Annotated in this window: 99 protein-coding genes, 2 tRNA genes and 3 rRNA genes (2 of these 104 cut by a window edge); 49 read left to right on the top strand and 55 right to left on the bottom strand. The window is 60.7% G+C overall.

The genetic code is table 11. The features are described from left to right. Positions 1–577, bottom strand: the 5' portion of a protein-coding gene (gene argF, locus GST84_05815) for an ornithine carbamoyltransferase (protein XGB11902.1). 344 nt of this gene lie to the left of the window's left edge; the window shows 577 of its 921 coding nt (coding positions 1–577); its start codon is at positions 575–577; its stop codon lies off the left edge, out of view. 372 nt (positions 578–949) lie between these two features. Between argF and GST84_05820 the strand changes: the two genes are divergently transcribed. After that, positions 950–3058: a molybdopterin-dependent oxidoreductase gene (locus GST84_05820; protein ID XGB11903.1), complete on the top strand. Its 2109-nt coding sequence runs from the start codon at positions 950–952 to the stop codon at positions 3056–3058. A gap of 91 nt (positions 3059–3149) precedes the next feature. Beyond that, positions 3150–3485 (top strand): Grx4 family monothiol glutaredoxin, encoded by a 336-nt coding sequence (grxD, locus tag GST84_05825; protein XGB11904.1) that lies wholly within the window; start codon positions 3150–3152, stop codon positions 3483–3485. A 57-nt stretch (positions 3486–3542) separates the two neighbouring features. Here the strand turns inward: grxD and bfr are convergent, their stop codons facing one another. Beyond that, positions 3543–4016, bottom strand: coding sequence for a bacterioferritin (gene bfr / locus GST84_05830; GenBank protein ID XGB11905.1), 474 nt, complete (start codon positions 4014–4016; stop codon positions 3543–3545). Positions 4017–4214: 198 nt separating this feature from the next. Beyond that, on the bottom strand, positions 4215–4433 hold the full coding sequence (locus tag GST84_05835) for a (2Fe-2S)-binding protein (protein XGB11906.1): 219 nt from the start codon (positions 4431–4433) through the stop codon (positions 4215–4217). Positions 4434–4657: 224 nt separating this feature from the next. On the opposite strand from GST84_05835, the gene GST84_05840 reads away from it, so the two are divergent. Further along, positions 4658–5260: a peroxiredoxin C gene (locus GST84_05840; protein ID XGB11907.1), complete on the top strand. Its 603-nt coding sequence runs from the start codon at positions 4658–4660 to the stop codon at positions 5258–5260. A gap of 157 nt (positions 5261–5417) precedes the next feature. On the opposite strand, the gene rnt is transcribed toward GST84_05840, so the two are convergent. Beyond that, positions 5418–6092, bottom strand: a complete 675-nt coding sequence (gene rnt / locus GST84_05845; GenBank protein ID XGB11908.1) for a ribonuclease T — start codon at positions 6090–6092, stop codon at positions 5418–5420. Further along, positions 6089–7135, bottom strand: a complete 1047-nt coding sequence (gene pyrC / locus GST84_05850) for a dihydroorotase (protein XGB11909.1) — start codon at positions 7133–7135, stop codon at positions 6089–6091. The genes rnt and pyrC overlap by 4 nt, the downstream gene beginning before the upstream one ends. A 130-nt stretch (positions 7136–7265) precedes the next feature. Here pyrC and GST84_05855 point away from each other — a divergent pair, with 130 nt between their 5' ends. Both GST84_05855 and GST84_05860 read left to right on the top strand, forming a co-directional pair. After that, a complete protein-coding gene (locus GST84_05855; protein ID XGB11910.1) occupies positions 7266–8219 on the top strand; it encodes an OmpA family protein in 954 nt (317 codons plus the stop codon). Between the two features lie 167 nt (positions 8220–8386). Further along, positions 8387–9604, top strand: coding sequence for an argininosuccinate synthase (locus GST84_05860; protein XGB11911.1), 1218 nt, complete (start codon positions 8387–8389; stop codon positions 9602–9604). A 67-nt stretch (positions 9605–9671) separates the two neighbouring features. Here GST84_05860 and GST84_05865 read toward each other — a convergent pair whose 3' ends face one another. Further along, positions 9672–10154 carry a hypothetical protein gene (locus tag GST84_05865; protein XGB11912.1) on the bottom strand — a complete coding sequence of 161 codons (483 nt, stop codon included), beginning with the start codon at positions 10152–10154 and terminating at the stop codon, positions 9672–9674. Positions 10155–10522: 368 nt separating this feature from the next. On the opposite strand from GST84_05865, the gene GST84_05870 reads away from it, so the two are divergent. Beyond that, a complete protein-coding gene (locus GST84_05870) occupies positions 10523–11146 on the top strand; it encodes a response regulator (GenBank protein XGB11913.1) in 624 nt (207 codons plus the stop codon). A 351-nt stretch (positions 11147–11497) separates the two neighbouring features. Here GST84_05870 and nth read toward each other — a convergent pair whose 3' ends face one another. The 6 genes from nth to metG form a co-directional block, all read right to left on the bottom strand. Beyond that, positions 11498–12136 carry an endonuclease III gene (nth, locus tag GST84_05875; GenBank protein XGB11914.1) on the bottom strand — a complete coding sequence of 213 codons (639 nt, stop codon included), beginning with the start codon at positions 12134–12136 and terminating at the stop codon, positions 11498–11500. Positions 12137–12140: 4 nt separating this feature from the next. Continuing rightward, the gene (locus GST84_05880) at positions 12141–12665 is read right to left on the bottom strand and encodes an NADH:quinone oxidoreductase (protein XGB11915.1); all 525 of its coding nucleotides are present in this window, start codon (positions 12663–12665) and stop codon (positions 12141–12143) included. Then, a complete protein-coding gene (locus tag GST84_05885) occupies positions 12658–13260 on the bottom strand; it encodes an RnfABCDGE type electron transport complex subunit G (GenBank protein ID XGB11916.1) in 603 nt (200 codons plus the stop codon). Before GST84_05885 ends, GST84_05880 begins: the two co-directional genes overlap by 8 nt. Beyond that, entirely contained in the window at positions 13257–14228 is a 972-nt protein-coding gene (locus GST84_05890) for an RnfABCDGE type electron transport complex subunit D (protein ID XGB11917.1), read from the bottom strand. The genes GST84_05885 and GST84_05890 overlap by 4 nt, the downstream gene beginning before the upstream one ends. Further along, a complete protein-coding gene (locus tag GST84_05895; GenBank protein XGB11918.1) occupies positions 14225–14773 on the bottom strand; it encodes an electron transporter RnfA in 549 nt (182 codons plus the stop codon). The genes GST84_05890 and GST84_05895 overlap by 4 nt, the downstream gene beginning before the upstream one ends. A gap of 105 nt (positions 14774–14878) precedes the next feature. Then, positions 14879–16918, bottom strand: a complete 2040-nt coding sequence (metG, locus tag GST84_05900; GenBank protein ID XGB11919.1) for a methionine--tRNA ligase — start codon at positions 16916–16918, stop codon at positions 14879–14881. A gap of 158 nt (positions 16919–17076) precedes the next feature. Here metG and apbC point away from each other — a divergent pair, with 158 nt between their 5' ends. Next, positions 17077–18171 carry an iron-sulfur cluster carrier protein ApbC gene (gene apbC / locus GST84_05905; protein XGB11920.1) on the top strand — a complete coding sequence of 365 codons (1095 nt, stop codon included), beginning with the start codon at positions 17077–17079 and terminating at the stop codon, positions 18169–18171. A 165-nt stretch (positions 18172–18336) separates the two neighbouring features. Here apbC and GST84_05910 read toward each other — a convergent pair whose 3' ends face one another. Then, complete coding sequence (locus tag GST84_05910) at positions 18337–18546, bottom strand: cold shock domain-containing protein (GenBank protein ID XGB11921.1); 210 nt, start codon at positions 18544–18546, stop codon at positions 18337–18339. Between the two features lie 327 nt (positions 18547–18873). On the opposite strand from GST84_05910, the gene GST84_05915 reads away from it, so the two are divergent. Together GST84_05915 and GST84_05920 are read left to right on the top strand one after the other, a co-directional pair. After that, positions 18874–19440 (top strand): dCTP deaminase, encoded by a 567-nt coding sequence (locus GST84_05915; GenBank protein XGB11922.1) that lies wholly within the window; start codon positions 18874–18876, stop codon positions 19438–19440. A 94-nt stretch (positions 19441–19534) separates the two neighbouring features. Further along, positions 19535–19762 (top strand): hypothetical protein, encoded by a 228-nt coding sequence (locus tag GST84_05920; protein ID XGB11923.1) that lies wholly within the window; start codon positions 19535–19537, stop codon positions 19760–19762. A gap of 6 nt (positions 19763–19768) precedes the next feature. Here GST84_05920 and pdeM read toward each other — a convergent pair whose 3' ends face one another. The 7 genes from pdeM to GST84_05955 all read right to left on the bottom strand — a co-directional run bounded on the left by pdeM (position 19769) and on the right by GST84_05955 (position 30844). Continuing rightward, on the bottom strand, positions 19769–20419 hold the full coding sequence (gene pdeM, locus GST84_05925; GenBank protein ID XGB11924.1) for a ligase-associated DNA damage response endonuclease PdeM: 651 nt from the start codon (positions 20417–20419) through the stop codon (positions 19769–19771). Beyond that, positions 20416–22866, bottom strand: coding sequence for a ligase-associated DNA damage response DEXH box helicase (locus GST84_05930; protein XGB11925.1), 2451 nt, complete (start codon positions 22864–22866; stop codon positions 20416–20418). The genes pdeM and GST84_05930 overlap by 4 nt, the downstream gene beginning before the upstream one ends. A gap of 67 nt (positions 22867–22933) precedes the next feature. Next, on the bottom strand, positions 22934–24049 hold the full coding sequence (locus tag GST84_05935) for a succinylglutamate desuccinylase (GenBank protein XGB11926.1): 1116 nt from the start codon (positions 24047–24049) through the stop codon (positions 22934–22936). 113 nt (positions 24050–24162) lie between these two features. Beyond that, positions 24163–25821 (bottom strand): ATP-dependent DNA ligase, encoded by a 1659-nt coding sequence (locus tag GST84_05940; protein XGB11927.1) that lies wholly within the window; start codon positions 25819–25821, stop codon positions 24163–24165. After that, a complete protein-coding gene (locus GST84_05945; protein ID XGB11928.1) occupies positions 25818–26834 on the bottom strand; it encodes a ligase-associated DNA damage response exonuclease in 1017 nt (338 codons plus the stop codon). The genes GST84_05940 and GST84_05945 overlap by 4 nt, the downstream gene beginning before the upstream one ends. A 125-nt stretch (positions 26835–26959) precedes the next feature. After that, on the bottom strand, positions 26960–29401 hold the full coding sequence (locus tag GST84_05950; protein ID XGB11929.1) for a penicillin acylase family protein: 2442 nt from the start codon (positions 29399–29401) through the stop codon (positions 26960–26962). A gap of 102 nt (positions 29402–29503) precedes the next feature. Further along, complete coding sequence (locus tag GST84_05955) at positions 29504–30844, bottom strand: aminotransferase class I/II-fold pyridoxal phosphate-dependent enzyme (protein XGB11930.1); 1341 nt, start codon at positions 30842–30844, stop codon at positions 29504–29506. Positions 30845–31025: 181 nt separating this feature from the next. Between GST84_05955 and GST84_05960 the strand changes: the two genes are divergently transcribed. From GST84_05960 to GST84_05975, 4 genes are read left to right on the top strand one after another with little or no spacing between them, the layout of a single operon-like run. Then, positions 31026–31730: a serine acetyltransferase gene (locus GST84_05960; protein ID XGB15714.1), complete on the top strand. Its 705-nt coding sequence runs from the start codon at positions 31026–31028 to the stop codon at positions 31728–31730. Beyond that, positions 31727–32515 carry an alanyl-tRNA editing protein gene (locus tag GST84_05965; GenBank protein XGB11931.1) on the top strand — a complete coding sequence of 263 codons (789 nt, stop codon included), beginning with the start codon at positions 31727–31729 and terminating at the stop codon, positions 32513–32515. The genes GST84_05960 and GST84_05965 overlap by 4 nt, the downstream gene beginning before the upstream one ends. Further along, entirely contained in the window at positions 32512–33723 is a 1212-nt protein-coding gene (locus GST84_05970; protein XGB11932.1) for an MFS transporter, read from the top strand. The genes GST84_05965 and GST84_05970 overlap by 4 nt, the downstream gene beginning before the upstream one ends. Then, the gene (locus GST84_05975) at positions 33720–34622 is read left to right on the top strand and encodes a pyridoxal-phosphate dependent enzyme (GenBank protein XGB11933.1); all 903 of its coding nucleotides are present in this window, start codon (positions 33720–33722) and stop codon (positions 34620–34622) included. The genes GST84_05970 and GST84_05975 overlap by 4 nt, the downstream gene beginning before the upstream one ends. A gap of 168 nt (positions 34623–34790) precedes the next feature. On the opposite strand, the gene GST84_05980 is transcribed toward GST84_05975, so the two are convergent. The 4 genes from GST84_05980 to GST84_05995 are packed head-to-tail and all read right to left on the bottom strand — an operon-like array spanning position 34791 to position 36445. Continuing rightward, positions 34791–34988, bottom strand: coding sequence for a zinc chelation protein SecC (locus GST84_05980; GenBank protein ID XGB11934.1), 198 nt, complete (start codon positions 34986–34988; stop codon positions 34791–34793). A gap of 7 nt (positions 34989–34995) precedes the next feature. After that, positions 34996–35469 carry a hypothetical protein gene (locus GST84_05985; protein ID XGB11935.1) on the bottom strand — a complete coding sequence of 158 codons (474 nt, stop codon included), beginning with the start codon at positions 35467–35469 and terminating at the stop codon, positions 34996–34998. A gap of 2 nt (positions 35470–35471) precedes the next feature. After that, positions 35472–35948: a YchJ family protein gene (locus GST84_05990; protein XGB11936.1), complete on the bottom strand. Its 477-nt coding sequence runs from the start codon at positions 35946–35948 to the stop codon at positions 35472–35474. 2 nt (positions 35949–35950) lie between these two features. Then, positions 35951–36445, bottom strand: a complete 495-nt coding sequence (locus GST84_05995) for a hypothetical protein (protein ID XGB11937.1) — start codon at positions 36443–36445, stop codon at positions 35951–35953. A gap of 159 nt (positions 36446–36604) precedes the next feature. On the opposite strand from GST84_05995, the gene GST84_06000 reads away from it, so the two are divergent. The 3 genes from GST84_06000 (at position 36605) to GST84_06010 (ending at position 38480) form a co-directional block, all read left to right on the top strand. Next, the gene (locus tag GST84_06000; GenBank protein XGB11938.1) at positions 36605–37297 is read left to right on the top strand and encodes an OmpA family protein; all 693 of its coding nucleotides are present in this window, start codon (positions 36605–36607) and stop codon (positions 37295–37297) included. Between the two features lie 89 nt (positions 37298–37386). Then, a complete protein-coding gene (locus tag GST84_06005; GenBank protein XGB11939.1) occupies positions 37387–38106 on the top strand; it encodes an OmpA family protein in 720 nt (239 codons plus the stop codon). Positions 38107–38204: 98 nt separating this feature from the next. Further along, positions 38205–38480 carry a DUF1145 domain-containing protein gene (locus GST84_06010; protein ID XGB11940.1) on the top strand — a complete coding sequence of 92 codons (276 nt, stop codon included), beginning with the start codon at positions 38205–38207 and terminating at the stop codon, positions 38478–38480. 122 nt (positions 38481–38602) lie between these two features. Here GST84_06010 and GST84_06015 read toward each other — a convergent pair whose 3' ends face one another. Continuing rightward, positions 38603–39067 (bottom strand): hypothetical protein, encoded by a 465-nt coding sequence (locus GST84_06015; protein XGB11941.1) that lies wholly within the window; start codon positions 39065–39067, stop codon positions 38603–38605. A 98-nt stretch (positions 39068–39165) separates the two neighbouring features. Here GST84_06015 and dinG point away from each other — a divergent pair, with 98 nt between their 5' ends. The 5 genes from dinG (at position 39166) to pdxH (ending at position 46647) form a co-directional block, all read left to right on the top strand. Beyond that, on the top strand, positions 39166–41310 hold the full coding sequence (dinG, locus tag GST84_06020; GenBank protein ID XGB11942.1) for an ATP-dependent DNA helicase DinG: 2145 nt from the start codon (positions 39166–39168) through the stop codon (positions 41308–41310). Between the two features lie 79 nt (positions 41311–41389). Then, positions 41390–43624: a beta-agarase gene (locus GST84_06025; protein XGB11943.1), complete on the top strand. Its 2235-nt coding sequence runs from the start codon at positions 41390–41392 to the stop codon at positions 43622–43624. Positions 43625–43757: 133 nt separating this feature from the next. Next, positions 43758–44903, top strand: a complete 1146-nt coding sequence (locus tag GST84_06030) for an EstA family serine hydrolase (GenBank protein ID XGB11944.1) — start codon at positions 43758–43760, stop codon at positions 44901–44903. A 99-nt stretch (positions 44904–45002) separates the two neighbouring features. After that, positions 45003–45980: an OmpA family protein gene (locus GST84_06035; GenBank protein XGB11945.1), complete on the top strand. Its 978-nt coding sequence runs from the start codon at positions 45003–45005 to the stop codon at positions 45978–45980. Between the two features lie 19 nt (positions 45981–45999). After that, positions 46000–46647, top strand: a complete 648-nt coding sequence (pdxH, locus tag GST84_06040) for a pyridoxamine 5'-phosphate oxidase (protein ID XGB11946.1) — start codon at positions 46000–46002, stop codon at positions 46645–46647. Between the two features lie 39 nt (positions 46648–46686). On the opposite strand, the gene GST84_06045 is transcribed toward pdxH, so the two are convergent. Continuing rightward, a complete protein-coding gene (locus GST84_06045; protein XGB11947.1) occupies positions 46687–46920 on the bottom strand; it encodes a hypothetical protein in 234 nt (77 codons plus the stop codon). 147 nt (positions 46921–47067) lie between these two features. Between GST84_06045 and GST84_06050 the strand changes: the two genes are divergently transcribed. Then, complete coding sequence (locus tag GST84_06050; GenBank protein ID XGB11948.1) at positions 47068–47532, top strand: glycine zipper 2TM domain-containing protein; 465 nt, start codon at positions 47068–47070, stop codon at positions 47530–47532. A gap of 69 nt (positions 47533–47601) precedes the next feature. Here the strand turns inward: GST84_06050 and nhaA are convergent, their stop codons facing one another. The 8 genes from nhaA to GST84_06090 form a co-directional block, all read right to left on the bottom strand. Beyond that, the gene (gene nhaA, locus GST84_06055; GenBank protein ID XGB11949.1) at positions 47602–48795 is read right to left on the bottom strand and encodes a Na+/H+ antiporter NhaA; all 1194 of its coding nucleotides are present in this window, start codon (positions 48793–48795) and stop codon (positions 47602–47604) included. A 277-nt stretch (positions 48796–49072) separates the two neighbouring features. Further along, positions 49073–50680 (bottom strand): hypothetical protein, encoded by a 1608-nt coding sequence (locus GST84_06060; GenBank protein XGB11950.1) that lies wholly within the window; start codon positions 50678–50680, stop codon positions 49073–49075. 103 nt (positions 50681–50783) lie between these two features. Next, positions 50784–51458, bottom strand: coding sequence for a hypothetical protein (locus GST84_06065; protein ID XGB11951.1), 675 nt, complete (start codon positions 51456–51458; stop codon positions 50784–50786). An 87-nt stretch (positions 51459–51545) separates the two neighbouring features. After that, positions 51546–52247 (bottom strand): ATP-binding cassette domain-containing protein, encoded by a 702-nt coding sequence (locus GST84_06070; protein XGB11952.1) that lies wholly within the window; start codon positions 52245–52247, stop codon positions 51546–51548. After that, the gene (gene livG / locus GST84_06075; protein ID XGB11953.1) at positions 52248–53015 is read right to left on the bottom strand and encodes a high-affinity branched-chain amino acid ABC transporter ATP-binding protein LivG; all 768 of its coding nucleotides are present in this window, start codon (positions 53013–53015) and stop codon (positions 52248–52250) included. Then, a complete protein-coding gene (gene livM / locus GST84_06080; protein ID XGB11954.1) occupies positions 53012–54268 on the bottom strand; it encodes a high-affinity branched-chain amino acid ABC transporter permease LivM in 1257 nt (418 codons plus the stop codon). The genes livG and livM overlap by 4 nt, the downstream gene beginning before the upstream one ends. Continuing rightward, positions 54265–55188 (bottom strand): high-affinity branched-chain amino acid ABC transporter permease LivH, encoded by a 924-nt coding sequence (gene livH, locus GST84_06085; protein XGB11955.1) that lies wholly within the window; start codon positions 55186–55188, stop codon positions 54265–54267. Before livH ends, livM begins: the two co-directional genes overlap by 4 nt. Before the next feature lie 184 nt (positions 55189–55372). After that, the gene (locus GST84_06090) at positions 55373–56488 is read right to left on the bottom strand and encodes a high-affinity branched-chain amino acid ABC transporter substrate-binding protein (GenBank protein ID XGB11956.1); all 1116 of its coding nucleotides are present in this window, start codon (positions 56486–56488) and stop codon (positions 55373–55375) included. Positions 56489–56847: 359 nt separating this feature from the next. Between GST84_06090 and GST84_06095 the strand changes: the two genes are divergently transcribed. Both GST84_06095 and GST84_06100 read left to right on the top strand, forming a co-directional pair. Then, complete coding sequence (locus GST84_06095; GenBank protein XGB11957.1) at positions 56848–57159, top strand: DUF2288 family protein; 312 nt, start codon at positions 56848–56850, stop codon at positions 57157–57159. 192 nt (positions 57160–57351) lie between these two features. After that, positions 57352–58239, top strand: coding sequence for an NAD-binding protein (locus GST84_06100; protein ID XGB11958.1), 888 nt, complete (start codon positions 57352–57354; stop codon positions 58237–58239). On the opposite strand, the gene GST84_06105 is transcribed toward GST84_06100, so the two are convergent. Next, entirely contained in the window at positions 58139–60403 is a 2265-nt protein-coding gene (locus tag GST84_06105) for an EAL domain-containing protein (GenBank protein ID XGB11959.1), read from the bottom strand. The two genes, GST84_06100 and GST84_06105, sit on opposite strands and share 101 nt — an antisense overlap. A 269-nt stretch (positions 60404–60672) precedes the next feature. Then, positions 60673–63519, bottom strand: coding sequence for an RNA polymerase-associated protein RapA (rapA, locus tag GST84_06110; protein ID XGB11960.1), 2847 nt, complete (start codon positions 63517–63519; stop codon positions 60673–60675). Between the two features lie 150 nt (positions 63520–63669). Between rapA and GST84_06115 the strand changes: the two genes are divergently transcribed. The 6 genes from GST84_06115 to GST84_06140 all read left to right on the top strand — a co-directional run bounded on the left by GST84_06115 (position 63670) and on the right by GST84_06140 (position 69085). Then, entirely contained in the window at positions 63670–64365 is a 696-nt protein-coding gene (locus GST84_06115; GenBank protein XGB11961.1) for a hypothetical protein, read from the top strand. 62 nt (positions 64366–64427) lie between these two features. Further along, positions 64428–64757, top strand: coding sequence for an aspartate-semialdehyde dehydrogenase (locus GST84_06120; GenBank protein XGB11962.1), 330 nt, complete (start codon positions 64428–64430; stop codon positions 64755–64757). A 697-nt stretch (positions 64758–65454) separates the two neighbouring features. Next, on the top strand, positions 65455–67443 hold the full coding sequence (locus GST84_06125; GenBank protein XGB11963.1) for a fusaric acid resistance protein: 1989 nt from the start codon (positions 65455–65457) through the stop codon (positions 67441–67443). After that, entirely contained in the window at positions 67430–67636 is a 207-nt protein-coding gene (locus tag GST84_06130) for a DUF1656 domain-containing protein (protein ID XGB11964.1), read from the top strand. Before GST84_06125 ends, GST84_06130 begins: the two co-directional genes overlap by 14 nt. A gap of 12 nt (positions 67637–67648) precedes the next feature. Continuing rightward, positions 67649–68518, top strand: a complete 870-nt coding sequence (locus GST84_06135) for an efflux RND transporter periplasmic adaptor subunit (protein XGB11965.1) — start codon at positions 67649–67651, stop codon at positions 68516–68518. Between the two features lie 222 nt (positions 68519–68740). Then, positions 68741–69085 (top strand): DUF2025 family protein, encoded by a 345-nt coding sequence (locus tag GST84_06140; protein ID XGB11966.1) that lies wholly within the window; start codon positions 68741–68743, stop codon positions 69083–69085. A 16-nt stretch (positions 69086–69101) separates the two neighbouring features. On the opposite strand, the gene GST84_06145 is transcribed toward GST84_06140, so the two are convergent. The 3 genes from GST84_06145 to GST84_06155 all read right to left on the bottom strand — a co-directional run bounded on the left by GST84_06145 (position 69102) and on the right by GST84_06155 (position 73986). Next, positions 69102–71684, bottom strand: coding sequence for an EAL domain-containing protein (locus tag GST84_06145; GenBank protein ID XGB11967.1), 2583 nt, complete (start codon positions 71682–71684; stop codon positions 69102–69104). Positions 71685–71735: 51 nt separating this feature from the next. After that, the gene (locus tag GST84_06150; GenBank protein XGB15715.1) at positions 71736–72809 is read right to left on the bottom strand and encodes a diguanylate cyclase; all 1074 of its coding nucleotides are present in this window, start codon (positions 72807–72809) and stop codon (positions 71736–71738) included. 280 nt (positions 72810–73089) lie between these two features. Continuing rightward, a complete protein-coding gene (locus tag GST84_06155) occupies positions 73090–73986 on the bottom strand; it encodes a hypothetical protein (protein ID XGB11968.1) in 897 nt (298 codons plus the stop codon). A 456-nt stretch (positions 73987–74442) separates the two neighbouring features. Here GST84_06155 and GST84_06160 point away from each other — a divergent pair. The 14 genes from GST84_06160 (at position 74443) to GST84_06225 (ending at position 91447) form a co-directional block, all read left to right on the top strand. Then, positions 74443–75980 (top strand): 16S ribosomal RNA (locus GST84_06160). Positions 75981–76064: 84 nt separating this feature from the next. Then, positions 76065–76141, top strand: a tRNA-Ile gene (locus tag GST84_06165). A gap of 25 nt (positions 76142–76166) precedes the next feature. After that, a tRNA-Ala gene (locus GST84_06170) sits at positions 76167–76242 on the top strand. Positions 76243–76478: 236 nt separating this feature from the next. Beyond that, positions 76479–79395, top strand: a 23S ribosomal RNA gene (locus tag GST84_06175). A gap of 114 nt (positions 79396–79509) precedes the next feature. Next, positions 79510–79625: ribosomal RNA gene (gene rrf, locus GST84_06180) — 5S ribosomal RNA — on the top strand. The 16S, 23S and 5S rRNA genes sit together here with 2 tRNA genes alongside, the layout of an rRNA operon. A 392-nt stretch (positions 79626–80017) precedes the next feature. Continuing rightward, on the top strand, positions 80018–81661 hold the full coding sequence (locus GST84_06185; GenBank protein XGB11969.1) for an acetolactate synthase large subunit: 1644 nt from the start codon (positions 80018–80020) through the stop codon (positions 81659–81661). Positions 81662–81804: 143 nt separating this feature from the next. Continuing rightward, positions 81805–83739 carry an FAD-dependent oxidoreductase gene (locus GST84_06190; protein ID XGB11970.1) on the top strand — a complete coding sequence of 645 codons (1935 nt, stop codon included), beginning with the start codon at positions 81805–81807 and terminating at the stop codon, positions 83737–83739. 145 nt (positions 83740–83884) lie between these two features. After that, positions 83885–84781 (top strand): hydratase, encoded by an 897-nt coding sequence (locus tag GST84_06195; protein XGB11971.1) that lies wholly within the window; start codon positions 83885–83887, stop codon positions 84779–84781. A gap of 10 nt (positions 84782–84791) precedes the next feature. Further along, positions 84792–85946 carry a hypothetical protein gene (locus GST84_06200; GenBank protein XGB11972.1) on the top strand — a complete coding sequence of 385 codons (1155 nt, stop codon included), beginning with the start codon at positions 84792–84794 and terminating at the stop codon, positions 85944–85946. Further along, positions 85943–86932 carry an asparaginase gene (locus GST84_06205; GenBank protein XGB11973.1) on the top strand — a complete coding sequence of 330 codons (990 nt, stop codon included), beginning with the start codon at positions 85943–85945 and terminating at the stop codon, positions 86930–86932. Before GST84_06200 ends, GST84_06205 begins: the two co-directional genes overlap by 4 nt. A 91-nt stretch (positions 86933–87023) precedes the next feature. Further along, on the top strand, positions 87024–87575 hold the full coding sequence (locus tag GST84_06210; GenBank protein ID XGB11974.1) for a UPF0149 family protein: 552 nt from the start codon (positions 87024–87026) through the stop codon (positions 87573–87575). A 173-nt stretch (positions 87576–87748) separates the two neighbouring features. After that, positions 87749–88378 carry a glutathione S-transferase gene (locus GST84_06215; GenBank protein XGB11975.1) on the top strand — a complete coding sequence of 210 codons (630 nt, stop codon included), beginning with the start codon at positions 87749–87751 and terminating at the stop codon, positions 88376–88378. 27 nt (positions 88379–88405) lie between these two features. Next, complete coding sequence (locus tag GST84_06220; protein XGB11976.1) at positions 88406–90442, top strand: 2Fe-2S iron-sulfur cluster binding domain-containing protein; 2037 nt, start codon at positions 88406–88408, stop codon at positions 90440–90442. A gap of 108 nt (positions 90443–90550) precedes the next feature. Further along, a complete protein-coding gene (locus tag GST84_06225; GenBank protein XGB11977.1) occupies positions 90551–91447 on the top strand; it encodes a LysR family transcriptional regulator in 897 nt (298 codons plus the stop codon). A 73-nt stretch (positions 91448–91520) separates the two neighbouring features. Here the strand turns inward: GST84_06225 and GST84_06230 are convergent, their stop codons facing one another. The 11 genes from GST84_06230 to GST84_06280 all read right to left on the bottom strand — a co-directional run bounded on the left by GST84_06230 (position 91521) and on the right by GST84_06280 (position 102319). Further along, positions 91521–92390, bottom strand: a complete 870-nt coding sequence (locus GST84_06230) for an aldose 1-epimerase (protein XGB11978.1) — start codon at positions 92388–92390, stop codon at positions 91521–91523. A gap of 25 nt (positions 92391–92415) precedes the next feature. Next, on the bottom strand, positions 92416–93339 hold the full coding sequence (locus tag GST84_06235) for an EamA family transporter (protein XGB11979.1): 924 nt from the start codon (positions 93337–93339) through the stop codon (positions 92416–92418). Positions 93340–93405: 66 nt separating this feature from the next. Continuing rightward, on the bottom strand, positions 93406–94686 hold the full coding sequence (locus GST84_06240) for a TRAP transporter large permease subunit (GenBank protein ID XGB11980.1): 1281 nt from the start codon (positions 94684–94686) through the stop codon (positions 93406–93408). Beyond that, positions 94687–95214: a TRAP transporter small permease subunit gene (locus tag GST84_06245; GenBank protein XGB11981.1), complete on the bottom strand. Its 528-nt coding sequence runs from the start codon at positions 95212–95214 to the stop codon at positions 94687–94689. Between the two features lie 65 nt (positions 95215–95279). Next, the gene (locus tag GST84_06250) at positions 95280–96251 is read right to left on the bottom strand and encodes a DctP family TRAP transporter solute-binding subunit (GenBank protein XGB11982.1); all 972 of its coding nucleotides are present in this window, start codon (positions 96249–96251) and stop codon (positions 95280–95282) included. Positions 96252–96316: 65 nt separating this feature from the next. Beyond that, on the bottom strand, positions 96317–97198 hold the full coding sequence (locus tag GST84_06255) for an SMP-30/gluconolactonase/LRE family protein (GenBank protein ID XGB11983.1): 882 nt from the start codon (positions 97196–97198) through the stop codon (positions 96317–96319). A 21-nt stretch (positions 97199–97219) separates the two neighbouring features. After that, positions 97220–98026, bottom strand: coding sequence for an NAD-dependent epimerase/dehydratase family protein (locus GST84_06260; protein XGB11984.1), 807 nt, complete (start codon positions 98024–98026; stop codon positions 97220–97222). Between the two features lie 401 nt (positions 98027–98427). After that, on the bottom strand, positions 98428–99666 hold the full coding sequence (locus GST84_06265; protein XGB11985.1) for an outer membrane porin, OprD family: 1239 nt from the start codon (positions 99664–99666) through the stop codon (positions 98428–98430). A gap of 791 nt (positions 99667–100457) precedes the next feature. Further along, complete coding sequence (locus GST84_06270; protein XGB11986.1) at positions 100458–101192, bottom strand: hypothetical protein; 735 nt, start codon at positions 101190–101192, stop codon at positions 100458–100460. After that, positions 101179–101442, bottom strand: a complete 264-nt coding sequence (locus GST84_06275; GenBank protein ID XGB11987.1) for a hypothetical protein — start codon at positions 101440–101442, stop codon at positions 101179–101181. Before GST84_06275 ends, GST84_06270 begins: the two co-directional genes overlap by 14 nt. A gap of 340 nt (positions 101443–101782) precedes the next feature. Next, the gene (locus tag GST84_06280; GenBank protein XGB11988.1) at positions 101783–102319 is read right to left on the bottom strand and encodes a phage antirepressor protein; all 537 of its coding nucleotides are present in this window, start codon (positions 102317–102319) and stop codon (positions 101783–101785) included. 681 nt (positions 102320–103000) lie between these two features. On the opposite strand from GST84_06280, the gene GST84_06285 reads away from it, so the two are divergent. Together GST84_06285 and GST84_06290 are read left to right on the top strand one after the other, a co-directional pair. Continuing rightward, entirely contained in the window at positions 103001–103480 is a 480-nt protein-coding gene (locus GST84_06285; protein XGB15716.1) for a DUF4065 domain-containing protein, read from the top strand. Next, a complete protein-coding gene (locus tag GST84_06290) occupies positions 103461–103949 on the top strand; it encodes a hypothetical protein (GenBank protein ID XGB11989.1) in 489 nt (162 codons plus the stop codon). Before GST84_06285 ends, GST84_06290 begins: the two co-directional genes overlap by 20 nt. A 143-nt stretch (positions 103950–104092) precedes the next feature. On the opposite strand, the gene GST84_06295 is transcribed toward GST84_06290, so the two are convergent. The 3 genes from GST84_06295 to GST84_06305 all read right to left on the bottom strand — a co-directional run bounded on the left by GST84_06295 (position 104093) and on the right by GST84_06305 (position 109855). After that, a complete protein-coding gene (locus GST84_06295; GenBank protein XGB11990.1) occupies positions 104093–104860 on the bottom strand; it encodes a hypothetical protein in 768 nt (255 codons plus the stop codon). Positions 104861–105013: 153 nt separating this feature from the next. Then, entirely contained in the window at positions 105014–106264 is a 1251-nt protein-coding gene (locus GST84_06300; protein XGB11991.1) for a ribonucleotide-diphosphate reductase subunit beta, read from the bottom strand. Between the two features lie 711 nt (positions 106265–106975). Further along, complete coding sequence (locus tag GST84_06305; GenBank protein ID XGB11992.1) at positions 106976–109855, bottom strand: ribonucleoside-diphosphate reductase subunit alpha; 2880 nt, start codon at positions 109853–109855, stop codon at positions 106976–106978. A 940-nt stretch (positions 109856–110795) separates the two neighbouring features. On the opposite strand from GST84_06305, the gene GST84_06310 reads away from it, so the two are divergent. Both GST84_06310 and GST84_06315 read left to right on the top strand, forming a co-directional pair. Beyond that, positions 110796–111494 (top strand): response regulator, encoded by a 699-nt coding sequence (locus GST84_06310; GenBank protein ID XGB11993.1) that lies wholly within the window; start codon positions 110796–110798, stop codon positions 111492–111494. Continuing rightward, the gene (locus GST84_06315; protein XGB11994.1) at positions 111491–113098 is read left to right on the top strand and encodes a HAMP domain-containing protein; all 1608 of its coding nucleotides are present in this window, start codon (positions 111491–111493) and stop codon (positions 113096–113098) included. The genes GST84_06310 and GST84_06315 overlap by 4 nt, the downstream gene beginning before the upstream one ends. 3 nt (positions 113099–113101) lie before the next feature. Here GST84_06315 and GST84_06320 read toward each other — a convergent pair whose 3' ends face one another. Further along, a complete protein-coding gene (locus tag GST84_06320; protein ID XGB11995.1) occupies positions 113102–113803 on the bottom strand; it encodes a 4'-phosphopantetheinyl transferase superfamily protein in 702 nt (233 codons plus the stop codon). Positions 113804–114049: 246 nt separating this feature from the next. After that, positions 114050–114841, bottom strand: coding sequence for a dienelactone hydrolase family protein (locus GST84_06325; GenBank protein XGB11996.1), 792 nt, complete (start codon positions 114839–114841; stop codon positions 114050–114052). A gap of 129 nt (positions 114842–114970) precedes the next feature. On the opposite strand from GST84_06325, the gene GST84_06330 reads away from it, so the two are divergent. Beyond that, on the top strand, positions 114971–115015 hold the start of the coding sequence (locus GST84_06330) for an outer membrane beta-barrel protein (GenBank protein XGB11997.1). It continues 561 nt past the right edge of the window; 45 of the gene's 606 nt are visible here — the first part of the coding sequence; the start codon lies at positions 114971–114973; its stop codon lies off the right edge, out of view.

Raw genomic sequence — 115015 nt, forward strand, 5'->3', positions numbered from 1 at the left:
TGAAACGTTGATCCGGCTCATAGCCTTCGGGGCAGGCGATGCGCAGCTGGAAATCGAACTGCGTGGCGGCTTCGATATAGGAGTTGCACATGTTGAAGCCATCGCCGATCCAGGTCACGGTCTTGCCCTGAATCGAGCCGCGGTGTTCAACAAAGGTCTGCATGTCGGCCAGCAGTTGGCACGGGTGCGATTCGTCGGACAGGCCGTTGATCACTGGCACGCGCGACTTGGCGGCGAACTCGGTCAGGGTGCTGTGGGCGTGGGTGCGGATCATCACCACATCAACCATGCTCGACAGCACGATGGCGCTGTCACCAATCGGCTCGCCGCGGCCCAGTTGGGTGTCGCGAGGCGACAGGAAGATGGCCTGGCCGCCGAGCTGGATCATGCCGGCCTCGAAGGACACTCGGGTACGGGTCGAGGACTTCTCGAAGATCATGCCCAGTACACGGTTCTTCAGGGGTTCGAACAGCACGCCTCGCTTACGCAGGTCCTTCAGCTCGATGCCGCGGCGGATCACCCCGAGCAATTCGTCGGTGGTGAAGTCCAGCAGGGAGAGAAAGTGCCTAGCGCTCATGATTGACTACCTTATCTGCAACGGTATGCAGGTCGACCGTATGGTTTTTTTGACAACGGGAATGACCTGCGGCGTAAGCCGCACGGGGCGGACGAAATAGGGAAAGGCGCAATACTATAAGTAAATGTCGCCTGAAGCCAAGGGGGGAAAAGCGGCCTGATCGCAAAGGGTGTCGCAAACGGTGTCTTTGCCCGTTGGCCGTGCTGTTCTTTATTTGCTACACAAGGTTGTACACGGCTTGCTGGCAATTTGGCAAATGGCTGTCGTAAATCGTGCGCCTGATGTCGGTGGATTCACGCGGCGAAGCGCACTGGCCGCGGGGAGGGGCCGGGCGCATAGTCACTGTTCGACAACAACAAGGCAGAGGCGGCCATGACCAAGACCCTGCACCACCGTGCCTGTCATCTGTGCGAAGCGATCTGCGGGCTCAACATCGAAGTCAGCCATGAGCAGGACGGGCGGGCCCTGATCAGCTCGATCAAGGGCGACCCACTGGACCCGTTCAGCCGTGGCCATGTCTGCCCCAAGGCCGTGGCGTTGCAGGACATTCAGAACGACCCGGATCGCCTGCGCCAGCCACACAGGCGAGTAGGCGACCATTGGCAAGCCATTGGCTGGGATGAGGCCTTTGCACTGGCGGCCGAAAAATTGTGGGCGGTCCAGCAGGCCCATGGGCGCAATGCCGTGGCGGTCTACCAAGGCAACCCGAGTGTGCACAATTACGGCTTGATGACCCATAGCAACTACTTTCTGGGCCTGCTCAAGACCCGTAACCGTTTCTCTGCCACTTCAGTGGATCAGTTGCCCCAACACCTGGTCAGCCATCTGATGTACGGGCATGGGCTGCTGCTGCCGATTCCGGACATCGACCACACGGGATTCATGCTGATTCTTGGCGGCAACCCACTGGCCTCCAATGGCAGCATCATGACCGTTCCGGATGTGGAGAAGCGCCTGAAGGCCCTTCGGGCGCGTGGTGGGCGCCTGGTGGTGGTTGACCCGCGACGTAGCGAAACGGCGGCAATGGCTGACAGGCATTTGTTCATACGCCCCGGTGGTGATGCAGCCCTGTTGTGCGGCTTGCTCAACACATTGTTCGAAGAAGGCCTGGCACGGGGCTCGCACTTGCCGGTCAACGGCCTGCAGCAGGTGCGTGAGGCCATTGCGCCGTTCAGTGCCGAGGCCGTGAGTGCCCAGTGTGGTATCGCTGCAGCGGACATTCGCCAGCTGGCACGCGACTTCGCCGCTGCCGGGCAGGCCGTGTGTTACGGCCGCATGGGCGTCTCGACCCAAGCATTTGGTACCCTTTGCCACTGGCTGGTGCAACTTGTGAACCTGGTGACCGGCAACCTCGACCGCACAGGCGGCGCGTTGTGCACGGAGCCTGCCGTCGACCTGGTGGCGACCACCTCGGGCGGCCATTTCAACGTCTGGCAGAGCCGTGTGTCGGGTTTGCCCGAGTACGGCGGCGAGCTGCCGGTGGCTGCCCTGGCCGAGGAAATGCAAACACCGGGCGAAGGGCAGGTGCGCGCCCTGGTGACAGTTGCCGGCAACCCTGTGTTGTCCACGCCTAACGGTCGCCAGCTGGATGCAGCGCTGGAGGGTTTGGACTTCATGCTCAGCATCGATCTCTACATCAACGAAACCACCCGCCATGCCGACCTGATCCTGCCCTCCACCTCAGCGCTGGAAAATGACCATTACGACAGCACCTTCAACCTGCTGGCAGTGCGCAACGTCACGCGCTTCAACCGGGCGATCCTGGCCAAGCCGGAGGGCGCACTGCATGACTGGGAAATCTTCGTCGGCCTGGCCCAGGCGTTTGCCAAGCGTGCCGAGTTGGAGTTGAAACCGACCTGGTCGCCTGCGCAGATGATTGATCAAGCCCTGCGCAAAGGGCGCTATGGTGAAGCAACGCCTTGGCAGCTCTCCTTGGCAACACTGGACGATCACCCGCATGGGCTTGACCTGGGGCCTTTACGCAGCAACCTCGCAGGGCGGCTGACGACTGCCAGCAAGGCTGTCGAAGCAGCCCCTCAGGTTTTGCTCGACGACCTGCAGCGCCTGGCGCAAATGACGCCACCAGTGCCGGGCGAACTGCTGCTGATTGGGCGTCGCCATGTGCGCAGCAACAACTCGTGGATGCACAACTTCCATCGCCTGGTAAAAGGCAAGCCACGGCATCAGCTGTTGATGCACCCGCAAGACTTGCAGCAGCGGCAACTGCAGGATGGCCAGCGCGTGCGCATCCGTTCGCGTACTGGCTCACTGGAGGTCGAGGTGCAGGCCTGCGAAGACATGATGCCCGGTGTGGTCAGCTTGCCCCACGGCTTTGGTCATGGTCGTCAGGGCGTGCACCTGCAGATCGCCCAGGCGCAACCCGGCGTGAGCGCCAATGACCTGACTGACGAACGCTTTCGGGACCAGGTTTCCGGAAACGCTGCGCTCAATGGCGTACCCGTGCAGGTCGAGGCCGCTTGAGGAACGGCAAGGCCGAGCACGGCGCTCGGCTTTCCGATACAATGCGACACCGTGCCGACGACTGTGTCGGATAGTTCAGCCGAGGTGCTACATGGATATCATCGAAACGATCAAAGAGCAGATTGCCAACAACACCATTCTGCTTTACATGAAAGGCTCGCCGAATGCCCCGCAATGCGGCTTCTCTGCGCGTGCATCGCAGGCCGTGATGGGTTGTGGCGAAAAGTTCGCCTACGTCGACATCCTGCAGAACCCGGAAATTCGCGCCAACCTGCCAAAATACGCCAACTGGCCGACCTTCCCGCAGTTGTGGGTAGCCGGTGAGCTGGTTGGCGGCAGCGACATCATGCTGGAAATGTTCGAGAACGGTGAGCTGCAAACCCTGATCAAGGAAGCGGCTGCCAAGGCCAAGGCTTCTGAAGCCTGATCTACCGGCAAGCATAAAAAAACCCGCTGATCGCGGGTTTTTTTATGGGGCGAGTAGTTACTCTTCGCCCATCTGCGACTGCAGGTAGTTCTCGATACCGATCTTGTCGATCAGCCCCAGTTGGGTTTCCAGCCAGTCGATGTGTTCTTCCTCGGACTCGAGGATATCTTCTAGCACGTCACGCGAGCCGAAGTCGCCAGCAGTTTCACAATGGGCGATGGCTGCCTTCAGGTCGACCAGGCCTTGCTGTTCAATCTTCAGGTCACACTCGAGCATCTCCTTGGTGTGCTCGCCGATCAGCAGTTTGCCCAGGTCCTGAACGTTAGGAATACCTTCGAGGAACAAAATACGCTTGATCAGTTTGTCAGCGTGCTTCATTTCATCGATGGATTCTTTGTACTCGTGCTTGCCGAGTTTGTTCAGCCCCCAATCTTCGTACATGCGTGCGTGCAGGAAGTACTGGTTGATCGCGACCAGCTCGTTTCCGAGGATCTTGTTGAGATGCTGGATGACGCTTACGTCGCCTTTCATGTCGGGGTTCCTGCCCTGTAGAAGTGTCAATCCAGTGAAGTTTGAGCCCGATACTTAGGTGTGTCAAACCTAAGTTCTTGAATAATAAGTGAAAATTAATAGGAATAAGAATGTTTGTGAACCGCGTTGTAGCGCTAACTTGTTGAATTTCAGGCATAAAAAAACCGGACGCCAGGTCCGGTTCTTGAAATTCTGGGTTCAGGCAGCGGTAAATTCGACGGGGTAGGGCAGGGCTGCCTGGCTGACCTGAAGTTCGGTCAGGGTCTCGCGGACCACCTGCTTGGCCACGCAGGCGCATTTGCCGCACTGGCTGGCGACATTGGTCGCGGCTCGCACTTCTTTGTAACTGCAGCATCCTTCATAGATCGCATCGCGGATCTGTCCGTCGGTAACGCCGACACAAAGACACACATACATAAGGGCTGACCATCGCTGGTTGGGTCGATGGGTTGGAGCTTAATGTTAATGAGAATGCTTGTCAAAGATCTTTCTGAGAGGGGTGTGCTTGAGCGACCGGCGGTCGCTTTGTCGACGGAGTCGGCCTGTCATGAGAAGCCGTGTATGATGGTCGGCCTTTGTTGGATGTCGGGCAAGCCCGTCTGGCCCGGCAAACGGTTTTTCACCCTCATCAGGAGATTACAATGAGCGTACTCGTTGGTAAGAAAGCCCCCGATTTCACCGTTCCGGCCGTGCTGGGCAATGGCGAGATCGTCGATAGCTTCAACCTGGCCTCGGCCATCAAGGGCAAGTACGGCCTGGTGTTCTTCTACCCGCTGGACTTCACCTTCGTCTGCCCGTCCGAGCTGATCGCCCTGGACAACCGCATCCCTGACTTCCAGGCGCGTAACGTGGAAGTGATCGGCGTGTCGATCGACTCGCACTTCACCCACAACGCCTGGCGTAATACCCCGGTCAACAACGGCGGTATCGGTCAGGTGAAGTACACCCTGGCTGCCGACATGACCCACGAAATCTGCAAAGCCTACGACGTCGAGTCCGAAGGCGGCGTGGCCTTCCGTGGCGCCTTCCTGATCGATACCAATGGTGTTGTCCGTTCGCAGATCGTCAACGACCTGCCACTGGGCCGTAACATGGACGAGCTGCTGCGTCTGGTCGACGCTCTGCAGTTCCACGAAGAGCACGGCGAAGTCTGCCCTGCCAACTGGAAAAAAGGCGACAAGGGCATGAACGCTTCGCCTGAAGGCGTTGCTGCCTACCTGAGCGAGAACGCTGGCAAGCTGTAATTGCTGCGTGCATAAAAAACCGGCCTTCGTGGCCGGTTTTTTTTGCCTTCCTGTGCCGGCCTCTTCGCGGGAGCGCCCGCCCCCACAGATTCTCTGCATGCCTGAAGGCAAAGGTTAACCTGTGGGAGCGGGCGTGCCCGCGAATGCTTTTGGCAGATCAGTCGTTGAAATCGCGCCAGCCGCCCATTTCTTTCCAGCGGTTGACGATGCCGCAGAACAGCTCAGCCGTTTTCTCGGTGTCGTAACGTGCCGAGTGCGCCTCACGCCCGTCGAAGTCGATGTCGGCGCTCTGACAGGCCCGCGCCAGCACGGTCTGGCCATACGCCAGGCCCGCCAGGGTGGCGGTGTCGAAGCTGGAGAACGGGTGGAACGGGTTGCGCTTCAGGTCATTGCGCGCCACTGCTGCATTGAGGAAACCCAGGTCGAAGCTGCTGTTGTGGCCGACCAGAATCGCCCGCTTGCAGCCGTTGGCCTTGAGGGCCTTGCGCACGCCGCGGAATATGTCGGTCATCGCGCTTTCCTCGCTGACTGCCATGCGTAGCGGATGGTCCAGCTTGATCCCGGTGAACTCAAGCGCGGCCGGCTCGATGTTGGCGCCCTCGAACGGCTCTACTCGGTGGAAGTAGGTATGCTCGGGGAACAGGAAACCTTTCTCGTCCATGCCGATGGTGACGGCGGCAATTTCCAGCAATGCATCGGTAGCGCTGTTGAAACCACCGGTTTCAACATCCACCACGACCGGCAGATAGCCGCGGAAGCGCTCGGCCATCGGGTGGCGAGGACCGCTGCTGCCTTGGGTGTCCAGGTCGTCTTCGTAAAGGTCTTCGCTCACGCGTTTTTCTCCAGCAGGCGCCAGCGCAGTTTTTCGCCAGCGCGCAGCGGGACTACGGTTTGCTCGCCAAATGGCAGGCTTTCCGGAGCGGTCCATTCTTCGCGGACCAGGGTAATGGTGTCGGTGTTCGCCGGCAGGCCATAGAAGGCCGGGCCGTGCAGGCTGGCGAAGCCTTCCAGCTTGTCCAGCGCGTTACGCTGTTCGAACGCTTCGGCGTACATCTCGATGGCCGCATAGGCGGTGTAGCAACCCGCGCAACCGCAGGCTGCTTCCTTGGCGTGACGGGCATGAGGTGCCGAGTCGGTGCCGAGGAAGAACTTCGGGTTGCCGCTGGTGGCGGCGTCCAGCAAGGCCACCTGGTGGGTATTGCGCTTGAGGATCGGCAGGCAGTAGAAGTGCGGACGAATGCCGCCAACCAGCATGTGGTTGCGGTTGTACAGCAGGTGCTGGGCGGTGATGGTCGCACCCACGTTGGCCGGGGCCTCGGTGACGAACTGCGAGGCGTCGCTGGTGGTGATGTGTTCGAACACCACTTTCAGCGTCGGGAAGCGCTCGACCACACGGCGCAAGTGCTCGTCGATGAAGCGCTTCTCGCGGTCGAACACGTCGATCTCGCTGCGGGTCACTTCGCCATGCACCAGCAGCGGCATGCCCACTTCCGCCAGTGCCTCTATGGCCGGGAAGATGTTGTCGATGCTGGTCACGCCGGAATCGGAGTTGGTGGTGGCGCCGGCCGGGTACAGCTTGGCGGCGTACACGAAACCGCTGGCCTTGGCCGCGCGGACGTCCTCGGGGCTGATGTTGTCGGTGAGGTACAGCACCATCAGCGGCTCGAAGCGGCTGCCGGCCGGGCGGGCAGCCAGAATGCGCTCACGGTAGGCGCCGGCCTCGGTGGCATTGCGCACCGGCGGCACGAGGTTGGGCATGATGATGGCACGGGCGAAGGTACGCGCCACGTCGCCAACGGTGTGGGGCAGGACGGCACCATCGCGCAGATGGATGTGCCAGTCGTCGGGGCGCAGGAGGGTCAGGCGATCGGACATTGGGGATTCCAGGCGGGTCGAACTCAAGCCCCAATCCTACCGGAAAACCCTGGGGCGAGCACGGCTATCAAGTTTTCCGCGCGGCGTCCGATAGCCTGCTGGTAAGCCGTCAGAAATTGTGGAGCCGCCCGTGCGCCAGCGTTACCTAGCCCTGTTGACCCTGTTCGCCAGCCTGCCGGCCGGCGCACTGACTTTCCAGACGCGCATGGAGAACATTGCCTGGCAGGTCGAGGGTGACCAGTTCGAGTGTCGTCTGAGCCAACCGATCGAAGGTTTCGGCAGCGGTACGTTCGTGCGCCGGGCAGGCGAGCAGCCGGTGTTCCAGCTGCGTTCGGACAGCAACGTACTGGGTGCCGGCACCGCCAGCCTGCTGGCCGCGGCAGCGCCTTGGCAACCTGGGCGTGGCGATATCAACCTGGGCCATGTGCGCATGGCCCGCAGCGGTGTGCTGTTCAGCTCCTCCCAAGGGCAGGCCAGCCGGCTGATCAACGGTTTGCTCGACGGGCGTAGCACCGTCGTGCGCAACTACACCGGTGAGGCGGGCAGGCCGATGGAGGTGCGGGTGCTGCCGGTCAGCTTCGCCAAAGCCTACAATGACTATCAGGTCTGTGCCGGCAAGCTGTTGCCGATGAACTATGACCAGGTGCGCCAGACTCAAGTGGGCTTCCCTGGGGGCGGTTACGAGCTGGATGCAGCAGCCAAGGCGCGGCTGGAGGTGATTGTCGACTACCTGAAGGCCGACCCTACGGTTAACCATATCGAGCTCAACGGCCACTCCGACAACAGTGGCAACCGCCTGACCAACCGCGACCTGTCGCGCCGCCGCGCATTGGCCGTGGCCGATTACTTCAAGGCTCACGGTGTGCCGCAAGAGCAGATTACTGTGCGCTTCCATGGTGAGCGTTATCCGCTGGCGAAGAACAACAGTGCATCGAACCGGGCGCGTAATCGGCGGGTGAATATCGAGCTGGATCGGGTGGCGGAGGTTGAAAAGGCGGTGGAAAAACCGGTTGAGCCCGTGTCGCCGGCTGCTCCCGCTCCAGCCGTTCCGGCTGCTCCCGCGTCGGGGGCGAAGGCGCCCTGAGACCGGATGGGGCGCCAACCCTTGCGTCAAATTTCCGTGTTGATCTGGCAAGTCGCCCTTCCGACAATTTCTGTCGCTTTGTCGTCAGAAGCTGTCGCCCCACTGTAAATTTATCCGCAACGCCGGTAGAATCGGTCCCTTTCCGTACAACCCCGTGGAGTGATGGCATGGCGGACGTAAAAAAGGTCGTACTGGCGTATTCCGGCGGCCTTGATACTTCGGTGATTCTCAAGTGGCTGCAGGATACCTACAACTGCGAAGTGGTGACCTTCACCGCTGACCTGGGTCAGGGCGAAGAGGTCGAACCGGCTCGTGCCAAGGCCCAGGCAATGGGCGTTAAAGAGATCTACATCGACGACCTGCGCGAAGAGTTCGTGCGTGACTTCGTGTTCCCGATGTTCCGCGCCAACACCGTCTACGAAGGCGAGTACCTGCTGGGTACTTCCATCGCCCGTCCGCTGATCGCCAAGCGCCTGATCGAAATCGCCAACGAAACCGGCGCCGACGCCATTTCCCATGGCGCCACCGGCAAGGGTAACGACCAGGTGCGCTTCGAGCTGGGTGCCTATGCCCTGAAGCCAGGCGTCAAGGTCATCGCCCCATGGCGCGAGTGGGACCTGCTGTCCCGCGAAAAGCTGATGGACTACGCCGAGAAGCACGGCATCCCGATCGAGCGCCACGGCAAGAAGAAGTCGCCGTACTCGATGGACGCCAACCTGCTGCACATCTCCTATGAAGGCGGTGTCCTGGAAGATACCTGGACCGAGCACGAAGAAGACATGTGGCGCTGGAGTGTCTCGCCTGAGAACGCCCCGGACCAGGCTACCTATATCGAGCTGACCTACCGCAATGGTGACATCGTTGCCATCGACGGCGTCGAGAAATCCCCGGCTACCGTTCTGGCCGACCTGAATCGTATCGGTGGTGCCAACGGCATCGGCCGCCTGGACATCGTCGAAAACCGGTACGTCGGCATGAAGTCGCGCGGTTGCTACGAAACGCCTGGCGGTACCATCATGCTCAAGGCCCACCGTGCCATCGAGTCTATCACCCTGGACCGCGAAGTCGCTCACCTGAAAGATGAGCTGATGCCCAAGTATGCCAGCCTGATCTACACCGGCTACTGGTGGAGCCCGGAGCGTCTGATGCTGCAGCAGATGATCGATGCTTCGCAGGTGAACGTGAATGGTGTGGTGCGCCTGAAGCTGTACAAGGGCAATGTGACCGTGGTTGGCCGCAAGTCGGACGATTCGCTGTTCGATGCCAACATCGCCACCTTTGAAGAAGATGGTGGTGCCTACAACCAGGAAGACGCTGCTGGCTTCATCAAGCTCAACGCGCTGCGTATGCGCATTGCCGCCAACAAGGGCCGTTCGCTGCTCTGATTGCTGGTGTGCGTGAAAACCCCGGCTCAGTCCGGGGTTTTTTTATGCCTGCGCAAAGGCGAGTCGTTCAACTTCGAGGGTTCACATCATCGCCCTCAAGTGCGCTGATCGAAAGCTGCGCACATTGACGTCTATCCAGATTACAAAAGCGCCAGACTCGCGCCGGCTCGGGGGGGTGGGCAAGAGCGTGCAAGAGTTGTTGTTCCATCATGCGACAGGCGTCGGGGCCGGAGAACATGAATGTAACAGGCTCGCCCTGTACCGCCTCACGGGCATCATTGGCAATAGCGGGTGTGGCCGCACTGTTCAGTGCTGGCGTGTTTTCGTGTACAGGGTTGTTGGGGAGCGGGCTGTAGAACGACTTGTAATTGAAGTTGAGCGTCAGAAAAAACAGTGCCGTCAGAAAGAATGGAAAACCTACCAGGAACCAGGTGTAGAGCTTTTGGCTGGACTCGCCGAGAAATGGCAGTGTGGCAAGGGCGGAGGCTTCGATAATCCCCGCGAAGATGGCAATGATCGTCAGCGGGGCGACAGGTTGTGCTTGGGTCATAGGGGCCGTCTCCAGCGGTTTTGTCCATCTTTACCTTACTGCTGTACTCAACTAAAGGCTGGATTCTTTCCCGGGGGAGGAATGATCGTCAGAGAACCTAGTTGTGTTGATTTTTCAACGCGTTCGAGTCGGAAGTTCTCCTCTGCTGAAGATCAGTATTCAACTGGTGCGTTTATGTTAGTGGGTGGTACCGTTTCTTTCGGTAATAAGTAATTTGTTTGTTACAACCATAGTCTTAATGTGTAGGAAGTTTCTGTAAGCTCTGTAGGTTTTGTCTGTCCATGGCTTTCACTGGTAAATCGCCGCGCCAGCAAGCGTCCTGTCGGTTATCGTGGCGTGCCAAAGCAACAACAATGTATGGATATCGCATGAATAAAGTGCTTATCGTGGATGATCATCCGGTCATACGCCTGGCCGTACGCATGCTGATGGAGCGGCATGGGTATGACGTTGTGGCGGAGACTGACAATGGGGTGGCTGCGCTGCAGCTGACACGGCAACACCTGCCGGATATTGTGGTGCTGGATATCGGTATCCCGAAACTGGATGGCCTGGAGGTGATCGCCCGCATGGCGACATTCAGCCCGGGTAGCAAGGTGCTGGTGCTGACGTCGCAGGCTCCCGGTAACTTTTCGATGCGCTGCATGCAGGCGGGGGCGGCGGGTTACGTGTGCAAGCAGCAGGAGCTTACCGAGCTGCTTAGCGCTATCAAGGCTGTGTTGTCGGGTTACAGCTACTTCCCCAACCAGGCCTTGCATGCGTCACGTGGCAGGGGCGCGAGCAGTGAGACGGATATGGTGAATCGCCTTTCTGCGCGAGAGATGACCGTGCTGCAACAACTGGCGCGAGGGCGTTCGAACAAGGAGATTGCCGACAGCATGTACCTCAGCAACAAGACGGTCAGTACCTACAAGTCGCGGCTCTTGCTCAAGCTCAATGCACGGTCACTGGTTGACCTGATCGAGCTGGCGCAACGGCAAGGTTTGAACTGACCGCCAGGCCTTGAAGCCTCCAGCCAGGAGGCTTTGCCAAGGCTAACGATCCATGACTAAAGGGCCAGAACTAAAGGTCGTAATCGAAATCGGCCAGCTGCTTCTGCAGGCGCCGTTCTTCTAGCATGTTGTCGATGGTGCGGCGTTTGCTCAGGTTGGTCTTTGCGGTTTCAACCTGTGGTTCCGCGTCATCGTCTGCGGCAACAAAATCATCATCGATCGACAGGTCGTCTTTATCGGTACTCATGAGTCGCTCCAAGCCAAGGGGCCATTGGCCGTCCTTATAACCAGAAAGCAGACGCTGGTAAAAAAGATTTTTTCAATCGACGTGATTGGTTTCTGCCTATCGGCTCAATCGTCGGAGGTTTTGTGCTTGTACTCGCACAAATCTTCGATCCTGCAGCTGCCGCACCGTGGCTTGCGCGCCTGGCACACATAGCGCCCGTGCAGGATCAGCCAGTGGTGGGCATCGAGCAGGTAATCCTTTGGTACGAACTTGAGCAGTTTCTTTTCCACTTCCAGCACCGTTTTACCTGGCGCGATACCCGTGCGGTTACTCACCCGGAAGATATGAGTGTCCACTGCCATCGCCGGTTGGCGAAACGCGGTGTTAAGCACCACGTTGGCGGTTTTACGGCCGACGCCGGGCAGCGCTTCCAACGCTTCGCGGGTTTGCGGTACCTGGCTGTCGTGGCGCTCGATCAGCAGCCGGCACGCTTCTATGACATTCTTGGCCTTGCTGTTGTAGAGGCCGATGGTCTTGATGTATTCGCTAAGGCCTTCAACGCCCAGGGCATAGATGGCCTCGGGGGTGTTGGCGACGGGGAACAGGCGGGCAGTGGCCTTGTTGACGCCGACGTCGGTGGATTGCGCGGACAGTGTCACGGCGACCAGCAGTTCAAACGGGGTCGTGTAGGCCAGTTCGGTCTTTGGGTCGGGGTTGTCTTCGTGCAGCCTGCGAAAAATCTCCAGGCGTTTGGCGGCATTCATGAAATCAGGGCTTTCCTTGACGATGTGGATGGGCAGAGCCCGGACGCAGGCGATTGTACAAGGCCAACAGCAATCCCAGCAGCAGTAGCGCACCGGGGGCGAGGCTGGCCAGGTGCAGCTCGGTATGGTCAGCCAGCCATTGGCGGCTGGCGCCCAGCAGCAGGCAACTGGCAAAGACAGCGCCGAGGTGCTTTGCGAGCACGTGCCAGCGGCGTTGGTCAGGAAGCAGATGGTCACTGGCCAGGCATTGCAGGCACAACAATGCGGGATAGTGACCCAGTGCAATGGCCAGTGGTAGCAGCCAGGCCCGCATGGCCAACTGCAGGCAGCTGGCCAGAGCTGCCAGTAGCAGCAGGCTGGCCAGTACATATGCCCAGCTGGCGACGCGTTTACGCAGGGGGGCCAGCAACAGTTGGTGCAGGCATCCCATCACCACTGCGCACAGGCCGATGGCCGCGCCTTCACCCAGCGTTCGGGTGGCGCCCAACAGGGGAGCGAGGCTCATGGCCAGCAGGCAAAACCTATTCATGCGCGGCGCCCTCCAGCCATACACTACGCTGCTCATCGAAATAATTCAGTGCGTCCTGCAACGCGGCGATCACTGCCCGCGAGGTCACGGTTGCGCCGGCCAACTGGTCAAAATCACCCTGGTCCCGCTTTAGCGCCCAGTGATCGCCCTGATGGCGGTTGTCGAACTGTTTCAGCCACTGCAGCTGTGGGTCAGCCAGGTGAGCGCCCAGCCCGGGACTTTCCTGTTGTTCGACGACCTGGCTGCCGATCAGCCGGCCGTCTGTGGCGATCGCGACGCTCAGCACGATTGGCCCGACATATCCCTGCGCCTGTGTGACCAGAACTATGGCGCTTGGCTTGCCTGCCATAGTGGCACGGTAAGCCGCCAGGATACGGCTGTTGGGCCGCTGTGCGGCGGGCCTTGGCAGTGGGCTTTCCAGGGGCTGGTTGTCATAGCTGCCTTCGGGCAGCACGGCCAGCCGCTGGCGGCTTTGCATTTGTTTTTCGGCGCTGGCGATGGCCGGGCTGGTCCACTGCCGCCAGGCCAGGGTGACTGACACTGCCAATACTCCAGTCAGTAGCAGCAGGCCCGCATCCCGAGCTCCATGCTTCATCGGGCTGCCTGCTGACGTTGCACAGCCACGCGCTCGAGTGCCGGTGCCAAAAGGTTCATCAGCAGGACGGCGAACGCGGTGCCATCCGGGTAGCTGCCCCAGGTACGAATCAGGTAGATGAGCAGCCCTGTTCCCAGGCCGAAGCACAACTTGGCCCAGTCGTTTCTGGGGCCGGACACCGGCTCGGTCGCAATGAAGAATGCTGCCAGCATGGTCGAGCCGGAAAACAGGTGCAGCAAAGGCGAGCCATTGGAGTCCGACCCCGAACCATTCCAGCCCAACAGGCTGAATATCAATAGCCCTGCCAGCAAACCTGCCGGTGCATGCCAACTGATCACCTTGCGCTGCAACAAAAACAGGCCGCCAAGCAGGAATGCCAGGTTGACCCATTCGCTGCCTGCCCCACCAATGCTGCCAAAGCCCGGATGGCTGGCAAACAGCTCGTCAATGGTCAGGCTGCGGTTGTGGCGTAGGCCGTCGAGCAATGTCGGACGGGCCCAGGCATCAATCTGATCGCCCCCAGCGAACACCTGCTGCAGGCTGTCGAGCAGGCCCGGGGCCTGTGCCGGCCAATGGTTCATCTGCAATGGGAAGCTGAGCAGCACGAAGGCGTAACCCACCATGGCCGGATTGAACAGATTTCGCCCGACCCCACCATAGGCCTGCTTGCCGATGCCGATCGCAACACATGCCGCGATGACCGGCAGCCACCATGGCGCCAGGGTGGGCAGGGCGGCCGCCAGTAGCACGGCGGTTACCAGTGCGCTGCCGTCGTTTAGCGCCTGGCTCAGTGATTGATTGCGCAGTGCCAGCAGCAATGCTTCGCACAGCAGCGCGGCACTGGCACACAGCAACAGGTTCAGCACCATGCCCCAGCCATGCAGCCACATTAGCGCCAGCAGTCCAGGCGTGCAGGCGAGCAACACCAGGCCCATGCTGGTGCGCAGGCGCGGATCGGGGCTGCTCATTGGCCAAACATCCCGTTGAAGCCGGAAAACGCCATGGCCATTACCCCGGCACCGATCAATTGGATGGGCAGGCCGCGCAGCGCGTCGGGGATATCGGCGTGGACGCTGCGCTGGTGCAGGTCGGCGAACACCATCAGCGTCAGCCAGAAGCCGCCAGCCGTCAGCAAGCCTTGGAGTAGCGCGGTTGGCCAGCTGACGTCGTCGCTTGCCTGTTGTAGAGCCACCCCAAGCGCTGCGGCATTGCTCAACAGCAGCGCTGGCAACCCCACTACGGGCCAGGCTGGGCGCCACTTGGCCAGTAGCCAGGGGAGGCCCCAGGCGAGCAAAGCCAGCCAAGGCAATAGCAGGAACAGGGCAAGATCGTGGATGTGCAACGGGGCAAGTACGGCGTACGCCAGCAGTTGCGCGCCGATTACGCCCAGGGCAATGCACAGGGCGCAGGCCAGGCCGTGCACCTGTAGTTGCAACCCGGAGAGTGGCTGTCTGAGCAGGCACAGGTGATTGATCAGTGCGGCGCTGATCAGGACCAGGATGTAGTCATTCATGAGATGACGATAGCCGGGAATCAGGGCGATTGTCCGGATTTGACATGAAGGGGCCTGCGTATTGTGGGAGCGGGCAGGCCGCTCCCACAATGGCCCGCAGGGGAGTTACTTGATGCGCTGGCCTGGCTTGGCGCCGCTGTCCGGGCTCAGCAGGTAGATTTCTTCACCGCCAGGGCCGGCAGCCATGACCATGCCCTCGGACACGCCAAAGCGCATCTTCCGTGGTTTGAGGTTGGCTACCATCATGGTCAGGCGGCCTTCCAGCTTGGACGGGTCTGGGTAGGCCGACTTGATGCCGGAGAACACGTTGCGGCGCTCGTCACCAATGTCCAGGGTCAGTTGCAGCAGCTTGTCGGCACCCGCTACGGCTTCAGCCTTGACGATCAGCGCCACGCGCAGGTCGACGGCCGCGAAGGTATCGAACTCGATCTCTGCCGACAGCGGGTCCTTCGTCAGTTCGCCATTGCCCGCCGGGGCATTGGCTTCGGCAGCCAGCAGGTCTTCCTTGCTGGCAGCGATCATGGCTTCGACCTTGGCCGGCTCGATACGGCTCATCAGGGCCTTGAACGGGTTAAGCGGGTGGTTTTCCAGACGTGTCAGGTGGTCGTTCCAGGTCAGCGGGGCCACGTTGAGGAATGCCTCGGCGTCAGCCGCCAGCACCGGAAGTACCGGTTTGAGGAAGATCACCAGCTGGCGGAACAGGTTGATGCCTTGGGCGCAGATGGCCTGGACTTCATTCTGCTTGCCTTCCTGCTTGGCCAGTGACCACGGTGCCTTGTCGGCGATCCAGGCGTTGGCGCGGTCGGCCAGTGCCATGATTTCGCGCATGGCGCGGCCAAAATCACGGGCCTCATAGGCTTCGGCGATGGAGGGCGCGGCAGCCAGGAAGGCTTCGGTCAGCTCAGGCGCGGCATCACCGCCTACCATCACGCCTTCGTTGCCCTTGTGGATGAAACCGGCGCAACGGCTGGCAATGTTGACGACCTTGCCGACCAGGTCGGAGTTGACCTTCTGCACGAAGTCTTCCAGGTTCAGGTCCAGGTCGTCGACGCCACGGCCCAGCTTGGCCGCATAGTAGTAACGCAGGTATTCCGGCTGCAGGTGGTCCAGATAGGTGCGGGCCTTGATGAAGGTGCCGCGCGACTTGGACATCTTGGCGCCGTTGACCGTCAGGTAGCCGTGCACGTTGACCGCGGTCGGCTTGCGGAAGCCGGCGCCTTCGAGCATGGCTGGCCAGAACAGGGCGTGGAAGTTGACGATATCCTTGCCGATGAAGTGGTACAGCTCGGCCTTGGAACCCTCGTTCCAGAAGGCGTCGAAGTCCAGTTCCGGGCGGCGTGCGCAGAGGTTCTTGAAGCTGGCCATGTAGCCAATCGGCGCATCCAGCCATACGTAGAAGTACTTGCCAGGCTCACCCGGGATCTCGAAGCCGAAGTACGGCGCGTCGCGGGAGATATCCCACTCCTGCAGGCCGGAATCCAGCCATTCCGCCAGCTTGTTGGCTACCGCTTCCTGCAGGGTGCCGCTTCGGGTCCATTGCTGCAGCATGGCCTGGAAGTCTGGCAGCTTGAAGAAGAAGTGCTGGGAATCACGCAGTACCGGGGTGGCACCGGAGATCGCTGACTTGGGGTTCTTCAGCTCGGTAGGTGCGTAAGTGGCGCCGCATTTTTCGCAGTTGTCGCCGTACTGGTCTTCGGCCGCGCACTTCGGGCAGGTGCCCTTGATGAAGCGGTCGGCGAGGAACATGCCTTTTTCCGGATCGAAGTACTGGGTCACCGAACGGGTGGCGATGTGCCCGGCTTCACGCAGGCGCGAGTAGATCAGGCTCGACAGCTCGCGGTTCTCTTCACTGTGGGTGGAGTGGAAGTTGTCGAAATCCACCAGGAAGTCGGCGAAATCGCTGCTGTGCTCGGCCTGGACGTTGGCGATCAGCTGTTCCGGGGTGATGCCTTCCTTTTCGGCGCGCAGCATGATGGCCGAACCGTGGGCGTCATCGGCGCAGACATAGATGCACTGGTTGCCGCGCAGCTTCTGGAAGCGCACCCACATGTCCGTCTGGATGTACTCCAGCATATGGCCGAGATGGATCGATCCATTGGCATAGGGCAGGGCGCTGGTGACGAGAATCTGGCGTGGCTCGGACATGGTGGCTCGGCTACTTATCTGGCTACGGGGTAAAAATGAGGATGATCGGCCACTATAAAGGGCTGGCGAAGATATTTCACCCCGCAAGCGTATCTGCTGACGATTGACGGGTTAGGATAGGCGGCTGTTTTACATTCAGTTTGCCAATGGGAGTCTCCATGAGTGCCGTCACCCGTGCCGCCGTTGAAGGCGTGCTTCGCCAGTACACCGACCCCTACCTGAACCAGGACCCGGTCAGCGCCGGCTGCGTGCGCGCCATCGATATCCAGGGCGGGCAGGTCAGCGTGCAGTTGCAGTTGGGTTATGCCGCTGGGCTGTTCAAGAACGGCTGGGCCCAGGTGCTGCAGACCGCCATCGGCGGCCTTGAGGGTGTCACTGGTGCCCAAGTTTCGATCGACTGCGTGGTGGCTGCGCACAAGGCCCAGGCCCAAGTGCCAGCCATGGCCAACGTCAAGAACATCATCGCCGTGGCCTCGGGCAAGGGCGGTGTGGGCAAGTCGACCACCGCAGCCAACCTGGCCTTGGCCTTCGCGCGCGAGGGTGCCCGGGTAGGTATCCTCGATGCCGATATCTACGGCCCCAGCCAGGGTGTGATGTTCGGCATTGCCGAGGGTACCCGTCCACAGATTCGCGAGCAGAAGTGGTTCGTGCCGATCAAGGCACACGGCGTGGAAGTCATGTCCATGGCCTTCCTCACCGACGACAACACGCCGATGGTATGGCGTGGCCCGATGGTGTCGGGCGCGCTGCTGCAACTGGTCACCCAGACCGCCTGGGATGACCTGGATTACCTGGTGATCGATATGCCACCGGGTACCGGTGACATCCAGCTGACCCTGGCACAAAAGGTGCCGGTGGTCGGTTCGGTGATCGTCACCACGCCGCAGGACCTTGCTCTGCTGGATGCCAAGAAGGGCGTGGAAATGTTCCGTAAGGTCAACATTCCGGTGCTGGGCGTGGTCGAGAACATGGCTGTGCATATCTGCTCGAATTGCGGCCATGCCGAACACCTGTTCGGTGAAGGTGGCGGCGAGAAGCTGGCCAGCCAGTATGGCGTCGACCTGCTGGCGTCGCTGCCGTTGTCGATGCTGATCCGTGAGCAGGCCGACAGCGGCAAGCCGACTGCGATTGCCGAGCCGGAAAGCCAGATTGCCATGGTTTACCAGGAACTGGCCCGCCAGGTGGGCGCGCGGATCGTGCTGCAGGAAGCAGCGGCACCGGCAATGCCGAGCATTACCATCAGCGAAGACTGACCTGTCATACCGGGTTTGCCCGCACACAGCGACTGCGCCGCACTTGAAATCTGTGCAGTCCCTGGGGAGCGGGTGAGCCTGCGAAGAGGCCAGCGCCTATTTCGAGCAGGCATGAAAAAACCCGCCAGAAGGCGGGTTTTTTTGAAAGCTAGACGCTAGATCGACTTAGGCGATCTGAACTTCTTCAGCCTGCATGCCTTTCTGGCCGCGGGTAGCGACGAAAGTAACAGCCTGGCCTTCTTTCAGGGTTTTGAAGCCGTCAGCTTGGATGGCTTTGAAGTGCACGAACAGGTCGTCGCCCGACTGAGGGGTGATGAAGCCGTAGCCTTTCTCGTCGTTGAACCACTTAACAACACCGGATTGACGGTTGGACATTTTTCTGTCTCCTTGGACAATTTGATAACGGTCAGGAAAAACCCTGCCCGGGACTGAGCGCAAAGAGAGCAGAAAATTCAGCGATGGGCCGATCAGGATCGTGCATCAAACTAGAGATTCTCGGTGTCACGTGCAGCACAGTGGCAACACCTTACCCCACTTTCCGCAACCTGCCAATGGTCAGAAGCCGCTTTAGGCAAATTCGGATCGGCGGCTGCTGCAGCCCCCACCCGGCGCGGGATTAGGGATGGAACTTTAACCTGGGCGCCGGGACCGGTAATATGCGCGTCACGATTTTCACCTCGCAACTCTTCAGGACACCCCGCCATGAGCATCAAATCGGACAAGTGGATTCGCCGCATGGCGCAGGAACACGGCATGATCGAGCCCTTCGTCGAGCGCCAGGTGCGCGGCGAGCAGGACAACCGCGTGATCTCCTTCGGCGTCTCCAGCTATGGCTACGACGTACGCTGCGCCGACGAATTCAAGGTGTTCACCAACATCAACTCGGCTACCGTCGATCCGAAAAATTTCGATGCTGGCAGCTTCGTCGATATCAAGAGCGACGTGTGCATCATCCCGCCAAACTCTTTCGCCCTGGCGCGCACTGTCGAATATTTCCGTATTCCCCGTGACGTGCTGACCATTTGCCTGGGCAAGAGCACTTACGCCCGTTGCGGCATCATCGTCAACGTCACGCCGCTCGAGCCCGAGTGGGAAGGCCACGTGACGTTGGAGTTCTCCAACACCACCACGCTGCCGGCGAAGATCTACGCCAACGAAGGCGTGGCGCAGATGCTGTTCTTGCAGTCCGACGAAGAGTGCGAAGTGTCGTACAAGGACCGTGGCGGCAAATACCAGGGCCAGCGCGGCGTCACCCTGCCGCGTACCTGAGCCGACAAGCGCGGGGAATTACCCGCGCCTTTGGCACTCCAACGAAGTAACGCCGGTGTGCATGATGTGCATCGGCTTTCGTCAGGAGCAGCCAATGAAACTCCATCCCGCAATCAGTGCCAAGCTGGCAGGCCTGCAGCCCAATCACGTAGGGTTGTTGCCCTGGTCACTGCTGGCGCACCCGCTGCCCATGCAGGCGGGGGGCGTGCCTCATCAACCTGACCCCGATACTCCACAACCGCCAGAGCCCGGTGAGACGCCACCCATGGAGCCAGGCGAGCCGACCTTGCCGGACGAGGCGCCTCCCGCCCCTGTTGCCTGAGCGTCGCTACAGCGTCCAGACGCGGTCAGCGCCAGCCAGGTACACGCGGCTGGCGCTGGCGGGCGTTATTTCCCACCCTCCGGTGAACTCACCGAATGCAGGTAGCAGGCTGACCTGCTCATCGATCAGGAAGCAAGGCAGGCGCAGGCGCTGACGGGCCTTGCCTCGCAGGACGAAGACTGGGTGTACGTGGCCCGCCAGTACCGGGTGTGTGTGGTGGAGCTGCGGCTCGTGCTGCAGGGCAAAGGGCTCCAGAACCCACGGCTCGTCCACGACCTGAATATCGAGCGAGGCGGGTGGATCGCCGGCGTTGCGGTCATGATTGCCGCGTATGAGCACTATTTTCAGTTCTTTGTGCCGCTTGCGCCAATCATCCACTTTGGCCAGCGTTGCCGGTGCACGGGCCGTGCGGGCATGCAGAAAGTCGCCCAGGATGATCAGTTGCTCACAGTCATGCGCGGCCAGCAAGCTATCGAGCCGGGCGAGTGTCGCCTCAGTCGTTCCGCGTGGCACCGGTTGATGCAGGGCACGGTAGCTGGCGGCCTTTCCGATGTGCACGTCGGCCACCAGCAGGGCCCGGCGGGCGGGCCAGTAGACGGCTTTGTCGGCGAGCAGCCAGAGCACCTGACCACAGTGTTCGATGGGTTGGTAATTCATTCCGCGTCCGCCGCTTGCTCCAGGTCCGCCACCATCCGCGCAATCCGGTCTGCCAGCTTCTCGGTGCTCAACGTCTCGCGCATGCCTTCCACCAGCAAGGCAAACGCCAGTGGCCCTGGCCGCTTCAACGCCCGCAGGTCCAGTTGCAACGCGCTCATTTTTAGCAATTGCCGACGTAGCCGCTCGATTTCCAGCTCTTCGCTCAATACTTCATCCCGCGCCTGGCCAAGCAGCAAGTTCCCTGCGTCGTGTTTGCGAAACACCTCATAGAACAGGCCGCTGGAGGCCTGGATCTGCCGCGTACTCTTCTGCGCGGCGGGATAGCCGCCAAACACCAGGCCGGCAATCTGGGCAATTTCCCGAAAGCGCCGCAGTGCCATTTCCCCGGCATTCAGGCTGGCCAGCACATCTTCCAGCAGATGCCCGGTGCCGAGCGCTTGCGGCAGGTGCGTGGCCCAGTCCACCTTGGCAGGGCTGAGGAGTTCGAAGCCGTAGTCATTGACGGCAATCGACACCGACAGCGGTTGTGCGCGGCTGACCCGCCAGGCAATCAGATTGGCCAAGCCCAGGTTGGCCATGCGCCCGGCAAAGGGGTACAGGAACAGATGCCAGCCCTGACGGGACTTGAAGGTCTCGGCCAGCAGTGTGCCTGTGGTGGGCAAGGCTGACCACTGTGCCTGAAGCCCAAGCAGTGGGCGTACTGCGCGCATTTCCGGCCCGTCAAAGCGTTCATGGGCTGCAGCATCGAGCTGCTCGACCAGCGCCTCGGCCAGCTCGCTCGAGAGCGGCATGCGCCCGCCGTTCCAGCGCGCCACAGCGGCCTTGCGCGCGGTGCTGCGACGCACATAGGCGGTCATGTTTTCCACACGCACCAACTCCAGTACCCGCCCGGCAAACACCAGTGTATCGCCGGGGCGCAGGCGAGCGATGAACGCTTCTTCAACACTGCCCAGCGTTTTCCCCCCGCCGCCCTTGCTCCAGTATTTCAATTGCAGGTTGGCATCGCTGACGATGGTGCCGATGCCCATACGGTGGCGCCGTGCCAAGCGTTCGCTGGTAACCCGATAAACACCGTCGGCCTGACGCTCGACGCGCTGGTAGTCCGGGTAGGCGGTCAGTGAGCTGCCGCCGTGGCAGACGAAATCCAGCGCCCATTGCCATTGGTTGTCGCGCAACTCGCGAAAGGCCCAGGTGCTGCGCACTTCGGCGAGCAGTTGCTCCGGGCGAAAGCCACTGCCCAAGGCCATACTGACCAGATGCTGTACCAGCACGTCCATGCACAGGCGCGGTGAAAAACGAGCTTCGATGTGGCCGGCTGTCAGTGCCTGCCGGGCCGCCGCCGCTTCCACCAGTTCCAGGCTATGGGTGGGCACCAGGGTGACCCTGGAGCGCCGCCCAGGCGCGTGTCCTGAGCGACCCGCCCGCTGCATCAGGCGGGCGATGCCCTTGGCCGAGCCGATCTGCAGCACCCGTTCCACTGGCAGAAAGTCCACGCCCAAGTCCAGGCTGGACGTGCAGATTACCGCCTTCAGGCTGCCTTGCTTGAGGCTGCGCTCGACCCAGTCGCGGGTATCGCGGGCCAGCGAGGCGTGGTGCAGGGCGATCAGCCCGGCCCAGTCCGGGCGGGCCTCAAGCAGGGCCTGATACCAGACTTCGGCCTGGGCACGGGTGTTGGTGAACACCAGGCTACTGGCACTGGCGTCGATCTCGTGACAGACCTGGTCGAGCATCTTCAGGCCCATGTGCCCAGCCCAAGGGAAGCGCTCGATCACTGCTGGCAGCAGGGTGTCGACTTGCAGCGCCTTGTCTTGCCGGCCTTGCACCAGCAGGCCGCCCTGCGGTAGCAAGACATCCAGTGCGTGTTGCAGGTTGCCGAGCGTTGCCGACAAGCCCCAGGTCGGTAGGCCTGGGTGCCAATGCCGCAGGCGCGCCAAGGCCAGCTGCAGTTGTACCCCGCGCTTGTTGCCAAGCAGCTCGTGCCATTCGTCCACTACCACCAGTTGCAGCGTGGCGAAATCCTCATGTGCCTGTGCCCGGGTCAGCAGCAGGGTCAGGCTTTCGGGGGTGGTGATCAGCACACTGGGTAGCCGCCGGGCCTGTCGGGCGCGTTCGGCATTGTTGGTGTCGCCGCTGCGCACCCCCACGCTCCACGGCAGCTCGAGCTCATCGAGCGGCGCTTGCAACGCACGTGCGGTGTCGGCGGCCAAGGCACGCATGGGCGTCACCCACACCACCTGTAAGGGCGCTGGCTGGCGGCCTTGCGGCCCAGCCTTGAACGCACGTAGCGCAGCGAGCCATACCGCGTAGGTCTTGCCTGCACCGGTACTGGCATGCAGCAAACCGGACTCGCCCCGTGCGACGGCAGCCCATACGCGCCGCTGGAAAGCGAAGGGCTTCCAGCCGCGCTTGGCAAACCAGGCATTGGCGAGGTCGGTAGCAGCAGGCATGAGGCAGATGGCCCTCCGAAGGCTGTGCTTCTACAGACCACCTGCCGGCTGCAATGGTTTTACCGGATCAATTGGCCAACAGGTAGCCGCTGCGGCATACCTGTTCGCCGGCCACATGGGCGATGACCATGCCAGCCGTGGCCATGCGCCGTACGCTACGCGCATACAGCAGGCCTGGCTGGCTGTTGCGCAGGGCGGTAACTCGGTCACTGAGCGGGTCGATGACTTCGGCGATCAATTGGCCGGCCTCCAGGTGCTGGCCGGGTTTGGCGTGATAAACCAGCAACCCACCCAGTGGCGTTGCCACGGGTTCCACCGCGGCCAACGGCGTGGCGTGGCGTAACAGTGCGGGCAGGGCGGCACTGGTGCCTTCGATGACGCCGGCGTGGGTCAGGAAGTCGAGGATCGCCTGGCAGTCCTGGCTGGCAAGGTCATGGCTGACATCCGCCTGACCACGCAGCTCGACGGTTACCGAGCAGCAGCCCAGCGGAATCGGAAAGCGTTTGCCGAAACGCTGCTGCAATTGCCACCAGACCAGGCTGAAGCATTCATCGAACGACTGCCCGCCCGAGTCGGTTGCCAGCAGGCTGGCCTGGGCACCCAGGTAACGGGCCAAGGGTTCGATCTGGGGCCAGGCATCGGGTGTGGTGTACAGGTGCTCGACCGCTTCGAAATCGCAGTGCAGGTCCAGCACCATATCGGCATCGCAGGCCAGGCGCTGCAGTATCAGGCGCTGGGCCTGCAGAGGGGTGCGGGCCGGGTGTGCGTCCAGGCCTCGGCGCAGGTATTCGCGGATCAGTGCAAGGTTGTGCTGTGGGTCCTGGGTGAGGTGTTCTTCGATCTCGTCGCCGATGCTGTCCGACAGGTCGACGAAGTTGCGATTGAAGTTCTCGCCGCTTTGCAGTTCAAAACGCCCCAATGGTGCGTCCAGCAGCACTTGCTCCAGGCCCGTCGGGTTGGCCACCGGGACCAGAATGATCTCGCGCTGCAGTCGGCCCTGCTGTTCCAGCTCGGCCAGACGGCGCTTGAGGTGCCAGGCTACCAGCATGCCCGGCAGCTCGTCGGCATGCAGCGAGGCCTGTATATAGACTTTGCCACCACTGCGGGGGCCGAAGTGGAAACTGTGCAGTTGGCGGGTGATGCCCGGTACGGGGGAGAGCAGGTCATGGGTTGAATGGTGCATGTTGGTCCTGGCTGCGTGGCGAAAACGGTCTGCGACACGGGTCGGCTCAAAAATAGAAGCATAGTTTCAGCGAATGCGCCTCATCCTGCAGCAGTCGGACATCGCAAACTTTTTCAGGCCAGTAGCGCCTGCAAGGTGGCCAGGTCATCTGCCTCCTCCACCGGCTTGTCCAGCCGCCAGCGCAGCATGCGCGGAAAGCGCACGGCGATACCGCTTTTGTGGCGCCGGGACAGGGCGATGCCTTCGAAACCCAGCTCGAACACCAGCGTTGGCGTCACGCTGCGTACCGGGCCGAACGTTTCCACCGTGGTCTTGCGGATGATGGCGTCGACCTTGCGCATTTCTTCGTCACTGAGCCCCGAATAGGCCTTGGCAAAGGGCACCAGCGCACGACCAGGTGTACCTGCCGGTGCATCCCATACGGCAAAGGTGTAGTCGCTGTACAGGCTGGCCCGGCGGCCGTGGCCGCGTTGGGCATAAATCAGCACCGCATCGACGCTGAACGGGTCGATCTTCCACTTCCACCAAATGCCCATGTCCTTGGTGCGCCCCACACCGTAAAGGGCCTCGCGCTGCTTCAGCATCAAGCCCTCCACCCCCAGGCTGCGCGATTGCTCGCGCTGGCGGGCAAGGTCGGTCCAGTCCGGGCCTTGCAGCAAAGGCGACAACAGCACGGGGGCAAGTGGGTGTTCATCCACCAGGCGTTCCAGCTGGCTTCGGCGTTCGTGCTGCGGGCGGCTGCGCCAGTCATCGCCCTGCCACTCCAACAGGTCGTAGGCCTGCAACACCACCGGCGCATCGTTCAGCAGCTTTTTGCCCAGCGTTTTGCGACCGATGCGCTGTTGCAGCAAGGCGAAAGGCTGCACGGCCAGTTCCGCCTCGGTTTCACCGGGTTTCCAGACCAGAATCTCGCCATCGAGCACCACGCCATCGGGCAACGTCTGTGCCAGACCATGCAGTTCGGGGAAACGCTCGGTAACCAGTTCTTCGCCGCGCGACCACACCCACAGCTGGCCATCGCGCTTCACCACCTGCGCCCGAATGCCGTCCCACTTCCACTCGATTTGCCAATCGCTTGGTGGACCGAGCAGGGTATCGAATTGATCGCTGGACACTTGCAGCGGATGGGCCAGGAAGAAGGGGTAGGGCTGGCCGCCGCGCTGGCTGTGTTCATCGGCGGACTCTGGAGCGATCAGCCTCTGGTAGCTGGCTGCAGTAGGGCGATGGCCTGTATCGGTGTAGCCGACCAGGCGCTGGGCCACGCGTTTGGCATCTAGCCCGGCCAGTTGCGCCAAGGCGCGAGTGACCAGCAGCTTTGACACGCCCACGCGAAAGCTGCCAGTGATCAGCTTCAGGCACAGCATCAGGCTGGCGCGGTCCAACCGCGCCCAGAGCGGTGGCAGGCGCAGCCTGACTTGCTCAGGCGGCAGGCCGCGCAGGGGCAGCAAGTGCTGTTCCACCCAGGTAGCCAGGCCTTCCTCGCTGCCATCGGCGTGCAGCGGCAGCAGCAGCGAAATGGTCTCGGCCAGGTCGCCCACGGCCTGATAGCTTTCTTCGAAAAGCCAGTCCGGCAGGCCAGCCAGCGTCGTTGCCAGTTCACGTAGAAGGCGGGTGGGCACCAGCTGGCGTGGGCGCCCGCCGGCCAGGAAATACACCGCCCAGGCAGCATCGTCGGCGGGCGCCATGTCGAAATAGTCCCGCAGTGCCTCGAGCTTGGCATTGCTGGAGGTGGTCGCGTCCAGGCGCAGGAACAGCGTAGCGAAGGCTTTCATGGCGAGGGGGCGGTGTTGGGCACATCGTCTTCGTCGCCATACTCGGTGACGAAGGCGCGGGCATCCAGGCCTTGTTCGGTGAGGTAGCGCACCAGTACCTCGACCGAGCCGTGGGTGACCATCACCCGTTGGGCACCGGTCTGGCCAATGGCCCAGAGCAGGCCAGGCCAGTCGGCGTGGTCGGACAGCACAAAGCCCCGGTCCACGCCGCGCCGCCGGCGGGCGCCGCGTAGCAGCATCCAGCCGCTGGCGAAGGCATCACTGTAATCGCCAAAACGGCGCATCCAGCTGCTGCCGCTGGCTGATGGGGGCGCCAGGACCAGTGCCTGGCGCAGCAGTGGATCGTTGCGCGGAATATCGCCTGCGTAGCGGGTTTCCGGCAGGCGGATGCCGGCATCCCGGTACACCCGGTTGAGCGGCTCCATGGCGCCATGTACGAGGATCGGGCCAATGCTGGCATCCAGCCCATGCAGAATCCGCTGGGCCTTCCCGAAGGCATAGCAGAACAGCACGCTGGCCTTGCCCTGTTCACTGTTGGCCCGCCACCAGGCATTGATGCCGGCGAAGATCTCGCTTTGGCTTGGCCAGCGGTAGATCGGCAGGCCGAAGGTCGATTCGGTGATGAAGGTGTGGCACGCCACTGGTTCGAAGGGCGCACAGGTGCCATCGGGTTCTACCTTGTAGTCACCGGATGCAACCCAGACTTCACCTTGGTACTCCATGCGCACCTGCGCCGAACCCAGCACATGCCCGGCCGGGTGCAGGCTCAACGTCACACCGTGGTGCAGCAGGCGCTCACCGTAGGGCAGGGTCTGCAAATTGATGTCCTGGCCCAGGCGGCTGCGCAGAATGCCGGCACCGGGGCTGGCGGTCAGGTAATGGCCATTGCCGGTGCGTGCGTGGTCGCCGTGGCCGTGGGTAATGACAGCCCGGTCCACGGGCCGCCAGGGGTCGATGTAGAAATCTCCGGGCGGGCAGTACAGGCCTTCGGGGCGGGCGATGACAAGGTCCATGGCACGGGCACTAGTTCTGGGCTTACCCGTTAGGATTTGTGGTGCAAGGCGTTAGTTCGGATGGATGTGGAGGGGGCCGCTGAAAAAGTTCTCCAGGCCCCCTCGGGCTTCCCTCAAGCGCGCCCTTATCGCCCCGGTACCAATGTGAGCCGCTGGTTGCCATACGCCCTGCCGAAGTTCTGCTGTTGCAGTGGCAGGCTCATGAAGCGCCCTTTGAACCAGGCATCCAGCCCGTCGCGGTAATGCGCGCTGGCCGGGTTGCCGGACTGGCCGCTGCTGGTCAGTATCTGCAAGGGCTCGGCCTGGCCGAAGTCGACGATCATCCGTGCCGAGGCTGGCAGGCGAGTGTCGAAGTCGCTACCCCAGGCGAATGGTGTAAGGGCCAGAGTAGTGAAGTCGCCGCCTGCGGCAAGCGGCGCACGGCTGATCGCATCGCCCAGGCCATGGTAGGCCGGTGCCGGCCAGCGGTACTGGTGCAGCTTGCCCCACTGCCAGGTGCGTCGGTCGGCACCCAGTTGCGCGATACCGGCCTCCATTGCACCTGCCAGGCTGCGGGCGAGGATGGTGGGTTTGTCTTCTTTTTGCGGCGTGGTGCGGTCATCCCAGAAAGGGCTGTCATCGCGGCCCAGCAGGTGATCGGCCTGCGCCGAGAACGACAAACGTGCATTGCTGACGAACGCCTGCCACGCCGGGCCGGCCTCCGGGCCCAGGTCATCGAGGAAGGTCTGGCGAGCGACCTCCTGCAAGAACAACTCGTACAGCGCGGCATCGGCCGACACCGGGCTCAGGCGGCCATCGAAGGCCTTGAGCCGGGCCAGCGTGTCGCGGGCCTTGTCGCGCTGCCCGGCGGGGAGGGCGTCGATCGCCTGCTTCAGAGGCTGGGCCATGCCGGGGGCGTCGAACATCTGCTTGAGCTTGTTGGCCAGCAAGGTCACCTGGTCATTCTGCAGGGCAATCAGGCTGCGACTGTCGTGGCGGCCGTTGCCGGCCAGCTGTGCCAGGCGTTCGGCACGTTCGGGGTAGTACCAGGTGCTGGACAGCTGCATGCCATAGCCGCGCGGCAGGCTGCGCTGGTTGGCATGGCCGATCCAGCCCGCGGGTGGGTCCTGGTCGTATGGGTGCAGCATCGGGTCGGCATAGCCATCCCAGTCGTAACGCCCGTCCCAGCCCGGCGAGGGCAGCAAGCCCTGGCCTTCGCGGCGATTGGGGTAGCGGCCACTGACTTGCCAGCCGATGTGCTCAGGCTCGGCGAAAACGAAGTTGACGGCAGCAGCGGTCACTTCCCGGGTGCTGTCGAAGGCCCGCTCCAGGTTCTTGGCCCGCGTCAGGTCGAACAGCGCATCCAGGCTGCGATCACCTTCGAACTGTGGCAGGTTCAGCGCCAGGCCCAGGCTGGCGTTTTCTGGCTGGGCCAGCAGGGTGCCGTGGCGGGTGTCGTACATCACTTCGCGCACGGGGCGCTGGCCACGGACAAAGAAGGTTTCGTTACGGGTACGGGCCGGCAGCCATTTACCGTCGGCCAGGTAGCTCAACTGATTGCCCTGGTGGCGCAACTGCTCGAGGAACACGTCCTGATTGTCGGCCATCACCGCGCTGCTGCTCCAGGCCAGCTTGCCATTGTAGCCGGCCAGCACGATCGGCAGGCCGGGCAAGGACAGGCCGGCAACCTGGTACTTGCTGGTATTGATCTGTACCGGGCTCAAGGCCCAGCCGGCGCGGCTGTCGCTGGCCAGCAGGCTTTTGCCGCTGCGGCTGCGCTGCGGGCCCAGGGCCAGGTTGGCCGACCCCGGGCTACCGAGCAGGTCGAGGTCGGCGAGCTTCTGGCTGGCAGCCACCAGGGCCGGCAGCCCCGGCAACTGGCTGGCAAGGTTCAGCCCCTTGAGCTTGTCCACTTCCATTTCGGCCAACGGCTCGTCCGGGGCTCCGGGCAGCAACCAGGCGAGCTTGTCGCTACCCACTTTCTGCGCCAGGGTCAGGGCGCTGAGTTCCTCGTGCAGGTTAACCGACTGGCTGAACGCGTACAGGCAGAAGACCAGCGCCGAGTCTTCAGGCTTCCAGTATTCGGGGCGATAGCCACTACTGGCCAGGCCTGCTGGCAGCTTGTCGCGGTAGCGGAACAGGTAGGCGTTGACCCCGCGCGCATACACTTCGAAGAAGCGCTTGAGCCTTGGCGATGCGTCGGCGTACTGCTGGGCGGCACTCTGCTTGAGGTTGGCGGCGCGCATGAGGCGGTCGATATCCAGCGCCTCGCTGCCGGCCAGTTCGGCCAGGCGGCCCTGGGCGAGCAGGCGCATGGCGACCATCTGTTCGATGCGGTCGCCAGCGTGCACATAGCCCAGGCTGAACAGCGCATCATGGAAGCTGCTGCTTTCGATAAGCGGCGCGCCCATGGCATTGCGCCGTACCGAAACATTCTGCGCCAGGCCCTTGAGCGGCTGCACGCCGCTGGTTGGTGGCACGCTATCCTGGTAGCCGCCCGTCTGGCAGCCGGCCAGCCCGAGCATGCCGAGCAGGGTGGCAGCGGTTGCAAACCGCAGGCGGAAGTGAGGAAAGGCGGGGGCGGCCATGACAAGGGCTCCTGCAAGGCGAGGCTGGTTTGGAAAGGCGCTAAGGTAGTAAGCGCGCAGGCGCCATGCAAGGTCCCAGGTCGGTTTATTTGATTGCGCGCCTCAAACGTCGAAGCGCTCAGCCAGTGCGTCGGAAAAATGCGTGCAATTGATGCGCGTGTAGCGTCGGTAGTCACGGCTCACCGCGAATGCAGAGCCGGGCATCAGCAGGATCTTGTGCTGCTCCAGTTTGCGCATGAAAGGTTGCAGGTCGGGCAGGTCCGGGTGATAGACCCAGAGGAACATCCCCCCTTGCGGTGCAATATCGAACTGCCAGCCGCGCTCGAGCAGCAAGCGTTGGGTTTGCACTTGCTGGCGGATCAGACGCTGCTGCACGTCCTTCATGTGCCGGGCATAGGTGCCATCTGACAATATGGTGTTGACGAAGCGTTCGCAAAACGCGGGGACCGCAACGCAGGTCAGCAGTTTAAGGCGTGTGAGCGGCTCGATCAGGTCTTGCGAGCAGGCAATGAACCCTACGCGCAGCGATGCCGACAGGCACTTGGAGAAGCTGCCGATGTAGATAACCCGGTCAAGGTTGTCCAGCTCGGCAAAGGTCTGGCGCACGGCGGGGCTGAAGTCCCCATACACATCATCCTCGACCACGAAGAACTCGTGCTCCACCGCCAGGCGCAGGACGCTGAAGGCGTTGTGCGGGCTGATGTTGCTGCCGGTCGGGTTGTGGAAAGTGCTGTTGCAGAAAAACGCCTTGACCTTGTGCCTGGCCAGGTGGCTTCTCATTTCTTCCACGTCCGGCCCGTCCTGGGTCCGCCGAATGCCGACGACGTGCCCGCCCGCCAGCTGGATCAGCTTGATCAGGTTGCCGTTGCCCGGCTCGTCGACGAAAACGTGGTCGCCTGGTTTGATCAGCAACCGTGCCACCAAGTCCAGGCCTTGAGTGGCACCCAGTGTGGTCAGCAACTGGTTGGGGCGGGCTTCGACACGGGTCAGCCGTTTCATGTGCACGCAAAGCTGTTTGCGCATGGGCAGGTAGCCCTGGATGTCGCCGTATTCTGCCAGCGAGCTCTGCTCCAGCCGCGCCGTGCGCCGAATTGCCTTGGCCAGCAGTTCGGTGTCGCGCCACGCCGGGGGCAGCCATCCGCTGCCTAGCTTGGTGAAGTGCTGGCCGCCCTGCAACAGCCGGAACAGCGGATCGCCGGCCATGCATTCGGGTTCGTGGATCACGCCGGTGTGACGCGTCCGGTTTGCGACGAAGTAGCCACGGCCGGGTGATGCCGTCAACACGCCTTCGCTGACCAGCTGGGCATAGGCCGACACGACGTCGTGGTAGCTGAAGTCGACTGCAGCGGTCAGCTTGCGGATGGAGGGCATGCGTTGCCCGGGCAACCACTCGCCTGCATCCAGGCGTTGTTTCAACAGGTGATGAAGGCTGCAGGGGATCATGGCAGGTCCGAAACCGTTAGAAAAAAAAGCCTAACAGTTAACGGAAATGCTTGTCGACTGTTCGTTTGCAAATGGCCAGTACATGCCAATATCCCTGTGTCGAAACTTTCGGCTGCCAACAAAGGCGGCACTTATAGCGTCTGTGCAGACCAGACAACTGGATATCAAGCCCATGCACCCTATGGACATGCAATCAGCCGTCATTGCCAGGCTTCCTGTCCCTGACGAACTGGAGTCATTCAAAGTTGTAAAGAATCTTGTGACCTCGGCGTTATTGGAGTGTTGTTCAATCGTCGAGTTCGAAGCACTGAAAGAAACATCGGTCATTGAAAGTGTGACTGAACAGGCACATGCCGATTTGCAGGCATTTGCCATGAAAGATCCGGCTGCCGGCCGCGACCTGGTATTCATTGCAAAAACCTACACCTCTTATTCTGCGGTTTTGCATTATCGGCTTGCCCATTGGATCTACAACAATAGCGCCGCTATCTACGGCGCCGGCGGCCAATGCCTGGCCGCCATGATCTCCCGGCGCGGAAAAATGCTGTCGGGGGCGGAGATCCATTTCCGCAGCCGCATCGGTGCGCGCTTCATCATCGATCACGGCATGGGCACCGTCATTGGTGAAACATCGACCATTGGTGACGATTGCTACGTGCTTGGCGGTGTAACCCTGGGCGCCCGCGGTATCAGTGACAACCCCTCGAGCCCCAGGCATCCGACGTTGGGTAACCGGGTACAGATCGGCGCTTTCGCCAGTGTGCTGGGCGCTATTCATGTGGGTGACGGCGCGTTTATCGGGCCGGGATGCATTGTTACCAAAGACGTCCCGGCCGCTGCCCGGGTACAGGTTAAAACATCATTGCAGGTGGTATTGGAAGCATGAACTCTCTTAACTATGAAGTTTTAAGAAATACCGAAAAACTGTATTACAAAGATCAGTACCTGGCGGGCGCGAATACTCAAGTAGTGCGGGTGCACAGTGACGGTATCGAGTTGCTGAGCACGGTGGCCTACCCGGAAGGTGGCGGCCAGGAAGCGGACTTCGGCACGATTGAATTACCGGTGGGTACCGTGCGATTCGTCTGGGTTAAAAAACTCTACGGTAGTCCTATTCGCCTGGAAGGTTTCAAAGGCGGAAAACTGGGCGGCATCATTATTCACAATGTGCACCCTGATGATTTGCACTTGCTGGATGAAGTCACCGCAGGCATGCCGGCTCGCGTCACTATCGATATTGAACGGCGCGAACGGCTGACGTTGTCTCACAGTGCCAGCCACTTCCTGTATGCCGCCGCCATCGGGCTGCGTGAAGAGCTGAAGCAATGGACTATCGGCTGCCATATCAAAGAGGACACGGCACGCTTCGACTTTCTGGTCGAGGACGCGTTCACGGCTGAAGACGTACTTGAAATAGAACGGCGGGCGAATGAACTGATCGGCTGCGATGCGCCCATCGAGCACTACGCGGTTCAAGGCCTGGAAGACGCACGTTTGTGGACCTACAACGGGATCGAAATCCCCTGCGGTGGCACCCACCTCGATTCACCGCGGCGCATCGGGCGCCTTGGCGTCAAGCGCAAACGGCTGGGTAAAGGCAAGGAACGGCTGATCTGCGTGTTCCCCGAGGCGGAAATCGACCTGTCCACTTATCACGAGCACGCATTATGAACAGCACATTACCGCGGCGCACGTACCTGTATTTCACCGCACAGTCGATCAACCTGACGACTGCCGTGATGTCGGTGACGATGGCCGCCATTGTCGGGGCCTCGCTGGCGCCTGACGCCGCATGGTCCACAGTGCCGTACGGGTTCCAGTTTCTGTGCCTGATGTTGGCAACCTATCCGGTCTCCAGGCTGATGAGCCGCATCGGCCGTAAAAAGGCTTTCATGCTGGGTGCGATTCCCTTGGCGCTGTCTGGCGTCAGCGGCTTTCTGGCGGTGGAGCACGAGCATTTTCCTGCGCTGGTCCTCAGTCACTCTGCATTGGGTGTATACATCGCGTTCGCCAACTTCAACCGGTTCGCGGCGACCGATAATCTTTCCCAGGCCTTGAAGCCCAAGGCGCTTTCGCTGGTCGTGGCTGGCGGGGTCATCGCGGCTGTGGTCGGGCCGACGCTTACCGAGTGGCTGCGTGATGTTGGCGGCTTCCCACTGTTTTCGCTGTGTTACGCCGCGTTTGTCGGCCTGGCGCTGCTGTCGTTGTTGATTGCCCTGTGCCTGCCCAATGATGCGGGCACGGCCAGCGCGGTCAACAGCACAGCAAAACCGGCAAGCACCCGTGCCGAGCCGGCAGGCCCGAGCGTGGTTGTGGCAATGGCTGTGGCTGCGCTGGGCTACGGGATCATGAACCTGCTGATGATCCAGGCCTCGATGCACATGAAACACATGCACGAGGACTTCACTGACGTCCGACTGGCGATCCAGTGGCATGTGATCGCCATGTTTGCCCCGTCGTTCTTCACCGGCGCCATCATCCAGCGGCTGGGTATCAAGACCACCATTTGCGCGGGCCTGGCCCTGTTGATCGGTTGCTCGGCGATGAATATCTGGTCGCACAGCTACGCCATGATGACCTTGGCACTGATTGCCCTCGGACTGGGCTGGAACCTCACTTATGTAGGCGGAGGTGCGTTGCTGGCCCAGTCACTGCAGAACAGCCCGGCTGCGATGCAGATGCAGGGCAAGAACGACCTGGCCATTGCCGTTTTTGCCACCATCGGCGCATTCAGCCCTTCGCTGTTGCTGAGCTCGGTCGGCTGGGACGGTACCAATGCCATCTGCATGGTCCTCTGCATGGGGCTGCTGGTTGCCACTGCCGGGCTGCTGCAGAACAAGGCCGGCCTACATACTTCAATGGAAGGTAGCCGCAAATGAGCGAGCTCATCAGTGTCAGCGATCGCATCTACACCAAGCTGGAAATGAACAACCCGGGCGGTAGCCACAAATACCGGGCGGCGCGGCAGATCGTCGAACATGCCGTGCGCAGGGGCGACATCATTCCCGGGGTGACGACCGTCATCGAAAAGACCGGTGGCAGTTTCGGCTTCGGCTTGCTGGCGGCTTGTCATAAGTACCAGGTCGCCGTAGAGCTGGCGGTCGGGCTGAGTTTCAGCCAGACCAAGCGGGATCTGCTGGAGTGTTTCGGTGCCCGACTGATTGGCAAGGAAATGCTGATGGCCGGTGCCACACCCAAGGACGTGGTGATGCATCACCTGGATAATCAGGCCGCACTGGGCAAGTCATACTTCTACACCGACCAGTTCAACAACCCGGTAGGCATCGAGGCCCATCGTTATCAGACCGCCAGCGAACTGGCCATGCAACTGACCAGCGCCGGGGCGGGGCGGCAGATACTGTTCGTGGGCTGTGCGGGTACTGGCGCCAGTTTCACGGGTATCACCCTGGGGCTGAAGGACCATGGCTTCGAGGTGTCGACGGTACTGGTCGATCCCAATGGCTGTGATTCGAGGGCTGGCGTGTTCGCCGATCATCGTTTTGAAGGCATGGCCGTGGGCGTTTGTCCGCCGTTCATGGACTGGTCGCTGGTGGACGAGCGGGCCCAGGTGCACCATGCAGAAATGCTGGCCGCACAGCGCTGGTTCTACATGCAGAGTGGCATTTTCGTCGGTAATACAGCCGCTGCCTGTCTGGCGGTTGCCCAGCGCATGGCCCAGCACCCGCGGTATGTCGAGACCACCCTGGTGACCATCGCCTATGATGCCGGCCTCTGGTACCAGGACCTGCTGGGGGCTAACCGGCGCAAAGCCGCATAACCCACCTGTGCCAGGCTCATGATCCAGAGGCTGGCACGGTACCTGTGGGAGCGGGCGAGCCCGCGAAGCAGGCGACGCTGTGGATGGCACGGGCTTCGCCCGTGTTCGCGGGCGCGCCCGCGAACACAGTGATCGTGCAATCTCTCAGATTTTTATCGAGTCAGTCGATCAGGCGCCGTGGCACTTCTTGTACTTTTTCTCGCTACCGCACGGGCACGGGTCGTTACGGCCAACGTCCTTCAGGGCGTTGCGTACCGGCTCCTGGTGGCCGTGGTTGCAGTGCGGGCCGTGTACATGGCCGTGGTCGTGGTGGTGATCATGGTCATGGTTGCAGTCAGGGCCATGAACGTGGGGTTGTTGGGACATTGCAGGGTTACTCCGGTATGTGATCGCCGGGGATTATCTCACCACTGCGTGATATGTGCAGGTCCCGATGGATCAGCAACCCGGTCGCCAGTTCGCCCTGCAGGGTGTAATGCAGTGGCTGCTTGCTTCTCAGCAGTTTGGCCAGTGGTTTCAGGTGCTGCCACAGGTTGGTGCGTGCGGTTATCTTGAAAGTGCGCCGTGCATGCCCTCCCACGCTGCGCCATACGCTGGCTTCATCCTGCACCAGGAGCAGGTCATTGAGGCGTATTGCATACGACACGTTGCGTATGAACAGGCGGCTGTCATTGGGGTTGTCGACCCGCACGTGCAACACGAACTCCTGTTCCAGCAACCTGGCCTTGACCGTTTCGACCTCGACCAGGTGCACTTCGGGCTCGCGCCAGTCTTCGCCCCAACTGGCACAGCCCGTCAGCCATGTCAGCAGCGCACCGAGCAGTAGCAGACGGGTGCGCTTGATCATGTTCAGTTCCCTACGTAGCTGGCGCAGCATTTCTTGAATTTGTGCCCGCTGGCGCAAGGGCAGGGGTCGTTGCGCCCGGCCTTCAGCCCGACCGTCGGGTCGATGAAGTACCAGCGCCCGGCATGCTGGACGAAGGCCGAGCGTTCACGGTGCTGATGATCGCCGTCCTGGTCGTGCCAGCGCGCGGTGAAGGTGACGAAGCCGTGTTCCGGCTGGCCGCCCAGCACTTCTGCGCTTTCCACCTCCAGGCCCAGCCAGGTGCTCTGTGCACTCCAGTCGGCCATGGCAGCACGGTCCAGGTCGGCTTGCTGAACCGGCAGGGTGGTGGCTACCAGGTAGTCGACCAGGCCCAGCACGTACGCACTGTAGCGTGAGCGCATCAGGGCCTGGGCATCCGGTGCCGGGGTACCGGCATGGTAATGCCCGCAGCAGGCGTCAAGCAGGTTGCCACTGCCACAAGGGCAGACCGAGACACTCATCATCACCACCAGTACTTGCCAAAGTTTTCAGGGTTGGCCCAGAACCTGGCGTTGAGCCAGTCCGGGACCTGCTTATAGTCATGTAGATCATAGGTGAACAGGCTCAAAACCTGTTGGTCACGGCAGAATTTCTCGCTGGCCGACAAGGCCAGGGCGAAAAAGTCGGTGTCCTGCCAGCCGCAGGCGGCCAGGTCGGCCAGCACTGCAACGCGGCTGGCATTGAGGTTGCGAATGCCGCCGAGCAGCTCCAGGCCGGTGCGCTTGGGCAAGTGTTCCAGGCAGTCCACCAATACCGCCAGGTCAAAGCGCTGGGCAGCCAGTTCGGCCGGCAGCGGGCCAGGGGCGGCGATGTCGATGGTCACCTGGGGGTGCGCCTGAGCGAAGGCGTCCAGCGCCGGAAAGCGCGTACCTACCAGCAGCAGCCGTTGTGGAGTGAAGCGCTCGAGCAGGGCCGCCAGGGCCTGTTGAGGGGTGCGTTTGGAAAAACCTTCGGTCATTGCCATTCCTCGTTCTAGTCGTCCAAGACTAGCGGGCTGCGGCGTGTGGGCAAAGAGGCATGTGGCCGTGACGTAGCTTATTGCTGGCAGGGTTGGGATGAGCGGTCTTTACTCCCAGAGATCGGTCTTATGCCGATTCCCCCTAGGAGAAGCAATGAAATGAGCATAGTACGCACAGCGATACCCCTGGTACTGCTCACCAGTGTGTTGACTGGTTGTGCAGGTTTGCAAAAAACCGACTGGCCGAAATGTGCCGCCGTCGGGGGTGTAGGCGGCGCCGCCCTGGGCGCCATCGAAAGTTCCAGCTGGGCTGGCTGGGGTGCGTTGCTGGGCGGTGGCCTGGCGGCGGGCTATTGCTGGGCCCACGGCGATGGCGACGAGGATGGCGACGGCGTGCCCGACAGCCGTGACAAATGCCCTGGCACCCCGCGTGGTGTGCAGGTCGATGCCAACGGATGCCCGCCTGAGCCGGTCGCGGTGGTCGAAGAAGTGGTGGTGCAGAAGGAAGAAGTCATTGTCATCCGTGATGTGCACTTCGAGTTCGATTCTGCGCGCCTGACTGCCAGTGACAAAGAGCGCCTCAATACCATTGCCACGCGCCTGAAGCAGGAAGCGCCATCTGCCCGCCTTAGCGTCAGCGGCCATACCGACAGCGTCGGTTCCGACAGTTACAACCAGAAACTGTCCGAGCGACGCGCCCATTCGGTGACCGACTATCTGGTCGAAAGCGGTGTACCGCGCAGCAGCTTCGTTTCGGTAGTCGGCGCGGGTGAAACCCAGCCGGTGGCAGACAACGCCACGGCCGAAGGGCGTGCCATGAACCGTCGTACCGAGATCAAGATCCAGCGGTAAGGCGGCATGCGCCCGTGCCTTGAGCAGTGGCACGGGCGCGTCTTCATGCCGGCCAGCCGTTTGTGGCCAATGACACAGGAGCATTCAGCATGAGTGTGACGTCGAAGGCGGCATTGCCGCTGTTGGTGGCTGCCAGCCTGCTCGCGGGCTGTGCCACGCACAGTGATGGCAGCGCGCCCCTCAACCAAAGGACCTGGCCCATCTGCAGCCTGCTGGGCGGCTTGGTCGGTGGTGGCCTTGGCGCCATCGAGAGTTCTTCCTGGGCTGCCGGTGGTGGTGCCTTGGGCGCCATCGCCGGGGGGCTGATTTGTTACGCCCAGGACGGTGACGAAGATGGTGACGGCATTTTCGACCGACGTGATCACTGCCCCGAGACCCCTGCCAACACGGCGGTCGACCACATGGGTTGCCCACTGAAACAGTACCCGGTCGCGCCACCTGCCAGTGCTCCCGAACCCTCGCCAGAGGTGATCACCCTCGATGACAACGGCGCGGTGATGTTCGCCTTCGACTCCGCCGAACTGACGCCGGCGGCCCAGCAACGCCTGCAAGGCCTGGTGGCGAAACTCAATTCACCGACGGTGGCCAAGGTCCGTGTGATCGGGCACACCGACAGTGTGGGCTCCGACAGCTACAACCAGGCACTTTCCGAACGCCGCGCCAGCAGCGTGGCCGAGTACTTGATTGGGCAGGGCCTGGAGATGGGCAAGGTCACCAGCCAGGGCCGCGGGGAAAGCGAGCCGGTTACCGACAACGAAACCGACGAGGGCCGCGCGCGCAACCGACGGGTGGAACTGCACCTCAACTGAGTGGTGTTGGCGCCTGCCTTGGCATTACCGTGAATGCTGTTCGCATGGTTTGCTCGATCAGGCTGCCTCGACATGAGAACAATCGATAGGGGCGGGGTATGAAGTTCATCCTGGGCCTGGGCAAGGTCCTGACGGTCGCTTTCTGGGGGGTGGTGTTGTTCAATCAGTTGATGCCACAACCCTTGCCCTTCAATCTGCTGATCAATGCTGCCGGCATCGTCTTGTTGGGCCTGCACCTGCTTGAAGTGCTGTTCTTCAATCGCAGCCTGCGCGGACGCAGTCACCGCTGGTTTGACCGTTTGCAAATACTGTTGACGGGTATCTTCCATGTGATGTCCATTCCCCGTGCGCGGAAGGCGCCGCGGCTGAACTGATCTTGCAGCGGCTCTGATTCTCACTGCGGCCCCTTGCTGGAGGGGGCTTGCCCGCGAACACCGGCAACGCCGGTGACATTCACCGTGGCGCCGGCTTCGCTACAGGTTGCGCGCAGAACCTGTCAGATCACCAGCCGCGAACTGGCCACCGCAACCACGGCCAGCCCCAGCAGCAGATTGATACCCACCATCCGCCGAATGCGCCCCAGTACCGCCGCCCCTGCCGGCCAGTCCTCGGCCTGCACTGCTGCCTTCAATTCTGGCAGCAGCAACGCCTGAATGCGCATGAACAAGGCAAGCATGGCGATCCCGCCACCTATCATTACGTGCACGTACCGGGGCGCCGTTTCGAAACCGCTGAAGCGCATGTGCAACATGCCGATACCACTTATCGCCAAAATCGCCACCGCCAGCCAGACCCAGCCGAAGAAGCGTCGGAAAACTTCCACCCACAAGCGCAGGCGGGCAGGCCCTTCCAGGGCTGCAACCGTTGCCGGGCGCAGCACCAGCCAGGCGAAGAACATGCCGCCGACCCATACCAGGGCGGCCAGAACATGCAGTGTGTAGGGCAGGGCAAAGGCGAGCATTCGGATCTCCATGCGGCAGAAAGGGCAATAGCGGGGTATGATAGCCGCCTCATGCGAAACACTGAAAATATATCCAGCCCTCCGGGCGCCTGCAGACCATGATCAGCAACGAACTCAAAGCCACTATCCAGGGCGCCTATTCGCGTTTTCTCGAAGCCAAGAGCCTCAAGCCGCGCTATGGCCAACGCCTGATGATCGCCGAAGTGGCCAAAGTGCTTGGCGACATTGCCTGCGACGATGAAGGCCGCCGCGCTGGCGAGCCTGCCGTGGTGGCCGTGGAAGCGGGCACCGGTACCGGCAAGACGGTAGCCTACAGCCTGGCTGCCATCCCGGCGGCCAAGGCCGCCGGCAAACGCCTTGTGATCGCCACGGCTACCGTAGCCCTGCAAGAGCAGATCGTCTTCAAGGACCTGCCCGACCTGATGCGCAGCAGTGGCCTCAACTTCAGCTTCGCCCTGGCCAAGGGTCGTGGCCGCTATCTGTGCCTGTCCAAGCTCGACATCCTGTTGCAGGAAGGCCACGCCCAGTCAGCCACGGCTCAGTTGTTCGAGGAAGAAGGCTTCCGTATCGAAGTCGACGAGCGCAGCCAGAAGTTGTTCAACAGCATGATCGAGAAGCTTGCCGGCAACCGCTGGGACGGTGACCGTGACAGCTGGCCAGAGGCCCTGGAAGACCAGGACTGGGCACGGCTGACCACCGACCACAGCCAGTGCACCGGCCGCCACTGCCCCAACTTCCAGCAGTGCGTGTTCTACAAGGCTCGCGAAGGCATGGGCAAGGTCGATGTGATCGTCACCAACCACGACATGGTCCTGGCCGACCTGGCCCTGGGTGGCGGTGCGGTGTTACCCGACCCGCGCGATACCATGTACGTGTTCGACGAAGGCCATCATCTGCCAGACAAGGCCATCGGCCATTTCGCCCATTATTCGCGGCTGCGTTCCACCGCCGACTGGCTGGAACAGACCGCCAAGAACCTGACCAAATTGCTGGCCCAGCATCCGCTGCCCGGCGACCTGGGCAAGTACATCGAGCAGGTGCCGGAGCTGGCGCGAGAAGTACGCACCCAGCAGCAGTTCATGTTCACCCTTTGTGAACAGGTGGCCGACTTCCGTCCCAGCGAGGACACCGAAGGCCGTGAACGCCCGCGTTACCGTTTCGAGGGTGGGGTGGTGCCGGAGCAGATTCGCGAAGTGGGCATCGAACTGAAAAAGGGCTTTGCCCGCCTCAACGATCTGTTCACCCGCCTGGCTGACCTGCTCAAGGAAGGCATGGACGGTGAGGTCAACATCGGCATCGCCAGCCATCAGGCCGAAGAGTGGTATCCGCTGTTCGGCAGCCTGGTCACCCGTGCCCAGGGCAACTGGGAGCTGTGGACGGCCTTCACTGCCGAAGACCCAGAAGACAGCCCGCCCATGGCGCGCTGGCTGACCTTGGCCGAGAGTGGCGCGCTGTTCGACATCGAAGTCAACGCCAGCCCCATCCTCGCCGCAGAAATGCTGCGGCGCAGCCTGTGGAGCGTGGCGCACGGTGCGCTTGTGACTTCGGCGACATTGACAGCGCTGGGCAAGTTCGACCGTTTCCGCATGCGTTCGGGGTTGCCGCGCGATGCCGTCACTTGTGTGGTGCCCAGCCCGTTTGTGCATGGCGATGCCGGTCTTTTGCGGGTCCCCGACCTGAAGGCCGACCCCCGCGATGCTACCGCGCACACTGCAGCGATCATCCGCGAGCTGCCGAACATCGTCGAAGATGCCCGTGGCGCGCTGGTGTTGTTCTCGTCACGCAAACAGATGCAGGATGTGTTTGATGGTCTGGACCGTGACTGGCGCAAGCTGGTGCTCATCCAGGGCAACCTTTCAAAGCAGGAAACCCTGAACAAGCACAAGGCGAGGGTCGACGATGGCCAGCACAGCGTGCTGTTTGGCCTGGCCAGCTTTGCCGAAGGTGTCGACCTGCCGGGTGCGTATTGCGAGCACGTCGTCATCGCCAAGATTCCCTTTGCTGTGCCCGACGACCCGGTCGAAGCTGCGCTGGCCGAGTGGATCGAGGCACGTGGCGGTAACCCGTTCATGGAAATTGCCGTGCCCGACGCCTCGTTGAAGCTGATCCAGGCTTGCGGTCGCCTTCTGCGTACCGAGCAGGATCGCGGCGTTATCACCTTGCTTGACCGGCGCTTGGTCACGCAGCGTTACGGCAAGGCTATTCTCAATGCGCTACCGCCGTTCCGGCGGGAAATTTCCTGATCGCCGGAGCACTTGCTCCGGCGCATTGTCCATTACTCGTCTTGGGCCCGTCAGGGTCTTGAAGGAGAGCCCCCGCCTTATGATCCGCCGCACCCTGCCCGCTGTTTTCGCCTTGTTGTGCAGTTCGCCCTTGCTGGCCGAGCAGCAAACGCTGTTCAGCTTTGTGCGCCCGGCCTCGGTGGTCAATGTGGCGACCGTGGATGCCGGCATGCCGCAGTACAACGCGGAACAAACGGCCGAGGGCGAGGTGTTGCGGCGTGTGGTGTTCAACCCGGCGCAGCAGCCGACCCTTCGCCTGAGCCCGCAGAGCGGGGTGTGGGACTGGTCTGCGGGGCAGTTCCTGACCTTGCGCTTGCAAAGTGCCATGGATTGGGCATTGACCGTGGATGTTACGGTGCAAGGCAGCGATGGGCGCACCTTGACCAGCCGTATCGACCTGCCCGCTGGCCCCGCGCAAACCGTGATGGTGCCGTTGACGGCCCGCTCACCTCTGAGCCAGGGCATGCGCGCCGGCCCGCCGATGCCCTGGAACCATGGTGGTCAGCGCGTTCTGTTGACCAGCAGTGCCGGTGCAGTCGACCTCAAGCAGGTGACCTCGGTCAGCCTGAGCATCCCCAGCCCCAAGGTTGCGCAGAGCCTGTTGATCGAGCGTGTCGGTATTCAGGATGACGACCAGGCGTACAGGGCGGCCTATCACGAGCTGATTGATGCCTATGGCCAGTCGACTCGCGGGACCTGGCCCGAGAAGGTATCCAGTGACGAGCAGCTCAAGGCGGCCAATACCCGTGAACAGCAACAGCTCAAGGGCTGGTTGGCGGAGCGCAGCAAGCAGCAGTTGGACGCTTACGGCGGCCTGGTGGGTGGGCCGGCCTTTGCAGCCAAGGGCTTCTTTCGCACTGAAAAGCGTGATGGCCGCTGGTATCTGGTAACGCCGGATGGGCACCCGTTCTATTCGCTGGGGGTGAACGCCGTGGCGGCAGACGGCGGGCGTACTTATGTCGCCGGGCGCGAAGGCATGTTCAAGGCCCTGCCCGCCGAGGGCGATGCACTGGCCGCGTTCTATGGCGAAAGCAACAACGACGATGGCAATGCCTCGTCGCAAGGGCGCAATTTCAAGCAGGGGCGTTGGTTCGACTTCTACGCCGCCAACCTGCAGCGTGCCTACGGCAAACCCTGCCCGCCTGCGGTGGAGGGCCAGCCAGCGGACTGCGCACCGCCGGCGCTGGATGCCGACCGCTGGCAGGCGCACGCGCTTGACCGCCTTCAGGCCTGGGGGTTCAACACCGTTGGCAACTGGAGTGAGCCGGCTCTTGGCCAAGCCAGACGCATGCCGTATACCTTGCCGCTGTCGATCGAGGGCGACTACGCCAGCATCAGCACTGGCATGGACTGGTGGGGGCGCATGCCCGACCCGTTCGACCCGCGTTTTGCCATGGCCACCGAACGTGCCGTGGCCATTGCCGCTCGCGATCACCGTGATGACCCTTGGTTGATCGGCTACTTTGCGGACAACGAGCTGGCCTGGGCTGCCCCCGGAAGCGACCCCAAGGCCCGCTATGGCCTGGCTTACGGTACCTTGCGCCTGACCACCGACGTGCCAGCCAAGCGCGCGTTCCTCAAGCAGTTGCGCGACAAGTATCGCAACCAGGAGGGGCTGTCCAAGGCCTGGGGCATCGAACTGACCGCCTGGGAACTCATGGAAGATCCTGGCTTCGAGGCGCCGTTGCCTAACCCGGAGCACCCGGAAATCGAGCGTGACTATCAGCACTTCCAGCGGGTATTTGCCGAGACCTACTTCAAGACCATTTCCGATTCGTTGAAGTGGCATGCGCCCAATCACATGCTCCTGGGTGGCCGTTATGCGGTCAGCACACCGGAGGCGGTCGAGGCCTGCGCCGAGTTCTGCGATGTGCTGAGCTTCAACTTCTATACTCTCAAGCCACAGGACGGCTACGACTTTGCCCGCCTGGCGGAACTGGACAAGCCGGTGCTGGTGTCCGAGTTCCAGTTCGGCTCGCGTGATCGCGGGCCGTTCTGGCCGGGGCCATTGGAGCTGGCGCGGGAAGAGGATCGCGGCCCGGCCTACGCAAACTTCCTCAAGGCGGCCATGGCGCAGCCGATGATCGTTGGCGCGCACTGGTTCCAGTACCTCGACCAACCGGCCAGCGGTCGCCTGCTTGATGGTGAGAACGGTCACCTCGGGCTGGTGGCGATTACCGATATGCCATATCCAGGGTTTGTCGATGCCGTGCGCAAAAGCAATCAGCACACCATGAACCAGTTGCGTGCCGAGCTGGAAAAACCGGCCCCCTGAGATCAGGTTGATGCAGTCAACTTAGGTGAGAAGGGCCTTGTGTCACGACCACTTGGCCCTAGCCAGTTTGCAAAACACCCAACTACTGAAACAATGCACACCTTTTTGGATATGGTCGTACGGAGAGCAGCGGGTGCAGATCCAGGGTCACTATGAGCTGAAGTTCGAAGCAGTGCGCGAAGCCTTTGCCGCGCTGTTCGATGATCCCCAGGAGCGTGGCGCCGCGCTGTGCATCCAGGTGGGTGGCGAAACCGTCGTTGACCTGTGGGCCGGCAGTGCCGACAAGGACGGCCAGCAGGCATGGCACAGCGATACCATCGCCAACCTGTTCTCCTGCACCAAGACCTTCGCGGCCGTTACCGCCCTGCAGCTAGTCGGCGAGGGCAAGCTGGCCCTCGATGCCCCGGTGGCCAACTACTGGCCCGAGTTTGCCCAGGCGGGTAAGCAGTCGATCACCTTGCGCCAGCTGCTCAGCCACCGTGCCGGCTTGCCGGCCATTCGTGAGCTGCTGCCGGCCGAAGCCTTGTATGACTGGCAGGTCATGGTCGATGCCCTGGCTGCCGAGGCACCGTGGTGGACGCCAGGCACAGAACACGGCTATGCCGCCATCACCTATGGCTGGCTGATCGGCGAACTGATTCGCCGTGCCGACGGCCGTGGCCCTGGCGACTCGATCGTGGCCCGCACCGCCCGCCCGTTGGGGCTGGATTTCCATGTTGGCCTGGCTGACGAAGAGTTTCACCGCGTCGCGCATATCGCCCGTGGCAAAGGCAATGCTGGAGATGCCGCAGCGCAACGCTTGCTGCAGGTGACCATGCGCGAGCCCGAGGCACTGTCGACCCGGGCCTTTACCAACCCGCCCGCGATACTGACCAGCACCAACAAACCGGAATGGCGGCGCATGCAGCAGCCAGCGGCCAATGGCCATGGCAACGCACGCAGCCTGGCGGGGTTCTATGCCGGGCTGCTGGACGGCAGCCTGCTTGAATCCGAACTGCTCGATGAGCTGACCCGCGAGCATAGCCTCGGCCAGGACCGTACCTTGCTCACCCAGACCCGTTTCGGCCTGGGCTGCATGCTCGACCAGCCCGATGTGGCGAATGCCACATTTGGCCTCGGCGCCCGCGCCTTTGGTCACCCCGGTGCCGGTGGTTCGGTTGGTTTTGCCGACCCGGAGCATGATGTGGCCTTCGGTTTTGTGGTCAATACCCTCGGCCCTTACGTGCTGATGGATCCACGGGCCCAGAAACTGGTACGCGTTCTTGCCAGTTGCCTTTGATCGGGTAATGCGGGTATTGCCACACCCCTTTGACTATCCTCAATGCCAACGCCTGAAGTTCGTAGGCAAAATATCTTTCTATTTCATGGTGTATCGCTGATGTCTTCACATAAAACCTTAGCACTCGCCCTGTGCCTGACCGCCGTTACCGGCTGCGCCAGCCACTCCCCGGACGGCTCCAAGGAAGGTGGTTCCAGCTGGTGGCCTTTCGGTTCGGACAAGGTTGCCGAGCAGCAAGTGAAGTCAGCCGTCACTGAAAAGGTGGCCAAAGCCGATGCCAAATCCGAAAGCGCCAGCCGCTGGTGGTGGCCGTTTGGTGGTGAGGACAAGCAAGCCAAGGGACCGGTGGTGCCGAAGATTGACCAGAAGGCCACCCAGGCCTGGCTGGACGAATACGAGCCCAAGCTGCGTGAAGCGATCAAGGACAGCAAGCTGGAGCTGGAGCGTCGCGACAATGTGCTGGCGGTAACCCTGCCGGTGGACAGCTCGTACAATCCTGATCGCCCGAACATGCTGCTGCCCATGTCCCTGGGCCCGATCACCCGCGTCGCCAAGACTGTCGAAGGCGACCCCAAAACTGCCGTGCTGGTACTGGGCCATGCCGACAGCAGCGGCGCCGCCGTTGTCAACCAGAAGCTCAGCCTGGAGCGCGCCGCGTCGGTATCGGCCATCTTCCGCCTCAGTGGCCTGCAGCGTGACCGCCTGACCCTCAAGGGCATGGGCTCGGTGATGCCGCGCGCTGCCAACGACAGCGCCGAGGGGCGCGCCCTGAACCGCCGGGTGGAAATGTTGCTGACCCCACAGAACACCATGGTCGCACTCTTGGCCAAATACCAGCAGGCCACCCCGGCACCCGCCCCAGCCTCGATGGTGGCAGTGCAGGATGCCAAGGCGCCAGCCGCCAAGGCCGCTGGCAGCAAGCCGGCTGCCAAAACTGCGGCGAAGAAACCTGTAGCCAAGGCCAAGACACCTGCGAAGACTGCAGCCAAGAAGAAAGCTGCACCGGCCAAGTCAGCAGCCAAAAAAGCTACTATTGACAAGAAAGTAGCTGCCAACAGCCCTGCGAAGACCAACTGATCGTCAAGGAACCGCAGTAATGACCCAATCCCTGGCCGATATGCGCCGCGACTACACCCGTGATGGCCTGACCGAAGCCCAGGCACCTGGGGAGCCGTTCGCCCTGTTCCAACAGTGGTTCGCCGATGCGGTGAAAACCGAGCAGGTACCGGTGGAAGCCAACGCCATGACCTTGGCCACGGTGGACGGCGAAGGTCGCCCGCATTGCCGTGTATTGCTGTTGAAGGGGCTCGACGAGCAGGGGTTCACCTTCTTCACCAACTATGACAGCGCCAAGGGCCAGCAACTGCAAGCCAACCCCTTTGCTGCAATGACCTTCTTCTGGCCAGCGCTGGAGCGGCAGGTACGCATCGAAGGCCGTGTGCAGAAGGTTACGGCACAGGAGTCGGATGCCTATTACCAGGTACGCCCGCTGGGCAGCCGCCTGGGGGCCTGGGCCTCGCCACAGAGCCGCGTGATTGCCGGGCGTGAGGAGCTGGAGGGCCTGGTAAAGGCCACCGAAGCGCGATTCTCCGACACCCAGCCGCACTGCCCTGAGCATTGGGGGGGATACCGTTTGTTGCCCGAGCGCATCGAGTTCTGGCAGGGGCGCGCAAGCCGCCTGCATGACCGGTTGAACTATCGGCTGGTGGATGGGCAGTGGCTGAGAGAGCGGCTGGCGCCCTGAGTAACTGGGGCCGCCAAGCGGCCCCAGCCATCGATCAAGCTACCCCGGATATCCCGCCGCCTCGCGCTCCAACCACTCCGCCAGTTGCTTACGCCCCACTTTCTCCTGCCGCGCCTGCGCCAACCTTTCCAGCATGAACGCGCGCTTTTCAGGATCAGCCCCTGCCAGCGACAATGCCAGGTCACGGTCCATCCAGCGGCGCATGCGCACATATAGCCACCAGTGGAAATACAGTCCCGTAACGGTGGTGACCACGACGATGAAGTAATCCATGGCTATTCTTGGTCTCACTTGAAAGGCCTTCGACACAGCCCGGCAGGCTGTACCCCGGCTGAATGAAAACAATTTTATTACGTTTGTACCGTGACAGCCGTCAATGTGCAGCGTCTAATGAGCACCTGACTTATGGAGACTTTACCCATGCGTAAATCCGCTTTGCTGGTGGCGACCTTTACCACCATGTCGCTGCTGCTGGGGGGCTGTGCCTCGAGCTTGACCGGTGACAGCTACTCCCGTGACGAAGCCCGCCGCGTGCAAACCGTGCGTATGGGCACCATCGAATCCCTGCGTCCGGTCAAGATCGAGGGCACCAAGACCCCGATTGGCGGCGGTGCTGGTGCCATCGTGGGTGGCGTAGCCGGCAGCGCTGTGGGTGGTGGTCGTGGCAGCATCGTGGCCGCCGTGATCGGTGCCGTAGCCGGTGGCTTGGCGGGTTCCGCAGCAGAAGAAGGCCTGACCCGTACCCAAGGCGTCGAAATTACCGTTCGTGAAGATGATGGCAGCATGCGCGCCTATGTGCAGGCCGTGCAGGAGAACGAAATCTTCCGTGTTGGCGACCGCGTGCGCATCATGACTGTGGACGGTACCAGCCGCGTTTCGCACTGACCGTAGCGCAGTAAAACAAAACCCCGACATGGCTGCTGCCAGTCGGGGTTTTTTCATGCTTCAGCCAAGTCAGGCAACGCTGGTTTTGCGGCTGGCCATTGCGGTGACGGCGTAGCCGATCACTGCGGCAAAGAACGAACCAGTAAGAATGCCCATGCGGTCCATGCCGGCGTACTCGCTGCTACCCGGGGCGAAAGCGAGCGAGCCAACGAACAGGCTCATGGTGAAGCCAATGCCGCAGAGTATCGCTACCCCCAATATTTGCCCCCAACCAGCACCTGCCGGCAGTGCGGCCAGGCGTAGCTTGACCGCCACCCAGGTCAGGCCGAAAACCCCTACGGTCTTGCCTAGCAACAGGCCGACCGTGATGCCCATCGGCACCGGGTGGGTGAAGCTGTCTAAGGTCATGCCTGTCAGAGAAACGCCGGCATTGGCGAAGGCGAAAAGTGGCAGGATGGCATAGGCCACCCAAGGGTGCAGGGCGTGTTCCAGCGCCAGCAGAGGCGACGATTCAGCATTGCGTGTACGCAGCGGAATGCACAAGGCCAGTGCGACACCGGCCAAGGTGGCATGCACGCCACTCTTGAGCACGCATACCCACAGGATCAGACCAACGATCATGTAGGGGCCGAGCTTGACCACGCCAAGCCGGTTCATCGCCACCAGCACCACCAGGCAGGCTGCAGCCAGCAGCAGCGACACACTCGACAGGGTGCCGGAGTAGAACAGGGCGATGACAATGATCGCACCCAGGTCGTCGATGATCGCCAGGGTCATCAGGAACAACTTCAGTGACACGGGGATGCGTTTGCCGAGCAGGGCCAGGACACCGAGGGCGAAGGCGATGTCGGTGGCGGTAGGGATTGCCCAGCCGGCCACGGCTGCAGGGTTGTCACGGTTGATGAACCAGTAGATCAGCGCTGGCACCACCATGCCGCCCACGGCAGCGGTGGCAGGCAGGATTACTTGTGAGGGCTTGGACAGGTGTCCGTCGACCACCTCGCGTTTGACCTCCAGGCCGATGAGCAGGAAGAACAGGGCCATCAGGCCGTCGTTGATCCACAGCAGCAATGGCTTGGCGATGTTAAGCGCGCCGACCTGAACGGCGACGGGTACGTCGAGCAAGCCGTTGTACAGGTAGGACAGCGGCGAGTTGTTGATGATCAGGGCCAGAACGGCGGCAGCGATCAGCAGCAGGCCGCTGGCAGCTTCGAGCTGGAAGAAACGGGTAAACAGGCTACGCACGGGCTGTAGGCTCTCCATGAGCAGTTTACGAAGGGTACGGGCGTACACCCTAGTCTGTGATGATGTTCCTTAAAACAAAAAACATATTCGTTTTTGTTATATGTTGTTGCTGGCAGGCCTAGGGCAAGCCTAGATGGATTTGGGGAAGGGTGGGGGAGGGGAAGTCTGGAGTAGGTGCTGGAATAGACTGATGCCGGACCGGGCCCTTTCGCGGGTAAACCCGCTCCTACAGGGGACCATTGTTCCGTGTAGGAGCGGGTTTACCCGCGAAGAGGCCCTGTCAGTCGATAAAGAGTCAGAGGCCGAGCATATCCCGCGCCACCGCCTCGGCGATACGAATACCATCCACACCGGCTGACAGGATCCCGCCCGCATACCCAGCCCCTTCACCCGCCGGGAACAGCCCCTTGAGGTTCAGGCTCTGGTAATCCTCACCCCGGGTAATCCGCAGTGGCGACGAGGTACGCGTCTCGATTCCGGTCAACACCGCATCATGCAGGTTATAGCCCTTGATCTGCCGGTCGAACGCCGGCAGTGCCTCACGGATCGCCTCGATGGCGAAGTCCGGCAGGCTCGGTGCCAGGTCTCCCAAGGTCACACCTGGCTTGTAGGACGGCTCGACACTGCCCAGTGCGGTGGAGGGCCGGCCGGCGACAAAGTCACCCACCAGTTGCGCCGGTGCCTGGTAGTTGCTGCCGCCCATTACATAGGCGTGCGCTTCCAGGCGCTCCTGCAGTTCGATACCGGCCAACGGGCCACCCGGGTAGTCGCGCTCGGGGTCGATGCCGACGACGATGCCGGAGTTGGCGTTGCGCTCGTTACGCGAATACTGGCTCATGCCGTTGGTGACGACTCGGCCTGGCTCACTGGTGGCCGCGACCACGGTGCCACCCGGACACATGCAGAAGCTGTACACCGAGCGGCCATTTTTGGCGTGATACACCAGCTTGTAATCGGCAGCACCCAGTTTCGGGTGGCCGGCGTACTTGCCCAGGCGTGCCTTGTCGATCAACGTTTGTGGGTGCTCGATACGGAAGCCCACCGAGAACGGCTTGGCTTCCATGTAGACACCTTTGGCATGCAACATGCGGAAGGTGTCGCGGGCGCTGTGGCCCAGGGCCAATACCACATGGCGAGAGTGCAGCTGTTCGCCGCTCTCAAGCACGACACCTGTCAGTTGGCCATCTTCGATCAACAGGTCGGTGACCTTTTCCTGGAAGCGCACTTCGGCTCCCAGGGCGATCATGTCCTGGCGCATCTGTTCGACCATGCCGGTGAGGCGGAAGGTGCCGATGTGCGGCTTGTTGATGTACAGGATTTCGTCCGGCGCACCGGCCTTGACGAATTCTTCCAGCACTTTGCGGCCGTGGTGTTGCGGATCCTTGATCTGGCTGTAGAGCTTGCCGTCGGAGAAGGTGCCGGCGCCGCCTTCACCGAACTGCACGTTGGACTCAGGGTTGAGCACGCTTTTACGCCACAGGCCCCAGGTGTCCTTGGTGCGCTGGCGCACTTCCTTGCCGCGTTCGAGGATGATCGGCTTGAAGCCCATCTGTGCCAGCAACAGGCCGGCAAAGATGCCGCACGGGCCGAAACCGACCACAATCGGGCGCTCCTGCAGACCTGCCGGGGCCTGGCCGACGAACTTGTAGGTGACATCTGGCGCAGGGCCGATGTTGCGATCATCAGCGAACTTGCTGAGCAGCTCGGCCTCGTTGCTGGCTTCCAGGTCGATGGTGTAGATGAACAGCAGTTCGCTGTTCTTCTTGCGCGCATCGTAGCTGCGCTTGAACAGGTTGAAGCTGAGCAGTTGCTGGTCGCGGATGCCCAGGCGCTGGACGATGGCTTCGCGCAACGCTTCGTCAGGATGGTCCAGGGGCAGCTTCAGTTCGGTGATTCGTAGCATGGCAGGGTCCAGTATCCCGGCCATGGGCGGCCGGCGGCTTTACACAAACCGCCAAGTATAAGCTGTTCGCTGCCCCTACTGGCAGGATAAAAACGCCCGGTGATCAGTTGTCGCGTGCGCCGCCGTAGTAAGCACAGCCCTGCAAGGTCTTGCCGTCGATGCGCAGTTCGGCGCGCAGGTGGTGGATGGCGCCAGTGGCGATATCTGCGCAGCGCTGCGGAGCGACCCACAGTTCCACGTGCTGGCCGTTGGCTTCGCTGGTCAGGGTCAAGCCGCCACCGGGTACTTCTTCTTCCAGGAACGGCAAGGGTAGGGGGGGCTGGCCGATTCGCTCGATGACCATGCCCTTGCCGCTGGCCTTGATGTCCCAGTCCGGTTCATGGCCGTTGGCGCGCAGGGTCAGCTGCTTGAAGTTGGGGTCGTCGCAAGCGCGGGTGGAGGGTTCCAGGCGGTACAGGCGGCTGACCTCCAGCTGGCCGTCGTTGTCGGCCTGCTTGGCGCCAGTGAGGCGACCACGCACGTCGGCGAACAACTTGGCGTTGGCGTCCTTGGCCAGGTTGGCGGCCTCCGGCAGGATGCCGGTGCCGGCGACGTCATTGATCACGAAGCGGCGTGCTTCGCTGCAGGGCTTGAACAACAGGCGGCCGCCATTGGCGCTCAGTTCGCCCTGCATGCGCGTGGTGCCGATGTTCGGGTCACGGGGCTGCTCGGCCAGTAACTGGCAGCCAGCGAACAGGGGCAGCAGGGCACTGAGCAGCAGGGTAGGGGTGAGGCGCATGGGGCGGGCTCCGGGAATCTTTGCCAAAGAGCTGGCCACGATACACGTCCTGCAGGCAGAAAAAAGGGCCCGAAGGCCCTTTTTCATTCAACCCCCCAGGTACGCGTCGCGTACTTTCGGGTCGGTCAACAGTGCTTCCCCCGTACCCTGCATCACCACCCGACCATTCTCCAGCACATAAGCCCGGTCAGCGATCTTCAGCGCCTGGTTGGCGTTCTGCTCCACCAGGAACACCGTCACGCCATCGCGGCGCAGCTGTTCGATGATGTCGAAGATCTGCTGGATGATGATCGGCGCCAGGCCCAGCGAAGGCTCGTCGAGCAGCAGCAGCTTGGGCTTGCTCATCAGCGCCCGGCCGATGGCGAGCATTTGCTGCTCGCCGCCGGACATGGTGCCGCCACGCTGCATGTAGCGCTCCTTCAGGCGCGGGAACAGTTGCAACACCTTGTCCAGTTGCTCCTGGTAGTCGCCCTTGTCGGTGAAGAAACCACCCATTGCCAGGTTTTCCTCGACGGTCAGGCGGGCAAACACGCGGCGGCCTTCCGGCACAACGGCGATGCTTTTGCGCATGATGTGCGAGGACGGCTGGCCGACCAGTTCTTCACCCAGGTACTTGATGCTGCCACTGTGCGCCTGCGGCGAGCCGCACAGGGTCATGAGCAAGGTCGACTTGCCGGCACCGTTGGCGCCGATCAGGGTGACGATTTCGCCCTGGTTGATCTCCACGTTGACGCTGTGCAGCGCCTGGATCTTGCCATAGAAGGTGGAAACGTTTTCAAACTTCAGCATTTACGCTTCCCCCAGGTAGGCTTTGATCACATCAGGGTTATCGCGGATCTCTTCCGGCGTACCGTGGGCCAGGGGGGTGCCCTGGTTGATGACCACGATATGGTCAGAGATGCTCATCACCAGCTTCATGTCGTGCTCGATCAGCAGCACGGTAACGCTGTGCGACTCACGCAGGTAGGCGATCAGGGCCTTGAGGTCTTCGGTTTCTTTCGGGTTAAGGCCTGCGGCAGGTTCGTCCAGCATGATGATGCGTGGTTGGGTCATCATGCAGCGGGCAATTTCCAGGCGACGCTGCTGGCCGTAGGCAAGGGTGCCGGCGGTGCGGTTGGCGAACTCGGTGAGGTTGACCTTCTCCAGCCAGTACTGCGCACGCTCCAGGGCTTCCTTCTCGCTGCGGCGGAAACCCGGGGTCTTGAACAGGCCGGCGAAGAAGTTGGTGTTGAGGTGGCGGTGCTGGGCGATAAGCAGGTTTTCCAGCGCGGTCATTTCCTTGAACAGGCGCACGTTCTGGAAGGTTCGCACCACGCCCTTGCGGGCAATCTGGTGGCCGGCCAGGCCCTGGATCGGCTGGCCATCGAGCAGGATGGTGCCGCCGCTGGGCTTGTAAAAGCCGGTCAGGCAGTTGAACACGGTGGTCTTGCCGGCGCCGTTCGGGCCGATCAGCGCCACTACCTGTTTCTCCTTGACGGTCAGGCCCACGCCGTTGACCGCCAACAAGCCGCCAAAGCGCATGCTCAGGCCGCTGACTTGCAGAATTTCGCGGCTCATCGGGGCAGCTCCATCTGTGGACGTTGCATAGGCAGCAGGCCTTGCGGACGCCAGATCATCATCAACACCATCAACGCACCGAACATCAGCATCCGGTATTCGCTGAACTCACGCATCAGCTCTGGCAGCAGGATCATCACGATGGCCGCGAGAATCACGCCCAGTTGTGAGCCCATGCCGCCAAGCACGACGATGGCGAGGATGATCGCCGACTCGATGAAGGTGAACGACTCCGGCGTCACCAGGCCTTGGCGCGCGGCGAAGAAGCTGCCGGCGAAACCGGCGAAGCAGGCGCCCAAGGTGAATGCTGAGAGCTTGATCACGGTCGGGTTCAGGCCCAGTGCACGGCAGGCGATCTCATCTTCACGCAGTGCTTCCCAGGCACGACCGATCGGCATGCGCAGCAGGCGGTTGATCACGAACAACGCCAGCAGGGCCAGCAGCAGAGCCACCAGGTACAGGAAGATGACCTTGTTGATCGAGTTGTATGGCAGCCCGAAGTACTCGTGGAAAGTCTGCATGCCCTCGGCTGCACGGCGTTCGAAGGTCAGGCCGAAGAGTTCCGGTTTGGGGATGTTGCTGATGCCGTTGGGGCCGCCGGTCCAGTCGGTGAGGTTACGCAGGAACAGGCGGATGATCTCGCCGAAGCCGAGTGTCACGATCGCCAGGTAGTCACCGCGCAGGCGCAGCACCGGGAAGCCTAGCAGGAAGCCGAATGTGGCAGCCATCAGGCCGGCAATCGGCAGGCACACCCAGAAGCTCCAGCCCAGATAATGCGAGAGCATCGCGTAGCTGTAGGCCCCGACGGCATAGAAGCCCACGTAGCCGAGGTCGAGCAGGCCCGCCAGGCCGACCACGATGTTCAGGCCCAGGCCCAGCAACACGTAGATCAGGATCAGCGTGGCGATGTCGACTGCACCGCGAGAGCCGAAGAATGGCCATACCAGCGCCATCACGATCAACCCGATGATGACATAGCGCTGGGTTTTGGGCAGGGTGAGGTAGTTACTGACTGCCGGGGGGATCAGCTTGCGATCCGAACGGCGGCCCATCACCGAACTCCACTGCTTGTCGAACAACACGCGCAGGAACATCAGCACCGAACACACGGCGATGATGCTGATGGTGAACGAGCCCTGGCTGTGCACGACCAGGCTGATGCCGTCGATGCTCAGTTTCAGGCCCAGCACCGGGAAGGCCACGGCCCAGACCAGCAAGGCGCTGAAGAACGCCTGTTTGAGATTTCTGTTCATACTTTTTCAACCTCCGGGCGGCCCAGGATGCCGGTCGGCCGGAATAGCAGGACAAGAACCAACAAGCCGAATGCCACTACGTCCTTGTACTGGTCGCCGAAGATGTCGGCGCCAAACGCTTCGGCTACACCCAGCACCAGCCCACCGAGCATGGCGCCCGGAATACTGCCGATGCCCCCCAGCACCGCTGCGGTGAAGGCTTTCAGACCCACCAGGAAACCGGCGTTGGGGTTGATCACCCCGTACTGCATGCTCAGCAGCACGGCCGCCACGGCAGCCAGGGCGGCCCCGATGACGAAGGTGAGGGCGATGATGTTGTTGGTGTTGATGCCCAGCAGGTTGGCCATCTTGATGTCCTCTGCACAGGCACGGCAGGCGCGGCCCAGGCGGGAACGAGAGATGAACAGGGTGAGCAGTGTCATGGCCACCAGGGTGACGACGAACACCAGGATCTGCATGTAGCTGATCAGTACTTCTTCAGCACCGCCTGGTCCGAAGGAGAAACTCCCGGGGATCAGGTTGGGGATGGATTTATCCTTGGAGTCCTGCGAGAGCAAGACCGTGTTCTGCAGGAAAATCGACATGCCGATGGCGGAAATCAGCGGGATCAGACGGTTGCTGTTGCGCAGGGGGCGGTAGGCAACCCGTTCGATGCTGTAGCCATAGGCACTGGTGACGAAGATCGTCGCGACGAAGGCGACGGTCATCAGGATCGGCAGCGAATGGATACCCATCATGGCCAGGCCCGCCAGGGCGATGAAGGCCACGTAGGAACCGATCATGTACACCTCGCCGTGGGCGAAGTTGATCATGCCAATGATGCCGTACACCATCGTGTAGCCGATGGCGATCAAGGCATAGGTGCTGCCGATGGTCAATCCATTAACCAGTTGTTGGAAGAAATGGTAGATCTCAGGCATTACAGCGCTCCTAAAAACCTGATTTGCATTTCACTGGCAGGGGTACGGCCAGGAAACCGCGGGTGACGGTTTTAAGATTTTCAGGTGAGCCCGCCCCCGGATCGCGGGGAGGGGCCCATGAACCTCATAAAACGAAGCCCACTGCTCGCACAGTGGGCTCGTAGGTCAGCTATTAGTCACGCAGTTACTGAGGGGAGACTTCGGTCTTCGGCTTGCCGAAGTGCCATTCATAGACCACGAACTTGAAGTCTTTCAGGTCGCCTTTATCGTCGAACGACAGGTCACCGGTCGGGGTCTTGAAGGTGCCTTCGTGGATGGCTTTGGCCACCTTGTCGGTATCTTCGGAACCGGCTTTCTTGATGCCTTGAGCGATCAGCTCGACAGCCGAGTAGGCGGGGAATACGAACGGGCCACTTGGGTCCTTGCCGTCAGCCTTGATGGCGTCGACGATCTTCTTGTTCTCCGGGTCAGCGTCGAACGACTTCGGCAGGGTGACCAGCAGGCCTTCGGAAGCGCCCTGGGCGATCTGCGAAATGGAGTCGTTACCCACACCTTCCGGACCCATGAACTTGGCTTTCAGGCCTTTCTCTTGAGCCTGGCGCAGGATCAGACCCAGCTCTGGGTGGTAGCCGCCGTAGTAGACGAAGTCGACATTGTTCTGCTTGAGCTTCTGGATGATCGAGGAGAAGTCCTTGTCACCGGCATTCAGGCCTTCGAAGACGGCCACTTTGGTGCCTTTCTTCTCAAGGGTTTGCTTGACTGCGGTGGCGATGCCTTCACCGTACTGCTGCTTGTCGTGCAGAACGGCAACGACCTTCGGTTTGACGTGGTCGGCGATGTAGTTGCCGGCAGCCGGGCCCTGGGCGCTATCCAGACCGATAGTGCGGAAGATCAGCTGGTAGCCACGGGCGGTGATTTCCGGGCTGGTGGCGGCGGGGGTGATCATGATCACGCCTTCGTCCTCGTAGATGTCGGACGCTGGCTGGGTGGAGCTGGAGCACAGGTGGCCGACCACGAACTTGACGCCGTCGTTGACCACTTTGTTGGCGACTGCCACGGCCTGTTTAGGGTCGCAGGCGTCGTCGTATTCCTTGGCTTCGAGCATCTTGCCATCTACGCCGCCCGCGGCGTTGATATCCTTGATGGCTTGCTTGGCGCCGATGAACTGCATGTCGCCATACTGGGTGACAGGGCCGGTCTTGGGACCTGCAATCCCGATCTTGATGGTATCGGCGGCAAACGAATGGCTGGCTACCCCGGCCAGAACCATTGCGGCGAACAGCTTGGAAATCTTGATCATAGTGCTCCACTCATTCTGTTGTAATTCTTATAGTCCTGGCGGCCAGGGCTACAGACCGGGCGGGATTTGCGGCGTGGCCATGCCAACGCGCTAGCCCACCTTCCCCCGGAACATGTCCCGGAACTGTACCGGTACAGTGTAGAGCGCTGTTCGAGCGCTTGAAAAGCGGTCGAAAAGTGCGTCTTTCCTGCGTTGTCGCTTGATCGACAGAAAGATACAGAAAGGCGCCATCAAACTGCCTGCATCTGCGGCCCCGTCCCACAACTTCGGGGCCAATCGACCAAATTACATATTTGAAACCGGGTTTTTCTGCAAAAATGCCGGCCTTTTTATTGACCGATTTTTTGCGGATACCACCCATGACTGATCAAACAAGCACCCTCTATGCCAAATTGCTTGGCGAGACGGCAATCATCGAGTGGAAAGCGTTGGAGCGTTTTTGGGCCAAGGGTGACCTGATTTGGGTCGACCCCAGCCTTGACCTGATCGCCGTTGCCGAGGCGATGGCCGAGAATCGCAGCGAGATCTTCGCCAAGTGGCGTAGTGATGGCACTGTTGGGCCGGTGTCGGCCGAGCAGGCATTGGACCTGCAAAGCCGCGACCCAGAGATCTGGGCGGTGGTGGTTTCACCGTTCATCGTGATTCAGGTGAAGTGCCAGGAAGAGGCGTGATCTTTTTTGGTGCGCAAAAGTACGCATCAGCTCCGTTTTGGTGCTTGAAAGTAATCAAGGCGGGTAGAGGGAAGTAACAATTCGGCGTGGCGGTAACAGTTTACGGGATGCGTAATGTGGCCGCCGTTCTGTCAGGCGCCAACGGGATCCTAGCCAGCCTGGGAAATGTTCGAATCAGTCAGGAGTTTATCAATGAGCACTGCACTACCTTCGCTTGGATTCGCCGGCATCGGCCTGATGGGCCTGCCCATGTGCCGCCGCCTGCTGGCAGCGGGTTATCCGCTCACGGTTTGGAACCGCAGCCCGGACAAGTGCGCCGCCCTGGTCGCTGCTGGCGCGCGCCTGGCCGGCAGCCCGGCCGAATTGTGCCGTGACAGCGACATGGTTCTACTCTGCCTGGCCGACACGGCGGTGGTGCGTGAAGTGGTGTTCGGCGAGCAAGGCATTGCCCAAGGCGGGCGCAGTGGCCAGTTGCTGATCGATTTCTCCAGCCTGGAACCCACCGCCACCCGTGAAATGGCTGCCGAACTGGCAGCACTGTGCGGCATGGCCTGGCTGGATGCACCGGTGTCTGGCGGTACGCCTGGTGCCGAAGCTGGCACGCTGGCGATCATGGTTGGCGGTGAAGCGGCCGACTTGCAGCGTGCACGCCCGGTACTGCAGGTGCTTGGTCAGCGCGTGACACATATGGGGGCGGTAGGCGCTGGCCAGGTGACCAAGGCTTGCAACCAGATGATCGTAGCGTGCAATGCCCTGGTAATTGCAGAGGTGGTGGCACTGGCCGAACAGTCGGGCGTGGACGCGACGCTGATCGCTGAAGCGCTGGCCGGTGGTTTTGCCGATTCCAAGCCATTGCAGATTCTTGCGCCGCAAATGGCAGAGAGCCGCTTCGAGCCAATCAAGTGGCACGTACGCACGCTGCTCAAGGACCTTGATGGCGCAGTCAAGTTTTCCCGCGAGCAAGGCTCGGCAACGCCACTCAGTGGCCTTGCCGCGCAACTGATGCGGCTGCACGGTAGCCAGGGTTACCTGCAAAAAGATCCGGCGACCCTGGTAGAGCTGTATCGCAACAAGGTGTAATCCGGCCGCTCTGGTGCTGCAACCGCTCTAGCAGTGGCCGCAACTCGGTCAGCGGAACGGGGCGCCCCAACAGGTAGCCCTGCAGGTAGTCGCAGCCATGGCTTTCCAGGAAAGCCTGCTGTTCGGCGGTTTCCACGCCCTCGCTGACTACCTGCAGGTGCAGGGTATGCGCCATGGCGATGATTGCCTGGACAATTTCGCGGTCTTTCTGGTTGCCTGGTACATCCTGCAGGAAGGTGCGGTCGATCTTCAGCACATCCAGCGGCAGGCGCTTGAGGTAGGCCAGTGACGAGTAGCCGGTACCAAAATCGTCGATCGAAAGTGCCACCCCCAAGGCCCGGACGCGTTTGAGCAGGCTGACCGTGCGCTGGATATCGCCCACCAGGGCGTTCTCGGTCACCTCCAGCTCCAAGTGGTGCGGCGCAAGGCCGGCGTGGAACAGCGCCTTTTCAACTTCGTTGGGCAGTTCATCGTGGCTGAGGGTGACTGCCGAGCAATTGACCGTGACCTTGACCTTGCCATAGCCGTGGCGCTGCAAGAGTGCCAGGTCGACACAGGCGTGGCGCAGCACCCACAGGTCCAGGTCGATGATCAGGCCGTTGGCTTCGGCAATGCCGACAAAGCGGTCGGGCCCGAGCAGGCCGTGTTGAGGATGCTGCCAGCGTACCAGCGCTTCCAGTTTGGCCACTTGCCCACTGCGCAGGTCGAAGATCGGCTGGTAGTGCACACACAGCCCGCGTTCTTCGAGCAGGGCCAGGCGCAGCTCTTCTTCCAGTTGCAAGGCGATCGACGCGCGGGCCTTCAGACTGTCGTTGAAGAAATTCAGGCTGTTGCGGCCGTTGTCCTTGGATTGGTAGAGGGCCAGGTCGGCATGCTTGAGCAGCTCTTCGGCTGTGCCGCCATCGTCCGGGAAGATGCTTATACCAATGCTGGTGGTCATGACCATGCGTCGCCCGCCAAGGTCGATGGGTTCTTTCATCCGTTGCATGATGCGCTGGGCCAGGTGTCGGGCTTCGTCGCGGCTGTTCAGGCTGGTGACCACACAGAACTCGTCGCCACCAAAGCGTGCAACCAGGTCGTGGCTGCGGGTAGCAGCCTTGATGTGGTTGGCGATCACCTTGAGCAGTTCGTCACCGGCGTCGTGGCCGAGGCTGTCGTTGATGCGCTTGAAATGGTCGATATCGAGGAACATCACGGCCAGGCGGTTTGCGCTGGCCTGATGTTCGACCAGGCAATCGGCGAATACCTGGTTGAACCCACGGCGGTTGAGCAGGTTGGTCAGGGCATCGTAGTTCGCCGCCTGCTGCAGCGAAGCGCGGGCCTGGTCCAGTTGGCTGAGCAGTACGCTGACCCGGCGCAGGTCGTGCTCCTTGCTTTGCAACTTCTTGTCGGCCAGTGCGGCGCTGATGCTGGCGCCACTGATCAGCAGGGTGATGAAGCCAATGCCCAGTCCCAGCTGCAGGCTGTTGTCGCCAGACGGCAGGCGCAGTGCGGTATCGGCAGGGATAACCAGGGTCATGGCCGACATCGCGGTGAAATGAGTGGCGACGATGCCGCCGGCCATCAGCAGGCTGGCGCCGTATTTCATGGTCTGGTACAGGGTGCCGCTGCCATTGCGCAAGTAGCTGGCCAGGTACAGCGCGGTCAGGGCGGTAAGCAGGGCAATGGCGGCAGAGGCAAGTAGCAAGCCGGTCTGGTAGTACTGGCGGGCCCCCGTTTCCATCGCGGCCATACCGACAAAATGCATGAGGATGATGCCCAGCCCGATCAGCGCTGCGCTTGGCACAAAGTGGGGCGCACGCATCTTGCTTCGTTCCAGGCTGTGCATGGCCAGCCAGGCCACGCCCAGTGCGATGAGTAGCGAAAGAATGGTCAGGGATGGGTCGTAGTGCACTTCTACCGGAGCCCGAAAGGCCAGCATGCTGATGAAGTGCATGGCCCATATGCCGCCTGCCAGGCAGCAGGCTCCAAGCATGTTCCATTGCCGGTGGGCGGTGGGGTCGTCGCTGTGGGACTGGCGTTCGGCCATGCCGAGGGTGGCGAAACAGGCCGCGCAAGCAACGAAATAGGCGAGCAGAACCAGGAGCGGTTCATGACGGCAGTCTATGACGATACGCCCGGTTGCGGGAAGATCGGCGAACAGTTGTAGCCCCAGCCATTCCATGGAATGCCTCTTGGTCGAGTCTTCACTCGTCTGCGCTACAACCCGTGCAGACTGCCCAGAGGCAGTATAGGAAGGACTATTTAAGCCTTCCTGACTAATGGCACAATGATTTCTACGATTTGGTTATAACTTCAATCGCAGTGAGGAATAAATTTGGGGCCTTGATGCCTTCCTGTGGGAGCGGGCGAGCCCGCGAAGCATCCACTGCGATGGATGCCACCGGCTTCGCCGGTGTTCGCGGGCGTGCCCGCTCCCACAAGGGGCCTGCGTTAGCCAGCCACCAGCACGCGAATGGCTTCCAGGCGCAGGGCGGCTTTATCCAGCATCGCCAGGCCATCTTCGCGTTGCTTGCGCAGGGCGTCGATTTCGCTGTCACGTACGCTCGGGTTGACCGCTTGCAACGCTACCAGGCGCGCCAACTCCTCGTCAGCCTCGGCTGCCAGGCGGCGCTGGGCTTCGGCCACGCGCTCAATGTGGGTTGGCAGAATCTTCTCTTCGCCGCCACTGATACGCTTGGCCAGCACATCGCGCTGGGCCTGGACGAACTTGTTGGCGCTGGCGCGCGGTACGCTCTCGAGCTGGTCGTTCAGGGTTTCGAAGGCCACGCGTGACGCCAGGTCGTTGCCGTTGGCATCGAGCAGGCAGCGCAGTGCCGCCGGCGGCAGGTAGCGGCCCAGTTGCAGGCTGCGGGGTGCCACCACCTCGCTGACGAATAGCAGTTCGAGCAGTACAGTGCCTGGTTTGAGCGCTTTGTTCTTGATCAACGCCACGGCGGTGTTGCCCATCGAGCCTGACAGCACCAGATCCATGCCGCCCTGCACCATCGGGTGCTCCCAGGTAAGGAACTGCATGTCCTCGCGCGACAGCGCCTGGCCACGGTCGTAGGTGATGGTCACACCTTCCTCGTCGCCCAGCGGGAAGCTGGCATCCAGCATCTTCTCGCTCGGCTTGAGGATCAGTGCGTTCTCCGAATGGTCTTCGCTGTCGATGCCGAAGGCGTCGAACAGGGTTTCCATGTAGATCGGCAGGGCAAACTGGTCGTCCTGTTCGAGAATGGCCTCGACCAGCGCCTGACCTTCGCCGGCACCGCCGGAGTTGAGCTCCAGCAGACGGTCACGGCCAGTGTGCAGTTCGGCTTCCAGTCGCTCGCGCTCGCCGCGGGCGTCGGCCACCAGGGTATCCCAGGCCTTGTGATCGCCGCCTTCGAGCAGCGGCAGCAGGCGTGGGCCAAACTGGTGCTGCAGGGCATTGCCGGTGGGGCAGGTATTGAGGAAGGCGTTGAGGCCTTCGTGGTACCACTGGAACAGGCGCTCTTGCGGGCTGTCCTGCAGGTACGGGATGTGCAACTGGATAGTGTGCTTTTGGCCGATCCGGTCAAGGCGGCCGATGCGCTGCTCGAGCAGATCGGGGTGCGCTGGCAGGTCGAACATCACCAGGTGATGGGCGAACTGGAAGTTGCGGCCTTCGCTGCCGATTTCCGAGCAGATCAGTACCTGGGCGCCGAACTCTTCATCGGCAAAGTAGGCAGCGGCGCGGTCGCGCTCAAGGATGCTCATGCCTTCATGGAACACCGAGGCCGGGATGCCGGAGCGCACGCGCAGGGCATCCTCCAGGTCCATGGCGGTTTCGGCGTGGGCGCAGATCACCAACACTTTGGTGCGTTTGAGCATCTTCAGGGTGTCGATCAACCAGTCGACACGCGGGTCGAAACGCCACCAGCGCTCGTCATCCGCTACTTCACCCTGGGCCTGGAAGGCGACTTCCGGGTACAGCTCGGCGTGCTCGCCGGCTGGCAGGTCGCGGTACTGCTCGGGCGTGGCCAGCGGGTAGGGGTGCAACTGGCGCTCGGGGAAACCCTGAATCGCCGCACGGGTGTTACGGAACAGTACGCGGCCGGTGCCGTGGCGATCCAGCAACTCGCGAATCAACCGCGCGCTGGCCTGGGTGTCGCCGTCGCTGACCGCAGCCAGCAGGGCTTCGCCTTCGGCACCCAGGAAGCCCTGGATGGTGGCGTGGGCCTTGGGCGACAGGCGGCCCTCGTCGAGCAGTTCCTGCACCGCCTCGGCTACCGGGCGGTAGTGCTCGCTCTCGGCGCGGAAAGCGGCCAGGTCGTGAAAGCGGTTGGGATCGAGCAGGCGCAGGCGGGCGAAGTGGCTGTCCTGGCCAAGCTGCTCGGGGGTGGCGGTGAGCAGCAGTACGCCCGGGATCACTTGGGCCAGTTGCTCGACCAGGCCGTATTCGGCGCTGACCTGGTCTTCGTGCCAGACCAGGTGGTGGGCTTCGTCGACTACCAGCAGGTCCCAGCCAGCGGCAAACAGCGCGTCCTGGGCCTTTTCGTCGTCGACCAGCCACTCCAGAGCAACCAACGCCAGTTGGGCGTCCTCGAACGGGTTGCTGGCGTCGCTTTCGATGAAGCGCTCGGCGTCGAACAGCGCCACTTGCAGATTGAAGCGCCGGCGCATTTCCACCAGCCACTGGTGCTGGAGGTTTTCCGGCACCAGGATCAGTACGCGGCTGGCGCGACCCGACAGCAACTGGCGGTGAATGACCAGGCCGGCTTCGATGGTTTTGCCCAGGCCCACTTCGTCGGCCAGCAGAACGCGCGGGGCGCTGCGGTCGGCGACTTCGCGGGCGATGTGCAGTTGGTGGGCGATGGGCTGTGCGCGGCAGCCGCCCAAACCCCACAGTGCCGACTGCATCTGCTTGCTGGTGTGCTGCAGGGTGTTGTAGCGCAGGCTGAACCACGACAGTGGGTCTATTTGCCCGGCGAACAGGCGGTCGCTGGCCAAGCGGAACTGAATGAAATTCGACAACTGGGTTTCGGGCAAGGTGCGGGGCTGGTTCTGCCCGTCCAGGCCGTGGTAGACCATCAGCCCGTCGATGTCCTCGACCTCGCGCACTGTCAGCTTCCAGCCCTCGAAGTGGGTGATCTGGTCACCTGGCGAGAAGCGCACGCGGGTCAGCGGCGCGTTGCGCAGGGAATACTGGCGGGTGTCGCCAGTGGCCGGGTAGAGCACGGTCAACAGGCGGCCATCCTGCGCCAGGATGGTACCCAGGCCGAGCTCTGCTTCGCTGTCGCTGATCCAGCGTTGCCCCGGTTGATACTGCTGCGCCATACTGCCTGAACTCCCGCGGTGAAAAAGCCGATTATGTTAACGGATCGGCCGATCAGACCAAAGTGCCGATAGCACCGAAAGGTATCGAAAGGCACAGTCTAGTCGTTTCATCGCTCTGCACAGGGTCGCCGACGAGGGCTCCGGATCAACATGTCTGCCAAGCACCGCTGGATCAGCGCTTCGATAGCCGTAGGCAGCCTGGTGCTGCTGAGCGCCTGTGAGCAGAAAAACTTTGAGACATTGCCCCCCATCCCGATGGAGCAGCTTGAGGTGCTGGGCGTGCAGACGCCGATAAAGAGTGTGCACTTTCGTGACGTTGATGGAGAAGGGCTGCTGGTTCTGAGCCGCAGCGATGGCCAGGCCAGCGACCTTGAAAGCGAACAGGAAGTGGACAGGGTGGTGCTCAAGGCCACCTTGTACGGGCGCACGGCCGAGAACGACACCTTCAAGGCGCGCTGGCAGATCGAGCAGGAAACCACCTGCCCGGGGCTGGACCTGGACGTGGACTTCTATAATGACGTCAGTGATGTCAGCGACCTGAACAAGAATGGCGTGGCCGAGGTAACGGTGGCCAGCCATGCGTTCTGCGGCGGCGGTATCGACCCGCATGATATCGCCATCGAGATGCGTGAAGGGCAGGCCATTTACACCATTACCGGCCAGTCGCTGATCACCCCGGCGGGGGAGGAACCGGTCGGTGGTGAGCGCGAGGACAGCGCTTCGCTGAAGGCCGCGCCGCAGGTATTGCGCGATCATATGGATGCAGTTTGGCAGCAGGTGTACAAGCGGCCCTGGAGCGAGGCCAGCCCGCCAGGCGACGACGACCCTGGTGACGAAGCCGAGTAAATGTTGCCCATGACATCAAGGTAAAGCTGCGCCTGCCGATACAGGGGCATAGGAGAACGTCCATGCTGCCGCCGATCATTCCGCTCAGTGCCGCCCCGGTCACCTCGCAACAGGACCCGGTCAAACCAACCCCTGACATCAAACCGGTGGTGCCGGCGCAGCCTGCATCCGGCGAAAGTGCCATTGACCTCAAGCGCCAGCGCGACCCGCAAGAGCAGGTATTGTTGCTGCGCGACGAACAGCGCCGCCAGCAGCAACGCCGGCAAAAGGGCGAGCACGAGCGCTACGATGCCGTCCCGGGTGACGAGGTCAATGCCGACAACACGGTGCCGGTAGCGCCATTGATGGGCGAGCATGTACGCCAAGGGCTGCTGGTGGACATCGAAGTCTGATAAGGGGGCTGGTCAGCGCCTGCGCCTGGCTTCATCATGCAATTCTCTGTTGATCGTCGAGCCCCCCATGAGCCAAGACAACCTCATCGATTTCGAGGCCGAACGCGCCAAGCGCGTCCACGACCTCAAGGAAAAGCGGCTGAACGAAATGCGCAATGCTTTCGAGCAGGCCCTGCCATTGAGTACCACCAAGAAAAAGAAGCCCAAGGGCAAGCCGAAGAAGCGTTGAAACTTGACGCAGGTCAACCCTGCGCCCCCCTCGTGTGCCCGGCCCCGGGCGCCATTGACTCTGATCAATTTTTCGCGCCTCCACATTGGTTAACTTGCACCCATCGGACAACGGCAAACGAATGGGGAGGCCAGCATGTTCTTCGACAATGTGGTTATCGCCGGTGTGGTAACGGTCGGGTTGATGGTTGCCTTCTTTGCCGGTCTGGGCATTTTCATCTGGAAGGACTCGAACAAGCGCAAGCCGCGCTGACCTTCCGGGTATACGAGCACGCAAGGCATTTAGGGCGACTTCGGTCGCCCATTTTTTTGCCTGCATTTTTTATATTGCCCGAGCCGGCCCCTTTTGCAGCGGCGGCGAATCTGCAACCGGATAAACATGATTAGCTAGCTAATTAATCGTTTCCGCTTTATTCTGGCCACCATTGTCTATCTTTTCAGTAAGACCATTCCCCGCAAGGTCCGCCTCGTGCCCATCACCTTTCAGGCCCTGTTCGCTCCCAGCAGCCTCGCTCTCAAGTTTGCCATCAAGACCCTGCTCGGTGGCGGCCTGGCGTTGTGGCTGGCAATGCGCTGGGGGCTGGAGCAACCCTCCTGGGCATTGATGACTGCTTTCATCGTCGCCCAGCCGCTATCGGGCATGGTGGTGCAGAAAGGCTTGGCGCGGTTGGCCGGCACGTTGGTCGGCACAGTCATGTCGGTGCTGTTCATCGGCCTGTTCGCCCAGACCCCCTGGCTGTTTTTGCTTACCTTGGCGCTGTGGCTGGCCCTGTGTACCGCCGCGTCCACCCAGTTGCGCAGCGCCTGGGCCTATGCTTTCGTGCTGGCCGGCTACACCGCAGCGATCATCGCACTGCCGGCAATCGACCATCCACTGCAGGTATTCGACCAGGCCGTGGCTCGCTGTACCGAGATCTGCCTGGGTATTTTCTGCGCAACAGCCAGCAGCGCCTTGCTCTGGCCCATGCGGGTCGAGCAGCAACTGGGCGGGCAGGCGCGGCAGGCCTGGCAGAACGGCCTGCAGGCCGCCAGAGCCATGCTGGGCGGAGAGGACGAGGCGCGCAAAGGCCTGCTGGAAAGCCTGGGACGCATCGTCGCCATCGACAGCCAACGTGAACATGCCTGGTTCGAGGGCAATCGCGGGCGCCAACGTGCCCGTGCCATTCGTGGCCTTAGCCAGAAACTGATGGTGCTGCTGCGGATTTCCCGTTCGGTGCGCCGCCAGTGGCGGCAACTGGATGAGCGTGAGGTCGAGCACCTGACGCCCTGGTTGCAGGAAGTGCGTGCGCTGCTGGATCAACCCGACCAGCCCAGCCTGTTGTTGTTGCGTCAGCGTATCTGGGATGCCGCACACGATGAGCAGATCAGTTCGGCGGAACACTTCTGCCTGGCGCGCATGGCCCTGCTGCTGGACTATGCCATGGCCGCCACCCAAGCACTTGAGGATGTGGAGGTGGGCAGGGCGCCCAAGGACGTGTCCCAAGGGCTGGCCGCGCACCGTGACTGGTCGCTGGCCTTGCTGTTCGGCTCGCGCAGCGCGCTGGCCTTTTTGGTAATGAGTGGCTTCTGGCTGGCCACGGCCTGGCCTTCTGCCCCGGGTGGATTGATATTGACCTGCGTGGTCTGCAGCCTGTTCGCCAGTCGCGAGAACGGCGCACAGATCGGCCTGAGCTTCCTGCGCGGGATATTCCTGGCGGTACCGGCGGCGTTTCTGGTCGGGCAGATCATACTGCCGCAATGGAGCAGTTTCGCCATGCTCTGCCTGGGCATGGGCGTGCCGCTGTTTCTAGGTGCACTGGGTATGGCCCATCCGCGTACCGGGGCTACGGCCACTTCCTATTGTCTGCACTTCATTGTGCTGGTGTCGCCGCTCAACGCCATGCAGTTCGGCGTGGCGACCATGCTGAACAGTGCACTGGCCATGCTGGTGGGGGTGTCGGCAGCGGTCATGGCCTTCCGCTTACTGGTGTTCCGCCACCCGGCCTGGCTGGGCCGGCGCTTGCGTGCTGCAACGCAGAACGACCTGGTGCGCTTGACTCGGCGCGATCTGCGCGGGGCTGACAGCTGGTTTGGCGGGCGCATGGCTGACCGGCTGATGCAACTGGCGCGGCATGCCAGTGAATTACCGGAAGGTGAACGCAAACGCTGGGATGACGGCCTACACGGGCTGGATATCGGCGACGAACTGGTGCACCTGCGCATGTGCCTGGCGGTCGCCCAGGCCCCTTTGGGGCCGGCCGAGCGCGAGTACCTTCAACAAGTGGAGGCAGTGTTGGCCAAAGGGCCGGCTGCCGGACGTGGGCAGCGGCTGGATGCTGCCAGTGAGCAGTTCATTGCAGCGTTGCGTCGGCTGCCAGCCAGCGACCCGCTGCGGCTGGCCGAGGGGGCGGTGCTGCAATTGCAGAAGAGCTGGGGCAAATGGTGCCGCTGGCAGGAGGACACCCATGGGTTTGCGTGAGTGGGAAGTGGGCGGTGTGCTGCTCAGCCCGTTTCTGCTTTATGTCTTGTTGGCGCTGCTGCTCACCGGCCTGCTGCGCCTGGTGGTGCATGCCACGCCGTTGGGGCGCTGGATCTGGCATGAGGCGCTGTTCGACGCGGCGCTGTTCGTTTGTGTGTTGTTCCTGGTGGTACGCCTGCTGGGAACTTTATAAAGGAGTGTTTCGATGCGTGCGGCCGTACGTACTCTGGTGACCCTGTGTGTGGTGGCCCTGGCCGTGTTGGCCGGCTACCAGCTGTGGCAGTACTACATGCTCACCCCATGGACGCGCGATGCCCGTGTGCGCGCCGATGTGGTGGTGATAGCGCCTGATGTGTCTGGCTGGGTACGCGAGCTGAAGGTCCATGACAACCAGCAGGTCAAGGCTGGCGACCTGTTGATGAGTATTGACCGCGAGCGCTTCCAGGCCGCGTTCGATCAGGCTAGCGCGGTGACCGAGACCCGCGCCCAGCAACTGCGCTTGCGCGAGCGTGAAGCAGCCCGGCGTACTGCCCTGGGGCCAGAGGCGATCAGTGCCGAGTTGCGTGAAAACGCCCAGATCAATGCTGCCATCGCCCGTGGCGAGTTGCATGAAGCCGAGGCGCAGTTGCAGGTGGCCAAGATCAACCTGGCGCGCAGTGAAGTGCGGGCCCCGCGCAGCGGGCATATCACCAATTTGCGTCTGGCCGAAGGCAACTATGTGAACACCGGGGAATCGGTGATGGCGCTGGTGGATGATTCGACGTTCTACATCCAGGCCTATTTCGAGGAAACCAAGCTGCCGCGTATTCGCGTAGGGGACACCGTGAAAGTGTGGCTGATGGGTGCGGGTGAACCGATGCAGGGGCACGTGGAAAGCATCAGCCGCGGCATCACCGACCGCAACAGCAATCCGGACAGCCAGTTGCTGCCGGAGGTAGAGCCGACTTTCAACTGGGTGCGGCTGGCCCAGCGCATACCGGTGAGGATTCGCCTGGATCAGGTGCCGGAAGGGCTGACCTTGAGTGCGGGGATGACGGCGAGTGTGCAGGTGCACGAGGACCGCGACCCGCAGTGATGGTGCTGCCTCAATAGACAGAAATGAAATTTTTGAAGCGGTACAGCCTGGTCGTGTGGAGAAGGCAGTACCGCTTGAGTTCGCCGACGACGTTGGGCAAACACGAAAAACTTGGCGAACGGCCCGCCAGTTGCGTTAGGCTGCCGCTGTGAGTTGCCCGACAGAGGCAACCCTTCTCCCGCCAGGCGTGCGTATCTTCCGATTTCATTGCGAGGTTACGTCATGGCCATCACTTCCCAGGATATCTGCAACGCCGCCGATCAGCTAAAGGGCTTTGTCGGTTTTCACGGCAAGCGCGGTGTTCATATCGTGCGTTTCTCCGAGGACGCGTTCGGCATGGACGTGGCCGACGCCAGTATCACCCCCTGCAGCGAGTTTGTCTGGCGGCCTGAAGGAGGACAGCGCATGGCGCTGTGCCGCGAACGGCTTTCGCTGTTGCTGAATCTGCATGTGGATGAACGCTTGAACATTGGTGAACCGCTGCGCGCCTACCTGCGCCGGTGTGATCTGCCCGAGATCGTGGCGCAGCGCAGCCTGCAGCAGCACACCCGGTCTGTGTCGCAGTAGCACAAGGCTGCTTCTGCTAGGGCTGTGCTGTGCTTTGGGATGTTTGGTGCAACAACGCCGCCAACCCTGCGCTGTCCAGTGGCCTGCTCAGGTAATAGCCTTGCACTTCATGGCAGCGGTCCTTTTCCAGCGCCTTGAGTTGATGTTCGCTTTCCACGCCTTCGGCTGTCACTGTCAGCCCCATCGCCTCGCCCAGGTTGATGATGGCCTGGACCACTGCGCGGTCGCTGCCGCCGTTGTTGTTCAGGCCGCTGATGAAGCGCTTGTCGATCTTGATACTGTCGAACGGGTAGGTACGCAGGTAGCCCAGCGAAGAATAGCCAGTGCCGAAATCATCCATGTTCAGGCGCACGCCGAGCTCCTTGAGCGACAGCATGGTGCCTAGCGCCCCTTCGATGTCATTGAGCATTACGTTCTCGGTAATTTCCAGTTCCAGCCGTTGGGCGGGGAAGGTCGTGTCGAGCAAGGTTTCGCGTACGTCGGCTACCACATCGCTGCGCAAGAACTGCGCAGGCGACAGGTTGACCGAAACCAGCACATCGGCCGGCCAGTCATGGGCAGTGCGGCAAGCTTCGCGCAGCACCCAGCGGCCCAGCGCAACAATGATGTCGCTCTGCTCGGCCAACGGGATGAAGGTGTCCGGCCCCAGCAACCCTTCCTGTGGGTGCTGCCAGCGCACCAAGGCCTCGACTGCGACGATACGCAGGTCCTCGAGGCGATAGCGCGGCTGGTAATGCAACTCGAACTCCTGATTGCGCAGGGCCCGGCGCAGGTCGTTCTCCAACTGGCGACGGTACTGGATCTGCTGGTTCATTTCGGCAACGAAGTAACGCCATGTGCTCTTTCCATCGGCCTTGGCCTGGTAAAGGGCGATGTCGGCGCAGCGGATCAGCTCGCCTGCATCGAAGCCCTGATTACGCGTCTGGGCAATGCCAATGCTGGCACCAATGTGCAGAGGCTGGCTGTCGAAGACGATGGGTTGCTGCAGCAGGCTGATCAGGCGCGCACAGAAGCGGTCGATCTCGCTGCTGTTGTCCATGCCGTTGAGTACCAGGATAAACTCGTCGCCGCCCAGACGCGCGACCAGGTCGCCATCGCGGGTGGTGTCACGCAGGCGCGTTGCCACTTCTTGCAGCACGGCATCTCCGGCGGCATGACCGAGCGAGTCGTTGATCGGCTTGAAGTTGTCCAGGTCCAGCAGCAACAAGGTCAGCGGCGGCGAATCACTGCCGCGCAGCAAGGCCTGCTCCAGGTGCCTGGCGAGCTTGTTACGGTTGGCCAGCCCGGTCAGTGGGTCGTGCAGCGAAAGGTGCTGGATGCGCGCGTGGGCATCGACTTCGTCGGTGATATCGCTGGCGGTACCCCGAAAACCGATGGCCTTGCCATTGCGCCAGATAGCACGGGCGGATATCCGGCAGTAGCGGTTCTGGCCATTCTGGTCGCGGTAAGTGCAGCGCAGGTTGGCCAATTGCTGCGGGTCTGCGGTAGCCAGGGTGTCCAGCCAAGGTGACAGCGGCGTGGTATCGCAGGCCAGCAATTGGTTGAGCGGGTGACCCAGCCAGCCGTCTACCGGGTAGCCGGTGACGTTGGCGAAGCGCTGCGACAGGTAAGTCAGGCGTTGTTGCCGGTCGGTCTCCCAGATCCAGTCGGACGCCGACTCGGCCACCGCGCGGAAACGCTGTTCGCTGGCCTCCAGGGCCTGGTTACTCTGTTGCAGGTGCACGAGCGTGAGGCCGATCGCTCGGGAACTGCGCAAGGCATGGCGAAACAGGTACAGCATCACCAGCCCAAGTATCAGCAGTGCGCCCAATAGTGTCGGCAACACTGCCCACAACAGTTGACGCCCCGGCAGCGGGCTGTTCCAGGTCAGATGGTAACCGGTTTCGCCCAGCTCTATACGCAGGTGGCTGTGATCCTGCATATCCTCCTTTTCCACGTGCATGCCGGTCAGGCCAGCGCCGTTGCCCAACTGCGCCAGTTTGCTTTCGGTGAGCTGATCAATGAACAGCATCACTGGCGCTTGGCTCACCTCGCTGTCGGTTACCTCCCGGTCCGGGCGCACAGCAGCTGCACTGAGTGCCGCCGGCCAGCCATTGAACAATACGAAACGGGTGACCTGCTCGCGTGAAGTTGCCGCCGCGCGGGCCTGTTCGATGATCGGCTGTAGGGGGGTATCTATATAGGTGTTGGCACCTGCCTGGCTGGGCTGGCCTTTGAACAAGGCATAGGTGGTGCGGCCGTTTTCCACTACGAACACCCCTTCGTAGCCGCTGGCGCTGTACAACGACTCGCCTATGTTCTTTTCCTCGTAGGCCCATTGCCAGTCGACTTGGCCCGCCAGGTGCTCGAAGGCTGCATCCCATACGGCATAGCTGGACAGAAACTGGCGCGAGGCGAGCAGCCGTTGTTCCAGCGCCTGGTTCGCATGGAAGGCGCTACGCTGGCGTTCCTGCTGGTCGAGCGTGGTAGCGATATTGAACAGAGCGCCGAGAATGACCAGGCAGGCCAGGCCGAACACTGCGCTGAAACCGGTAATAAGGTGGCGCACCTGAAAGCGTGGTGTGGGGCTAGCGGGTGGAAGCTTGGCGGTCCTGGCCATGCGCGAGCGGCTCCTTCAGGCAACCTCCCGCCAGGCAGTCAGGAAGGAGGTTCAATCAGGATAGGCCAGCCTGAGCGCGGCAGCTTGACCGCGGGCAAAATTGACCTGATCGCGGCCAGCGTGCTTGGCGATATACAGCGCCTTGTCCGCCTGTTCGAGCCAATGCTCGGGGGACTCGAGGTTGGCTTCGAAGGGAGACAGGCCGATACTCAGGCTGATGCGCAGTTGCGGTAGCTGCGGGTTGCGGTAGCTGGAAACCCGTTCGCGCAGGCGCTCCATGGCTTGGCAGGCCTGAGCTTGGCTGGTTTCGGGCAGGATCACACAGAACTCGTCGCCGCCGTATCGTCCGGCCTGGTCGCCCTCGCGCAGGCTTCGCCGCAGCTCAGCGCTGAGCTGGCGCAGTACACAGTCACCGACCACATGACCGAAGGTGTCGTTGATGGTCTTGAAGTGATCGATGTCGATCAGGGCAATCACCGCGTGCCCCTGTTGCTGCTTGCAAACCTGGAACTTCAGCAGCAGCAGGTCCTTCCAGGCGCCGTGGTTGAACAGCCCGGTCAGGCTGTCGGTGAGGCTCAGGGCGCTCAGTCGGCGCTTGTGGTCGCCCAGCTTTATCGCAAGCTGGTAGCACACCCAGCCCAAGGTCAGCGGGTACAGCGTCAGCATTGGCAGGCACGCATAGACCTGCAGGGGCGTGGCGGTCAATTGCAAGCCAGGGCCAAGCAGCAGGAGAGCGGCGAGCATGCCAGCCAGTTGCGCCAGCCCTCCACGAAAGACCATGCGCTTTCCGCCGGCGGCGACGTTGTTCATCGTCATCATCGACAGTACGGTCACGCTGGGCAGCGGATTGAAGTGCATGGCGGCGGCCCAGAACCCGCCCATCAGCGAGTCCAGCAGGAGGTTACGCTGCTCTGCCTGGTAGGGGGCTGTCGAGCGGGCAGCCCACAGGTAGGCCATGTGCGGCCACAACAAACCGTTGAACAGTACCAGCAGCCACATCCAGGCGGGTGGCGACAGCGGCGCAATGGCCGCCATGACAGTGAACAGGCCGATTCCCAGACCGACGACACGCGGCAGGTAGATGCGCTTGACGAATGAAAGCCCTTTGCCGTTGCGGTTGTCCATAATGCTCATATTCTTCCGCTGATGTACCGTTCATCGCATAATTCCCATGAATATTGTCGAACAGTGCTTCATCGGCGAGAAATGACCTTGCAAGCCAATTCACGGTTGATTCGATCACCGAGGGGGCATCAAGGCTTTCCTGTTGCTTGGGGCGCCTGATGGTTCCTCCTGATGTTGGTCAGCCAGGCTGGACTCACCGGATCGCGTGCAGAGCGGGGGCAGCCCGGCCTGTTAGTCCCGCTGCCAGGGGCAGGAGCGAACCGTAGCGGTGCGCTGAGTATCACTTGCGCTCGTCCGAACTGCGCGGGGGTAGGGCCTCGTCATCGTTTAGAAGCCGCGAGGGTGGTTCGCCACTGTCACTACGCACCTGTGCATGGCTGATCAGGGCGAAGATGAAACTGCCGCCTATGATGTTGCCCGCCAGCGTCGGCAGTGCAAATTCCAGCCAGAAGCGGCTCCAGGTTTCGTCGCCAGCCCACACCAGGTAGGACACTTCGACTGACCCCACCACTATATGAGTGAAATCGCCAAGGGCCATCAGGTAGGTGATCATCAGAATGATCCAGATCTTGGCGTGCTCCATTGAAGGGATCATCCAGACCATGGTGGCAATCATCCAGCCTGAGACGATGCCCTTGGCGAACATCTGGCTGATGTCGTTCTTCATTACCTTGCGGCCCACCTCCAGGAAAGCCACATCGGTCTTGCTGTCGAAGATCGGCAGTTCCAGCATCACCCAGGCGACCAGCAGGGTACCTGCCAGGTTGCCAAGTAGCACCACGCCCCAGAGACGTAACAGTCGCCCGAAGTTGGCCAGCGTAGGGGAGGTCATGACGGGCAGCACGGCGGTAAGCGTATTTTCGGTGAACAGTTGCTGGCGGGCCAGGATCACGGCCAGAAAGCCCGCGCTATAGCCGACGCTGGCGATCACGTGGGCACCAGCGCCTTCCGGCAGGCGGGCGTAGAACAGCCCCATGGCCATCAACGACAGCCCCATGGACAGGCCGGCGGCAAGTGCCGACCACCACAACGCGCCAAGTGTACGTTCCAGTTCCTGGTCGCCCTGGTAGCGAATGATCTCGTGCAGCAGTGCCGCCCGCGGTGGTTGGCTGTGGCTGACCTCCTGCTCTTCATCTGCCGAGAGGCCGGGGGTTTTCTCGCTTTGCCCATTGCTCATGGCCGCTACGCTCCGTGGTGTGTTTCTTTACAGATCCACTGCGCTTTCATTAGTTGCCAGGTAGGGGCAAAACGTTGATGGAAAAGTTTTTCAGAACAAGGTGTTGACTCTGATTTCAAAGGGCGTATTATTCGCCTCCTCGCAGCGATGAACGCTTCGGGGCAAGCGGTAAGTTGTTGAAGTTGTTGGCTTTCGAAAGAAAGCGCTAGTAAAAACTTCAAAATAAACGCTTGACAGGCTCTGAGGAAAGCGTAGAATGCGCGCCTCGGTTGAGACGAAAAGCTCTTAACCAAACGCTCTTTAACAAATCGAATCAAGCAATTCGTGTGGGTGCTTGTGAGTACGGACTGATAGTCAAAAAGATTATCAGCATCACAAGTGACCATGCGAGAAATCACATAGTCATTTGAGATTGCTGAGCCAAGTTTAGGGTTTCTTAAAAACCCAAGCAGTATTGAACTGAAGAGTTTGATCATGGCTCAGATTGAACGCTGGCGGCAGGCCTAACACATGCAAGTCGAGCGGATGACGGGAGCTTGCTCCTTGATTCAGCGGCGGACGGGTGAGTAATGCCTAGGAATCTGCCTGGTAGTGGGGGACAACGTTTCGAAAGGAACGCTAATACCGCATACGTCCTACGGGAGAAAGCAGGGGACCTTCGGGCCTTGCGCTATCAGATGAGCCTAGGTCGGATTAGCTAGTTGGTGGGGTAATGGCTCACCAAGGCGACGATCCGTAACTGGTCTGAGAGGATGATCAGTCACACTGGAACTGAGACACGGTCCAGACTCCTACGGGAGGCAGCAGTGGGGAATATTGGACAATGGGCGAAAGCCTGATCCAGCCATGCCGCGTGTGTGAAGAAGGTCTTCGGATTGTAAAGCACTTTAAGTTGGGAGGAAGGGCAGTAAGCTAATACCTTGCTGTTTTGACGTTACCGACAGAATAAGCACCGGCTAACTCTGTGCCAGCAGCCGCGGTAATACAGAGGGTGCAAGCGTTAATCGGAATTACTGGGCGTAAAGCGCGCGTAGGTGGTTTGTTAAGTTGGATGTGAAAGCCCCGGGCTCAACCTGGGAACTGCATCCAAAACTGGCAAGCTAGAGTACGGTAGAGGGTGGTGGAATTTCCTGTGTAGCGGTGAAATGCGTAGATATAGGAAGGAACACCAGTGGCGAAGGCGACCACCTGGACTGATACTGACACTGAGGTGCGAAAGCGTGGGGAGCAAACAGGATTAGATACCCTGGTAGTCCACGCCGTAAACGATGTCAACTAGCCGTTGGAATCCTTGAGATTTTAGTGGCGCAGCTAACGCATTAAGTTGACCGCCTGGGGAGTACGGCCGCAAGGTTAAAACTCAAATGAATTGACGGGGGCCCGCACAAGCGGTGGAGCATGTGGTTTAATTCGAAGCAACGCGAAGAACCTTACCAGGCCTTGACATGCAGAGAACTTTCCAGAGATGGATTGGTGCCTTCGGGAACTCTGACACAGGTGCTGCATGGCTGTCGTCAGCTCGTGTCGTGAGATGTTGGGTTAAGTCCCGTAACGAGCGCAACCCTTGTCCTTAGTTACCAGCACGTAATGGTGGGCACTCTAAGGAGACTGCCGGTGACAAACCGGAGGAAGGTGGGGATGACGTCAAGTCATCATGGCCCTTACGGCCTGGGCTACACACGTGCTACAATGGTCGGTACAGAGGGTTGCCAAGCCGCGAGGTGGAGCTAATCTCACAAAACCGATCGTAGTCCGGATCGCAGTCTGCAACTCGACTGCGTGAAGTCGGAATCGCTAGTAATCGCGAATCAGAATGTCGCGGTGAATACGTTCCCGGGCCTTGTACACACCGCCCGTCACACCATGGGAGTGGGTTGCACCAGAAGTAGCTAGTCTAACCTTCGGGAGGACGGTTACCACGGTGTGATTCATGACTGGGGTGAAGTCGTAACAAGGTAGCCGTAGGGGAACCTGCGGCTGGATCACCTCCTTAATCGACGACATCAGCCTGCTGATGAGCTCCCACACGAATTGCTTGATTCATTGTAAAAGACGATGCTGTAAAGCGACCCTGTTATAGGTCTGTAGCTCAGTTGGTTAGAGCGCACCCCTGATAAGGGTGAGGTCGGCAGTTCAAATCTGCCCAGACCTACCATTACATGGTATTCGCCGTTGAATACGGGGCCATAGCTCAGCTGGGAGAGCGCCTGCCTTGCACGCAGGAGGTCAGCGGTTCGATCCCGCTTGGCTCCACCACTTTCGCCGTATGCAGTAGCTTGTCAGAACTTAGAAATGAACATTCACCTCGAATGTTGATTTCTGACTTTTGTCAGATCGTTCTTTAAAAATTCGGATATGTGATAGATATAGACTGAACACCAGTTTCACTGCTGGTGGATCAGGCTAAGGTAAAATTTGTGAGTTCTGCTCGAAAGAGCAACGTACGAATTTTCGGCGAATGTCGTCTTCACAGTATAACCAGATTGCTTGGGGTTATATGGTCAAGTGAAGAAGCGCATACGGTGGATGCCTTGGCAGTCAGAGGCGATGAAAGACGTGGTAGCCTGCGATAAGCTTTGGGGAGTCGGCAAACAGACTGTGATCCAGAGATCTCTGAATGGGGGAACCCACTCAGCATAAGCTGAGTATCTTGTACTGAATACATAGGTGCAAGAAGCGAACTAGGGGAACTGAAACATCTAAGTACCCTGAGGAAAAGAAATCAACCGAGATTCCCTTAGTAGTGGCGAGCGAACGGGGACCAGCCCTTAAGTTGATTTGAGATTAGTGGAACGCTCTGGAAAGTGCGGCCATAGTGGGTGATAGCCCCGTACACGAAAATCTCTTATCAATGAAATCGAGTAGGACGGAGCACGAGAAACTTTGTCTGAATATGGGGGGACCATCCTCCAAGGCTAAATACTACTGACTGACCGATAGTGAACCAGTACCGTGAGGGAAAGGCGAAAAGAACCCCGGAGAGGGGAGTGAAATAGAACCTGAAACCGTATGCGTACAAGCAGTGGGAGCCTACTTTGTTAGGTGACTGCGTACCTTTTGTATAATGGGTCAGCGACTTATATTCAGTGGCGAGCTTAACCGAATAGGGGAGGCGTAGCGAAAGCGAGTCTTAATAGGGCGTTTAGTCGCTGGGTATAGACCCGAAACCGGGCGATCTATCCATGGGCAGGTTGAAGGTTAGGTAACACTGACTGGAGGACCGAACCGACTACCGTTGAAAAGTTAGCGGATGACCTGTGGATCGGAGTGAAAGGCTAATCAAGCTCGGAGATAGCTGGTTCTCCTCGAAAGCTATTTAGGTAGCGCCTCATGTATCACTGTAGGGGGTAGAGCACTGTTTCGGCTAGGGGGTCATCCCGACTTACCAAACCGATGCAAACTCCGAATACCTACAAGTGCCGAGCATGGGAGACACACGGCGGGTGCTAACGTCCGTCGTGAAAAGGGAAACAACCCAGACCGTCAGCTAAGGTCCCAAAGTCATGGTTAAGTGGGAAACGATGTGGGAAGGCTTAGACAGCTAGGAGGTTGGCTTAGAAGCAGCCACCCTTTAAAGAAAGCGTAATAGCTCACTAGTCGAGTCGGCCTGCGCGGAAGATGTAACGGGGCTCAAACCATGCACCGAAGCTACGGGTATCATCTTACGATGATGCGGTAGAGGAGCGTTCTGTAAGCCTGTGAAGGTGAGTTGAGAAGCTTGCTGGAGGTATCAGAAGTGCGAATGCTGACATGAGTAACGACAATGCGAGTGAAAAACTCGCACGCCGAAAGACCAAGGTTTCCTGCGCAACGTTAATCGACGCAGGGTTAGTCGGTCCCTAAGGCGAGGCTGAAAAGCGTAGTCGATGGAAAACAGGTTAATATTCCTGTACTTCCAGTTATTGCGATGGAGGGACGGAGAAGGTTAGGCCAGCCTGGCGTTGGTTGTCCAGGTTTAAGGTGGTAGGCTGAAATCTTAGGCAAATCCGGGATTTCAAGGCCGAGAGCTGATGACGAGTTGCCTTTAGGCGACGAAGTGGTTGATACCATGCTTCCAAGAAAAGCTCCTAAGCTTCAGATAACTGGGAACCGTACCCCAAACCGACACAGGTGGTTAGGTAGAGAATACCAAGGCGCTTGAGAGAACTCGGGTGAAGGAACTAGGCAAAATGGCACCGTAACTTCGGGAGAAGGTGCGCCGGCGAGGGTGAAGGACTTGCTCCGTAAGCCCATGCCGGTCGAAGATACCAGGCCGCTGCGACTGTTTATTAAAAACACAGCACTCTGCAAACACGAAAGTGGACGTATAGGGTGTGACGCCTGCCCGGTGCCGGAAGGTTAATTGATGGGGTTAGCGCAAGCGAAGCTCTTGATCGAAGCCCCGGTAAACGGCGGCCGTAACTATAACGGTCCTAAGGTAGCGAAATTCCTTGTCGGGTAAGTTCCGACCTGCACGAATGGCGTAACGATGGCGGCGCTGTCTCCACCCGAGACTCAGTGAAATTGAAATCGCTGTGAAGATGCAGTGTATCCGCGGCTAGACGGAAAGACCCCGTGAACCTTTACTATAGCTTTGCACTGGACTTTGAATTTGCTTGTGTAGGATAGGTGGGAGGCTTTGAAGTGGGGACGCCAGTTCTCATGGAGCCATCCTTGAAATACCACCCTGGCAACTTTGAGGTTCTAACTCAGGTCCGTTATCCGGATCGAGGACAGTGTATGGTGGGTAGTTTGACTGGGGCGGTCTCCTCCCAAAGAGTAACGGAGGAGTACGAAGGTGCGCTCAGACCGGTCGGAAATCGGTCGTAGAGTATAAAGGCAAAAGCGCGCTTGACTGCGAGACAAACACGTCGAGCAGGTACGAAAGTAGGTCTTAGTGATCCGGTGGTTCTGTATGGAAGGGCCATCGCTCAACGGATAAAAGGTACTCCGGGGATAACAGGCTGATACCGCCCAAGAGTTCATATCGACGGCGGTGTTTGGCACCTCGATGTCGGCTCATCACATCCTGGGGCTGAAGCCGGTCCCAAGGGTATGGCTGTTCGCCATTTAAAGTGGTACGCGAGCTGGGTTTAGAACGTCGTGAGACAGTTCGGTCCCTATCTGCCGTGGACGTTTGAGATTTGAGAGGGGCTGCTCCTAGTACGAGAGGACCGGAGTGGACGAACCTCTGGTGTTCCGGTTGTCACGCCAGTGGCATTGCCGGGTAGCTATGTTCGGAAGAGATAACCGCTGAAAGCATCTAAGCGGGAAACTTGCCTCAAGATGAGATCTCACTGGGATCTTGAATCCCCTAAAGGGCCGTCGAAGACTACGACGTTGATAGGTTGGGTGTGTAAGCGCTGTGAGGCGTTGAGCTAACCAATACTAATTGCCCGTGAGGCTTGACCATATAACACCCAAGCAATTTGCTGACGCAGATTGCGGTGGTGAAGACGAAAGACCCGAAAATTCGTAAGACCACAAACATCACATATCCGGATTCGCTGGGCTGTCCATCTGGACATTCTGGCTACAGAATTTCTTGACGACCATAGAGCATTGGAACCACCTGATCCCATCCCGAACTCAGTAGTGAAACGATGCATCGCCGATGGTAGTGTGGGGTTTCCCCATGTGAGAGTAGGTCATCGTCAAGATTCATTTCGCAAAACCCCTATCTGCACATGCAGGTAGGGGTTTTGTCTTTGTGGGCAAAAAAGCCAGGGCTTGTTTGAATCACTGTGGGCATGCCGTGAAGCAGGCAACTCGGTGGAGGACACCGGCTTCGCCGGTGATCGCGGGTAAACCCGCTCCTACAGAGAATGGTGCAACGGCAGGCAGGGGCGTATACCCTCCAGGCCAACGTCGCCTCCCACAGACCATCTCAGGCTGCGACAATATTCCCGTTACCTTAACGTGACTTTTCCGCGCCCCCCCTACGTCAAGACTCTGGTTCGGGGCACTTCTGCTCTTGGACCTGGCGATGCCAGCGTACCGTGCTGCGCATTCCTGGACTTCCACCGTCCCATCACTTGAGGTAGCAAGCAAGATGGCCAAGGCCGCCGATGTCGTTGTGCAATGCCTGGAAAATGAAGGTGTCGAGTATGTATTCGGCATCCCCGGTGAGGAAAACCTCGACCTGCTCGAATCCCTGCGCAAGTCGAAGATCAAGCTGGTACTGACCCGTCACGAGCAGTCTGCAGGTTTCATGGCTGCCACCTACGGTCGCTTGACCGGCAAGACCGGCGTCAGCCTGTCGACCCTCGGCCCTGGTGCCACCAACCTCGTGACCGCCAGCGCCTACGCCTACCTTGGCGGCATGCCGATGATGATGATCACCGGGCAGAAGCCGATCAAGAAGTCCAAGCAGGGTCGCTTCCAGATCATTGACGTGTGCGGCATGATGGACCCCATCACCAAGTACACCCACCAGTTCGCCTCGGCCGACAACATCCCCGCCCGCATGCGCGAAGCCTTCCGCCTGGCCGAAGAAGAAAAGCCGGGTGCGGTGCACCTGGAGCTGCCGGAAGACATCGCCGCCGAGCAGACCGACGCGCTGCCGATCCCGCGCAGCCTGCACCGCCGCCCGCTGGCCGAGCACGTGGCCATCGAAGCTGCCGTCGAAAAACTGCAGAAGGCCCGCAGCCCGATCCTGGTGATCGGTGCCGGCGCAAACCGCAAGATGACCGCTAAGGTCCTCAAGCAACTGATCGACAAGACTGGCATCCCGTTCATCACCACCCAGATGGGTAAAGGCGTGGTCGACGAGCGCCACCCGCGCTTCTTGGGTAACGCTGCCCTGTCGTCCGGTGACTTCGTCCACCGCGCCATCGAAGCGGCCGACCTGATCATCAACATCGGCCACGACGTGATCGAAAAGCCGCCGTTCTTCATGGTCCGTGGCGGCACCGAAGTCATCCACATCAGCTTCCGCTCTGCCGAAGTCGATGCCGTGTACTTCCCGCAGGTGGAAGTGATCGGCGACATCGCCAATGCCGTGTGGCAGATCGGCGAAGCCTTGACCGAGACTTCGCACTGGGACTTCACCCGCCTGATGGCCATCCGTGAAGCCAACGAAGCACAGATCGCCGAAGGCGCCGACGACGACCGCTTCCCGGTCTACCCACAGCGCATGGTTGCTGACATCCGTCGTGTATTGCCATCCGAAGGCATCGTCGCCCTGGACAACGGCATCTACAAGATCTGGTTCGCCCGCAACTACAAGGCGCACAAGCCGAACACCGTGCTGCTGGACAACGCCCTGGCGACCATGGGCGCCGGTCTGCCGTCGGCAATGGCTGCGCACCTGGTGCACCCGGACCGCCCGGTAATCTCGGTGTGCGGCGACGGCGGCTTCATGATGAACAGCCAGGAACTGGAAACTGCAGTACGTCTGGGCATGCACATCACCGTGGTGATACTGCGTGACGACGGCTACGGCATGATCCGCTGGAAGCAGGCCAACATGGGCTTCACCGATTTCGGCCTGGACTACGGCAACCCGGACTTCGTCAAGTATGCCGAAGCCTACGGCGCCAACGGCCACCGCGTGGAAAGTGCCGAAGGCCTGCTGCCGCTGCTGGAGCACTGCATCAAGACCCCAGGTGTGCACGTGATCGACTGCCCGGTCGATTACAGCGAGAACGACCGCATCCTCAACAGCGAGCTGCGTGAGCGCGCGCTAGCGGTCTAAGACCTGACAACCTTATCGCTGTAAGCCGGCACTCACAGGTATCTCACGATCCTGTAGGTGCCGGCGGGTGGTGCATAGCAACCACTTCACGCCTCTTGCAATTGATCATTCTCAGGTTCTCTACTCATGGAGAACACGAGAACATGACTATTGGTTCAACACACAACCATCCTGCCGATCTGGCCATCGACCCATCACTGCCTATGCAGCCATGGGCCGCACGTTTCCCTAATCCCCCGGATCTCTGCTTCGACTACCGCCGGCTTCTCGAACAAGAGGGCGGCGTCGCACGTGCCACACAACCCGATCACCGCATTTGCATCGTCGGTGCCGGAGTTACCGGGCTGACTGCTGCCCGCGAGTTATTGCGCTGTGGTTTCAACCGTATCACCTTGATTGAGCAGTCCCGGCGTGTAGGCGGGCGACACCTGACGGTCGTGAACAGCTCAGCAAGCCACAAGCAACCTGCAACCCCTTTTGAAATGGGGGCGATGCGCATGCCGTTCTTCAATAGGACTGGAGAGTCGCCTAAAGAGGGTCGCTCGCTCATGGCCTATTACGCAAAGCTGTTCGAGCTGCGGATTTCTGACTTCCCTAACCCAGGTACACCTTGGGTGAATGCTACGGGAATTTATCTTCGCGAAGGTCAATTAGAAGGGGAAGGTGACCCGGGTCTTTTGATCTGGCGTAATCCGTCAGGCGAAACCCCACCCCCTACGGCAGTCTTGCAACAGGTCTACGAGAAATGGCGCAATTATGCTCAGCAATTTGCTGAGCATGTTGCCGCGGTTTATGGCACGTCAAGCTGGGAGTCGATATGGCGGGAAATCGTCGAACGCTATCATCGACTGTCGTTCAGGGATCTGGTGCATTTGCCCGCCCTTGCTGCCTGGGACCCTGAAAACCCCGGTGACTTTGGCGGTTTGGGCATGAGCAGTGACGAGTCAGCCATTTTCTATGCAATCGGTATTGGCGATGGCAGCTGGGGAGCCTTTTATGATGTTTGCTGCCTGTACCCGCTACGTACGGCAATCTTTGGCTTCAGCAGTCACTTGCAGTTGGTGCATGGCCGTGTGGATTCAAGAGGTGTGCCTTACGCTGCGCCGCATCTTGAAGCAAACAATATCCCAGATAGCAGGGGATTGCCGTTTCAAGGGCCAGCTTATCTCGGACTTGCGGCCCTCGACGAAAGCCTTTTGCACCTAGAGGTCGGCATGGGTGGGATCTCGCTATATGAACATCTTCTGAAAACAAGTGATGGGCTACTGACTGATACGTCCGTGTGTGCGGTGCAGAAGCTGGAAAGTGGCCGTATTCGGGTCGGATACCGTTGGCGATGCAGTGATCCGTTACACGAGAGCACCGAATATGAAGACTTCGACAGCGTAATCATGACCACTCCGTCATGGCTGATCGAAACCAACATCAGCCTCAGCGGCTTCACCCGCCAGATGTTGCCGCAGCCGATTATCGATGCCTGGAAGCATGCCCACTGGGAGACCAGCTGCAAGGTCTATGCACCGCTGAAGAAAAGTTTCCTCGACCACAAGCCGATGCCGCAGATTCTGATTACCGATAGCTTTGTGCACGATGTCTATGCCTATCGATACAACGATAGCTATCCAGATGACTGCATTCTCCTCAGTTATACCTGGGAGGATGACGCGACCAAATTGGCAGCCTTCTCTGATGAGGAGTTGGCGAGTAAATGTCTGAAGGAGCTCGATCGGATCCTTCTACGCTGCACCAATGTGGGGGAGGCTATTTCACCTTACGTCGATACTCGAAATATTTGCATACAGCGTTGGATCACAGATCGAAATGCGCTCGGGTGCGCGAAGTTGTATAGGGCAGGTACCTACTTTGATGCTGTAAACCTGATGAAATACAACCGAGACCTGAGTGCGCGCTCAGGGCTGTATCTGGCTGGCGAGTCCTTCTCAGTTGACGCTGGATGGACCGAGCCGTGTTTGCGCACGGCAATCGATACGGTCATCAACCTCTGCAACAACACGTCAGCCGAGTTCAATGGTGGCTTTACCCTCGAGTACTACCCCCACTATCAGGTTGGGAAATAACGGCGTACGGGCCATTTTGTAGGGGGAGTCCTACTGCCATTATGTGACTTTCCTTTGGTCCCATAGGACTCTCCTGACTGTCGCTCCCTGACCCAACATCGCTTTACTGGCGTCCTTCCAAAACAACCACAAGAAGGAAGCCGCCATGTCTGAATCCTGTTCCCCCGTCAGCCCCGTACGTATCGCTGTCATCCAGTACGACCCTCAGGTCGGTCTTGAGCACTGTGAGAGCAACGTGAGCAGAGGCCTGGCATTGGCCCGGCGCGCAGCACGCGAAGGCGCCAACCTGATCGTACTGCCTGAACTGGCCAACACGGGCTACACCTTCAATTCCCGTGCCGAAGCCTATTCCCATGCGCAGGTGCTGCAGGACGGCCCTTGCCTGAAAACCTGGGCCGACTTCGCCAAGCAATACCAGGTATACCTGGCTGCGGGGTTTGCCGAACGCGACGGGCTTAAGCTCTACGACAGTGCAGTGCTGTTTGGCCCCGAAGGCCTGCTTGGGCACTACCGCAAGGCGCATCTGTGGAACCAGGAAAAGCTTTGGTTCACCCCCGGAGATTTGGGGTTTCCGGTATTCGAGACGCCTATCGGCCGTATCGGCCTGCTAATCTGCTGGGACATCTGGTTCCCGGAAGTACCCCGGGTGATGGCCGCGCAAGGCGCCGACATCATCTGCAGCCTCAACAACTGGGTATGGACCCCGCCGCCGTTGTTTGATGATGCAGGGCGTTGTATGGCTTCGTACCTGACCATGACGGCAGCCCATGTCAACAACGTTTATATCGCCGCCGCGAACCGTGTCGGCAGCGAGCGGGGCGGGCGCTTCCTGGGCTGCTCGCTGATCGCCGGTACCAATGGCTGGCCGATCGGCGAGGTGGGCAGTGCAGAAGCCGAGGAGATTATCTATGCCGATGTCGATTTGAGCAGTGCACGCTCGGCACCGATCTGGAACAGCCTCAACGACCTGCCAAGAGACCGGCGCACCGACCTCTACGATGCCACCCTTGGCTATCGCTTGCATGCACCTATGCCACGCTGAGGAATTGCGAATGAACACGCTCTTCTTCTCACGACAGCAGCATTGGCTTGTGTTGATGTTCGGCTGCCTGCTGGTGTTTTTCGCTGCAAGCCTTGCCCATGGCCAATGGCTGGATTATGCACAGAGGGTGGCGACGCTCGATGAGCCGCTCAGCCGCTTGCGCTGGATTGTTGGTGATATCAGTGAAGTGGCTTTCTACAAGCACGAACTGCCCGCGCTTGGCTTGCTGCTGGGCGCGTGCCTGGCGCACTGGGCGCAGCTGCGAGGATACCGCTGGCAGGGCTTTGCCATTTGCTATGGCAGCGGATTATGGCCATGGGTGTTTACCAGCTCGCTTTTGGGCTTGCTGCTAAGTCATGTGTTGTGGGGATGGACCTTGGCCAGTGGTACTTGGCAACCTACCTTCGTTGCCTTCGTGTCATTGCCGGCAGCCATGGTCTTGCTTTTTGGTGCGGGCTGGCGGGTGACGATCACGGGGGCGCTACTGGGGGCTCTACTGGTAACACCGGCCAGCCTGCTGATGGTCAATTACCTGTGTTATCCCCTGCAGTTGCCCGTGGTAGTGGGCAATGTGAGTGGCATGGCTGTGGCAAGCGTCGTGGCCTTCATCCTGTGCAAGCGCTTTCCTTCATGGGTACGCCAATGCCGTGAACCCACCGTCGTGGAGCCGGTTGTCAATCAGCCTGACTACGGTGTGGTCTGGACTTTGCGGCGCGTTCTGGCCGACTTCAGCGAAGCCCCATTCTTTGGTAATGAACTGGCCAGCCTCGGGCTACTGCTGGGTGTGTTGCTGGCTTACCTGTTGAGCCCGGCTGCACTGTCCTACGGTTCTATGCTGGTGATGCAAATAGTGGCCGGGCAGGCCCTGGCATCCCTGGTCGGGGTTGTATGCTGGCGTGGACAGTGGAAAGCCCGTGGGTGGTACCCTACCTACATTCCGATTGTGTCGATCGTCCCCGCTGCGGTGTTGACACATGGCGGCAGCTGGCAAGTGGTGGTGATCAGTGCAGTACTGGGTGCACTGGTGGCTCCGCCGCTGGCAGTGGCGATCACTCAGCGGTTGCCGGCCTATGTGCATGGCTACATCGGCAATGTGATGTCGATGGCCGTCTGCACGCTGGGAATCGTGCCTGTAACCGGATTGCTTGTGGGGGGAGCAGCATGAGTGAACATTCGAGCCTGCCCAGGCTGTCGATCGCCACTCTGGGCGGCACGGTCAGTATGCGGGCCGGTGCTGTCGGGGGTGGTGTGACGCCAAGCCTGGATTGTGAGCGGCAACTGCTTCAGGTTCCACAGTTGCGCGAGATGGCGCAGTTGAACGTTGCTTCATTGTGTCTGCTCCCCAGTGCATCGCTGGGCTTCGCGACGTTGCTGGAGGTGTTGGCATGGGCCCGGGGCGAAGTGGAGCGCGGGGCTCAGGCCTTGGTATTGAGCCAAGGGACCGACAGCCTTGAGGAAACGGCCTATTTCCTGGACCTGCTCTGGTCATTCGATGTGCCATTGGTGATGACCGGTGCCATGCGCTCGGCGAGTCAGCCGGGCAATGATGGGCCGGCCAACTTGTTGGCTGCGGCTCAGGTTGCATTGGCACAACACAGCCGTGGGCGAGGTGTGCTTGTGGTCATGAACGATCAGGTCCACAGCGCGGCAAGGGTTCGCAAGACGGCCAGCGTGGCGATGGCGGCATTCGAGTCGCCCGGATTTGGCCCGTTGGGTGACGTTCTGGAGGGTGATGTGTTGTATCGCCATCCGCCCGGGCGACGGGAGGTGTTGCCGTTACCGTATCGCACCGACCAGCGCGTTGCCCTGCTGGAAGCCTGCCTGGACGCAGATACGGCGCTGCTGCAGGCTGTGGCCACATTGGGTTATGAGGGGGTGGTCATCGCCGGTTTCGGTGCTGGTCATGTTTCCGCCAGTTGGTCCGAAGTGCTGGAACACCTGGCGCCCACCGTGCCGGTCATGGTTGCTACGCGCACAGGGAGAGGGCCTACAGCCCGGGCAACCTACGGGTTTGCTGGTGCAGAGATCGACCTGCAGAAAAAAGGCGTGTACATGGCTGGGCAACTCTGCCCGCGCAAATGCCGCATCTTGCTGTGGCTGCTGATCGGCACCGGCCGACAGCATGAGCTGCAGGACTGGTTGCACTCCTGAGCCTTCTGCCCGCGCGATCATTCGCGCGGGCAGCCCTTCCGGCGTTGCTGTGCTAGGGTGCACACACTTTTGCATCCCAGGATTCTTACCCATGCTCCCCGTACTCAGTGAAAAAGAACTCGACCGCCTCGAAGACCTGCTGATCACCTATGGCAATGACTACTCGGTGCTGAACCTGGCCGAGCTCAATGGCTTTTTCGTCGCGTTGGCCAGTTCGCCGGTCACTGTCCTCCCGGAACAATGGTTGCCCGCAGTGGCGGGTGGCAAGGTACCGAAGTTCAAGAAGCCCGCCCATGAGGAGGCCTACACGGCATTGATGCTGCGTTATGCCAGCCAGGTGGCAGAAGAACTGAGCAATGAGGTCGACCAGTTCGAACCGCTGTTCGAGGAACGCGAAGGCGAGCAGGGCACTGTGATCGTGATGGAGGAGTGGTGTTTCGGCTACATGCGCGGTACCCAGATTGCCGGTTGGGGCGAGTTGCCACCGGAGCAGGCCTTGCTGCTCAAGGCCATTTCGCTACATGGGCTGGAGGATAATTTCGAGCTGCTGGACCAGATGAGCGAAGAGGATATCCAGGCCTGCGTGCCGCAGGTGGTCGAGGCTGCGCGTGGGTTGTTCCGACATTTCAAAAAGCTGCACTGATCTGATAGTTGCATCGGCTAGCGCTCACCTGCGGGTGCCAGCGCAGTGTTTGGAAACCATTATTCCGCCCCGCGAAATTATGGTTTCCCCTGCGCACTGATTCTGCTGCCAGCCGATCCAGTGCAGCATGTGCTCCATCAGCCCCATCCCGGCGCTGACCAGGAGCCAAGCCCATGTCGAACCCGATCAAGCTCTACAACTTCCCCAAGTCTGGCCATGCCCATCGCATCGAGTTGATGCTCTCGCTACTGAACCTGCCCTCAGAGTTGGTGTTCGTCGACTTGGCCAAAGGCGCCCACAAGCAGCCGGACTTCCTTGCCCTCAACCCGTTCGGCCAGGTTCCAGTCATCGATGACAACGGCACGGTGATTGCCGACTCCAACGCCATCCTCGTCTACCTGGCCAAAAAGTATGACAACGGTACCTGGCTGCCCGAAGAACCTGCCGCCGCCGCCCGTGTGCAACGCTGGCTATCGGTCGCCGCCGGCCCGCTGGCCTTTGGCCCGGCAGCCGCCCGCCTGGTCACGGTGTTCGGGGCTTCGTTCAATACCGACGAAGTGATTTCCCGCGCCCACACCTTGCTCAAGGTGATCGATGCCGAGTTGGCCAACACGCCATTCCTGGCGGGTAGCACACCCACCATCGCGGACATTGCCAACTACTCCTACATCGCTCACGCCCCGGAGGGCAATGTGTCGCTGGAGCCGTATGCCAATGTGCGCAACTGGCTGGCGCGGATCGAGGCACTGCCGCGTTTCGTCCCCATGCCGCGCACCGTGATCGGGCTGCAAACCCACGCCTGAAACCCCGCCATCGCGAGGAGCGCCGCCATGCAACAGTCTCCTGATCACCGCCCCTCACCCTGGCATGCGGGTGAAAAGACCCTGCAGGAAAAGGTCGGTGTAGCAGAACGCATGGAGGCGTTCGGGCAAAAGGTCATTCGTGACCACATGCCCGACCAGCACCGAGCGTTCTATCACCAGTTACCGTTCATGGTCGCCGCCAGTGTGGATGCCCAGGGCCGGCCTTGGGCCACGCTGCTGGAAGGGCCAGAAGGGTTCGTAAGCTCGCCCGACCCTCGTATGCTCACGATCCACACCACGTTGCCAGCGGAGGACCCCGCCACCCCCGGGTTGGCAGCCGGGCAGGCCGTCGGTCTGCTGGGGATCGAACTGCACACCCGTCGGCGCAATCGCATCAACGGGCAGATCCGCCACGCTGCACAGGGGCAACTGCAAGTGGCCGTAGAGCAGGCGTTTGGCAACTGCCCGCAGTACATCCAGTTGCGTGACTACACCCGCGTCACCGAACCCGCCCTCGGGCGCTTCGATGCGACAACACTGGATACCTCAACCGTCAGCATGATCGAGGCCGCCGATACCTTCTTCGTCGCCAGCTATGTCGAGCATGCTGACGGCCAGCGCTCGGTGGATGTCTCCCACCGTGGTGGCCGGCCAGGGTTCATCAAGGTCGAAGGCAATCGGCTCACCATTCCCGACTATGCTGGCAATCTGCATTTCAACACCTTGGGTAACCTGGTGGTCAACCCGCGGGCCGGCTTGCTGTTCATCGACTTTAAAAATGGCAATGTGTTGCAACTGTACGGGCATGCCGAGGTGCTGCTGGACAGCCCGGCCATCCAGGCCTTTGAAGGCGCGGAGCGGTTATGGACACTGCAGGTCGAGCAGATGGTGTGGCGCCCGGCTGCTGTTGCCCTGCGCTGGGCTTTCAAGGAATACGCGCCGACCAGTCTGATGACCGGTACCTGGGCCGAGGCCGATGCGCGCCTGGAGCAGCGGCAACAACAGCGCCAATGGCTGGCCTGGCGGGTGCTGCGGGTGGAGCAGGAAAGCCGCGACATCCGCTCGTTCTATCTCGAATCACCGGCAGGCTGCCGTGTGGCCTTTGCCCCTGGCCAGCATCTGCCTGTGCAAGTGCCGCGTGATGGCGAAGCGGCGCTGATTCGTACCTACAGCCTTTCAAGTGCCCCGGCCGATGGGTTCTTGCGCATCAGCGTCAAAGCCCAGGGCCCGGCTTCGCGGTATCTGCATGAGCACGTTGTGGCCGGCGATGTGTTGAATGTACGTCCGCCGATGGGCAGCTTCACGCTTGACCAGCAAAGTACGCGGCCGTTGGTGCTGATCGGTGCGGGCGTGGGCATCACGCCGCTGCTGGCCATGCTGCGCCAGCAGTTGAGCACGGGGCAGGCCCGGCGCATTCATCTGTTCCATGGCGCACGCAGCCTGGCTGACTTGCCGTTCCAGCAGGAACTGACGACCTTGCGGCAACAGGCTGGCGATCTGCTGCATGTACACCGCGCCCTGAGCCAGCCTGAAGGGCACGCGCAGCTTGGCCGTGATTATGAGTTCGCCGGTCGGTTGGGTATCGAACAGGTCAAGGCAACGCTGGCGTTGGACGACTACGATTTCTACCTGTGTGGGCCGGGCAGCTTCACCCAGCAACTTTACGAAGGGCTGCGTGGGGTGCATGTGCCGGATGCGCGGATTCACGCCGAAGCATTTGGCCCGTCGACGCTGCGGCGGCACACCGATGCAGACCAGCCAATCTTGCAACAGCCGCCTGCCGCCGACGAACCGGTGCCGGTGTATTTTGCCGCGTCGGCCAAGGAGGCACGCTGGGTTCCCGGTAGCGGCACCTTGCTGGAACTGGCCGAGGCGCGTGGGCTGACCCCGGAGTTCAGTTGCCGGGGTGGTTCGTGTGGTACCTGCAAGACCCGACTGGTGAGCGGCCAGGTGCATTATCCAAATCCGCCGGCAGAGCTGCCGGAGGCGGGTTCGGTGCTGATCTGTTGTGCTGTGCCCGCGAAAGTTGAGGAGGGGATGCAGGCGCTGGTGCTGGATGTTTGATTCAAGCCAGTCGCAGGAACGGGCTTGCCCGCGAAGAGGCCGGCACAGCTAACACCAGGCATCCAGATGAAAGATAATCCGCACGCCCCATAGCCCTCAGGAGCCCGCATGGACCAGATCCACCTGATGAAGGTGTTCGTCGCCGTCGGCGAGCTGGAAAGCTTCGCCGCGGCTGCCCGCCGTCTGGACATTTCCCCGGCCGCTGTCACCCGCGCCGTCAGCGCCCTGGAAGAGCAGCTAGGGGTCAAGCTGTTGCTGCGCACAACTCGCAGCGTGCGCCTGACCGAGGCCGGCGGCCGTTATCTGGAAGATACCCGGCACATCCTCGCCAGCATCCACGAGGCCAATGAAGCCGCTGCCGGCATCAACGCGACCCCCAGGGGCGATCTGGCGGTGACCGCGCCGATCCTGTTCGGCAGGAAGTTCGTCATGCCGTGCATCGTCCGTTACCTGCAGCAGTACCCGGAAGTCGATGTTTCCGCGTACTTCCTCGACCGCGTGGTGAACATGGTCGAGGAGGGCATGGACGTGGCCGTGCGCATCGGGCCGTTGCCCGACTCCGGGTTGAAGGCGCTGCGGGTGGGCAGGGTGCGGCGCATGTTGTGTGCCTCCCCCGACTACCTGGCGCGTCATGGTGTGCCAAAGCACCCGTCTGACCTGGCCGGGCACGCGGTAATCGGCACCACCAACCTGTCGCCGCGGGCCGGTTGGCGCTTCGGCGTGACCGACGAGCCGACCTTGGTGCGCATGAAGCCACGGCTGACGGTAACCAGCAATGACGGGGCAATCGCCGCTGCCAGCGGCGGGCTGGGCATTGCCCGGCTGCTGTCGTATCAGGTCGTAGACGAACTGGCCAGCGGGCAGCTGCAGGTGCTGCTGGCCGAGTACGAAGAGGCGCCCTGGCCCATTCATGTGCTGCACCGCGAAAGCAAGTACGGTTCGGCCAAGGTCAGGGCCTTTATCGACATGCTGGCGCAAGGTTTGCGCGATCAGCAGCTGGATTGAGAACCTGCATCGCGTCGAGAAATGATGCGAAACAATGTTTGATACCGTGGCGGCCGTTTTTCACGCAACCCGCTCACAACGCCTGATACTGCATCCTGAACGCCAGGTTCATTGCCTCCCCCCGGTGCAACAATCGCAACCCTGGCCGCCCTGGCAGGTGGTGCGCGTTGATGGGGTGGCTAACCGGCTCAAAGCAGAAAAAACCTTGTCCTTGCGGGCAAAACAGCAAGAAGTGTCCAGCCTCGTTGGCACTGCACGCCAGTCGATAACCCGCGCTGGGCTGTTCGATCACGCACTCCCCTGGCCAGCCACTGAAGGCGTGATCAACCACTGCCTCGGGCAAACGCCTCATGGCATTGAAACGCCATTGCTCAGGCACCTCGGCCTCGTACGAAGGCAACCTCCCATCCTCGGCCAGCCACACCTTGCGCGCAGTTGCGTACAACTTGGTATCGGGATACCGCGGAAAGTAGGGATGCAGCCCCAGGCCATACCAGGTAGCTGGCTCACCCTGGTGCATCACATGCAGGTCCAGGTTCAGGCAACCCTCATGCAGGTGCACATCCAGCGTGGCCTGGTAGGCAAACGGCACGGCACTGTCCAGCGTCAACCGAGCTTGCTGTTCACTGTGGTGTTCTACCTGCCAGGCCTGTTGCCAGGCACTGCCATGAATCGGGTAAGGGTCATGTCCGGTATTCGCTAACAGTGCCTGCCACCCCTCGGGCCGGGCAAAGCCACCCTCGCCAATACGGTTGGACCACGGCGCCAGCGGGTAGCAGGCCAGGCGTCGGGGTGTACCGCTGGCCAGCGCGGCCGCGTCGGTATGGCGCAGCAGTGCCTGCCCGGTCGCCTTTACCTGCCAGTTGACCAGGCTGGCGCCCACTTCCGGGGCCAGGCTCAGGTGTGTCAGGCGGTCTTGCAGGTGCAGTTCGGTCACAGCCATGCAGGGCTCCTTTGTGGAAGATCAATCATTTGGCCCGGCGGTAGGTGAGCAGCACGATACCGCACACCACCACCGCGCCGCCGACCAGCTGCACAGTGCTCAGGTGCTGGTCGAGCAAGGCCCAGCCCAGCAACAACGTGGCGATGGGTTCAACGTTCATTACCGGTGCGTTCTGCGCCATGTTCAGGCGAGGGACACAGACGAACAGCAAGCTGAAGGCCAGGCCATACAGCACTACCAGAGTGGCCAGGGCCGCCCAGCCACTGCTGCTGCCTGGCAGTGACAGACCGGATGGGATCACCCCGCTTGCGCCTGCAACCAGCATGCTGGAGAACACGATCAGCAGGGTCAGCAGGCTGCGTACAGGGCCGCGCACGGCAGCCAGTTTTTGGTCGGTGATCCACAAGGCACAGGCAAAGGCACAGGCCGCGCCGAAAGCCAGGCTTACCCCTAATGCCCAGTGCGGGTTGGCCGCAGCGCTGTCGGCCAGGTGTGCCGGCACATCCAGCGCCAGTACCAGGCCGCACAGAATCAGGCCCATGAACAACACCGTGCGGCCGGTGGGGCGTGCACCGCCCAGTGCCCATGTGAGCAGCGCCAGCAGCATCGGGAACGTGTTGCCCACCAGCAGCGCCAGGGCTACCGGAATGCGTGCGACTGCCGAATAAAGGCACAGGCTTTGGGTGGCGATCAGCAGGCCGAGCAGCAGTTGCCAATGCCGGGTACCGGCGGGCAGGCTCAGGGCCTGGCGTTGCCACAGCAGCAGGCAGGCAAGCACCAGCAAGGTAATACCTGAACGGCAGAGAATGGCCAGCAGCACGCCGGTGCCGTTGTCGAATGCGATGCGAGCGGCAATGTGGTTGCCGGCGAATGAACAGGCCAGCAGGGCCAGCAAGGCGATTGCCAGTTTGCGTGGGAATAGAGGTACAGCCGAGGAGGGGGCAGCCATGTGCAGGATCCGTTGCAGGTAGGGCCAAGGGGGCTGCTTTGCAGCCCATCGCAGCCCCGGTTTTATTTACAGCACCACACTGGGCAGCCACAGCGAGATGGCCGGAATGTAGGTCACCGCCATCAGCACCATGAACAGCGCCAGGTAGAACGGCAGCATTGCCTTGATCGTCGACTCGATGCTCACCTTGCCGATGGCTGAGCCGACGAACAGCACGGCGCCCACCGGCGGTGTGATCAGCCCGATGCCCAGGTTCACCAGCATGATCATGCCAAAGTGCACCGGGTCCACGCCGATACCGGTGATCACCGGCAACAGGATCGGCGTAAGAATCAGGATCAGCGGCGCCATGTCCATCACCGTGCCCAGCAGCAACAGCATGAAGTTGATGCACATCAGGACCACATAGCGGTTGTCCGAGAGGGTCAGAAACGCCGTGGTGATCTTTGACGGGATCTGCATCAGCGTCATCACGTAACCAAAACTGGCAGCAAAGCCGATGAGGATCATCACGATCGAGATGGTCCGTACCGTGCGGTGCATCAGCTTGGGCAGGTCGCGCCACTTGTAGTCGCGGTAGATGAACATGGTCACGAAGAACGACCACACCACCGCCACTGCTGCCGATTCGGTCGCGGTGAACATGCCCGACAGAATGCCGCCCAGAATGATCACCATGGCCATCAGGCCCCACAGCGCTTCGCCGGCTATCTTCAACGCCTGGCGCATCGGGATCACTTCACCCTTGGGGTAGTTGCGCTTCTTGGCAAAGATCAGGCACAGGCCCATCATCACGGCGCTCAGCAGCAACCCGGGCATCACACCTGCCATGAACAGCGAGCCAATGGAAACCGTACCGCCCGCCGCCAGCGAGTACAGCACCGAGTTGTGGCTGGGCGGAGTCAGCAGCGCCTGTACCGAGCCGCTGACGGTCACGGCGGTGGAGAACTCGCGCGGGTAGCCTTTGCGCTCCATCTCCGGGATCAGCACCGAACCCACCGACGCGGTGTCCGCCACCGACGAGCCGGAGATTGCGCCGAAGAAGGTCGAGGCCATGATGTTGACCAGCGACAGCCCGCCACGCACGAAGCCCACCAGTACCCCGGCAAACGCCACCAGTCGCCGTGACATTCCGCCTTCGGCCATGATCGCACCGGCCAGCACGAAGAACGGAATCGCCAGCAGCGAGAATTTGTTAACCCCACTGGCCACCTGGATCATCATCGCCTGCAGCGGGATGTCGATCCACCAGGCGCCAATCAACGCCGACAGGCCCAGGGCGTAGGCCACTGGCATGCCCAGCAGAATAAGGGCAATGAAGCTGCCCAACAGAATGAACGCATCCATTTATGCTGCTCCTTCGTTTTCTTCCAGGTGGTCGAAGCGCACTACCTTGCGGTGGCTCTGATCGCCCAGCAGGAGCCTTTCCAGCACAAAGACCAGGGTCAGCACGCCACCGATCGGGATCGGCGCATAGGTCATGCCCACCCGCACCCCCGGCAGTGACGCCAGAAACTGGTTCCAGGTGGTGATGCACAGCTTGGTGCCGTAGTAGGTCATGAACACGCACACCAGAATCATCAACACTTGCACCAGTAGCGCGGCCAGGCTGCGCTGCAGCGGTGGCAGGCGGTCGGTGATCATCGTCACCGCCATGTGTGCCCCGGCCCGGTAGCTTGCGGCGGCGCCGACGAAGGTGAACACCACCATCAGCAGGATGGCTACTGGCTCCGGCCAGCTGGCGCCGGTGCCGAGCACGTAGCGGGCGAAGATGCCCCACGGAATGATCAGTGACATGGTCAGGATCGACAGGCCGGCAACCCAGGTGCAGGTGCAGTACAGCGTGTCGTTCACACGCAGGAACAGGTTTTTCATGGGCATCACCAAAGCGGCAATGCGGCGGGCGCCGCGCTGCCGAGGTCGTTCGGGAAGGGGCGCGGTTACTGGACAGCGTTGATACGTTTCATCAGGTCGGCGTACTGCGCGCCGTATTTTTCGCGTACCGAAGCGGTGGCGTCGTAGAACGGCTTCTTGTCGACGGTAATGAATTCGACACCGGCGGCCTTGAGCTTCTCTTCGCTGGCGGCGGTCTTGGCATCCCACAGCGCGCGCTCTTCCATCTGTGCTTCACGCGCCACCTTCTTCACCAGCGCCTGCTGCTCGGGGCTGAGCTTGTTCCAGGTGGTCTTGGACATCACAACCGGCTCCGGGAGGATCAGGTGGCCAGTGAGGGTGTAGTACTTGGCGCTCTGGAAGTGGTTGTGCTCAAGTAGCGTGGGCGGGTTGTTCTCGGCACCATCGATCACGCCAGTCTGCAGGGCACTGAAGATTTCCCCGGTGTCCATGGCGATGCCGTTGCCGCCCATGGCGTTCATCATGTCGATGAACAGCGGGTTGCCCTGTACGCGAATCTTCATGCCCTTGAGGTCTTCCAGGCTGCGTACCGGCTTTTTCGTGTAGATGCTGCGCGAGCCCCCATCCATCCAGGCCAGGGCTACCAGGTTGAAATCGGAATTGGTGATCTTGTCGAGAATTTCCTGGCCGATCTCGCCGTCGATGATCTTGCGCATGTGATCATGGTCGCGGAACACGAACGGCATGTTGAACACGTTCACATCCGGCACCACCGGGCCGACTATCCCTAAGCTGACACGGGTCATTTGCACGGCACCGATCTGTGCCTGTTCGATCACTTCCTTTTCAGAACCCAGAACGCCGCCGGCGAACATCTTGAAGGTGATTTCGCCATTGCTGGCGTCTTCCAGCTTTTTACCCATGTTCTGTTCCGCCACCACGGTCGGGTACCCGGCCGGGTGAATTTCGGCGAACTTGATGTCCAGCGCCGAAGCAGGCATGGCCACGCTGAAGGCGAACGGGAGTACGGCAAGGAGCAGCTTGCGTTTGAACGTCATGATGAAACTCCGTGGTTTTTATTATCTGGTTTCGTGGGTACAAGTGTGGGTATGGCTAGGGGGCGTCAGCCCCGGTAGGCAGGTTCCTCCAGGCCCTTGGTGCCAGGGTCGAGGGCAAATACCCCGCCAGCCAGGGGCTGGTCGCTGAGGTCGATGCCCGTGGGGCGGATCGAGGTAACGTACAGAATGTCCAGGCTGGCGCCGCCAAAGGCACACATTGCCGGCTTTTTCACCGGCACGCGGAGCGATCGGTCGAGGCGACCTTCGGGGGTGAAACGGTGGATCTGCCCGGCGTCGTTGCCGCAGATCCAGTAGCAGCCGTCCTGGTCGATGGCGGCACCATCCGGGCGGCCGGGGTAGTCGCGCATGTCGATGAACAGCCGTTTGTTGTGCGGTGTGCCGCTGTCGATGTCGTAGTCGAAAGCCCACACCTTCTGCACGTTCGGGTGCGAGTCGGACAGGTACATGCGCGTGCCGTCGGGGCTGAAGGTCAGGCCGTTGGGCACGATCATGCCGTCCTGCTGCAGGTGCAGCTGGCCTTCGCCGTCCAGCCGGTACAGCGCGCCCACGTGGGCACCTTGCTGCATGTCCAGCAGCATGGTCCCGGCCCAGAAGCGGCCCTGACGGTCGCAGCGGCCATCGTTGAAGCGCATGCCGGCCTGAGCGTGCTGCACGTTGCTGAGCAGCCGGCTGTCCAGGCTGCCGTCCGCCATGGCCTGGAGCTGAAAGATGCCGCTTTCCATGCCCGCAACCCAACCCTGACCGCTGCGGGCTATACAGGCCAGCATCTCGTCGCCCTGCCAGCACTGGTGTTTGCCATCGGCCGCTTGCCAGCGATGCAACTGGCGAGCGGGAATGTCTACCCAGTACAAGGCCTGTTCACCGGGGTGCCACACAGGGCTTTCGCCGGTACCGTTGCGGGCGTCGACGATTAGTTCGCAGTTCATGCCGTGCCTCTTGGCTTGGGGTCAGTTGAACGGGCCGGCCACGGCGAAAGCGCCGCCTTGGTAGACCATGCTCGGGTCATCGGCGGCAGGGGCCGGTTGGGCCTCCACGGCAGCGCGGAAGGTTTCGGAGCTGTCCTTGGGTACATAGCCCAGGTGCGCGGCATGGCGGTTGTCCCACCACACGGTGCGATTGTCGGACGCGCCATAGACAATGGTGTGACCAACGCCGGGGGTGGACAGCCCGCGTTCGATCAACTGCACCAGGTCGTCGTAGCTCAGCCAAGTGCAGAGCATGCGCGGGTTCTGTGGCTGCGGGAACGACGAGCCGATGCGAATGCTGACGGTCTCGATGCCGTAGCGGTCAAAATAGAAGCTGGCCACATCTTCGCCGTAGCACTTGGACAGCCCGTAATAGCTGTCGGGACGGCGCGGCGCGTGAGCGTCGATGCGCTCATCCTGGCGATAGAAACCGATGGTGTGGTTGGAGCTGGCGAAGATGATGCGCTTGACCCCATGCTTGCGCGCCGCCTCGTACACGTGGAACACGCCGCAGATATTCGGGCCGAGAATCTCTTCGAAGGCGTGCTCGGTAGAAACCCCGCCGAAGTGGAGGATGGCGTCTACGCCCTCGACCAGGGCATGCACCGCAGCCTTGTCGGCCAGGTCGCAGGTAATGACTTCTTCATGCGGGCCCGCGGCCGGGGCCATGGGGCTGATATCAGACAGGCGCAGGACCTCGGCGTAGCCTTGCAGGCGTTCGCGAAGGACCTTGCCCAGGCCGCCTGCGGCTCCGGTGAGCAGCAGGCGATTGAAGGGAGTAGTGGTCATGGCCAGCTCTTGTTGTTAATTGTTGTAGGTTGTCGTATGACTTGGCTGATTATTGGCGGTGGTTCTGTGTGTTGTCAATGAGGCTTGGGCGGCTTTTGCCGGCCTTTTCGCGTGTAAAAATACGAAAGGCCTGCGCGGTCGCCCTTAGGAGCGGGTTTACCCGCGAAGAGGCCGGCCCTGCTGGCCAATCTCCACCCGTCGTTCACCGTTGCCGCCACCACCGTATTCGCGGGTAAACCCGCTCCTACACCTGATCAATGTTGGACACAGGTCGGTGGTTGGGCACAGGCCGTTGTAGGAGCGGGTTCACCCGCGAAAGGGCCGGCCCTGCTGGCCAATCTCCACCTGTCGTTCACCGTTTCCATCGCCACCGTATTCGCGGGTAAACCCGCAGGTCTTGATCAGAGCAGCGACAATGGATAGTTGAAGATCAACCGGTTCTCATCGAACTCGTTATTGCTGTAATCCCGGCGAATCGACGAGTTACGCCATTTCACGCTCAAATCCTTGAACGCCCCGCTCTGGATCACATACGCAAGCTCCGTTTCACGCACCCACTCCTTGCCATCGGTCACGCCCCCGCTGTGCACATCGCGCCCGCTGATGTAGCGGTTCATCAGGGTCAACCCCGGTACCCCGACGGTGACGAAGTTGAAGTCATGGCGCACCTGCCACGAACGCTCGTTGGCATTGTCGAAGCTGGAGTTGTAACTATCGTTGGCCAAGGTCCCGCCACTGGTGCCGTTCACCCGCATCCAGGTATCACCATCGACTTTCTGCAGCCCCACCCAGAAGGTGCTGCCGCCGTACTTGGCCGAGAACATCCCCGAGTAGGTCTTGTTGTCCAGCTGCCCGGCGCGCTCGGAGCCGTCCTCGTCGCCATGGAAGTAGCCCAGGTTCGCACCCAGGGTCCAGTCACCCACCGGCTGGCTGTGGCTCAGTTGCAGGTATTGCTGCTGGTACACGTCCTTCAGCACCGCATTCCAAAGCCCCACCAGCGTGCGGTCCTGGTTGAACTTGTACTCGCCGCCGACGAAGTTGAAGCGGTCCGACACGCCGCCGCCGTAGCTCATGTCTTCCATGCTCGCGTCGTTACGCGGGCTGTTGCCGCGGAACTGGCCGCCGTACAGGGTCAGCCCGGCGATTTCGTTGGAGGTCACCTGCCCGCCACGAAATGTTTGCGGCAACGAACGCCCGTCGTCCGAACGCAGAATCGGCAGCACCGGCATCCATTCACCGATCTTCAGTTCGGTCTTGGAAATACGCGCCTTGCCCGCCACTGCCAGGCGCCCGTAATCGCCGGCTGGCCGGCCATCGTCATGGCGAGGCAGCAACGCCGTACCATAAGTGCCGCCACCACCGTCGAGCTTGACCGACCACATCCCCAGCACATCAACGCCAAAGCCGATGGGCCCTTCGGTGAACCCCGAGCGGGCATCGAGAATGAAGCTTTGCGTCCACTCCTCGGCCTTGCTTTGCGGGTTGCTGGGGTTGGTGAAGTTGCGGTTGATGTAGAAGTTGCGCAACCCGAGGGTGGCCTTGCTGTCTTCGACAAATCCCGCAGCCAGGCTGGTGCCCGGCAGGCCGGCGATAACCCCGGCGCCAAGCAGGGCGAAGGGCAGGGTGTGGCAGATTTTCATTATTGTTGTGCTCCCTAAGGGTGTGGCAGCCCGTCCACCGGGCACGCGCAAGCGGCCTGCGGTAGGGGCGGGTAGATAACGGGCCGGTCAGGGCCAGGGGTGAATGCGCGGTAACCGGGCGCTACGTACTGGCTGGGGTACGCGAGCTGGCCGGGGGAAGAGGGGTGTGCAACAGGCGTGGGTGCAGCGGGATGGGTGTCGACATGGGTTCGTCCACGGATTGTTGTTTTTGTTATGTGTTGTCGTACAACTATGGGCGATTATTAGCAGGGGGGAAGTGGGCTGTCAACGCCTGATGGCTGTGCAATTTAGGGGTAAGATGGCAAAAATCTGGCTGCGGAAGCTCTACCGAGAGCCCTCTAGAGACATACTACGACTAAGGTAGTCCTAGGCACTATCCCAGCAGCGGGCGCGACCCCTGTAGGAGCGGCTTTAGCCGCGAACACCGGCAAAGCCGGTGCCATCCATCGCGTAACCTGCTTCGCGGGCAAGCCCGCTCCCACAGACGTACGCCTGTAAACCGAAGACATGGTTTACAAATCCAATCCAATCGGCTGTGGACCTTGTCTTTACCCTGCGCTATCTTCAGATCTGGCCTCGCCCTCGACCACGTAGACTGGCATGTCCAGTCCCGGCACCTCGTTGTGCCGTACCCCTCTTGTCGGCGTGGGCGGGGCCTATTCATTTGCGGAGCGACTGACTGGATGAGATCGAGCGCTCCCTAGCCCTCGCAGTTCATGCAAGCAAGCAGAACCTGCGCCGTAGCGCGCCTCTTTCCTTCAGCCAGTTCATCAAGATTCCCAAACCCGGCTCAGGTAGGCGTTGATGAACCAATCTGGCATGTCGTCCTGATGAAACTCCAGCGTGGTGCCATCAGTAATCTCTGCAAGAAAGACAGACTCATCTCCGGAGTTATCGAAAATATAAGCCCGATTTGCTGCGGAAATGGCCTCTGGAAGCAGTGAGAGTGTTCGAGCATAGCGCTGGGTAATTTTGTCTCTCGGGACGTCATGCCCGCCATCATCGACCCGGTTTGCTACCCGAAGAATATTGATCTGCGGTGAATCGGTGGCTACGAAATACAGGTAGGTCCGGTAGCCCATCTGCTGAGCCGTTTCCATAAATCGAACCTTCTCCGAAGAGGACATCACTGTCTCGAACGTGAAGCTGATTCTGCGTTCGAGCAATTGATGGCGGATGAGGTCTGCAATGACTGCAGCGTGGTAGGAATTTACATCCACGCCTCGGAATTCGATTTTTTGGCCTACGAGTGTTAGCCGGCCTGCACTCTCCTGCAGGCCTGCCCTTATGATCAATGGATGCTGGGTGAGATACGTCCGTAATGCCTGCTCGGTGAGCTCAAGGCCATAATCACTCAGGTCGATGAACCCTGTCGTTTTGGCAGACTTTTCAAGTTCATCAGCATTGACGTAAAGGTTGACCAGCCGAGCTGGAATCTGGTCCTTGATGGTGCTTTTGCCAGACCCATTAGGGCCGGCAAAAACGCGAAGCTTAGGCGCGCCCACTGAGCTTGCGCACGGTGAAGCGCTGCCCGGTCTTCACCTTCAGGCTCGGTTTGGTTTCTGCAAGCACTTCAACATGGCCATCAGCGTGGGTTGCGATGATGTGGTTGTTGTCGACGGTGACAACCGTATGCCCCGCTGCAACAGCCCGGAAATACGCAAGGCGTGTAGCAGCTGCAGCCATCTCTGGGATCTGGTTCTCCAGATTCTCGATAGCCTCGTCGCTAAGCTGGTTTTCGCGCAAGGTTGCCATAGCTTTTCCTGATTCGATCACACGCGTAGATTGATTGCTCATCAGTGTAATAGCCCTGGCAGATAACCAGAAGGCCGCGAGTGTGGTTTTTGCGGGCAGTGTTGAATCAAAATCCTACAAAAGGAGCATAGCTTGCCCAAAAAGGGCCGCAAAACGGCCCCAATTGGCTCACTGACTGGCAGTAGACTGATCCCGCTCCCACTGGTTCTGCAATAGCCGGAACCGCGTATTAGCAGAGCACGCAAACGCTGTTTAGGCTAACGGAATCAGTCCAGGCATCCGAGTTCGGTGTGGGAGCGGGTTCACCCGCGAAAGGGTCAGAACAGGTAAAAATCGCCCGCTAAATCCCATGCATCCGCAGCGCCCGCTGCGCGCACTCACGCCAGCTCAATTTGCGTTTCTCAGCCGGCCCCTGCAGCTCCACTTCCCCGGCCAGCACCACCGGCATATCCCGCATCTTCACCCAAGGCTCACTCTGCCAATACAACAACGTAGCGCTGCGTCCACCAGGCCAGCACATCTGCCCCAGCCTCGGCGCATCGTCCACCCCATCTGCCTGAATATCACGCAGTACCGCTACCACTTCATGTGTCAGCCACCGGCGCAAATGGCGGTTCTCCGGTACATGGTGATGCGCCAGCAAGGTATAGGCCCCGGACTCACTGACCATGGTGGTCTCCTGGTACTTGCCATAGCGCAGCAGTTGCACCGTGCGGTACTGATCCGGGTCAAGCTTGCGCATGCAGTGTTCGTCGAAGAAGTGACCGCTCAGCCGGCCGAGTTCGTGGGCGCAGAACCAGGCTTGGGATTCGAGCCAGAGAGTGTGGAGAGGGCGGTTGTGGCGGGTGAAGAGAGAGGGTTTTTGAAGGTCAGTCATGGCTGGCCTCCGTGGTCCTTTGAGCATGGCACAGGCGAGACGCATGTGCGAAAAGCCTGTAACTATCGGATTTGACGGGCATTTCAATTACCTCTACGTGATTACAGCTTTCTTAGGGCTGGGTGTCGGGAGCTAAGAAATCCCACGTAGCGGACCGGACGTATTCCCCTTGCGGGTCTTGTATTAGTCCGCTCCCGACATAACACGTTTTCTGCGCGCAGGATTAAACCACAGGCAAAAAAAAGCCGCATCTGTCGGGGCGGATTGACCGCTACGTGAGGCGTTTCTTAGGCGCCGTTCGTATCATTGCCTTCTTCACGGATCAGAAGCAAAAGCTTTATTGTAGGAAAATGCTGATATTCAAGAGTTCCTGATCCGGAAGATTCTCAGCAGCGCGCCCCGAGCGCGTCTGGCCTCATAATCGTGTGATGATTTGCCGTAGGTGCTGAGGCGCTCGGCTGAGCGTCAATGCCACCGGTGCAGGTTTCATGCGCTGCCATGAGGTCTATAATCGAGTCGGATGGTGGGGCCAGTTGGCTCACAATCGATCACGGGCTGTGCTCGATCAGTCGCCCAAACGTAACAATTTTGGTGTGGATGTTTAGCTGGCAGAGGCATAGGATGCGAGGCCCGATGACCCATGCGGTGTTCGTTGACCTTTTGATAGCTGAGGAGATTTCGATGACAAGACCTGTGGCGGTCGCACACTGGTTTGTAAACAACCTGAGTGATCATGCCGCTGGCGAGGTAGTCACGCATCTGCAGGTGCAAAAACTTCTGTATTTCGCCCAAGCATGGCACATGTTGGCCTTAGGCCGACCGTTGTTTGACGAGGATATGCAAGCCTGGCCTCACGGTCCAGTGGTGCCCTCTGTCTGGCATGAGTTCAAGAAATACGGATGGCAGCCTATTGCTCCTGGTGGTGCGTCCGAGGATATTGCACAGGATTCTGTGAATATATTGACGCAAGTCTGCGATGTTTACGGAGCATTTGCAGCCAAGAAGCTCGAGGCAATGACTCATTCTGAGCGTCCATGGATTCAAGCACGTGGCAATCTCTCCCCGGAAAAGCGGTGCGAAGAAGTAATTACGAAAGATTCAATTCTTGATTACTATAAGGAGACCTACGGGGAAATGGAAGATGGCGAAGAGACTGCCTAAAGATAAAATAAACAAGCAAGCTCAGTCGCTCGGTAAGTTATCTCCTATTGAGGAGAAGGTTTTCTCTCTCTGCGGTGCAATGGGTGGCGGGTCAGCTGACAATGAAAACCCATTTGTAACGCTGAAATACTTTTCTCACTCCTTTGAGTGCTTTTCAGCATGGGAAAAGGAGGAGCTTAAGTGTTTCAGCGATTTTTTGTCTTCACTTCGTCAGAGGACTTGGCGTCAAGTGCTGGAAACGAGCGGAAAAGCCGGGAGTAAAGTAGGTCTAGGCTACACGGCATATGACTTATCTACCGTAAAAACTAGCGCTGAAGAGCACTTGAGAAAAGTGCGTAGCGAAATTGGAGATGATATTACTTTTTTTGAGTTGAGGCTAAATCAAAAAATGCGTGTTCACGGCTTTAGAGCGAAAGCTGCATTTTTTCTAGTGTTGTTGGATCGCGAGCATCGTGTTTTTCCCGCATAAACGGTGTTTGGTGCTTTTGATTAATCCAAGTATTCGCTGTTGTTCTTGCGCGCCGGCAAAATGTAATCGCGCCTTTATAATATCGGCTTGCAATCCATGAACAGAAATTTAGGATTAGTATCCGTCGAGGCTTGGACCTTTCTTCATTTGGAAACTTCAGCAGGAGCAGGGCAATAGCTTGAGTTATGAACAAATTTTATTAGTTTTTTAGGCCACGTCGCAGGAGCGAAACCCTTTTCCATAATCAAGTACGAGCGGCTATCGTTCTTGAAGATGTTTACGTCAGCTAAGCTCCATATATAGTACCCTTCCATCGGTAGCTTAATATACTGCCCAAAAGCCTCTTCAATAATTGCTTGAAGACGATCATCGTTCAAGTTTTGTGGATCGTAGTTTTCCAGGTCAATTTTTGGTTGAGCATGTACCAGGATATGCGTTATTTTCTTTGTTTCGTCTTCTTCGTCAAAGTAGTATGTCGCACCACTAATGAATCCGTCCCGGTTTATGCTGTAGTAACCTGATTGACTGGTGTCTATTTGCTCTTTCCGAAAAATCTCGAATGCTAAGTCTGCGCTGTCTCCTATGCGCAGCTTACCTAAGCCTTTAGGGTAGGGATTGTTATACTGTATGGTGTCAAGGTTCAAGGCTTCAGTTAAAAAGTTGTTTGCTTTTTTTAGCTCTTGAGTTAGGGATGAATTTTTTTGCTCTGCTTCGGAGAGTTTTTTATTTAGAGTGGAAATGTATTTGGTTTTTTCGTTCAACTCTTTGGTTTTTTCGCTTATTACATTGTTAAGAGCGGATGTTCTTGTCGGGATGAGGCTCTGTTCGTAAACGCCGATGGCGAACAGAAAGGTTGCGGCTGCACTGATGGAGGCTGTTACGACATGACTGTTATCTTTCCATGAACTCATGAATACTCTCGCGCAAATAAGCTAGGCAAGGCTGCTGTGGGGCTTCTCACGTCCCATACTTTGGCTATTTATCAGTCTGTATTAAACGAATCGATTGATTGTCAGTTCTATAAAGGCTGTTTAAGGGCAGCCTTTATAGAATTGGTGTGGAAATCAGTCCCAGCTCAACGCCCCGCCAGTCTGATACTCAATCACACGCGTCTCAAAGAAGTTCTTCTCTTTCTTCAAGTCCATGATCTCGCTCATCCATGGGAACGGGTTGGTAGTCCCTGGATATTCTTCTTTCAAGCCAATCTGAGTCAGGCGACGGTTGGCGATGAACTTGAGGTAGTCCTCCATCATCGCCGCGTTCATGCCCAGCACGCCGCGTGGCATGGTGTCACGGGCGTATTCGATCTCCAGCTGGGTCCCTTGCAGGATCATCTGGGTCGCTTCTTCCTTCATCGCCGCATCCCACAGGTGCGGGTTTTCGATCTTGATCTGGTTGATCACGTCGATACCGAAGTTCAGGTGCATCGACTCGTCACGCAGGATGTACTGGAACTGCTCGGCGACGCCGGTCATCTTGTTGCGGCGGCCCATGGACAGGATCTGGGTGAAGCCGCAGTAGAAGAAGATGCCTTCCAGTACGCAGTAGTAGGCGATCAGGTTGCGCAGCAGCTCTTTGTCGGTTTCGACGGTGCCGGTGTTGAATTCCGGGTCGGAGATGGCGCGGGTGTACTTCAGGCCCCAGGCGGCTTTTTTAGCGACCGACGGGATCTCGTGGTACATGTTGAAGATCTCGCCTTCATCCATGCCCAGCGACTCGATGCAGTACTGATAGGCGTGGGTGTGGATCGCCTCTTCGAAGGCCTGGCGCAGGATGTACTGGCGGCACTCCGGGTTGGTGATCAGGCGGTACACGGCCAGGGCCAGGTTGTTGGCAACCAGCGAGTCGGCGGTGGAGAAGAAGCCGAGGTTGCGCATGACGATGCGGCGCTCGTCTTCGGTCAGGCCGTCCTGGCTCTTCCACAGGGCGATGTCGGCGGTCATGTTGACCTCTTGCGGCATCCAGTGGTTGGCGCAGCCGTCCAGGTACTTCTGCCAGGCCCAGTCGTACTTGAACGGTACCAGCTGGTTGAGGTCGGCGCGGCAGTTGATCATGCGCTTTTCATCTACTGCAACGCGGGCCGAGGAGCCTTCCAGCTCGGCCAGGCCTTCGGCAACGTCGAGGGCGTCGAGGGCAGCCTTTGCACGTTTGACGGCTTCGGAGTCAGAAGCGGTGGCCGCACGGGCCTCCAGGGCGGCGGCACCACCGGCGCTGTCGAGCTTGTCGAGGGTGGCGGCGGCAGCGGCCTGCGCAGGGGTGTTGCCTTTGGCGGCTACTTCGCCGTCTTCTTTGTCGAATTCGTCCCAGCTCAGCATGGTTTGGCTCCTGCTTGAGGGTCGCCCAGAGGCAACCGGTTGGATTTAAAGAATGTGATGCCTGACGCAAGGCCGTAACGGCGAATGGACAGCTCGAGAGGCTGACTCTCGTTTACATCTGAATGTGTTCTGGCTTGTACCTGGCCAGGCCTCTGGGAGGGGCCAGGACAATTGAATAGGTGCTCTTTTCAGAGGGCGCAAAGTATACCGGAATTCACCTTTGATCGGGGCGCGGGTGTTGCCGGCGAGGGTAACTTTTTCGACCGGTTTGGCGTGCGTCCGTTCACGAAACAGGTGGCTTCTTCTACGGGGGGAGAGTGTAGCGCTAACCTATATGTTGTGCCAGTTTAAATTTAAAGGCACACCATATGGTGTTTCTTGAAGGCTGCGTTGGCGAAATCGGCCTCACCGCGGGCTTGCCGGCGATGAGGCCAACTACCACTAGCTACGGTGGGTATACAGCGTTTCGACAATGTGTGTCTTGGGGTGCTTGCGTGCCTGTTCCACCGAGGTGAAACGGCCGGTTTCTGCGTTGCGACCAATCTTGCGAGATGCCAGTTTTTTCCGCGCCATGGGCTTACATCCTTTTTGAGAGGTCCTGTTCTTTTACCGAGCTGCGTGAACAGTGGGCAAAGGGCAAGGTTTCTCTGAGGCGCGGATACAAAAATGCCGCGCGGGGCACCGTTGGGCACCCCGCGCGGCATTCAGGCCTTACTGGCAGGCTTCGCAGTCAGGCTCGTCGATCGCGCAGGCCTTTGGCACTGGCGCAGGGCCGGCTGCCTGAACCGGGGCGCTGTCGCCACCGCTGGAAACGGCGTTGAGCTTGCCGGTGTTGATGGTCGACTTCTCGGTGCTGGTCGCGGCCAGGGCACGGAGGTAGTAGGTGGTTTTCAGGCCACGGTACCAGGCCATGCGGTAGGTCACGTCCAGCTTCTTGCCCGAGGCGCCGGCGATGTACAGGTTCAGCGACTGAGCCTGGTCGATCCACTTCTGGCGACGGGAAGCCGCGTCGACAATCCACTTGGTCTCGACTTCGAACGCAGTGGCGTACAGGTCTTTCAGCTCTTGCGGGATACGCTCGATCTGCTGAACCGAACCGTCGTAGTACTTCAGGTCGTTGATCATGACCGAGTCCCACAGGTCGCGGGCCTTGAGGTCGCGAACCAGGTACGGGTTGATCACGGTGAATTCGCCCGACAGGTTCGACTTCACGTACAGGTTCTGGTAGGTAGGCTCGATCGACTGCGACACGCCGGTGATGTTGGCGATGGTCGCGGTTGGTGCGATGGCCATGATGTTCGAGTTACGAATACCTTTCTGTACGCGGGCACGTACCGGCGCCCAGTCCAGGGTTTCTTCCAGGTTGACGTCGATGTACTTCTGGCCACGGGCCTCGATCAGGATCTGTTGCGAATCCAGCGGCAGAATGCCCTTGGACCACAGCGAACCCTGGAAGGTCTCGTAGGCGCCGCGTTCATCGGCCAGGTCGCAGGAAGCCTGGATGGCGTAGTAGCTGACCGCTTCCATCGACTTGTCGGCAAATTCGACGGCAGCATCGGAGCCGTAAGGAATGTGCTGCAGGTACAGCGCATCCTGGAAGCCCATGATGCCCAGGCCGACCGGACGGTGCTTGAAGTTCGAGTTACGCGCTTGCGGCACCGAGTAGTAGTTGATGTCGATCACGTTGTCGAGCATGCGCACGGCGGTGTTCACGGTGCGTTGCAGCTTGGCGGTGTCCAGCTTGCCGTCGACGATGTGGTTCGGCAGGTTGATCGAGCCCAGGTTGCAGACCGCGATCTCGTCCTTGTTGGTGTTCAGGGTGATCTCGGTGCACAGGTTCGAGCTGTGGACCACGCCCACGTGCTGCTGCGGCGAACGCAGGTTGCACGGGTCTTTGAAGGTCAGCCATGGGTGGCCGGTCTCGAACAGCATCGACAGCATCTTGCGCCACAGGTCTTTGGCCTGGACGGTCTTGAACACCTTGATCTTGTTGTACTCGGTCAGGGCTTCGTAGTACTCGTAGCGCTCTTCGAAGGCCTTGCCGGTCAGGTCGTGCAGGTCTGGCACTTCCGAAGGCGAGAACAGGGTCCACTTGCCGTCATCGAAGACACGCTTCATGAACAGGTCAGGGATCCAGTTGGCGGTGTTCATGTCGTGGGTACGACGGCGGTCATCACCGGTGTTCTTGCGCAGCTCGATGAACTCTTCGATGTCCAGGTGCCAGGTTTCCAGGTACGCACACACGGCGCCTTTGCGCTTGCCGCCCTGGTTGACTGCTACGGCGGTGTCGTTGACCACTTTCAGGAACGGTACGACGCCCTGCGACTTGCCGTTGGTGCCCTTGATGTACGAGCCCAGTGCGCGCACAGGGGTCCAGTCGTTGCCCAGGCCACCGGCGAATTTCGACAGCATGGCGTTGTCGTGGATCGCGTGGTAGATGCCCGACAGGTCGTCCGGCACGGTGGTCAGGTAGCAGCTGGACAGCTGCGGGCGCAGGGTTCCGGCGTTGAACAGGGTCGGGGTCGAGGCCATGTAGTCGAACGACGACAACAGGTTGTAGAACTCGATCGCACGGGCTTCCTTGTCTTTTTCTTCCAGCGCCAGGCCCATGGCCACACGCATGAAGAACACCTGCGGCAGCTCGAAGCGCACGCCATCCTTGTGGATGAAGTAGCGGTCGTACAGTGTCTGCAGGCCCAGGTAGGTGAACTGCTGGTCGCGCTCGTGGTTGATCGCCTTGCCCAGTTTTTCCAGGTCGAAGTCGGCCATGGCCGGGTTCAGCAGCTCGAACTCGATGCCTTTGGCGACATAGGCCGGCAGGGCCTTGGCGTACAGGTCAGCCATCTCGTGGTGGGTGGCGCTGTCGGCTACATTCAGGAAGCCCAGGCCTTCGGCGCGCAGGGTGTCCATCAGCAGGCGGGCGGTAACGAACGAGTAGTTCGGCTCGCGCTCGACCAGGGTACGGGCGGTCATTACCAGGGCGGTGTTGACGTCCTTGATGGCTACGCCGTCGTACAGGTTCTTCAGGGTTTCGCGCTGGATCAGGTCGCCATCGACTTCGGCCAGGCCTTCGCAGGCTTCGCTGATGATGGTGTTCAGGCGGGCCATGTCGAGCGGCGCCAGGCTGCCGTCAGCCAGGGTGATGCGGATGCTTGGGTGCGGTTCGACCACGGCGTCGGTGTTGGCGCGGGTGGCACGCTCCTTGGCGCGCTGGTCACGGTAGATCACGTAGTCGCGGGCGACTTTCTGCTCACCGGCGCGCATCAGGGCCAGTTCGACCTGGTCCTGGATTTCTTCGATGTGGATGGTGCCACCCGATGGCATGCGACGCTTGAACGTAGCGGTAACCTGCTCGGTCAGGCGCGCGACGGTGTCGTGGATGCGCGACGAGGCGGCGGCGGTACCGCCTTCAACTGCGAGGAACGCCTTGGTGATGGCCACGGTGATCTTGTCGTCGGTGTAAGGGACGACAGTGCCGTTGCGCTTGATCACGCGCAGTTGGCCAGGGGCGGTGGCAGCCAGATCCGGGTTGGAATCGGCGGCCTGCGGCACCTGGGCCTGCGGGTTCTCGCGAGTTGTGTCGGTTTGCATGGGTGGGTGTCTCCACAATTTCTATATTGTTCAGGCGCCCTAGGGCGCCCACCGTTCCGTCCACTTGCTCGATGGCCCCGCGGGGATGCGCAATGCATGCGCATCCGCCCGCACGGGCGTACCGACTTCGGGACAGACTCAGGAATAAGGGGCAATGGCTTGCCGCTCCCTGGCCGAAGTCAAAGGTTCTGGGCGGAGCCCAAAATCTGTTGCTGATGGATGCCAGGCCTGGCCTGCAACACCCATGCCCGAACAAGACCCTGGAGGGGCTTGCCTCGGTCGCCTCCGCAGGAGCGGTTTGGCTGCTGAAATCACTTCAAGTTCCGCCCGGAAAATCGCTTGATCTTGCGGGTTGACTTTTGTGTGTGATTTTGCACGAACCCCTATATCTAGTGGTTCGCTGCGATCGGGATACAAGATAATGCGGTATTGGGGGCTTTGCAAGGCGATCGCCTGTGGATAACGTGTGCGTACTTTGTGAGTGAATGGTGGGTATTCGCTGTAGGCCTTGTGCCAAGTGGTTTGCAGTATTTTTCTGCAACGTGACGGCCTTGGGCAGTTTTTTTCGGGCGCGAACCCTGTCACAAAAAACGGTTCAGTTGAGGGGGCGGTAGGGCATGGTTGAAGATCTGGGTGCCTGTGAGATTGAGCGCCGCCCGCGCGGCGCATCGCGAGCTGCGCTCGCTCCTACGTTTGTTTCTGGCCAGTTACGCCTGTTACAGGCGCGCGCGACCGCTTTGTGTGTACGACACGATATCGCGCCGTACGCCAAGGCGTTCGCGCGCAAAGCCCACAGGAATGATTGGCCCGAAACAAACGTAGGAGCGAGCGCAGCTCGCGATGCGCCGCGCGGGCGGCGCTCGATCTCGCAGGCCCCACCCATCTACATTCATACTCTCAACTGCCCTGACACGATCCCAAGAACAACAAGGCCAAAGCCATGGACCACCCCATACCGCGCATCCTCATCGTCGAAGACGACCAGCGCCTCGCCGAGCTCACCGCCGAATACCTGCAGGCCAATGGTTTCGAGGTCGCGGTGGAGGCCGATGGCGCACGTGCCGCGAGGCGCATCATCGACAGCCAGCCCGACCTGGTCATCCTCGACCTGATGCTCCCCGGCGAGGATGGCCTGAGCATCTGCCGCCGGGTGCGTACCCAATACCCCGGGCCGATCCTCATGCTCACCGCGCGCAGTGATGAACTCGACCAGGTTCAGGGCCTGGACCTGGGGGCCGACGACTACGTCTGCAAACCCGTGCGCCCACGCTTGCTGCTGGCACGTATCCAGGCTCTGCTGCGCCGTAGCGAAACCGTGGATAGCAAGCGCCAGGACCTGGCCTTTGGTGCGCTGCGTATCGACAACCGCCTGCGCGAGGCACACCTGGGCGAGCAGTTGATCGAGCTGACCGGCGCCGAATTCGACCTACTCTGGCTGTTGGCCAGCAACGCTGGCCGGGTGCTGACCCGCGAACAGATCTTCACCGCACTGCGTGGCGTGGGCTACGACGGCCAGGACCGTTCCATCGACATCCGCATCTCGAAAATCCGCCCCAAGATCGGCGATGACCCGCTTCAGCCGCGGTTGATCAAGACCCTGCGCAGTAAAGGCTACCTGTTCGTCGGCGAGGCACCATGAACAATTCGATCTTTCTGCGCATCTACGGCGGCATGCTGGCCGTGCTGGTGCTGGTAGCCTTGCTTGGCGTGCTTAGCCTGCACCTGGTCAATGAAGTGCGCGCTGCCCAGCATCGCGAGAGCCTGGCCCAGGGCACCTTCAGCCTGATGGCCGACAACCTGGCAGTGCAGAATGAAACCCAACGCAAGCGTTCGCTGCTGATCTGGGAGCGCCTGCTTGGCGTGCCGTTGGCGCTGCAGCCGCTGAGCGCACGCAGCCTTGACGGCAGCCAGCGGGCGCGCCTGTACCGTGGCCTGGTGGTGGTCGAGAAGATTGGCCCGCATGCGGCGCAAGTGCTGCGCAAGGTGGGCCAGGAAGACCTGATGCTGGTCGCGCAGATCAAACAGATCAGCGAGCAGCTGGCGCGGGCCACCCTCTATTTACTGGCCGACGAGCTGGTGCGCTACCCGGTAACCGAACAGCAGCAGCGCCTGGCACAGATCAAGCAGGAAAAAGGCTTCGGCTTTGGTGTCGCCTTGCAACGTATCGAGCGGGTCGGCCTGGACGATGACCAGCGGCGCCGGGTGGAGGAGGGGGACACGGTGATGGCGCTGGGCAAGGATGGTGACTCGATCCGTGTCTTCGCCGGGCTGACGGGCTCGCCATGGGTACTGGAAATCGGCCCGCTGTACCAGCTCAACCCTTACCCGCCGCAGTTGCTGATCCTGATTGCCTTCCTGGGGCTGTGCCTGATCGGCCTGGTGGTCTACCTGCTGGTGCGTCAGCTGGAGCGTCGTGTGTCAGGCCTGGAGATTGCTGCCACGCGCATCGCCCAGGGCAGCCTGGACACCCGCGTGCCGGCCGGCGACGCCGACTCGGTGGGGCGCCTGGCTGCTGCCTTCAATGGCATGGCCGAGCACCTGCAGCGTTCGCTGACCATGCAGCGCGAGCTGGTGCGAGCGGTGTCCCACGAGCTGCGCACGCCGGTGGCGCGCCTGCGCTTTGGCCTGGAGATGATCGAAAGCGCCACGAATGAACAGGCGCGGGCAAAGCACCTGGCGGGCATGGACGGTGATATCCAGGACCTCGACAAGCTGGTAGACGAGATGCTGACCTACGCCCGCCTGGAGCAGGGCGCACCGGCCTTGAAGTTCCAGCGGGTCGATCTGGATGCCTTGTTCGATCGGGTGATCGAAGAGCTGGCACCTTTGCGTGCCGAGGTGCGGGTGGTGCGCGGTGACTGCCAGGGCGCGGATGCCGAAGGCGCCTGGGTCGAGGCCGAGCCGCGCTACTTGCACCGTGCCCTGCAAAACCTTGTCGGCAATGCCATGCGCCATGCCGAGAGCGAAGTGCGCCTGAGTTATCAGCTGGGCCAGCAACGTTGCCGCATCGATGTGGAGGATGACGGCCCGGGGATCCCCGAGGGCTTCTGGGACCGCATTTTCACGCCCTTCACCCGCCTCGATGACAGCCGTACCCGTGCCTCGGGCGGGCATGGCCTGGGCCTGTCGATCGTACGGCGGATCATCTACTGGCACGCGGGCCGCGCCACAGTGGGCCGCAGCGAGGTGTTGGGCGGTGCCTGCTTCAGCCTGAACTGGCCAAGGCAGCAGGCACCGCTGTAAAGGTCAGACGCTGACCAGGCTCAGCAGGTGGCCGTCCTGCAGGCAGAACTGGCCTTGCAGCTCTGCGCCTTGCTGCCACTGCGGTGATAGGTCGGTGAGCAGGCGCAATCGCGCCAGCCCTTCTGCGGACCAGTCGAGCACTTCTGCGTGTTCGAAGTAGAAGCGTTGGCGCGTCAGTGGGTACAGGGTCTTGAACAAGCTTTCCTTCAGCGAGAACGTCAGGGTGACCGTAAGCCCAAGCTGGCGGCGGTCCAAGCGCTCCAGTTCTGCCGGGGTGAGGATTTCGCCCATCAGCCGCTCGGCGCGTTCGTCATCCAGCAAGGCTTCCTGATCCAGGCCCAGACCTTGGCAGCTTTTTTCGCCGGCGACCACCGCGGCGGCCCAGCCCTTGCCGTGTGTGATCGAGCCATGAATACCGGCAGGCCAGATGGGCGAGCGGTCTTCGTGGGTGCCGGGCACGTAGTCGCGGCCGTCCAGGTGCTGCAGCGCGGCACGGGCACATACGCGACCGGCCAGGTACTCGGCCTGGCGCTTAGTCACCGAGCGCAGCAGGCTGGCACTGGGCAGTACGCCAGCGCGCTGGAAGTCGTCGGCGGCCAAGTGGGCAGGGTCGAAGGCGCAACTGACCAGCACCGCGCCGGGCAATGGGTGGGGCAGGGGCCAGTGGTGCTGGAGCGGGGCGCAGCAGGCGGGAAGTGTGTTCATGGCGGTTATTGTGCCAGCTGTGCAAGCGCTAAGGGAGGTGGCGTGGCAGGATGACTTAGCGCAGCCATGAAAACATGGCGCAGATCACAGCGTGATCCGTGTGGGAGCGGGTTTACCCGCGAAGAATCACCGCGGTGGATGGCACGGGCTTCGCCCGTGTTCGCGGGCAAGCCCGCTCCCACACAGATCGCGCCAGCTTTTAGACATTGAGCAAGACAGTTGCTGCCACAACGATTGCACAATCTTTTATTTGAACACCTTCTTGAAGAACGCCTGCATATCCGCCCAGGAACGCTCGTCCGCTGCCTTGTTATAGCCAATGTCCGGCCCCCCATGCTCACCATGGCTCAGCCGATCGGCATCGGGGTTGGTGAAGCCGTGCTTGGCCCCTTCAATGTTGACGAACTGGTAGTTGACCTTGGCCGCATCCATTTCCGCCTTGAACGCGTCCACCTGCTGTTGGGTGACCATGCTGTCCGCAGCGCCATGTTCAACCAGGATGTCCGCGCGCACTACGCCAGGCTTGGCCGGCGTTTTGGTGGACAACGCGCCATGGAAACTCACCACGCCGTCCAGTTTCTCTCCACGACGTGCGGCATCGAGCACCACCTTACCGCCAAAACAGTAGCCGACAGCGCCCAGTTGATGCTTGTTCACATTCGGCTGCTTTTTCAACAGGTCCAGGCCCGCGTCGAAGCGCGCTGCGGCTGCGGCCGGGTCCTTCATCGCTTCGGCCATGAATGCCTGGGCATCCTGCGGGTGCTCGGTGTGCTTGCCATCGCCATACATGTCGATGGCCAGCGCTTTGTAGCCCAGGGCGGCAAGATCTCTCGCGCGGCGCTTGGCATAGTCGTTCAGGCCCCACCATTCATGCACCACAACGATGCCTGGGCGTTTGCCGTCCAGCGCATCATCGTAGGCGTAGTAGCCGACGAGGCGGTTGCCATCGTCGTCCTGATAAGGAATCTCACGGGTCACTACCGCCGCTTGGGCGAGGGCGGCGCTGCACATCAGGGTCAGGGCCAGCAGGGCTCGCATGTTCACTACTCCTTGTTTTGCTGTCGGTTCGTTCAGCCGGGGTTCAGCCAGGGTTCAGTCGCGGTTCAGGGTGCCCTGATTACTCTAGCTTCCAGACCGAAACAGCGCACCCAACTGGAGTACCCAGCCATGAAAACCTTCAATACCCTGCTTGCCGCCATGGCCGTTTGTGCC

The sequence above is a fragment of the Pseudomonas putida genome (genome assembly GCA_041879295.1).
Classification (GTDB): domain Bacteria; phylum Pseudomonadota; class Gammaproteobacteria; order Pseudomonadales; family Pseudomonadaceae; genus Aquipseudomonas; species Aquipseudomonas putida_Y.

Excerpts from the sequence above, each read along its gene's own strand:
- GST84_06060 (XGB11950.1), bottom strand. The coding sequence starts at position 50,680 with ATGCTACGAATCACCGAACTGAAGCTGCCCCTGGACCATCCTGACGAA.
- livM (XGB11954.1), bottom strand. The coding sequence starts at position 54,268 with ATGAACAGAAATCTCAAACAGGCGTTCTTCAGCGCCTTGCTGGTCTGG.
- GST84_05940 (XGB11927.1), bottom strand. The coding sequence starts at position 25,821 with ATGAAAGCCTTCGCTACGCTGTTCCTGCGCCTGGACGCGACCACCTCC.
- GST84_06285 (XGB15716.1), top strand. The coding sequence starts at position 103,001 with ATGACAAGACCTGTGGCGGTCGCACACTGGTTTGTAAACAACCTGAGT.
- GST84_06205 (XGB11973.1), top strand. The coding sequence starts at position 85,943 with ATGAGTGAACATTCGAGCCTGCCCAGGCTGTCGATCGCCACTCTGGGC.
- GST84_06310 (XGB11993.1), top strand. The coding sequence starts at position 110,796 with ATGGACCACCCCATACCGCGCATCCTCATCGTCGAAGACGACCAGCGC.
- GST84_06200 (XGB11972.1), top strand. The coding sequence starts at position 84,792 with ATGAACACGCTCTTCTTCTCACGACAGCAGCATTGGCTTGTGTTGATG.
- GST84_06275 (XGB11987.1), bottom strand. The coding sequence starts at position 101,442 with ATGGCAACCTTGCGCGAAAACCAGCTTAGCGACGAGGCTATCGAGAAT.
- GST84_06105 (XGB11959.1), bottom strand. The coding sequence starts at position 60,403 with ATGGAATGGCTGGGGCTACAACTGTTCGCCGATCTTCCCGCAACCGGG.
- GST84_05950 (XGB11929.1), bottom strand. The coding sequence starts at position 29,401 with ATGGCCGCCCCCGCCTTTCCTCACTTCCGCCTGCGGTTTGCAACCGCT.
- GST84_06210 (XGB11974.1), top strand. The coding sequence starts at position 87,024 with ATGCTCCCCGTACTCAGTGAAAAAGAACTCGACCGCCTCGAAGACCTG.
- GST84_06290 (XGB11989.1), top strand. The coding sequence starts at position 103,461 with ATGGCGAAGAGACTGCCTAAAGATAAAATAAACAAGCAAGCTCAGTCG.
- GST84_06280 (XGB11988.1), bottom strand. The coding sequence starts at position 102,319 with ATGACTGACCTTCAAAAACCCTCTCTCTTCACCCGCCACAACCGCCCT.
- apbC (XGB11920.1), top strand. The coding sequence starts at position 17,077 with ATGAGTGCCGTCACCCGTGCCGCCGTTGAAGGCGTGCTTCGCCAGTAC.
- GST84_05945 (XGB11928.1), bottom strand. The coding sequence starts at position 26,834 with ATGGACCTTGTCATCGCCCGCCCCGAAGGCCTGTACTGCCCGCCCGGA.
- GST84_05970 (XGB11932.1), top strand. The coding sequence starts at position 32,512 with ATGAACAGCACATTACCGCGGCGCACGTACCTGTATTTCACCGCACAG.
- GST84_05865 (XGB11912.1), bottom strand. The coding sequence starts at position 10,154 with ATGACCCAAGCACAACCTGTCGCCCCGCTGACGATCATTGCCATCTTC.
- GST84_06130 (XGB11964.1), top strand. The coding sequence starts at position 67,430 with ATGGGTTTGCGTGAGTGGGAAGTGGGCGGTGTGCTGCTCAGCCCGTTT.
- GST84_06065 (XGB11951.1), bottom strand. The coding sequence starts at position 51,458 with ATGCGCCTCACCCCTACCCTGCTGCTCAGTGCCCTGCTGCCCCTGTTC.
- GST84_06235 (XGB11979.1), bottom strand. The coding sequence starts at position 93,339 with ATGGCTGCCCCCTCCTCGGCTGTACCTCTATTCCCACGCAAACTGGCA.
- GST84_06035 (XGB11945.1), top strand. The coding sequence starts at position 45,003 with ATGTCTTCACATAAAACCTTAGCACTCGCCCTGTGCCTGACCGCCGTT.
- GST84_05820 (XGB11903.1), top strand. The coding sequence starts at position 950 with ATGACCAAGACCCTGCACCACCGTGCCTGTCATCTGTGCGAAGCGATC.
- GST84_06185 (XGB11969.1), top strand. The coding sequence starts at position 80,018 with ATGGCCAAGGCCGCCGATGTCGTTGTGCAATGCCTGGAAAATGAAGGT.
- metG (XGB11919.1), bottom strand. The coding sequence starts at position 16,918 with ATGTCCGAGCCACGCCAGATTCTCGTCACCAGCGCCCTGCCCTATGCC.
- GST84_06255 (XGB11983.1), bottom strand. The coding sequence starts at position 97,198 with ATGAACTGCGAACTAATCGTCGACGCCCGCAACGGTACCGGCGAAAGC.
- GST84_05955 (XGB11930.1), bottom strand. The coding sequence starts at position 30,844 with ATGATCCCCTGCAGCCTTCATCACCTGTTGAAACAACGCCTGGATGCA.
- GST84_06155 (XGB11968.1), bottom strand. The coding sequence starts at position 73,986 with ATGAGCAATGGGCAAAGCGAGAAAACCCCCGGCCTCTCGGCAGATGAA.
- bfr (XGB11905.1), bottom strand. The coding sequence starts at position 4,016 with ATGAAAGGCGACGTAAGCGTCATCCAGCATCTCAACAAGATCCTCGGA.
- GST84_06095 (XGB11957.1), top strand. The coding sequence starts at position 56,848 with ATGACTGATCAAACAAGCACCCTCTATGCCAAATTGCTTGGCGAGACG.
- GST84_06265 (XGB11985.1), bottom strand. The coding sequence starts at position 99,666 with ATGAAAATCTGCCACACCCTGCCCTTCGCCCTGCTTGGCGCCGGGGTT.
- GST84_05980 (XGB11934.1), bottom strand. The coding sequence starts at position 34,988 with ATGTCCCAACAACCCCACGTTCATGGCCCTGACTGCAACCATGACCAT.
- GST84_06090 (XGB11956.1), bottom strand. The coding sequence starts at position 56,488 with ATGATCAAGATTTCCAAGCTGTTCGCCGCAATGGTTCTGGCCGGGGTA.
- GST84_05965 (XGB11931.1), top strand. The coding sequence starts at position 31,727 with ATGAACTCTCTTAACTATGAAGTTTTAAGAAATACCGAAAAACTGTAT.
- pyrC (XGB11909.1), bottom strand. The coding sequence starts at position 7,135 with ATGTCCGATCGCCTGACCCTCCTGCGCCCCGACGACTGGCACATCCAT.
- GST84_06260 (XGB11984.1), bottom strand. The coding sequence starts at position 98,026 with ATGACCACTACTCCCTTCAATCGCCTGCTGCTCACCGGAGCCGCAGGC.
- GST84_06150 (XGB15715.1), bottom strand. The coding sequence starts at position 72,809 with ATGGACAACCGCAACGGCAAAGGGCTTTCATTCGTCAAGCGCATCTAC.
- GST84_06000 (XGB11938.1), top strand. The coding sequence starts at position 36,605 with ATGAGCATAGTACGCACAGCGATACCCCTGGTACTGCTCACCAGTGTG.
- GST84_05915 (XGB11922.1), top strand. The coding sequence starts at position 18,874 with ATGAGCATCAAATCGGACAAGTGGATTCGCCGCATGGCGCAGGAACAC.
- grxD (XGB11904.1), top strand. The coding sequence starts at position 3,150 with ATGGATATCATCGAAACGATCAAAGAGCAGATTGCCAACAACACCATT.
- GST84_06215 (XGB11975.1), top strand. The coding sequence starts at position 87,749 with ATGTCGAACCCGATCAAGCTCTACAACTTCCCCAAGTCTGGCCATGCC.
- pdeM (XGB11924.1), bottom strand. The coding sequence starts at position 20,419 with ATGAATTACCAACCCATCGAACACTGTGGTCAGGTGCTCTGGCTGCTC.
- GST84_06230 (XGB11978.1), bottom strand. The coding sequence starts at position 92,390 with ATGGCTGTGACCGAACTGCACCTGCAAGACCGCCTGACACACCTGAGC.
- livG (XGB11953.1), bottom strand. The coding sequence starts at position 53,015 with ATGAGCCGCGAAATTCTGCAAGTCAGCGGCCTGAGCATGCGCTTTGGC.
- GST84_06010 (XGB11940.1), top strand. The coding sequence starts at position 38,205 with ATGAAGTTCATCCTGGGCCTGGGCAAGGTCCTGACGGTCGCTTTCTGG.
- livH (XGB11955.1), bottom strand. The coding sequence starts at position 55,188 with ATGCCTGAGATCTACCATTTCTTCCAACAACTGGTTAATGGATTGACC.
- GST84_06135 (XGB11965.1), top strand. The coding sequence starts at position 67,649 with ATGCGTGCGGCCGTACGTACTCTGGTGACCCTGTGTGTGGTGGCCCTG.
- GST84_05890 (XGB11917.1), bottom strand. The coding sequence starts at position 14,228 with ATGAGCAGCCCCGATCCGCGCCTGCGCACCAGCATGGGCCTGGTGTTG.
- GST84_06305 (XGB11992.1), bottom strand. The coding sequence starts at position 109,855 with ATGCAAACCGACACAACTCGCGAGAACCCGCAGGCCCAGGTGCCGCAG.
- GST84_05960 (XGB15714.1), top strand. The coding sequence starts at position 31,026 with ATGGACATGCAATCAGCCGTCATTGCCAGGCTTCCTGTCCCTGACGAA.
- GST84_06025 (XGB11943.1), top strand. The coding sequence starts at position 41,390 with ATGATCCGCCGCACCCTGCCCGCTGTTTTCGCCTTGTTGTGCAGTTCG.
- GST84_06115 (XGB11961.1), top strand. The coding sequence starts at position 63,670 with ATGTCTGCCAAGCACCGCTGGATCAGCGCTTCGATAGCCGTAGGCAGC.
- GST84_06300 (XGB11991.1), bottom strand. The coding sequence starts at position 106,264 with ATGCTGAGCTGGGACGAATTCGACAAAGAAGACGGCGAAGTAGCCGCC.
- GST84_06045 (XGB11947.1), bottom strand. The coding sequence starts at position 46,920 with ATGGATTACTTCATCGTCGTGGTCACCACCGTTACGGGACTGTATTTC.
- GST84_05885 (XGB11916.1), bottom strand. The coding sequence starts at position 13,260 with ATGAAGCATGGAGCTCGGGATGCGGGCCTGCTGCTACTGACTGGAGTA.
- GST84_06315 (XGB11994.1), top strand. The coding sequence starts at position 111,491 with ATGAACAATTCGATCTTTCTGCGCATCTACGGCGGCATGCTGGCCGTG.
- rapA (XGB11960.1), bottom strand. The coding sequence starts at position 63,519 with ATGGCGCAGCAGTATCAACCGGGGCAACGCTGGATCAGCGACAGCGAA.
- GST84_05990 (XGB11936.1), bottom strand. The coding sequence starts at position 35,948 with ATGAGTGTCTCGGTCTGCCCTTGTGGCAGTGGCAACCTGCTTGACGCC.
- pdxH (XGB11946.1), top strand. The coding sequence starts at position 46,000 with ATGACCCAATCCCTGGCCGATATGCGCCGCGACTACACCCGTGATGGC.
- GST84_05840 (XGB11907.1), top strand. The coding sequence starts at position 4,658 with ATGAGCGTACTCGTTGGTAAGAAAGCCCCCGATTTCACCGTTCCGGCC.
- GST84_05870 (XGB11913.1), top strand. The coding sequence starts at position 10,523 with ATGAATAAAGTGCTTATCGTGGATGATCATCCGGTCATACGCCTGGCC.
- GST84_06325 (XGB11996.1), bottom strand. The coding sequence starts at position 114,841 with ATGCGAGCCCTGCTGGCCCTGACCCTGATGTGCAGCGCCGCCCTCGCC.
- GST84_06225 (XGB11977.1), top strand. The coding sequence starts at position 90,551 with ATGGACCAGATCCACCTGATGAAGGTGTTCGTCGCCGTCGGCGAGCTG.
- GST84_06070 (XGB11952.1), bottom strand. The coding sequence starts at position 52,247 with ATGCTGAAGTTTGAAAACGTTTCCACCTTCTATGGCAAGATCCAGGCG.
- GST84_06100 (XGB11958.1), top strand. The coding sequence starts at position 57,352 with ATGAGCACTGCACTACCTTCGCTTGGATTCGCCGGCATCGGCCTGATG.
- GST84_06295 (XGB11990.1), bottom strand. The coding sequence starts at position 104,860 with ATGAGTTCATGGAAAGATAACAGTCATGTCGTAACAGCCTCCATCAGT.
- GST84_06245 (XGB11981.1), bottom strand. The coding sequence starts at position 95,214 with ATGAAAAACCTGTTCCTGCGTGTGAACGACACGCTGTACTGCACCTGC.
- GST84_06190 (XGB11970.1), top strand. The coding sequence starts at position 81,805 with ATGACTATTGGTTCAACACACAACCATCCTGCCGATCTGGCCATCGAC.
- GST84_06140 (XGB11966.1), top strand. The coding sequence starts at position 68,741 with ATGGCCATCACTTCCCAGGATATCTGCAACGCCGCCGATCAGCTAAAG.
- GST84_05860 (XGB11911.1), top strand. The coding sequence starts at position 8,387 with ATGGCGGACGTAAAAAAGGTCGTACTGGCGTATTCCGGCGGCCTTGAT.
- GST84_06195 (XGB11971.1), top strand. The coding sequence starts at position 83,885 with ATGTCTGAATCCTGTTCCCCCGTCAGCCCCGTACGTATCGCTGTCATC.
- GST84_05880 (XGB11915.1), bottom strand. The coding sequence starts at position 12,665 with ATGAATAGGTTTTGCCTGCTGGCCATGAGCCTCGCTCCCCTGTTGGGC.
- GST84_05895 (XGB11918.1), bottom strand. The coding sequence starts at position 14,773 with ATGAATGACTACATCCTGGTCCTGATCAGCGCCGCACTGATCAATCAC.
- nhaA (XGB11949.1), bottom strand. The coding sequence starts at position 48,795 with ATGGAGAGCCTACAGCCCGTGCGTAGCCTGTTTACCCGTTTCTTCCAG.
- GST84_05930 (XGB11925.1), bottom strand. The coding sequence starts at position 22,866 with ATGCCTGCTGCTACCGACCTCGCCAATGCCTGGTTTGCCAAGCGCGGC.
- GST84_06220 (XGB11976.1), top strand. The coding sequence starts at position 88,406 with ATGCAACAGTCTCCTGATCACCGCCCCTCACCCTGGCATGCGGGTGAA.
- GST84_06320 (XGB11995.1), bottom strand. The coding sequence starts at position 113,803 with ATGAACACACTTCCCGCCTGCTGCGCCCCGCTCCAGCACCACTGGCCC.
- GST84_05995 (XGB11937.1), bottom strand. The coding sequence starts at position 36,445 with ATGACCGAAGGTTTTTCCAAACGCACCCCTCAACAGGCCCTGGCGGCC.
- dinG (XGB11942.1), top strand. The coding sequence starts at position 39,166 with ATGATCAGCAACGAACTCAAAGCCACTATCCAGGGCGCCTATTCGCGT.
- GST84_06240 (XGB11980.1), bottom strand. The coding sequence starts at position 94,686 with ATGGATGCGTTCATTCTGTTGGGCAGCTTCATTGCCCTTATTCTGCTG.
- GST84_06250 (XGB11982.1), bottom strand. The coding sequence starts at position 96,251 with ATGACGTTCAAACGCAAGCTGCTCCTTGCCGTACTCCCGTTCGCCTTC.
- nth (XGB11914.1), bottom strand. The coding sequence starts at position 12,136 with ATGAATGCCGCCAAACGCCTGGAGATTTTTCGCAGGCTGCACGAAGAC.
- GST84_05835 (XGB11906.1), bottom strand. The coding sequence starts at position 4,433 with ATGTATGTGTGTCTTTGTGTCGGCGTTACCGACGGACAGATCCGCGAT.
- GST84_05920 (XGB11923.1), top strand. The coding sequence starts at position 19,535 with ATGAAACTCCATCCCGCAATCAGTGCCAAGCTGGCAGGCCTGCAGCCC.
- GST84_06015 (XGB11941.1), bottom strand. The coding sequence starts at position 39,067 with ATGCTCGCCTTTGCCCTGCCCTACACACTGCATGTTCTGGCCGCCCTG.
- GST84_05985 (XGB11935.1), bottom strand. The coding sequence starts at position 35,469 with ATGATCAAGCGCACCCGTCTGCTACTGCTCGGTGCGCTGCTGACATGG.
- GST84_05910 (XGB11921.1), bottom strand. The coding sequence starts at position 18,546 with ATGTCCAACCGTCAATCCGGTGTTGTTAAGTGGTTCAACGACGAGAAA.
- GST84_06050 (XGB11948.1), top strand. The coding sequence starts at position 47,068 with ATGCGTAAATCCGCTTTGCTGGTGGCGACCTTTACCACCATGTCGCTG.
- GST84_05975 (XGB11933.1), top strand. The coding sequence starts at position 33,720 with ATGAGCGAGCTCATCAGTGTCAGCGATCGCATCTACACCAAGCTGGAA.
- GST84_05935 (XGB11926.1), bottom strand. The coding sequence starts at position 24,049 with ATGCACCATTCAACCCATGACCTGCTCTCCCCCGTACCGGGCATCACC.
- GST84_06145 (XGB11967.1), bottom strand. The coding sequence starts at position 71,684 with ATGGCCAGGACCGCCAAGCTTCCACCCGCTAGCCCCACACCACGCTTT.
- GST84_06005 (XGB11939.1), top strand. The coding sequence starts at position 37,387 with ATGAGTGTGACGTCGAAGGCGGCATTGCCGCTGTTGGTGGCTGCCAGC.
- GST84_06120 (XGB11962.1), top strand. The coding sequence starts at position 64,428 with ATGCTGCCGCCGATCATTCCGCTCAGTGCCGCCCCGGTCACCTCGCAA.